Raw genomic sequence first — 95,062 nt, forward strand, 5'->3', positions numbered from 1 at the left:
GGACCTTGTCGACGTCCTCGGGCTTGTCGACCAGCTGGACGCGCTCGGGCGCCTCACCGGAGGTGCCCTCGACCTCCTCGTGGCCCTCGTGGCCGATCAGCAGGATGTCGTAGTCCTCGCGGGCGAACCGGTGGACCTCCTTGTGCACCTTGGTCACCAGCGGGCAGGTCGCGTCGATGGTGCGCAGGTTGCGCTTGGCCGCCTCCTCGTGCACCGCCGGGGACACGCCGTGCGCGGAGAACACCACGATCGCGCCCTCGGGCACCTCGTCGGTCTCGTCCACGAAGATCACGCCGCGCTCGGACAGCGTGTCCACGACGTGGCGGTTGTGCACGATCTCCTTGCGCACGTAGATCGGTGCGCCGTAGGTCTCGAGGGCTTTCTCGACGGTGACCACCGCGCGGTCGACACCTGCGCAGTACCCACGCGGCTTGGCGAGCAGGACTCGCTTGGTCCGCCCGGCGTCCTGGTCAACGAGGTCCGTGGCCTCGGGCGAGGTCGTCATGCCACCCAGGGTACGGACCGCCTCCGCGGCGTTCAGCCTCGCGCCCGCCGCAGCCGACGCAGATCACGGTGGGCCGCTCGGCGCGGGGCTGATCACAGTAGTGCGGTGAGGTGATGGCTTCGCGGGGTGAAGTGCGGCAGGCTGGGCTCATGTCATCGTTCCCGCTGCCGGTCCGAGTCGCCGCCGGGTTGGCGGCCACCGCTGTCGAACAGGCCCGCCGACTGCCGACGACGCTGCTCGGCCTGCCGGTCACCGTGGCCAGCCAGGCCCTGCAGGCGTCGATGCGGGTCCAGCAGCAGATCACCGAGCTGGCGATCAAGGGCGACGAGGCGCTCGCCGTGCTGCGCACCCCGGAGGAGCAGCCCGCCTGGGCGACCTTCGACGAGGACTTGCCGGACTCCGACGACGACCCCGTGGAGCCGGTGGCCGAGCCGGCGGCGCCGAGCTCGGTGGTCGCCGAGTACCAGACGCTCACCCTGCCCCAGCTGCGCGGCCGGCTCCGCTCGTTCACCGAGGAGGACCTGGTCGAGCTGCTCGCCCACGAGCAGGAGCACGAGCGGCGCCCGGAGTTCCTGCGCATGCTGCAGAACCGCCTCGACCGCCTCCGCGGCCAGTGACCACCAGCACCGGGGCGCACGCCCGCCCGACGACGTCCGAGGAGTGCCGCTGACTTCCCCGACGAGCCCCGAGGAGCCGTGGCCGGTACGCACCGTCGCGCGCAAGATCGCCGAGTGGATCAACCGGCTCGGCTCGGTCTGGGTGGAGGGCCAGATCACCCAGATCTCGCTGCGCCCGGGCGCCGCGACCGCGTTCCTGCAGCTGCGCGACCCGTCCGCCGACGTGTCGCTGACGCTGACCGCCTCGGCCGCCGCGGTCCGCGCGATGGACCCGCCGCTGACCGACGGCAGCCGGGTCGTGGTGCACGGCCGACCGACGTTCTACGTGGGCCGCGGCACGCTGAGCCTGCGGGTGGACGAGATCCGCGCGGTCGGCATCGGTGAGCTGCTGGCGCGCATCGAACGGCTCCGCAAGCTGCTCGCCGCCGAGGGCCTGTTCGACCCGGCCCGCAAGCGGCCGCTGCCGTTCCTGCCGAACCGGGTCGGGCTGATCACCGGCCGCGCGTCCGCCGCCGAGCACGACGTGCTGACCAACGCGCGGCAGCGCTGGCCGGCCGTGCAGTTCGAGGTCCGCAACGTCGCCGTGCAGGGCTCGACCGCGGTGCCGCAGGTCCTGGAGGCGCTGGCGGAGCTGGACCGGATGCCCGAGGTCGACGTGATCGTACTGGCCCGCGGCGGCGGCAGCGTCGAGGACCTGCTGCCGTTCTCCGACGAAGCGCTGTGCCGGGCGGTGGCGGCCTGCCGCACGCCGGTGGTCAGCGCCATCGGGCACGAACCGGACTCGCCGCTGGTCGACCACGTCGCGGACGTGCGCTGCTCCACGCCGACCGGCGCGGGCAAGCGGGTGGTGCCGGACGTGGCCGAGGAGACCCAGCGCATCCACCAGCTGCGCGACCGCGCCCGCCGCGCCCTGCACGGGTGGGTGGACCGGGAGCGGCGGCTGCTCGACGCGCTGCGCAGCCGCCCGGTGCTGGCCGACCCGCTCGGACCGCTGGAGCAGCGGGCCGAGCAGGTGGCGGTGCTGCGCGACCGCGCCCGCCGGGCGATGACGACGGTGCTGACCACCGAGCAGCACGCGCTGACCGCGACCCGATCTCGCTTGACGACCCTCGGGCCGGCGGCCACGCTGGCTCGTGGATACGCGATCGTGCAGCGCATCGAGGACGGCGCGGACGGAGTGGTCCGGTCCGTCGACGACGCCCCGCCCGGGACTCGACTTCGGGTGCGGGTCGCCGACGGTGCGATCCACGCGGTCGTGCCGGACCGAGCGAGCTGAACAGGACGGAGACCGTGCACCCCCAGCAGGACCCCTCGTTCCTCCCCCTGACCGTCGGCGTCGCCAGGTCAGCGGCGACGAGTTCGCGGCAGGCCGGCGAGGTGCAGCGCCGCGCCGAGGCGGCCGACGCCACCGCGGCCGGGTGCTGGGCCGCGCTGCTCGGCGGCTGCCAGTCCGCCGAGCGCCGGGAGCTGCCGTCCCAGCTGCACGCGCTGGTGGAGGCCACCTCGGGGTACGTGGGGGCCGGGTGGTGGGCGGCGTCGTCGCACCGACGTAGGGTCGCGGAGGCGCAGTTGCGCATCAACGACGCGGTGCGCGAGGGCGACGGCGCCGAGTTCGCCGAGGCCTTCGTCGGCTACGACCAGGCGATCGCCACCGCGGTGGTGTCCGTGCAGAACGACGTGGAGAGTCCAACCCCGTGACCGGCAACGAACAGCAGGACGAGCACTTCGACCCGGTGGCCGAGCACCCGGAGGTCGCCGAGCTCGGCTACGAGGAGGCCCGCGACCAGCTGGCCGAGGTGGTCAAGCAGCTGGAGGCCGGTGGGTTGTCGCTGGAGGACTCCCTGGCGCTGTGGGAGCGGGGCGAGGCGCTGGCGGCGGTGTGCGAGCGCCACCTGGCCGGGGCCCGCGAGCGCGTCGAACGCGCCCTCGCCTCCGTCGAGGAGGAGTGACGGGGATCGCGGCCTCACCGCGACGTCACCGCGTCCTCGGCGTGCGTGTCCTCACCGCGCCTCGGCGCGGCGTCACGGGCGCGTCGGGGCCTGGAGGACGGCTTCGGCGAGGGTGCGGAGCTCGGGTTCGTCGGCGTTGCCCGCGATGAGCACGCGGACGCCGTCGCGCTCGGTCGCCCAGGCCTGCTCGCCCGCCACGCCCTCGTAGCGCACCCACTGCCGCCCGCCGGCCTCGACCGTGCCCAGCGCCCGCGGCGCCTGGCGGGTGTCCGCGGTGACCAGCTCCTCCTCGGCCGCCGTGGACTGCGAGAAGCGCAGGTAGCGGCCGTCGCCGGTGAGGTAGCCGATGCGCACGACCTCCGCGTGCGAGCGCAGCGTCAGCACGGCGACCGAGTTGGCCCGCCAGCCCGGCGGCAGCTGCGGGTCGGCGATCGGGAAGTCCACCCGGTCGGCGGCACGGTCCAGCTCGGCGGGCACGTCCACCGTCGGCACCTGCGCCGTCGGACCACCGGGGTTGAACGAGCACTGCCCCAGCAGACCCGCCATCCCGAAGGCGATCAGGACCAGCGGGAGGATCGCGAACACCATCGCCGACAGGGTCCGGGGCGGACGGGACGGCGCGGGTTGCTGGTTGCTGGGTTCGGCCACGAGCCCCATGCTCTCACCAGCGGCGGCCGTGCTCGGCACGCAGGCGCGACCGGAGTGGGCTGGCCCACGCGAGACCTCCGGCCAGGCCCCCGATCTGCGAAGATCGGAGCCAACGAGCCTGAGCGCGGGTCGCACCCGCCGGACTCGGGCAGTGGACCCACCTGTCGCTCACCACCGGGAGGCGCGATGAGCACCAGCAACGGACGACACCGCGAAGCACCGGACCGCAACCTCGCCATGGAACTGGTCCGGGTGACCGAGGCGGCCGCGATGGCGGCCGGGCGCTGGGTCGGCCGCGGCGACAAGAACGCCGGCGACGGCGCGGCGGTGGACGCGATGCGCAAGCTCATCGGCACCGTGTCGATGCGGGGCGTCGTGGTCATCGGCGAGGGCGAGAAGGACGAAGCCCCGATGCTCTACAACGGCGAGGAGGTCGGCAACGGCGAGGGCCCCGAGTGCGACGTGGCCGTCGACCCGATCGACGGGACCACGCTGCTGAGCAAGGGCATGCCGAACGCGCTGGCGGTGCTCGCGGTCTCCGAGCGGGGCACCATGTTCGACCCGTCCGCGGTGTTCTACATGGAGAAGATGGCCGTCGGCCCGGAGGCCGCCGGCGTGATCGACATCAGTGCCCCGATCGCGGAGAACGTGCGCCGGGTGGCCAAGGCCAAGCAGATCGACGTCTCGGACGTGACGGTGTGCATCCTGGACCGGCCGCGCCACGAGCAGATCGTCAAGGAGGTCCGCGAGGCGGGCGCCCGCATCCAGTTCATCTCCGACGGCGACGTGGCCGGCGCGATCGCGGCGGCGCGCCCGGGCAGCGGGGTGGACATGCTGCTGGGCATCGGCGGCACCCCGGAGGGCATCATCGCCGCGTGCGCGCTGAAGTGCCTCGACGGGGAGATCCAGGCCCGGTTGTGGCCGCGCGACGACGCCGAGCGCGCGAAGCTGCGCGAGCAGGGCCACGACGTGAACCAGGTGCTGACCACGTCGGACCTGGTGCGCGGCGACAACATGTTCTTCTGCGCCACCGGCATCACCGACGGCGCGCTGCTCAAGGGCGTGCACTACCGCGCGAACCGGTGCACCACGCAGTCCATCGTGATGCGCTCGAAGTCCGGCACGGTGCGGATCATCGAGGGCCAGCACCGGTTGACGAAGCTCCGCGAGTACGCGGACGTCGACTACGGCGAGGACTCCGCGCGCCACGGCCTGCTGCCCTGAGCGAGGCCGATCCCCGACGCAGTGTTCGTCCATCCGGGAAACTGGGAAATACTCACTGCGACGGGGGCGGTTCTGCTTTTCCAGCGGTGACCTGCTGTTTCGCAGCGGGTCACCGCTTTTCCCGTTCTTGATCTCCTCCCTTCGTTGGTACGTCGAGAGAGCGACTCCTCTTACCGTCAGTGCCCATCCGGCCAGCGGAGCCGGGAACCTGGGAGGATCCACTTCACATGCGCAAGCGTTCGGTTCTCGTCTCAGCCATCGCTGCCGCCGGCGCGCTCGGCGCACTGGGCGTGCCCGCAGTCGCCCAGCCCGACGACGTCACCCCGTTCATCGTCGGCGGTCACGACGCCACCGAGGAGTACTCGTTCATGGTGTCCCTGCAGCAGCAGGGCCAGCACACCTGCGGTGGCTCGTTGATCAAGCCCGACTGGGTGGTGACCGCGGCGCACTGCGTGCAGGGCGGCGGCGACTTCACCGTGCGGGTCGGCAGCAACGACCACACCAGCGGCGGCGAGGAGGCCAGCGTCACCGACGTGCAGACGCACCCCTCCGGTGACATCGCGGTGCTGCAGCTGGACCACGCGCTGCAGGCGACCCCGATCGAGATCGCGTCCGAGTCGGGCGACCCGGGCACCGCGACGCGGATCATCGGCTGGGGCCAGACCTGCGCCGAGCCGGGGTGCGGCCCGGCGCCGCAGGTGCTGCAGGAGCTGGACACCCAGATCGTCGACGACTCCAGCTGCACGAGCATCGACGGCGCGACCGAGATCTGCACCGACAACCCGGGCGGCGACTCCGGCGCCTGCTACGGCGACTCGGGCGGCCCGCAGATCAAGGGCACCTCGGGGAGCTGGGAGCTGATCGGCGCGACCAGCCGTGCCGGCAACGACGACTCGACCTGCGCCACCGGCCCGTCCATCTACACCGACGTGGTCGCCTACGCGGACTGGGTCAACCAGACCACCGGCGGCTGAGCCCGACCACCCCACGAGCACGCGCCACCGGGACCCCGACCCCGGTGGCGCGTCGCCGTTCAGGACAGGTTGGAGGAGTGGCCCGGGAAGAGGTGGGCCGCCGGGTCGAGCTCGACCGCGATGTTGTTCACCGCCGTCGCCGCCTCGCCGAAGCCCGTCGCGATCAGCTTCACCTTCCCCGGGTAGGCCGCGACGTCCCCCGCCGCGTAGACCCGCGGCCGGCTGGTCCGCATCGTCGTGTCCACCACGATCGACCGCTTCTCCAGCTCCAGGCCCCAGCCCTCGATGGGGCCGAGGTCGGCGGTGAAGCCCAGGGCGGCGACCACGGTCTGCGCGGGCAGCACGCGGCGCTGCCCCGCGACGTCGACCTCCACCTCGTGCACCCCGGCGTCGTCGCCGCGGACCTCCACCACCTCGGCCGGCGTGATGAGCGGGACGCCCAGGTCCTCGACCTTGCTGACCAGGCCCGGGTGCGCGCGGAACCGGGTCCGGCGGTGCACCAGCGAGACGCTGCGCGCCAGCGGGTGCAGCGCCAGCGCCCAGTCGAACGCGGAGTCCCCGCCGCCGACCACCACCACGTCGCGTCCACTGTGCTCGGACAGCTCCGGGATGAAGTGCACGACGCCGCGGCCGAGCCAGTCGCCGCCGGCGGGCAGCGGTCGCGGGCTGAACTCGCCGATCCCGGCGGTGATGAGCACCGCCCGAGCGCGCAGCGCGTCACCGTCGCCGAACCCGACCAGCAGGCCGCCGTCCACATCGGACAGCTCGACGGCGTGCCTGCCGAGCAGGTAGCGCGGGGAGTACTGGTCGGCCTGTTCCACCAGCGCCGCCACCAGGTCCCGGCCGCGCACCTCGGGGAAGCCCGCCACGTCGAAGATCATCTTCTCCGGGTACATCGCGGTGACCTGCCCGCCGGGCTCGGGCAGCGCGTCCACCAGGGCCACCGACAGCCCGCGGAACCCCGCGTAGTAGGCGGCGAACAACCCCGTCGGGCCGGCACCGACGATCAGGAGGTCGACCTCGTGCGACACCGCGGTCACGCCCACCACCTCGCCATCGATCGCGCGTGGACGGCCCCAGGCTAGCCCGATCCGCCCGCCGTGTCCGCCATCGGCGCGCTGCTGCGCCACTCCGCCGACGCTGCTGCGGCACTCGGCGGTACCGGCACTGGCGCCGCGACCCTACGTTCCCGGAGAAGGGGATCTCGCCGGGGAGGAGTTCTGAGGTGAGGAAGAGGTCCACGCTGCTCGCGGGCATCGCCGCGGTCGCGCTGGGGACGGGAGTGGCACCGGCCGCGGCGGCGAGCGACGACCCGGGCGTGCTCATCGTCGGCGGCCACGACGCCACCGAGCAGTACGACTGGATGGCCTCGTTGCAGCGCGACGGCAACCACAGCTGCGGGGCGTCACTCATCGACGAGCGGTGGGTGCTCACCGCGGCCCACTGCGTGCAGGACGCCGCACCCGCCGACCTCGGCCTGCGCATCGGCAGCCCGGACCACACCACCGGCGGCACCGAGGTGGGCGTGTCGGACATCGTGGTGCACCCGGACTACGCGACCAACAGCCCCAACGGCGACATCGCGCTGCTGGAGCTGGACCGGGCGGTGTCGGAGCAGCCGGTCGAGATCGCCGACGCCTCCGGGCCGGAGGGCACCCCGTCGCGCATCATCGGCTGGGGCGTGACCTGCCCGGTCCGCGGCTGCGGCGAACCGCCCGCGCAGCTGCAGGAGCTGGACACCGAGGTGGTGGCCGACAGCCAGTGCTCGCTGAGCCTCATCGACGGCGCGACCGAGATCTGCACCGGCAGCTCCGAGCCGAACGCCAACGCCTGCTTCGGCGACTCCGGCGGCCCGCAGCTGGAGGGGCAGCCGGGTGACTGGAAGCTGACCGGTGTCACCAGCCGCCTGGGCAGCCTGGTGCCGGTCTGCGGCACCGCTCCGTCCGTCTACACGGACGCGACGGCCTACAAGGACTGGATCGCCGAGACCACCGGCTGATCGTCGACGACGCGGAGGGCACGTCCCCGGGGCGGGAGGTGCCCTCCTCGCTTTCCCCCGACCGTGCGAGATGCGGCACCTCCATCGATCCAGTCGGCCCGTTCCCGCTGGTCCTGCGCTCGGCCGGGACGGTGAGTGGGGCGACACACGCTGTCGGGGTGGTCGTTCCAGCGGGACACTCCAGTCATGGCTGAACAGGACTACCGGATCGAACGCGACACCATGGGCGAGGTGCGGGTGCCCGCCGACGCCCTCTACCGGGCGCAGACCCAGCGGGCCGTGGAGAACTTCCCGATCTCCGGGCGAGGCCTGGAGCGCGCCCAGATCCGCGCGCTCGGTCTGCTCAAGGGCGCCGCCGCCCGGGTCAACGGTCGGCTCGGGGTGCTCGACGCCGAGGTCGCCGAGGCCATCGCCGCCGCGGCCGACGAGGTCGCCGAGGGCGCGCACGACGACCACTTCCCCATCGACGTGTTCCAGACCGGCTCCGGCACGTCGTCGAACATGAACGCCAACGAGGTCATCGCCACGCTGGCCTCCCGGCGGCTGGGCCGCGACGTGCACCCGAACGACCACGTCAACGCCTCCCAGTCGTCCAACGACACCTTCCCGACGACCATCCGCGTCGCGACCACCGAAGCGGTGCTCACCGACGTCATCCCGGCGCTGGAGCACCTGGCCGAGGTCATCGAGGGCCGCGCCGCCGAGTGGACCGAGGTCGTCAAGTCCGGCCGCACCCACCTGATGGACGCGGTGCCGATCACCCTGGCCCAGGAGGCCGGGGCGTGGGCGTCGCAGGTGCGCTACGGCGTGGAGCGCCTGCGCAGCGGCCTGCCGCGGCTGGGCGAGCTGCCGATCGGTGGCACCGCCGTCGGGTCCGGCCTGAACGCCCCGGACGGCTTCGGCGAGGCGGTGGCCGCGGAGCTGGCGGAGGTCACCGGCCTGCCGCTGACCGAGGCGCGCGACCACTTCGAGGCCCAGGCCGCGCAGGACGGGGTGGTGGAGACCTCCGGGCACCTGCGCACCGTCGCGGTGAGCCTGAACAAGATCGCCAACGACCTGCGCTGGCTGGGCTCGGGTCCGCGCGCCGGGCTGGGCGAGCTGGCGCTGCCGGACCTGCAGCCCGGGTCGTCGATCATGCCCGGCAAGGTCAACCCGGTCATCCCGGAGGCGACCCTGCAGGTGGTCGCGCAGGTGATCGGCAACGACGCGGCGGTGGCGTTCGCCGGGTCGCAGGGCAACTTCCAGCTCAACGTGATGCTGCCGGTCCTCGCCCGCAACGTGCTGGAGTCGGCGCGGCTGCTGGCCGCGGTGTCGCGGCTGCTGGCCGACAAGGTCTTCGCGGGTGTCCAGGTCAACGTCGAGCAGGCCCGGGCCTACGCCGAGGGCTCGCCGTCGATCGTCACGCCGCTCAACCGCTACATCGGCTACGAGGAGGCGGCGGCGGTCGCCAAGCAGGCCCTCGCGGAGCGCAAGAGCATCCGCGACGTGGTGCTGGAGCGCGGCCACGTCGACGCAGGCAAGCTCACCCTGGAGCAGCTGGACGAGGCGCTGGACGTGCTGCGCATGGCCACCGGCAAGTGACGCGCGGGTCCTCCCCGCGGCCGAGCCGCGGGGAGGAGCCGACGCCGCGCGCGACCACGGTGGTCCCGGGCGGCACGCCGGGCGCGGCGCCGCCTCCGGACCGCCTCCCTGCGCGACGTCGGTGGTCGCCCGCACCATGGGCGCATGGTGCTGCTCGCTGAGGTGGTCGCGACGTCGCGCGAGGTCGCGGCGACGCGCTCGCGCAAGGCCAAGACCACCGCGATCGCCGACCTGCTGGGGCGGCTGGACCCCGAGGAGGTGCGCCCGACGACCGCGCTGCTGGCCGGAGAACTGCCCGGCGGCCGCGCCGGGGTGGGCTGGTCCACCCTGTCCTCGCTGTCCGCGGACCCCGCTCCGGAGCCGACGCTGACCATCGCCGAGGTGGGCACCGCGATCGACGCGGTCCGCGCGATCAGCGGTTCGGGCTCGACGCAGCGGCGGGCGGCGGAGCTGACCGCGCTGCTCGGCCGGGCGACCGCCGACGAGCAGCAGTTCCTGGTGCGGCTGTTCGGCGGCGAACTCCGCCAAGGCGCCCTGGAGGGCGTGGTGGTCGAGGCCATCGCCACCGCCGCCGGGGTCCCCGCCGACGCCGTCCGGCGGGCGTTCATGCTCTCCGGTCGCCTGCCCGCCACGGCCGAAGCCGCGCTGCGCGGCGGCGAACCCGCGCTGGCCGAGTTCGGCCTGGAGGTCGGCCGGCCGGTCCGCCCGATGCTCGCCTCCCCCGCCGACGACCTGGGGTCGGCGCTGGCCGGCGCGGTCACCGTGGAGTACAAGTTGGACGGAGCGCGGATCCAGGTGCACCGCGACGAGGACGAGGTGCACGTCTACACCCGCACGCTGCGCGAGATCACCCGCAGCGTGCCGGAGCTCGTCGAGCTGGTGCGCGGCCTGGACTGCCGGTCGGTGGTGCTCGACGGCGAGACCCTCGCGCTCGACGACGGCGGCCGCCCGCGGCCGTTCCAGGAGACGATGAGCCGGTTCGGGTCGCAGGACCCGCGCGACCTCCTGCTGCACCCGTACTTCTTCGACTGCCTGCACCTGGACGGCACCGACCTGGTGGACCGGCCGCTGCGCGACCGGCTCGACGCGCTCGCGAAGGTCGCCCCGCAGCACCGGGTCCCCGCGGTGCTCACCCCGTCCGCCGAGCAGGCCGCCGCGCTGTTCGACGAGGCGCTGGCCGCCGGGCACGAGGGCGTCGTGGTCAAGGACCTCGACTCCGGCTACGCCGCCGGCCGGCGGGGCCGGGCGTGGCGCAAGGTCAAGCCCGCGCACACCCTCGACCTCGTGGTGCTCGCCGCGGAGTGGGGCCACGGCCGGCGCAGCGGCTACCTGTCCAACCTGCACCTCGGCGCGCGCGACCCGGACGGCGGTCCGCCGATCATGGTCGGCAAGACCTTCAAGGGCCTCACCGACGAGCTGCTGGCCTGGCAGACCGAGGAGTTCCAGCGCCGGGAGACCCACCGCGACGACTGGACCGTGCACCTCGCCCCCGACCTGGTGGTGGAGATCGAGCTCGACGGCGTGCAGACCAGCCCCCGCTACCCCGGCGGCGTCGCGCTGCGCTTCGCCCGCGTGCTGCGCTACCGACCGGACAAGGACGCGGCGTCGGCGGACACCATCGAGGCGGTGCGCGCCCTGCTCCCCGGCGGGTGAGATCCTGGGGGCATGAGCGGCAACGACTTCGACGCGATCGGCTCGATCCCCGTCGGCCCCATCGACCCGCGCGAGCTCCAGCAGGACGAGCGCGCCGTCGAGCTCGACCACTACGTCGCGGTCCTCCTGCTGGAGGCCACGTCGGACGCCGCCGACCACGAACCGCTGTACGAGGAGTCGTTCATCCTGCTCAAGGCCGAGTCCGAGGAGGAGGCGGCGGAGAAGGCCGCGGAGTTCGGCAAGCAGCAGGAGACCAGCTACGAGGACGAGCACCACCGGACGGTCACCTGGAAGCTCACGGAGGTCGTCGAGGTCAAGCCGCTGGAGGACGCGACCTTCGACGACGGCTCGGAGCTCTACAGCCGCTTCTTCCGCAACCACCAGGCCTACCGCTCCCTCGGGACCCTCACCGGGGACGAGGCGTAGCCCGGCGGCGTCCGCTCGAGAGAGGCGACTGACGGCCGCGGAGGCCGTATGGTGGGCAGACGTGCAGTTCTTGAACGGGCAGCAGCCCACCACCGACCTGACCTACGACGACGTCTTCCTGGCGCCGAGGCGCTCCGGGGTCGAGTCCCGCTTCGACGTGGACCTGGCCACCAGTGACGGGACCGGGACCACCCTGCCGATCGTCGTCGCCAACATGACCGCCGTGGCCGGTCGCCGCATGGCCGAGACCGTCGCCCGGCGCGGCGGGCTCGTCGTGCTCCCGCAGGACGTGGCGCCCGCGGCCGTCGCCGAGATCGTCTCCTGGGTCAAGGCCCGGCACCCGGTGTGGGACACCCCGCTGGTGCTGCACGCCGACGACGCCGTGGCCGACGCGCTCAACCTCCTGCCCAAGCGGGCGCACGGCGCGCTGGTCGTCGTGGACGACGACGACCGCCCCGTCGGCGTGGTCGACGAGGCCGCGTGCACCGGTGTCGACCGGTTCGCGCGGGTCGGGGAGGTCGCCGACCGGCACCCCGTCGTGCTGCCGCTGGAGACCAAGCCGCGCGAGGTGTTCGACCAGCTCGACAAGCAGGCGCGCAGCGTCGCCGTCGCGGTCGACGCCGAGGGCCGGTTGGCGGGCATCATGACCCACCGCGGGGCGCTGCGCGCCGAGATCTACACCCCGGCGCTGGACGCCGAGGGCCGGTTGCGGGTCGCCGCGGCGGTCGGGGTCAACGGTGACGTCGCGGCCAAGGCCTCCGCGCTGCTGGACAGCGGGGTGGACACGCTGGTCGTGGACACCGCGCACGGCCACCAGGAGAAGATGATCGCCGCGCTGCGGGCGGTGCGCTCGGTGTCACCGCAGGTGCCGGTGGTGGCCGGGAACGTGGTGACCGCCGAGGGCGTGCGCGACCTGGTCGAAGCCGGTGCCGACGTGGTCAAGGTCGGCGTCGGGCCGGGCGCGATGTGCACGACGCGGATGATGACCGGCGTCGGCCGGCCGCAGTTCTCCGCCGTCGCCGAGTGCGCGGCCGCGGCCCGCGAGCTCGGCGGGCACGTCTGGGCCGACGGCGGCGTCCGGCACCCGCGCGACGTCGCGCTGGCGCTGGCCGCGGGCGCGGCCGCGGTGATGGTCGGCTCCTGGTTCGCGGGCACCTACGAGTCCCCCGGCGACCTGCAGCGCGACGAGCACGGCCGGGCCTACAAGGAGTCGTTCGGCATGGCGTCCAAGCGCGCGGTGTCCGCCCGCACCCGCACCGACAGCGCCTACGACCAGGCCCGCAAGGCGCTGTTCGAGGAGGGCATCTCCAGCTCGCGGATGCGGCTGGACCCGCAGCGGCCCGGCGTGGAGGACCTGCTGGACCAGATCAGCTCCGGGCTGCGCTCGGCCTGCACCTACACCGGCGCCCGGAACCTGGAGGAGTTCCACGAGCGCGCGGTGGTCGGCATCCAGTCCGCGGCCGGGTTCGCCGAGGGCCGTCCCCTCCCCACCGGCTGGTGAGGCCGGAGGGCGCCGCCCCGGCGGGACGGCGCCCTCCGCCAGGACGTCACGGGGTGAACTCGCCCTCCAGCAGCTCGGTGACCAGGGCCGCGATCGGCGAGCGCTCCGAGCGGGCCAGGGTGACGTGGGCGAACAGCGGGTGCCCCTTGAGCTTCTCGATCACCGCCGCCACGCCGTCGTGCCGCCCCACCCGCAGGTTGTCCCGCTGGGCCACGTCGTGGGTGAGCACCACCCGGGAGTTGGCACCGAGCCGGGACAGCACCGTCAGCAGCACGTTGCGCTCCAGCGACTGCGCCTCGTCGACGATGACGAACGAGTCGTGCAGCGAGCGGCCGCGGATGTGGGTCAGCGGCAGCACCTCCAGCATGCCCCGGTCCATCACCTCGTCCAGGACGTTCTCGCTGGCCACCGCACCGAGGGTGTCGAACACCGCCTGCGCCCACGGCGCCATCTTCTCGTTCTCGGTGCCCGGCAGGTAGCCGAGGTCCTGACCGCCGACGGCGTACACCGGGCGGAACACCACGACCTTGCGGTGCTGCTGCCGCTCCAGCACGGACTCCAGCCCGGCGCACAGCGCGAGCGCGGACTTGCCGGTGCCGGCGCGGCCGCCCAGCGACACGATGCCGACCTCCGGGTCGAGCAGCAGGTCCAGCGCGATCCGCTGCTCCGCGGACCGGCCGTGCAGGCCGAACGCCTCCCGGTCGCCGCGCACCAGCCGGACCTGCTTGTCCGCGGTCACCCGGCCGAGCGCGCTCTGCGACCCGGCCAGCAGCCGCACGCCCGTGTTCGGCGGCAGGTCCCGGGCCTCGTCGAGGTCGGCGATGCCGTCCTTGAACAGCGCGTCCACCGAGTCGCCCGGCACCTCGACGTCGGCCATCCCGGTCCACCCGGAGGACACCACGTCCTGCGCGCGGTACTCCTCGGCGTCCAGGGCCACCGCGGCGGCCTTGACCCGCAGCGGCATGTCCTTGGTGACCAGCGTGACCCGGTGCCCCTCGGCCGCCAGGTTCAGCGAGCAGGCCAGGATGCGGGCGTCGTTGGAGTCGGTGCGGAAGCCGGGCGGCAGCACCTGCGGGTCGGAGTGGTTGAGCTCGACGTGCAGGTGACCGCCCGAGACCCCGACCGGGACCGGCTGGTCCAGCCGTCCGTGCTGGATCCGGAGGTCGTCGAGCGTGCGGAGGGCCTCCCGGGCGAACCAGCCGAGTTCCGGGTGGTGGCGCTTGGCTTCGAGCTCGCTGATCACCACCAACGGGAGCACCACGTCGTGCTCGGCGAAGCGGGACATCGCCCACGGATCGGACAACAGCACCGAGGTGTCCAGGACGTACGTGCGGACGTCGGTGCCACCGGCTTGCACAGTGCTCGCGGAGTTCTCACCCAGGGTTCGGGTGTCCGCTTCTGGCTGGGAACGTCGTGCGGTCACGGCTACTCCCTCGCGGGCGTGGCGTGCACACCCGCTCGTCGGCGGGCCGGGCCTGCCCCCGTCGCGCACCGGCCGGACCGACTCGTCCGCCACCGCCGCCGCGGGGCCGGGCACCGGCCCATCGCGACCACGGTGGACGGTACGACCGTCCGCTCCAGCCAACAGCCACGATCAGGGCCTCCCGGACGGGCCGCGTACGGACTTGCAGGAGAGAACGGCCCGTCACAGCGCACGCTACCTGCGTGATCGCGTGTTGGGCAGGCGACCACACAGGTGATTCGGCGGACCGTCGCCCGCCCTGCCCCTGCCGAGGAGGACTGCGCAGGTCACGGCCCGTCCCTGCGGCGGCGGGCGGACGAGCGCAGCAGGTCAGGCCGCTGTCCCGCCCCCGCGGCGGGCTGCCACGGCCCGTGAGCGGCGGTGCTCCGTCCGAGTGAAAACCGGGCTCAGACCCCGGCGCCGAGCTCGGCGCGCACGGAATCGGGGACGAGCGGTTCGTCAAGCAAGCGCCGGTAACGATCCGCGCTCGATGTGCCCGCGGGGCGCTCGTCGAGCCACCGCCGCAGCAGCCGGTAGCCCTCGACGTAGGTCGTGGTGTAGGCCCGCCAGAGCGGGTCGGTCATGAACCGCACCAGGTGCCGGGCGCGCTGCTCCGGCATCAGCAGCCAGCGCTGCAGGTGGGCGACGGCGTCGGCCTCGTCCGCGCCGCCGTGCAGCATGAGCAGCGCGTCCTGGCGCACCGGCAGCAGCCCGAGCAGCACCGCGTCGATCCGCTCCGCCAGCGCGCCGTCGACCCGGATGCCCAGGTCGGCGAAGACCTCGGCGGCCCACGGGCCCCACCCGGGCCCGACCGCGGCGTGCAGCCCCAGGTCGGCGAGGCCTTCGGCGAGCACGCACTGCGGCGTGTTCACCAGGAAGACCGTGTGTTCCACCAGGCCGTCGCGCCGCACCAGACCGGCCTCCTTGCGGCAGTGCTCGGTGTGGTGGCCGGGGTAGGCCTCGTGCGCGAGCAGCTGCGGCAGGTTCGACGCGCGGTGCCCGACGTCGGCGTTCACCGCGACCTTCGAGCGGAAACCGCCGGCGTAGTGGCTGAAGGCGGCCCACGGCCTGTCGGTGACCACCCGGTACTCGACGGTCTCGCCGACGGGCAGCTCGAACCGGGCGCGCACCCGGTCCCGCAGGGCGCTGAGGACGGCCTCGAGCGCCACCGCGAGCCGGTCGGCGGGCACCACGTCGCGGCTGCGGACCGCGCGCAGCCGCTCGGCCACCGGCCCTCGCCCGGGCAGCAGCGCCCCGAGCTCGCGGTGCACCCGCTGGTACTCGTCGGGGTCGCCCGGCGTCGGCGTCACCTGGAAGCACGCCTCGACCTCCGCGACGAACGGCACCGGCTCCCCGGCCATCCTGCGGCCGGAGCACTCCAGCGCGGTCAGCTGCGCGGTGAGGAACCGGCGGCGCGGCTCGGCCAGGTCGGAGGCGGCGACCTCGGCGCGCAGCCGCTGCGCGTCGGCGGCGAGGCGGGCAGGCTCCGGCGGTGGCTCGGCCGCGACCTGGTGCCGCAGCGCCGGGTCCCCGGTGTAGGAGTCCACGAACCCCCGGACGAGCCGGTCGAAGCGGAGCCCGAGGAGCACGTACTCGACCGTGAGCGATTCGGAGTCCACGTCCGGACGATACGCCGGGCAGAACGGGTCCGGACCACTGACCCGGGACGCCATTCCATTTGTCGTCGCAACATTCCACCGAACTTGCCTGAGCAACGATCCTGCGGGCTCGAAAAAATAGATCACACGATGGTGTTACCGAGGTGGGTTTCTGCGCTTTCGCTGTATATGTTTCACGCCGAGTGTTCTCCCTTCGGCTGAGTATGGGGTGCGCAGCCGAGGGGCCGAGGAGCGCTCGCGTCATCCCATCCAACGAGGAGCAACGAAGTGCTGAAGAAAGCTGCGATCGTCGCCGGCACCGCCGCCGGTCTGCTGGCCCTGGCCCCCGTCGCCTACGCCGACAGCGCGGACAACGACGGCATCAACATCCTGAACGACAACAACATCAGCGTCCTGCCGGTGCAGGCCTGCGGCAACAACGTCGGCGTCCTCGGCGCCGTGGTGTCGCTGCTGTCCACGCAGCACAGCTCGTGCGTCAACGCTCCGGTCGTCGACCACCCCAAGGCCTGAGAGCGGAGCGTTCCACCGGGGAACCGGTGACGAAAAGGGCGCCGAGCCCCGCTCGGCACTCCTTTCTGCGTGCCCCGCACGGGGGCACGTGGAACGCCACCGGAATTCCCGTGAACCACCGCCTCACACCATCGGGTTGAAAATCTCGGTGATCGGCATGCCGCGACGCGTTCTCGGCTGGTCGGCACCACACTCGGTGGCCGCCTCGCGGGTTCTCCCGAGAACCCACCAGTGCGTCCCCGAACCCGCGGTATTCGAAGGAGAGTGAACCCATGCTGAAGAAGGCAGCTGTCGTCACCGGTGCTGCCGCTGGCCTGCTGGCCCTGGCTCCCGTCGCCTACGCCGACAGCGCGGACAACGACGGCATCAACGTGCTGAACGACAACAACATCAGCGTCCTGCCGGTGCAGGCCTGCGGCAACGACATCGCCGTCCTCGGCGCGGTCGTGCCGCTCCTGGCCCCGCAGGGGGACACCTGCGTGAACGCCCCGGTCGTCGACCACCCGGAAGTCGGCTGAGCGGACGTCCCACGGGAAGGGGCCAGGTCCTCGCGACCTGGCCCCTTCCGCTGTCCGGGGTCAGCTGCCGAAGCGGCGGTGGCGCACCGCGTAGTCGCGGAGCGCGCGCAGGAAGTCGACGCGGCGGAAGGCGGGCCAGTAGGCCTCGGTGAACCAGAACTCGGAGTGCGCGGACTGCCACAGCATGAAGCCGGAGAGCCGCTGCTCCCCCGAGGTGCGGATCAGCAGGTCGGGGTCGGGCTGGCCGGAGGTGTAGAGGTGCTCGGCGATGTGGTCGACGGTGAGCACCTCGGCGAGCTCCTCGATGGTGGTGCCCGCCTCGGCGTGCTGCTGCAGCAGCTTGCGCACCGCGTCGGCGATCTCCCGGCGGCCGCCGTAGCCGACCGCCACGTTGACCTGCATGCCGGTGCGCCCCTCGGTGCGCAGCGCGGCGGCCGACAGGCGCGCCGCGGTCTCCGTGGGCAGCACGTCCAGGGCGCCGACGATCCGCACCCGCCACGGCGTTCCGGGTTCGGTGAGCTCGTCGACCACCCCGCAGATGATCTCCAGCAGGGCGTTGAGCTCCTCGGAGGAGCGGTTCAGGTTGTCGGTGGACAGCAGCCACAGCGTGACCACCTCCACCTCGGCCTCCTGGCACCAGCTGAGCAGCTCGGCGATCTTGCGAGCCCCGGCGCGGTGGCCGTGCGCAGCGTCCAGCCCGGCTTCCCTCGCCCACCTGCGGTTGCCGTCCAAGATCACACCGACGTGCCTCGGGTGCTGCACACCGTCCAGCTTCCGGCGCAGCCGGCGCTCGTAGACGCTGTACATGAGTTCTTTCAACCGAACCTTGAACGCCACGCCAGGTGAGCCTACGCGGATCCGGTGCGGGCCGATGCTCGGGTGGCGCCGTGCGCACGGACGGATGCAGCGCGTCTCACGCTGTCCGCAAACTTACGGTCCCGTAACCTTGTTGGTGTGACTAGCGCCCTCTCCGCTCGCCGTCCGACCGCCTTCGTCAAGCCGAGGATGCGCGGCTGGATCCACTTCTGGTCGCTGGTGGTGTCGATCGTCGCCGGTGCCACGCTGATCACGCTCGCCGCCGCGACCGTGTCGACCGCCGCCGCGGTGGGCACCTCGATCTACGTGGCGACCGTGCTCGGGTTGTTCGGCGTCAGCGCCCTCTACCACCGCAAGACGTGGAAGACCGTGGGCGCGCGCACCTGGATGCGGCGGCTCGACCACTCGATGATCTTCCTGTTCATCGCCGGCACCTACACGCCGCTGGCGATGGTCGCGATGCAGCCGACGACGGGCACGGTGGTGCTGGCGGTCGTCTGGGGCGGCGCGCTCGGCGGCGTGGTGCTCAAGCTCGCCTGGCCCAACGCACCGCGCTGGGTCGGGGTCCCGGTGTACATCGCACTGGGTTGGGTGGCGGTGTTCGTGCTGCCCGACCTGCTCGACAACGCCGGGGTCGCCGCGCTGGTGCTGCTGCTGGTCGGCGGTCTGCTCTACACCGCGGGCGCGATCTTCTACGCGACCCGCTGGCCCGACCCGTGGCCGAAGACCTTCGGGTACCACGAGTTCTTCCACTCGGCGGTCTCCCTGGCCGCGCTCTGCCACCACATCGCCATCTGGCTCGCCCTCTACGCCTGAGCCCGCCGGACAGCGCGGCGCATGCAGAGGCGTTCGGCCGGGTCGAGGCCGAGGTCCGCTTCGCGCGCGACGAGCGCGGCCAGCTCGGGCGTGACCTCCGCGACCTCCTCGAAGCCGAGCCGCGCGTAGTACGGGCCGTTCCAGGGCACCGCTCGGAACGTGGTCAGGGTCAGCGCGGGCAGGCCCCGCTCCCGGGCCCACGACTCGACGTGGTCGAGCAGGGCGCTGCCGATCCCCCGGCGCGCGTGGTCCGCGTGCACGCTGACCTGCGCGACGTGCGCGTTGCCGTCGACCACCTCGACCAGCACGTAGCCGGCCACCACGCCCCCGACCTCGGCCACCCAGGCGCGTCCGTCGCGCTGGTGCTCGGCCAGGACGTCGAGCGGGGGCGGTGGGTCGTCGGCGACCTCGGGCATGCCGATCGCGCGGAACGCCTCCCCCGCGGACACCTCGATCTCCTGCAACCGCCCCAGATCGTCCTCACGAGCCCTCCGGATGCACACCCCCGCAGTGCACCACCCACACCACCTCGGTGACCACCACGTTCTCCACCCCAGACCGCGGGCCCCGAGCCGCGGCGCCCACACAGCACCCTGCTGGCCTGGGCGTTCCGGTGTCGGCACGCGGTTCCGGTGCACACCGCGCACGTCCGGTCCCCACCGGAGGCGCGTCCAGTCGGCCGTGGACCGCACGGTGGAGGGGACCGGTGCCGCGCGGTGAGGGGCGAAGGGCACCTCCACCTCGTCCGCACGGCTGCTGGTGGGGTCAGAGGGGGAGGTCCTGGGGGTCGGTGACGGGGCGGTCGCAGACGTAGCCGCGGCAGACGTAGGCCGCGGGGGCGCCGTCGACCAGCGGGCGGTCGGCCAGCAGCGGCACGCCGGGCGCCCCCGGCTCCCCGGCGACCACCGCGGCACCGCCGGGGGCGCGCCGCCGCACGTCCGCGAGCAGCGCGACGCGGGCGGCGTCGTCGGCCGGGCCGACGACCGCGACCTGCACCGGACCGTGGGCCCGCGCCTCCGCGACGCTGAGCCAGTGCCCCGCGAAGCGGGGGACGCGCTGCGCGAGCAGCCCGGCGCGCGACAGCGCCTGCTCCGCGGCGCCGCGGTAGCGCGCCGCGCTGTCCGGGCCGACGAGCGCGGACGCGGTGAGCAGGGCGGACGCCATCGCCGAGGCACCGGCCGGGCTGGCGTTGTCGGTCGGGTCGGAGGGCCGCCGGACCAGCGCCTCCGCGTCCGCCGCGGTGTCGTGGAAGGTGCCCGGGTGCTCGGCGTCGGCGAACTGCTCCAGCGCCGTGTCGAGCAGCGTGCGGGCCGCCTCCAGCCAGCGCGGTTCGGCGGTGGCCTGGTGCAGCGACAGCAGGCCGTCGGCGAAGCAGGCGTAGTCCTCGAGCACGCCCGCGGCGGTGCCGACCTCGCCGTGGCGCGAGGTCCGGCGCAGCCGGCCGTCGACCAGGTGCCGGGTGAGCAGCAGGTCGGCCGCGTCCTCGGCCGCCTCCAGCCAGCGCGGTTCGCCGAGCGCCGCGGACGCCTCCACCAGGGCCGTGACGGCCATGCCGTTCCAGGCGGTGACGACCTTGTCGTCCTTGCCCGGCTGCGGGCGGCGGTCGCGGGCCTCGCGGAGGCGGTCGCGGACCCGCTGCCAGCGGGCCGGGTCGTCCGGGTCGCGCTGGAGCTGCAGGGTCGAGGTGCCGCGCTCGAAGGTGCCCGCCTCGGTCACCGACAGCAGCTCCGCCGCCCAGTCGCCGTCCTCCGGCCCGAGCACCTCGCGCAGCTGGGCCGGCGTCCACACGTAGGTCAGCCCTTCCACGCCCTCGGTGTCGGCGTCCAGGGACGCCGCGAACCCGCCCTCCGGCGTGCGCATCTCGTCGAGCAGGAACGCCGCCGTCTCCCGGGTCACCCGCTCGCCGAGCGCGTCGCCGAGCCGCGCCAGGTGCGCGTACACGCGGAGCAGCAGCGCGTTGTCGTAGAGCATCTTCTCGAAGTGCGGGACCACCCACGCCGCGTCGACGCTGTAGCGCGCGAACCCGCCCGCGAGCTGGTCGTAGATGCCGCCACGGGCCATCGCCGCGCAGGTGTCCCGGGCCAGGTCCAGCGCGGTGCGCCCGCTGTCGGCGTCGCCGAGCCGTTCGTGGTGGCGCAGCAGGAACTCCAGCACCATCGACGGCGGGAACTTCGGCGCACCGCCGAAGCCGCCGTGCTCGGCGTCGAACTCGGTGCGCAGCCGGGACACCGCCCCGGCCAGCACCTCGTCGTCCAAGATGGACTCCGGCAGCGGCGCGCGCTGCGCGGACAGCTGCTCGACCACCCGGGCCGCGGCCCCGCGGACCTCCTTGCCGCGCGCGTGCCACGCCTCCACGACGGCGTCGAGCAGCTGCCGGAACGACGGCATCCCGGACATCGGGGCCGGCGGGTAGTAGGTGCCGCAGTGGAACGGTTCGGCGTCCGGGGTGAGGAAGCACGTCATCGGCCAGCCGCCCTGGCCGGTCATGGCCTGCGTGGCCTCCATGTAGACGGCGTCGATGTCCGGCCGCTCCTCGCGGTCCACCTTGACGTTGACGAAGTGCTCGTTCATCATCCGCGCCGTCTCCGGGTCCTCGAAGGACTCGTGCGCCATGACGTGGCACCAGTGGCAGGCGGCGTAGCCGATGGACAGCAGGACCGGCACGTCGCGGCGGCGGGCTTCCGCGAAGGCCTCCGGCGACCAGGGCCACCAGTCGACCGGGTTGTCGGCGTGCTGCAGCAGGTAGGGGCTGGTCGCGCCCGCGAGCCGGTTAGCCATGCGCCCAGCGTCCCACTCGACGTCGGGCCGGGACCAGGCGGGCGGCGGCCCGGTCGCACTCCCGATGCGACCGGACCGCCCTCGCCGCCGCGCGCCAGGACCGCTCTCGGCGCCGGCGGGCCTCCCGGGCTCGCACCCGGGCACCCCGGAAGACGTCCGGCTCCCGGGACGGTTGCCCATGATCACCAGATCGGGTGACGAGAGTCGCGAGCGGGGACCCGAGGGTCGTGTCCGACCCGTGCTTGAGTACGTTCCGGACTTATCAGAAAATGTGTTAACACGAGATCCGACCTCACAGGAGCGGTTGTGACGGCGAAGACCATGCGCGCCTCCGTGCTGCGCGACGTGCGGGACATCGGGCTGGAGGAGCGCCCGGTCCCCCGGCCCGGACCGCGCGAGGTGCTCGTGCAGGTCACCTCGGTGGGCACCTGCGGTTCGGACACCCACTACTACGAGCACGGCCGCATCGGTCCGTTCGTCGTCGAGCAGCCGCTGGTGCTCGGGCACGAGGCGGGCGGCGTCGTGGTCGAGTGCGGCCCGGAGGCCACCCGGCACGCGCCGGGCCAGCGGGTCGCCATCGAGCCGGGCGTGCCGTGCTCGGTGTGCGCGCAGTGCCGCGCCGGCCGGTACAACCTGTGCCCGGACATGCGGTTCTACGCCACCCCGCCGGTCGACGGCGCGTTCTGCGAGTACGTCGTGGTGCACGAGGAGTTCGCCTACGCGGTGCCGGAGGCGATCTCCGACGACGCGGCCGGTCTGCTGGAGCCGCTGTCGGTGGGCATCTGGGCCAGCCGCAAGGGCCGGGTCGCGCCGGGCTCCCGGGTGCTGGTCACCGGAGCCGGGCCGATCGGCCTGGTCGCCACGCAGGCCGCCCGCGCCTTCGGCGCCACCGAGGTCGTGGTCACCGACGTCAACCCGCACCGCCTGGCGCTGGCCGAGGAGCTCGGGGCGACGGGCACCATCGACGTCCGGTCGGGCTCGCCTGCGGAGTCCGGCTACGAGCCCGAGGTGCTCCTGGAGTGCTCCGGGGTGCCGCGGGCCGCGGCCGACGGCGTCCGTGCGCTGGGCCGGGCCGGGCGCGCGGTGCTGGTCGGGATGGGCGGCGACGAGCTGCCGCTGCCGGTGTCCCACCTGCAGAACTTCGAGATCGAGCTGACCGGCACCTTCCGCTACGCCAACACCTGGCCGACCGCCATCGCGCTCGCCTCCTCCGGCGCGGTCGACCTGGACCGGCTGGTCACCCACCGGTTCGGGCTCGCCGAGGTGGAGCAGGCGCTCACCGTCTCGGCCCGCGACGAGACGGCGGTCAAGGCCGTCGTGCGACCGCAGGAGTAGCCGTGGTGGGCAGGGCGAGACCCCCGGACGCCGTGGTGGAGCAGCGGCGGCAGGACGTGCTCCGGCAGGTCATCGAGCACGGGGAGGTCCGGATCACCGACCTCGCGGAGCACTTCGACGTCAGCCTCATGACGATGCACCGCGACCTCGACTCGCTCGTCGACCGGCGGCTCGTGCGCAAGCTGCGCGGCCGGGTGACGGCCTACCCGTCGCTGACGCTGGAGACCGAGACGCGCTTCCGGGTCGGCCTGCAGGTCGCCGAGAAGGAGGCGCTGGCCGCCGCGGCCGCCGGCGAGGTCCAGCCGGGCATGACGCTGCTGGTGGACGACTCCAGCACGGTGTTCCCGCTGGCCCGCCGGGTCGCCGAGGTCGAGGGGCTGCGGGTGTTCACCAACTCGCTCACCGTCGCGCGCATCCTCGCCGGCGCCGGCCACGAGGTGGGGCTGCTCGGCGGCCGCTACCGCGCCGAGTTCGACTCGTGCACCGGGCCGGAGGTGCTCAAGGCGCTGGACGGCCTGCGCGCCGACCTCTCGTTCGTGTCGGCCACGGCGGTCACCGAGGGCCACCTGTACCACCCGGTGCGGGACTACGCCGAGATCAAGCAGCGCATCGTCGGGCGCGCCGCCCGCAACGTGCTGCTGGTCGACCACTCGAAGTTCGGCAAGAGCGCCCCGTTCGCGCACGGCGACGTGGGCGCCTACGACCTGGTCTTCACCGACGACGCCGCACCGGCGGCGGAGATCGACGCGATCCGCGGCCTCGGCACCGAGGCGCGCGTCGTGCCCGTACCCGAACCAGACAGGGGAACCGATGCCACCAGTTGACAGCCCGAGCACGACGCGCCTGGTCGCCGGGGTCGACTCCTCCACCCAGTCCACCAAGGTCGTGGTGTGCGACGCCGAGACCGGCCAGGTGGTCCGGGAGGGGCGCGCCCCGTACCCGGACGGCACGACCGCCGACCCGGCGGACTGGTGGCAGGCGTTCACCACCGCCGCCGACGGGCTGCTCGACGGCGTGGCGGCCATCGGCGTCGCCGCCCAGCAGCACGGCCTGGTCGCGCTGGACGAGGACGGCGAGGTGGTCCGGCCCGCGCTGCTGTGGAACGACAACCGCTCCGCCCAGGCCGCGCTGGACCTCACCGCGGAGCTCGGCGGCGCGCAGTCCTTCGCCGACGCGGTCGGGTCCGTGCCGGTCGCCAGCTTCACGGTCAGCAAGCTGCGGTGGATGGCCGAGCACGAGCCGGAGCTGGCCGACCGGGTCACCGACGTGCTGCTCCCGCACGACTGGCTGACCTGGCGGCTGACCGGCGAGAAGGTCACCGACCGCGGCGACGCCTCCGGCACCGGCTACTGGTCGCCCCGCGAGGGCCGGTACCGCGAGGACGTGCTGGCCACGGCGTTCGGCGGCCGCACCCCGCGCACGCCCCGCGTGCTCGACCCGGCGGAACCGGCCGGGCGCACCCCGGACGGCGCGCTCGTGTCGGCGGGCACCGGCGACAACATGGGCGCCGCGCTGGGCCTGGCGATCGGCCCCGGCGACGTCGTGGTCTCGCTGGGCACCAGCGGCACGGTGTTCGCCTCCGCGGAGCACCCGAGCGCCGACCCCACCGGCACCATCGCCGGGTTCGCCGACGCCACCGGGCGGTTCCTGCCGCTGGTGTGCACGCTCAACGCGGCGCGGGTGCTCACCTCCACGGCCGCGCTGCTGGGCGTGGAGATGGCCGAGTTCGACCGGCTGGCCTGCGCGGCCGAGCCGGGCGCGGGCGGCCTGGTCCTGCTGCCCTACCTGGACGGCGAGCGCACCCCGGCCCTGCCGGACGCCAGCGGCACCCTCGTGGGCCTGCGGCGCGACACCATGACCCCGCAGAACCTGGCCCGCGCGGCGGTCGAGGGGATGCTCTGCGGGCTCGCGGCCGGGATCGACGCGCTGCGCGGCCAGGGCGTCGAGGTGCGCCGGGTGCTGCTGATCGGCGGCGCGGCGCAGTCGAAGGCGGTGCAGGTCGCGGCGCCGCAGGTGTTCGGCGTCCCGGTGACGGTGCCCGCGCCCGCGGAGTACGTCGCGCGCGGCGCGGCCCGCCAGGCCGCGTGGGCCCTGACCGGCACGCAGCCGGACTGGGCGCTGACCGGGGCGACCGAGCTGGAGGTCACCGACGAGTCGGCGGGTGAGCGGATCCGCCACCACCACCGCGAGGCGTTCGCCCAGGTCCACGGCAGCTGACCGGTCGCGCGTGCGCGGGGACTCCTGCGCAACGCGCGACCGCTCCGGCGGATGATCGACTACGGTTCCCGCGGAAGTCGATCGACACAGGGGGATCTCCGTTGCACCCAGGGCGCCCGCCGTTCCCGCCGCACCAGCACCCCGCCGGACCACCGCCCGGCATGCCGCCCGGACCTCCTCCCGGACCGCCGCCGATGCCGCCGCGCCCCGCCGCACCGCCACCTCCCCCGCCGGCCCCGGAACCGACGCAGGTCATCCGCACCGAGAAGGGGCCGGAGGGACCCGCGGAGCCGAAGCCCGAGGGACCCGTCGACATCTTCGAGCTGGCCGGTGTCGGCGACCCGCTCACGGCCGACCCGAGCGCGCTCTGGCAGCGCCGCGAGGACCGCTACCGGGTCCCGCTCGGCGTGGGCGAGGACGGGCAGCCGGTGCTGCTCGACCTGCTCCGCTCCGGGGCCGCGCTCGGCGTCTTCGGCTCCAGCAGCCCCGACCGGCCCCCGTTCCTGCACAGCCTGCTGTTCGGGATGGCCGCGACGCACTCCCCGGAGGAGATCGCCTTCGTCTGCGCCGGTGGTCCCTCCTCCGCGCCGACCTGGAACTCGATCACCCGGCTCCCGCACACCGCTGCGGTCCAGACGCTCACCGGCGGCTCCCGCGACCAGCACCGCATCACCACCGCGCTGGAAGGGGAGCTGGAGCGACGGGCCAGGCTCCTCGCCACGCTGTCCACCCAGCACCACACCGACTACCAGGCCGTCCAGCCCCAGACCCAGCTCGATCCGATGCCGCTGCTGGTGGTCGCGATCGACAGGCTCCCCCAGTTCCTCGCCGACGCGAGGCCCTTCCAGCACACCCTGCAGCGGTTGGCGTCCTCGGAGCACCTGGGGATCAAGCTGCTCTTCAGCGCTGATGCTCCGCACCAGGTGTCGGCGGACTTGGTGCGCGGGTGCGGCTCGGTGGTGCTGCACACCTGCGACGAGTCCGACGCCCGTGTGTTCCTGGACGTCCACGACGCGAACGAGCTCCAGCCCGACGAGGCGTGCTTGCGGACGTCCAGGCGGGGAGAACGGGTGCGGTTCCGCACCGCGCACGCCGACCTGCCGCACGCGTCCAGCCCTCCGGACAGCCCCGTGCCGTCCTACCGGTACTTCGCGGACCGGGTGGCGCACCAGGCCCGGCCGGCCCGCACGCTCCTGCCGACGCCGCCGGACGCGGAACCACCCGCCGGGGTCGACGCCCCGTCACCGGCCTCCGGCGAGGACCGCACCGGGACGGCGTCGCCGCTGACCGTCACCGTCGGGATCGTCGACAACCCGCGCGAGCACCGGCAGGACCCGCTGCGCCTGGACTTCGCCGCCGCCGACACCACGCTCGCGATCGTCGGTCGCCCGCGCAGCGGCAAGACCAGCGCGGTGCTGACCACCTTGCTGGCCCTGGCCCTGTCCACGAGCCCCACCGACGTCCGGTTCCACTGCCTGGCCTTCGGGGGCAACCGCCTGCTGCCGCTGCGGGACCTCCCGCACAGCAGCGCCGTCGTGGCCAGCTGCGACCGGGAGGAGGTCGAGCACGTCCTGGCGCAGCTGGAGTCCACGTTGGACCGGAGGCTCCGGCGCTTCGCCGCGGAGGGGATCGAGTCCGCCGCCGACTTCCGCCGCAGGCGCGCGGAGTCCGACCTCGGCGAGGAGGCCACCGACCACGTCCTGGTCGTCGACGGGTGGCCGGAAGTGCACCAGCACCCCGGGCTGGCGGACCGCGTGCTGCGCCTGGCCCGGCGCGGACCGGAGCACGGCATCCACCTGGTCGTCACCGCCAACCGCTGGGACGACCTGCCGCGCGAGCTGCGCGAGCTCACCGGGGGCCGGATCGAGCTGCGGCTCACCGACCCCCGCGAGTCGGTGTTCTCCGCCGAAGCGGCGGAGCGGATCCCGGACGAGCCCGGGCACTGCCTGCACCGCGGCCTGTGGGGCCTGGTCCACCTGCCCGTGCCGAACGACGCCCTGCCCAGCTACGTCGAGCACGTCGAACACGGGCTCCCGGACGACCTGTCCGCCGCGACCCGGGCCCTCATCGCCCGCATCGGCGAGTCCTGGCAGGTCCGCCCCGGTGACGAGCCGGCACCGGCCGAGGACGGCGCCTGACGCGGAGCGGGGCCGCCCGGCACTCCCGGACGGCCCCGCCGCTGCGCTCTGCTACGAGCTCTCGCTCTTGTCCGGTTTCGACTCCGCGGCGTCGGCCTCCGCCTCCGCGGACTCGGACTCCCGCGCCGCCTCGGCGCGCTTCACCCGGGCCGGGGCCGCCGCGGCGGCCTTCTCCTCGTCGAAGACGACCGGCAGCTTGCGCAGGTGCTTGGTCATCGAGCGGATCAAGAACACCACGGCCACGCCGAACAGGATCAGCAGCACCAGGCCGACCGGGGAGGACTTGCCGAAGTCCTCGCCCTGCCCACCCGGGTCGCCCGGCGGTGGCGGGGCCTGCGCGAGCAGGTGGACCGCGGTCTCCAGGGCACTCATGCGCACACCTTCTCCTGCACGCCGGAGAACAGGTCGTCCTCCGGCAACGTGGTGTCGACCAGCGAGCGGACCAGCTCGTAGTCCTCAGTCGGCCACAGCTCGCGCTGGATGTCCAGCGGCACCGCGAACCACCGGCTGTTGGGGTCGATCTGGGTCGCGTGGGCGCGCAGCGCGTCGTCGCGCTGCTCGAAGTACGCCGCGCACTCGACCCGCGTGGTGACCCGCTCGTCGGGGTCCGGCCGCGAGGAGTCCCACTTGGCCAGCCACTCGCCGTAGGGCGACTCCATGCCGCGGTCCAGCAGCGCCTCGTGGAACAGGTGCATGCGCTTGCGGGAGAAGCCGTGCGAGTAGTACAGCTTCAGCGGCTGCCAGGGCTCCCCGGCCTCCGGGTAGAGGTCCGGGTCGCCGGCCGCGTCGAAGGCCGCCACCGAGACCTCGTGGCACCGGATGTGGTCCGGGTGCGGGTAGCCGCCGTTCTCGTCGTAGGTGATCAGCACGTGCGGGCGGAACTCGCGGACCACCTTGACCAGCTCGCGGGTGGACTCCTCCAGCGGGGTGGTGGCGAACACGCCCTCCGGCAGCGGCGGCGGCGGGTCGCCCTCCGGCAGGCCGGAGTCGACGAAGCCCAGCCAGCGGTGCTGCACCCCGAGGATCTCGGCCGCCTTGGCCATCTCCTGGCGGCGGATCTCGGGGAGGTTCTCGGCCACCTCGGGTCGGTCCATGGCCGGGTTGAGGATGCTGCCGGCCTCACCGCCGGTGCAGGTGACCACCATCACCTCGTGCCCCTCGGCCACGTAGCGCGCGGTGGTCGCGGCACCCTTGCTGGACTCGTCGTCCGGGTGCGCGTGCACCGTCATCAGCCGCAGCTTGTCCGCCATCGCCCGGTGGCTCCCTCCGCTCGTGCAAGCACTCTGGTGAACACGGCCCCGATGACAGGCCGCAGGACACCCCAGGGATACTTAACGTGGATGTCGGACCCCATTGTTCCCGGTGGGTCCGACGGACCGAGCGCCAGCCCCCGCTTGGCGGAGGCCGGCGAGACCGCAGGCGAAAGGCTTCCCGAGCCGGTGACGCACCCGCAGATCCCGGAGGACCGGTACGGGTCGCGCGCGAAGCGAGCGCGACCGCGACCGGTCGGCCGCTGGCTGCTCTTCGCGGTGGTGCTCATCGCCTTGGTGGGCGTGTCGATCATCGGCTACCGCAACCTCGGCAGCCCGCCCATCGAGGGCAAGCAGGTCGCCTTCGAGATCCTCGACGACAGCTCCGTCCGCATCGTGGTCGAGGTCGAGCGCGACGACCCGCGGCGCCCCGCCGAGTGCGTGGTGCGCTCCCGCGCCAAGTCCGGCGTGGAGGTCGGCCGCAAGGAGGTCCTCATCCCGCCGTCGGACGGTGTGACCAGGCAGGAGACCGTGTTGCGCACGTCTCCCGGACCAGCCACGGGGGAGGTGTACGGCTGCACTTACAACATTCCTGAATACCTGTCCACCCTCACGCGGCCAATTGGGTGAGAACGAGCGTTCCACGCCGGGCGCTGGGAAAATGCGGTCCCCCGGTGTGCGAGTTCGTGCTATCGTCGAGTGCAGCACGGCCCCGCGCGGGCCGTGTTTTTCCGTTACTTGGCCATCGTGCCGAGAAATCAGTGCGGAAAGGCAATGGGGCCCGCGTGGAGTCGCGGGACGCAGTCGACGAGGAGTGGTGACCGTGAGCGAGACCCAGGTGACCTGGCTGACCCAGGAGGCTTACGACCGGCTCAAGGGTGAGCTGGACGAGCTCGTGGCCAACCGCCCGGTGATCGCCGCGAAGATCAACGAGGCCCGCGAGGAAGGTGACCTGCGGGAGAACGGCGGTTACCACGCCGCCCGCGAGGAGCAGGGGCAGATCGAGGCCCGCATCCGCCAGCTCCAGGAGCTCCTGCGCACGGCGAAGGTCGGCGACGTGCCCACCGAGTCCGGCGTGGCCCGCCCCGGTTCGGTGCTGACCGTCCGCTACGACGACGAGGACGAGACGGAGACGTTCCTGCTGGCCACCCGTGAGGAGGGTGCGCACGGCGACCTGGAGGTCTACTCCCCGAGCTCGCCGCTGGGCCAGGCCCTGCTGGACGCCAAGGAGGGCGAGACCCGCGAGTACGAGCTGCCCAACGGCGGCACCATGAAGGTCACGTTGGTCAAGGCCGAGCCCTACACCGGCTGATCGAGTTCCGCGCCGTGGGACGCCGGTGCCCCGTGGCACGGCGTTGCGGCCAGGCGAACACTGGAGATCCATTCCTCTGCACTGGGTCTTTTCCGCGCTGCGAATTGGGATCGTGACTGCGCACGCGCTGCCGCACCGGCAGTCGTGGAAAGCGTTGTGCCGTCATCGACTGTGCGCCCACGGTGCCCGTCGTTCGAATTCGCGGGCGGTGTCGTTCGCCTGTGCTCAGGAATCGAGCGCGCGCACGAGACTCGTCCTGCGCCGCGGGCGCCCCGGTCCCGGGGTGCCCGCGGCGTTCGTTCACCCCTGCGCCGCGATGCGTTCCAGGAGGGGGCGCACCCGGGGCGCCACCGGGGTGGACAGCGCGATCGACGTCGAGGTGCGGCGGACCCCGGTGACGCCGACGATCTCGTCGATGACCCGTTGCAGGTCCGCGTTCGAGCGCGCCACCATCCGGACGAACAGGTCGCCCTGCCCCGTGGTGGCGTGCACCTCGCAGACCTCGTCGATCGCGGCCAGCTGCTCGGCCACCACCGCCCGGTGCCCCTGCGCGATCTCCAGCACCGCGAAGGCCGTCAGGCCGTAGCCCATCGCCGCCAGGTCCAGCTCGGGCGGGAAGCCGAGCAGGATCCCGCGCTGGACCAACCGGTCCATCCGCGCCTGCACGGTGCCGCGCGCCACGCCCAGCCGGCGGGAGCACTCCAGCACGCCCAGGCGGGGCTCGTCGGACAACAGCAGCAGCAGGCGCGCGTCCAGCGCGTCCAGTCCCTCGGCGGTGCCAGCCACATCATCTCCTCAGCTCGGGCCCTCGGTCCGATCGCATCCTGAGCAGGTCGTCCCGCGGGGTCAACCGCAGCGGCCCAGCCCGGTTCAGCCCCCGGCGAGCAGCGTGTACCCGGCCGAGCGCAGCTCGCGGACCACGTCCTCGCGGTGCTCGGGCCCCCGGGTCTCCAGGGAGATCTCCACCTCGACCTCGCCGAGGGCCAGCGAGCCGGAGATCCGGGAGTGCTCGATGTCCAGGACGTTGGCGGTCAGCTCGCCGAGCGTGGCCAGCAGGCCGGCCAGGGACCCGGGCCGGTCCGGCAGGCGGATGCGCAGCGACAGGTAGCGGCCCGCGGCCGTCATGCCGTGCTGGATGACCTGGAGCAGCAGCAGCGGGTCGATGTTGCCGCCGGAGAGCACCGCCACCGTCGGCGGGGCCATCTGCTCGGGGTGCTGCAGCAGGGCCGCGACCGCGGCCGCCCCGGCCGGCTCGACCACGAGCTTCGCCCGCTCCAGGCACAGCAGCAGCGCCCGCGACAGCGCCTCCTCGCTCACCGTGAGCACCGCGTCGACCAGCTCCGAGACGTGCGCGAACGTCACCGGGCCCGGTTCGGCGACCGCGATGCCGTCGGCCATCGTCTGCGCCCCGGCCAGCCGCACCGGCTTGCCCGCCGCCAGCGAGACCGGCCACGCCGCGGCCTGTTCCGCCTGCACCGCCAGCACCCTCACCTGCGGGTGCTCGGCCTTCACCGCCGCGGCGATCCCGGAGACCAGGCCACCGCCGCCGGTCGGCACGACGATGCTGCGGACCTCCGGCAGCTGCTCCAGCACCTCCAGGCCGACGGTGCCCTGACCAGCGACGACGTCGGGGTGGTCGAAGGGGTGGATGAGCGCGGCACCGGTGCGGTCGGCGTGCTCCCGGGCGGCGGCGAGGGTCTCCTCCAGCGTCGCGCCGTGCAGCCGGACGTCGGCGCCGTAGGCCTTGGTCGCGGCCAGCTTCGGCAGCGGGACCAGCTCCGGCATGTACACCGTCGCGCTGATGCCGAGCAGCGAGGCCGCCAGCGCGACGCCCTGCGCGTGGTTGCCCGCGCTGGCCGCGACCACGCCGACCGCGCGCTGCGCCTCGTCCAGCGCCCGCAGCCGCACGTACGCGCCCCGGAGCTTGAACGACCCCGTGCGCTGGAGGTTCTCGCACTTGAGGTGGACGTCGCCGCCGCAGTGCTCCCCCAGCACCCGCGAGTGCTCCAGCGGGGTCCGCCGCGCGATCCCGGCGAGGTCGGCGCCCGCGGCCCGGATCCGGTCCACGTCGACCAGCCGCATGGGCTCATGGTGCCACCGCGGATCGGCGGTCACTCGAGCTGCACCTCGGTTACCCTCGAAGGAGCGGCCGGCCGGGTGCACCGTCGCGGAGGGGGCCACGCGCGACCGTCGAACGCCAGTCGGCCGACGGGCACCGGGGGAGCCCAGGACTGGAGGGGAGCGAGCATGTCGCAGCTGACTCCGACGAACCGCGCTCTCCCGCTGGTCACCGGGTTCGCCACCGCCGCGGCGCTGTCCGGCGCGGCGGTCCTCGCGGTGCTGCAGTCCGGGTGCGACGACCCCGGCACCTACCTCGTGCGCGACGACGTCGTGGAGCTGATCGGCGGGTGCCTCGAGCCCGACGACCTCCCGGTCACCCAGCGTCCGCCCGTCGCGGGCCTCGGCGACGACCACGCCGTGGCGCGCTGAGCCGCCCGCGAGCACGTGCCCGCGGGCGTGCCGTCAGTCCAGCGCCTGCAGGATGTCCTCGACCAGGTCGTCGGCGTCCTCGATGCCCACCGAGAGGCGGACCAGCTCGGCCGGGACCTGCAGCATCGAGCCCGCGGTGCTCGCGTGCGTCATGCGGCCGGGGTGCTCGATCAGCGACTCCACCCCGCCCAGCGACTCGGCCAGGGTGAACAGCCGGGTGCGCGCGCAGGCCTTGAGCGCCGCGTCCTCGCCGTCGGCGTGCAGGAACGAGACCATCCCGCCGAAGTGCCGCATCTGCCGGGCCGCGACCTCGTGGCCGGGGTGGTCCGGCAGCCCCGGGTAGAGGACCTTCGCGACCTTCGGGTGGTCGGCCAGCGCCTGGGCGATCCGCTCGGCGTTGGCGGAGTGCCGCTCCATGCGGACCGCGAGGGTCTTGGCGCCGCGCAGCGTGAGGAACGCGTCGAACGGCCCCGGCACCGCGCCCGCGCTGTTCTGCAGGAACGCGACCTGCTCGGCCAGTTCGTCGTCGGAGGTGACGACGGCGCCGCCGACCACGTCGGAGTGCCCGCCCAGGTACTTGGTCGTCGAGTGCACCACGACGTCCGCGCCGAGCTCCAGCGGCTGCTGCAGGAACGGCGAGGCGAAGGTGTTGTCCACGACCAGCTTCGCGCGCGCGTCGCGGGAGACCTGCGCCAGCGCGGCGATGTCGGCGATGGTGAGCAGCGGGTTGGTGGGCGTCTCGACCCACACCACCTTGGTGTTCGGCTGGATCGCCGCCCGCACCGCGTCCACGTCGGAGACCCGCGCCGGGGTGTACTCCACGCCCCAGCCGGTGAGCACCTTGTCGATCAGCCGGAACGTGCCGCCGTAGGCGTCGTCCGGGATGACCAGGTGGTCGCCGGGGCGCAGGGTCGCGCGCAGCACCGCGTCGGTGGCGGCCATGCCGGAGGCGAAGGCACGCCCGTGGCGGCCGCCCTCCAGCTCCGCCAGGCACCGCTCGAGCGCGGTGCGGGTCGGGTTGCCGGTGCGCGAGTACTCGTACCCGCCGCGCGTGCCGCCCACCCCGTCCTGGGCGTAGGTCGACGTGGCGTGGATCGGCACGATCACCGACCCGGTCGTCGGATCCGCCTCTTGACCCGCGTGGATCGCGCGGGTGGCAAAGCCATCACTCATGTGGAGCAGCGTACGACCCACAGCCGGTCCCGCCGACTCGACCCGCCGAACGCGAAGCGGCCCCCGACCGCGCTGGTCGGGGGCCGCTGTCGTCAGCTAGCGCGTCACCACTGCGGCGGCTGCGGGCCACCGGGGTAGCCGCCGGGCTGACCCGGCTGCTGGCCCGGCTGCTGGCCCGGCTGGCCGAACTGCTGCTGGCCCGGCTGGCCGAAGGCCTGCGGCTGGCCGTAACCACCCGCGGCGGCCGGCGCCGGGGCACCGCCCGCGGCGGCGAGGTACTGCTTGGTGCCCGGCAGGAACGCCAGCACGCCGATCGCGATGGCGATCAGCATCCCGAGGATGCCGAAGAAGATGGTGGCACCGCTCTGGTAGCCGCTGAACAGCATGATCAGCTGGCCGATCACGTACAGGCCGGACGCACCGGCGACCAGGACGGAGCCGATGCTCTTCTTCGTGATGATCATGATGCCGCCGACCAGCAGGGCGATGCTGGAGATCAGCAGCACGATGTAGACCGTCAGGATCAGGCCGTACGGCGGCAGCTCCGGCATCTCGGGCATCTCGATGCCGAGGTCACTGCCGAGGTTGCTGTACTGCTCCTGCGCCTTCTTGGCCTCTTCGTACAGGGCGTAGGCCGACCCGAGGCCGAACAGGCCGATCAGGTTGATGATCGAGCTGATGCCACCGATGACCGTCGCGACCCAACCCACGGTGAGCGCCATGGCCTTGTTGCCCGGGCCCTGCTGGCCGGGCTGGCCGTACGGCACCTGGCCCGGCTGCGGCGGCTGGGCACCGAAGCCCTGCTGGGCCTGCGGCGCCGGGAAGCCACCGCTGGGCGTCCCGGGCTGCTGCGGGAAGCCGCCCGGCTGGCTCTGGGTGCCGGGCTGCTGGTACATCGGCTGCGGGGGCTGCGCCGAGGGCGGCACCATGGCAGTCGCTTCGCCGCCCTGCCCGGCCAGCCCGGGCTGCTGGTACATCGGCTGCGGCGGCTGCATCGCCGGCGGCACGACCTGCGTCGAGTCGGACTGCTGCTGCTGTTGCTGCTGTCCCTGCGACTGCACGGGCCGCACGACCTGAGTCGCGTCGCTGCCAGCCTGGTTGGGGTCCTGCGGGTCCATCCGGTTCGAGATGGGGTCCGAACCCTGCTGACCGCCGTCCGGCGGCTGCGGAGAGCTCATCGGGTTGTCCTACTCCTCGGGGCGTAATGCTCAAACCTGGGCATGCGTCGACACACGCTATCTGATCGAGCAGCAGCGTAGTGCCGTTCCGTGACAAGTCGTCATCGACCGGCGATGAATCCCAGCACATCCTGCCGGGTGACCACGCCGGCGGGCTTGCCGTCGATCAACACCATCGCGCCGTCGGCCCCGGCCAGCGCGGTCATCGCGGCGCTGACCTCCTCGCCCGCGCCGATGGTCGGCAGCGGCGGGGACATGTGCGCCTCGACCCGGTCGGCGAGGTTCGCGCGACCGGCGAACAGCGCGTCCAGCAGGTCGCGCTCGTTGACCGCGCCCGCCACCTCGGCGGCCATGATCGGCGGCTCCGCGCGCACCACCGGCATCTGCGAGACGCCGAACTCGCGCATGATCGCCACCGCCTCGGCGACGGTCTCGTTCGGGTGGACGTGCACGAGGTCCGGGATGGTGCCGTCCTTGCGGCGCAGCACGTCGCCGACCGACCCGCCGGCGTGGTCCGGCGACAGGAAGCCGTACGAGGCCATCCAGGAGTCGTTGAAGACCTTGCCGAGGTAACCGCGGCCGCCGTCGGGCAGCAGCACCACGATCACGTCGTCCGGGTCCGCGGTCTCCGCGACCCGCAGCGCCGCCGCGACCGCCATCCCGCAGGAGCCGCCGACCAGCAGCGCCTCCTCGCGGGCCAGCCGCCGGGTCATCTCGAACGAGTCGGCGTCGGAGACCGCGATGATCTCGTCGCAGACGTCCCGGTCGTAGGTGGTCGGCCAGAAGTCCTCGCCGACGCCCTCCACCAGGTACGGCCGGCCGTTGCCGCCGGAGTAGACCGAGCCCTCCGGGTCGGCGCCGATGACCTTCACCTTGCCGTCGGAGACCTGCTTCAGGTACTGCCCGGTGCCGGAGATGGTGCCGCCGGTGCCGATGCCGGCGACGAAGTGCGTCACCTTGCCCTCGGTCTGCTTCCAGATCTCCGGGCCGGTGGAGTGCAGGTGGGACTCGGGGTTGGCCGGGTTGGAGTACTGGTCCGGCTTCCAGGCGCCCTCGATCTCCTCCACCAGCCGGTCGGAGACGCTGTAGTAGGAGTCGGGGTGCTCCGGCGGGACCGCGGTCGGGCAGACCACGACCTCCGCGCCGTAGGCCTTGAGGACGTTGCGCTTGTCCTCGCTGACCTTGTCCGGGCAGACGAAGACGCAGCGGTAGCCCTTGCGCTGGGCGACCATGGCCAGGCCGACGCCGGTGTTGCCGGAGGTCGGCTCCACGATGGTCCCGCCGGGACGCAGCGCGCCGGACTCCTCGGCGGCCTCGATCATGCGCAGCGCGATGCGGTCCTTCACGCTGCCACCGGGGTTCAGGTACTCGACCTTGGCCAGCACCGGGGTCTTGCCGGTCGCCACCGCGTTCAACCGCACCAAGGGGGTGCTGCCCACCAGGTCGGTGACGTGCTCGACGTAGTCCACGTCAGGTCCTCGATCCTTCCCAGACTGCTGTGTGCCATCGAGCCTAATGTGCTGGTCATCGCCGAACCCAGCGAGGCTCGCCGCGTCACCGCAGCACCGGGGACCCGTACCGCGCGAGTACCCGGTCGGGTGAAACTCCTCCGGCCCCCGGCGCGACACACCCGGTGGAACGACCTCGTGCACCACGACGTCGAACCCGAGGACGCAGCGCTCCACCTCGTGGACGGGGCGGAGCGGGGCGACCATGACCCACTCCGCAGGACGCGGCCGACCGGTGATCCCGGCGGCTCGGACCGGATCGAGGAGGGCCCATGATCGCGGCGAAGGCGCTCCGACTCGCACTGCTGGCCGCCGGCACGGCGGGCGGGCTTTCCGGAGCGGCGTACGGGCTGCTCAGCGGGCAGTCCAAGTACGCGCGGCGGGTGATCGGTCCACCGGCCAACGACCCGCTGCGCGCCGACGGCATCCACCTGCCGGACGGGACCGGCCCGGTGCCCCGGCAGGAACTGCCCGACGGGGTCGAGCCGCTGGAGTTCGCCGTGCTCGGCGACTCCGCCGCGGCCGGGCTGGGGGTGGACTTCCCCTCCGAGCTGCCCGGCGTGCGGCTGGCGCGCGGGCTCGCCGAGGAGCTGGACCGACCGGTCGCGCTCACCACCCGCGCCATCGTCGGCACCACCTCGCAGGAGCTGGGGGCGCAGGTCGACGCCGTGCTGGTGCGGCCGCCGAGGCTGGTGCTGATCATCGTCGGGGCCAACGACGTCACCTCGAAGCTGCCGGTCTCGACGTGCGCCCAGCTGCTGGGCGACGCGGTGCGACGGCTGGTCGAGGCCGACGTGGCGGTGGTCGTCGGCACCTGCCCGGACCTGGGCGCGATCCGGCCCATCCCGCAGCCGCTGCGGTCGATCGCGCGGCACTGGAGCCTGGCGCTCGGACGCGCGCAGCGGCGGGCGGTGGAGGCGGCCGGTGGGCACGCCGTCCCGCTGGCCGACCTGCTGTCGCCGGAGTTCCTGGCCCGGCCGACCGAGTTCTTCAGCCCGGACCGGTACCACCCGTCGGCGGCCGGGTACGAGGCGGCGACGAAGGTCCTGCTGCCCGTGATGTGCGCGGCGATCGGCGCGTGGGAGGGCGGCCCGCTGCCGACCGCGCCGACCCGGTCCGAGGCGGCCGAGGCACGCCGCCCGACGAGCCGCATCGTGGCGCGCCTCAACCGCCACCTGCACCGCCGCTCCCGCTGACCCGCGCCCGCGCACACCCGCGGGCACCTCCGGCCCCGAGGCGACGGGCACCCCCGCGGAACGCGGCGACCATCGCACGTACCAACCGGTCGGTCTTGCTTGTCCGGTGACTGCCGTCACCGCCAAGATGGCAGCACCGGACCTAGAGTGACCGACCAGTAGGTCAACGTCGCGCGGGCCGAGCGGATCGCCGCGGCGGCACGCCCACGACCGCGAACGAAGGAGTTCCCATGCCCGAAGCAGTCATCGTCGCCACGGCGCGATCCCCCATCGGCCGCGCCGGCAAGGGGTCGCTCAAGGACCTCCGGCCGGACGACCTCACCGCCCAGATCGTCCGCGCCGCGCTCGACAAGGTGCCCGAGCTCGACCCCACCGAGATCGACGACCTGATGCTGGGCTGCGGCCTGCCCGGCGGCGAGCAGGGCTACAACATGGCGCGCGTGGTCGCGGTGCTGCTCGGCTACGACCACCTGCCCGGCACCACCGTCACCCGCTACTGCTCGTCGAGCCTGCAGACCACCCGGATGGCGATGCACGCGATCAAGGCCGGCGAGGGCGACGTGTTCATCAGCGCCGGCGTGGAGATGGTCTCCCGGTTCGCCAAGGGCAACTCCGACTCGCTCGAGGACACCAAGAACCCGGTGTTCGCCGAGGCGCAGGCGCGCACCCAGAAGGTCGCCGAGGAGGGCGCGGACTCCTGGACCGACCCGCGCACCCTGGACGAGGTCCCGGACGTCTACATCCCGATGGGCCAGACCGCGGAGAACCTGGCGCGGCTCAAGGGCGTCACCCGCGACGAGATGGACGACTTCGGCGTCCGCTCGCAGAACCTGGCCGAGAAGGCCATCGCCGACGGCTTCTGGGCCCGCGAGATCACGCCGGTCACCACCCCCGACGGCACGGTCGTCGACGCCGACGACGGCCCGCGGCCGGGCGTGACCAAGGAGGGCGTGGCCGCGCTCAAGCCGGTGTTCCGCCCGGACGGCCGGATCACCGCGGGCAACTGCTGCCCGCTCAACGACGGCGCCGCCGCCTTGGTGATCATGAGCGACACCAAGGCGAAGCAGCTCGGCCTGACCCCGCTGGCGCGCATCGTGTCCACCGGCGTCTCCGGCCTGTCGCCGGAGATCATGGGCCTGGGCCCGGTGGAGGCGTCGAAGCAGGCGCTCGAGCGCGCCGGCATGACCATCGACGACATCGACCTGGTGGAGATCAACGAGGCGTTCGCCGCCCAGGTGATCCCCTCGTACAAGGACCTGGGCATCCCGCTGGAGAAGCTGAACGTCAACGGTGGCGCGATCGCGGTGGGCCACCCGTTCGGCATGACCGGCGCCCGCATCACCACGACGCTGATCAACTCCCTGCAGTGGCACGACAAGCAGTTCGGCCTGGAGACGATGTGCGTCGGCGGTGGCCAGGGCATGGCCATGGTCATCGAGCGCTTGAGCTGATCCCCGGGACACGACAACGGGGCCCTGCCGGTCGGCAGGGCCCCGTTCCACGTCGTGCTGGAGGTCAGTCCCGCTGGAAGTAGGACAGCAGGCGCAGGATCTCCAGGTAGAGCCAGACCAGGGTGGTCATCAGGCCGAAGGCGATGTACCAGGCGAACTTGGCGTCCACACCGCTGCGGATGGCCTGGTCGGCGGCGTCGAAGTCCAGCAGGAAGCTGAACGCCGCGATGCCGATGCACAGCAGGCTGAAGCCGATGCCCAGGGCACCGCCCTCCCGCAGGCCGAGCCCGCCGGCGGTGAAGAAGCTGGCGATCAGGTTCACCAGCATCAGCACGAAGACACCGGCGAGGGCGCCGATGATCCACTTGGTCAGCTTCGGCGTGACCCGGACCGCCCCGGTCTTGTAGACCACCAGCATGGCCGCGAACACACCGATCGTGCCCGCGATGGCCTGCATGATGATGCCGGAGTTCCCGACCCACGTGGCGAACACGTAGCTGATCCCGCCGAGGAACACGCCCTCGACCGCCGAGTAGGCGATGACCAGGGCCGGGCGGACCTTCTTGGTGAACATGATCACCAAGGAGATGACCAGCCCGACGATCGCGGCGGGCAGCGCCAGCGCGACCGCGGACGGCCCGACCAGGTAGGTCAGGGTGCCGGTGACCACCGCCAGGGCGAGGGTGATCGCGGTCTTGGTGACCACGTCGTCAATGGTCATCGGACGCGAGGTCTGCGGCGGCGCGGTGGACGCCCCGCCGAAGGGCGATGCGGCCTGCCCCTGGCCGTAGTTGAAGTTCGCGTAACCGCCGGTCGTCGGCAGGTTGCGGAACGCGGGGTTGCTCGTTGTGCGCAACTCATCCTCCTGGGCGTGCTTGCGCCGTCACTCGGAACAACGCTCGGCAGCGCTGACCGGTTCCCGGTTCGGTAAAGGGTGACTTTACTCGCCGGAGGCGCCCCTCCCCAGCTCCCCCGATGACCAGTCGACAACGATCCAGCGGCGGACAACGATCACGTTGCGCCGCCAACCGATCGGAGTGGCTGCGGCGAGTGCGCGACGGTCCCGTGACCGGCGCCACCCCGCTCCGCCGGACGGGTGAATACCGCAGGCCACACCGGCACCGGTCATCAACGCGTCGTGATTGGGCAGGTCGACCGGATGACCTCTTGTGGGCACGCTCCGTGATCGGAAGTATCGCTTCGGGCGTCCGCGCGGTTCCTGGTCGGGGTTCAGCAGAACGAACACGCGGCGCCGCATCACCTCCACCACCGGAACTGGAGCTCGCATGCGCACGTTCAGACGATGGGTCACGGCGGTGCTCGGCACCGCCGTGCTCGCTGGGGGCAGCCTGCTGGCCGTCCCCGGCGCCGCCGGCGCCGACCCGCAGGAAGGGGTCGGCCACGAGACCCGGCCAGCCCAGCCGTACCGGGGCAACCCGGAACCGGACCGCGACTGGCTCGGCTCCTACCTGGTCAACGGCCAGCAGGTGTGGTGCGTGCAGTTCGCGCTGACCGCACCGGACAGCGGCGAGGAGTACCAGCCCGGCGACGAGCTGCGGACCAAGTGGGGCACCCCGATCCCCGACGACACCGCGGCCGACATCTCGTACCTGCTGCTGCGCTACGGCAACACCCAGTCGCCCGACGAGGCCGCCGCGCTGGCGCACCTGCTGCACTCGTGGACCGCCGCGCCGCGCAGCCAGGCCGACCTGGACCCGGGCAACGACTTCACCCGCATCGCCTACGACGTCGACGGCCACTACGCCAAGCTCCCCGCGGGCGCGCAGCAGGCCGTGGAGGCGCTCAGGGCCGAGGCCGCTCAGAACCGCGGGCCGTGGCAGGCCGAGCTGACCGCCCCGGAGGGCGAGCAGACCATCGGGCAGGCCGCGGAGTGGACGCTGAGCGTGCACCGGCCCGACGGCGGGGGCATCGGCGGTGTGCCCGTGACGCTGTCCGTCACCGACGCCGAGGTCGAGGGCCTCGCCGAGGACGGCACCGTCACCACGCCCGAGGACGGCAGCCCGCTGGTGCTCGCGGTGACCCCGACCGGGCCGAACCCGGCGATCACCGGCACCCTGTCCGCCCCGGCCGACCGGCCGTACGTGCGGCAGGCCGTCAACCAGCCCGACACCACCCAGCGCGTGGTGTCCACCGGCGGTGAGCAGGAGCTCTCCGTGGAGGCCGCGACCACCGCGGTGACCGCGCCGGGCGTGGTGCGGATCGGCAAGACCGACGCGGAGAGCCAGGCCGGCATCGCCGACGTCTCGCTGCGCGTCACCGCCGCCGACGGCTCGCCCGCCCTCCGCCAGGACGGCACGCCGCTGGTCGGCGAGGACGGCCGGCCGCTGGTGGTCGTCACCGGCGAGGACGGCACCGTCGAGGTCCCCGACCTGCGCACCCCGCAGGAGGTCACGGTCACCGAGGTCGCGCCCGCCCCGGGCTACGAGGAGGCGTTCGACGAGGCCGACCCGCCCTCGGTCACCGGCACCGTGGAGCCCGGGCAGACGCTGGAGCTGAGCCTGGTCAACACGCCGAACACGCCGACCGTGCCGATCCACATCCCGGCCGGTGACCCGACCGAGGACGGCGTGCCCGCCGGGCTGCTCGGCCTGGCCGGGCTGGCCGCCGTGACCGTCATCGGCGGGGCCGGGTTCGCGGTGCGCCGGCGGATCGGAGCGCGGCAGCGGTGACCGCACGGCGCCGTTCCCTGTTCGTCGTGGTGGCGGTCGCGGTGATCGCCCTGGTCGCGGTGGCCGTCGTGGTCGCCGCGGGCACGCTCACCGCACCTGCCACCAGCACCGCCGGGCACCAGCCCGCTCCTCCGTCCCCGCCCCCGCGGGCGGCGGCCGGGCCGCTGCCCGCGCAGCCGGTGCACGTGCCCGCCGGGCAGCCACCGGGCACCGTGCGGCTGCCGGAGGGCGGCACGGCCGAGCTGGTGCGCGAGGAGGTCGACCGCTCCGGCACGCTGCCGGTGCCCGACGGCGTCGACGAGGCGTCCTGGTGGGGCGCCGGGCTCGACGCCCCGAAGGGGGCGACGGTGCTGGCCGGGCACGTCAACTGGAAGGGCGAGGTCGGGCCGTTCGAGGAGCTGTGGCGGTCCGAACCCGGCCAGCAGGTGACCGTGGTCGACGAGCACGGCACGGAGTGGCGGTACCGGGTGTCGGAGGTCGTCACCGTGCACAAGGACGACCTGCCGTCCCGGGCCCGCGAGCTGTTCGGCCAGGGCGGTCCGCACCGCCTGGTCCTGGTCACCTGCGGCGGTCGCTACGTCGGCGGTGACCTGGGCTACGACGAGAACCGCATCGTCGTCGCGACCCCGGTCTGACCCGACAGCAGCGAGAGGGGCCAGTGGATCGGGTCCACCGGCCCCTCTGGCACGTCTCGGGGTCCCCGCGCGGGGGTCACCGTCGTTTCTTGCCCTTCTTGGCCGAGGACGCCTGCTTGCCCGGCCGGTTCTTCTTGCTGCCCTGCCGACCGCCCGGCCGCTGGCCGTTGGTGCTCTTCGGCTTGCCGGAGGTCGCGGTCGCGGTGGCCTTCGAGCCCTCGGCGGCGCCGTTGTCCTTGCCGTTCTGGCGCACCGGCTTCTGGCCCGGCTTCGGCCGCGGGGCGGCCTTCTTGGCCTCGATCTCCTTGGCCCTCTCCCGCTCCTGCTCGCGGTCGATCTTCTTGGTCAGGAAGTGCTGCTGGCCCAGGGTCCAGACGTTGTTGGCCAGCCAGTACAGCAGGACCGCGATCGGCAGGAACCACCCGGAGATGATCGCGCCGATCGGCGCGACGTACATCATGAACTTGGCCATCACCGCCGACTGCGGGTTGGCCATCGCCGCGTCGGTCTGCTTCTTCACCGACAGCCGCATGGTGAAGAAGGTGGCCACCGAGGCGATGATCATCAGCGGGATGCCGACGACCATCATCGAGGTGCGGTTGGTGCCGAACAGCGCCAGCTCGGCCTCGGGCTGGGTGATCCAGTTCGACAGCTTCGCGCCGAAGATGGACGCGTTGATGAACGACTCGACGCCCTGGGCGTCGAAGATGAAGTTGCTCTGCGCGCCCGGGTGGAAGTTCCGGAGGACGTGGAACAGGCTCAGGAAGACCGGGATCTGCAGGAGCGCGGGGAGGCAGCCGCCGAGCGGGTTGACCCCGTGCTCGGACTGCAGCTTCTGCATCTCCTGCGCCATGCGCTGGCGGTCGTTCTTGTACTTCTCCCGCAGCTTCTGGATCTGCGGGGCGAACTTCGCCATCTTGCGCCCGGCCCGCATCTGGCTGATGGCGGGCTTGAGCAGCACCACGCGGAGCGTGAAGACCAGGAAGAACACCGCGAGCGCCCAAGCGAAGCCGTTGTCCTCGCCGAGCACGGCGCCGAAGACCTTGTGCCAGAACCACAAGATCGCCGACACCGGGTAGAGGATGAAGGAGAAGAAGCTTTCCACTCAGTCACTCCTGGTCTGGGGCCAGTCCTGGACACGGCCCGCCCGTCCGGCGCTCCCGGGGCGTGCGCGGTCGGCCGAACCGCGCGGGATCGGCCATTCCCAGGGTGCCATGCCGTGGTGCGGCAGCCCCCGGGAGGGGGACGTAGCGCACACGGAGTGACGAGGCGGGCGCCCCGTCCCAGGGGCCGCCCGCGCTCCTGCTGCTTCTCGGGTCGACGGCCCTGACCTGCGCCGATGAGCTCAGCGCTTGAGGGCGCGCGACACGATCCGGCCGCCGTAGAGGTAGATCAGGGCGGCGAGGCCGTAGTTGAGCACCACGCCGATCGTCGCGTCCCCGGGCTGGAACACGTCGCCGAGGCCGAACACGAAGAACTTCGCGGTCCCGTAGGTGAACGACACGAAGCCGTTCTCCTGGTTGGCCCCGGTGACCACGAAGATCACGTGCAGCACGAAGATCAGCGCGATCAGCCCGGTGACCACGCCGATCACGCGGCCGATGGTGTCCGCGCTGGGCCCGCTGAACCGGGGACCGCGGTCCTCGTGGTCGTAGCGGTCCTCCCGCGGCGGCCGCCGGCGGCGTTCCCGGGGCGGTTCGTCGCGGTAGTCGTCGTAGTCGTCGTAGGCGTCCCGGTAGCGGTCGCCGCGCCGGTCGTGGTGCTCGTAGTAGGCGTCGCGGTAGCCGTCCTCGTAGGCGTCGCGGTACCGCGCCTCGTCCCGGCGGTCGTCGGCGTAGGGGTCCGGGTCCGGGTCGCGGAGCGTGCCCGACTCGCGGTAGGGCCCCGGCTCGTCGAGGCCGTCCAGGCGCTGCTGGACCCGCGTCGCCGGGTACTGGTTCGGCGGTCCCTGCGGGGCGCCGGGCGGAGGTGCCGGCGGCCCACCCTGCGGCGGGCCCGGCGGACCGGGCGGTGGGCCCGGACGGCCGGCACCGGGCGGCACCGGTCCCGCACCGGGTGGCGGCCCCGGGGGTCCGGGCGGCACCGGGCCGGGCGGGGGTCCCTGCGGACCGGCGGGCGGCGGGGGTCCCTGCTGCGGGGGCGGCGGGGGTCCCTGCGGGGCCGCACCGGGCGGCGGACCCTGCGGGGGTGCCGGACGCGGCCCGCCGGGTGGCGGGGTCGGCGGTCCGGCCTGCCCGAGCTGCCGGGTCTCCTGTGCCTGCGGCGGTTGCCCGTCCGGCGGCCCCTGCCGGGGAGGTGCCTGCGGCGGGCGCCCCGGAGGGACCGGTCCCTGCGGCGGCGCACCCTGCGGGCGCCCAGGCGGGGGCCCGGACGGTCCGGGGCCCGGCCGGCCGGCTGGAGGCTCTGCACGCTCATTGGCCATGGCCGCGCATTGTCCTGGTTGATCGCCCCGGTGGGAAACCCCCATCCCGCGCCGCCACCCGTGGCACCTGCCACAGTCCGCCCGAACAGCCCTGCTGACCTGCGCGGACGGTCGTCAGGTCCCGGACCGTCAGGAAGCCGTGCGCGGTGAGGTCGCGGGTGCCGCAGTCGGTCAGCACGACGCCCCTCGCCCGCAGGCCGCCCGCGGTGTCCACCTGGCCCGCGGCGATCTCCACCCCGGTTCCCGGGCAGCCCGAGGCCTCACTGCTGTGGGTCGGGGCCGCTCACGAGCCGGCCCCTCCACCGCGAGGTCACGCCGTGCGCTCCCGCCCCCGGGGAGCACCGCCGCCCAGCCCGTGGTCACGCCTCCGCCGCGGCGTCCGGCACGACGACGAGGCTCACCACGTGCCGGACCCGGTCGGGGGTCGGCTCGTTGCCGGTCCGCGCGACGACGACCGCGGTGAGCTCCTCGATCAGCTCGGCGTACTCCTCCGGGGTCAGCCACACCGCGCCCTGCCGGTAGGCGACGCCGTCCTCGGCGGGCTTCGCGCCGTCGCTGGAGAGGTAGCGCTCGAAGTCGGCCATGAGCGAGGCCGAGAAGGCGGTGAAGGCGCGGCGGTGGTCCTCCAGCGACATGGCCTCGCGGGCCTCCGGGTCGACGACCGCCTGGTCCTGGCGCACCCGGTAGCTGCGCTCCACGGTGCCGCGCACCCGCTTCTCCTCCACCACCTCCAGCACGCCGGCTTCGGCGAGCACCGCGACGTGCCGGTACATCGTCGCGGGCGGGATGTCCGGGAGGCGCTCGCGCAGCTGCGCGGTGGTCAGCGGGTCCGAGCCGAACAGCGTCTTCAGGATGCGCGCCCGGACCGGGTGCAGGAGGAGGTCCGCGGAAGCCATGGACCTACGATCTCACACCTGATAACGTTCTCAAAGTTGAGAACGATGAGAAGGGTGAGACGTGCGGGATGTCGAGATCACGGCCACGGCGGACGACGGGCTCCCGCTGGCCGGCACGCTGACGCTGCCCACCGGCCCGAGCCCGCACCCGGCGGTCCTGCTGCTGCACGGCTCCGGGCAGGTGGACCGCGACTCCAACGCCCGCGGTCTCCGCGTCGGGCTCGGCCCGCCGCTGGCCGCCGCGCTCGCCGCGAAGGGGATCGCCGCGCTGCGCTACGACCGGCGCGGTGTCGGCGCGACCCCGGGCGGCTGGCGCACGACCGGGTTCACCGACACCACCCGCGACGCCGCCGCGGCACTGCGCGCCCTGGCCGGACGGCCCGAGGTCCGCGAGGACGCCGTGGGCGTCGTCGGCCACAGCGAAGGCGCGGTGCACGCCATGTCGCTCGGCTCGGACCCGCTGGTCCGGGCGGTCGTGCTGCTGGCCGGGTACGCCCGCCGCGGCGAGGACGCCCTGCGCTGGCAGGCCCGGACGCTGGTCGGCGAGCTGCCCGCTCCCGTGCGGTCGCTGGTGCGGCGGCTGGGCAACCGGCACCTGGCCCGGATCAAGGCGACCACCACGGACGCCGGGCGCGTCCACGGCGTGCCGGTGAACGCCCGGTGGTTCCGGGAGATGCTCGCGCACGACCCGCGGGCGGCCCTGGCGGAGATCGACGCCCCCGTGCTGGCGATCACCGGCGACAAGGACGTCCAGGTCGACCCGGCCGACCTCGCCGAGATCCGGCGGCTCGTGCCCGGGGACGTCGAAGTGCACCGGATCCCCGACCTCACCCACCTGCTGCGCCGCGCCCCCGGGCGGCCGTCGGTGCGCTCCTACCCCGAGCTGCTGCGCCGCCCGGTCGACGCCGGCCTGCTGGCCCAGGTGACCGACTGGCTCGCCCACCGGCTCCACTCCACGAAGGGAACCCCGCAGTGACCACCGAAGACCCCGCTCGCAAGGAGAGCGGTCCCCTCCTCTTCCTCGCCGTCACGTTCGCCACCGCGTGGGCGGCGTGGGGCGTCGCGATCGCGCTCGGGCAGCCCGCGATGAGCTTCCCGACCGTCATCCCCTACCTGGTCGGCGCTTTCGGCCCGATGTTCGGCGCGATCGCGGTCCGCCTGCGCCGCGCCGCACGCCGTCGGTCGGCACCCGCGCACGCGGTGCGATTCCCGCTGACCGGGCTGCTCTGGACGCCCGTCCTGCTGGTGGTGGCCGCGGGGACCGTCGTGGGCGGCGCGCTGCTCGCGCAGCAGCTGGGTGGCCCGCCGGTGAGCCTGCCCGCGGCGCTGACCCTCCTCGAGACGTCCGGCGGCCCGATCGCGTTCGCGGCCGTGATGCTCGTCGTCGGCCCGCTGAGCGAGGAGTTCGGCTGGCGGGGCACGATGCACCCCCGGTTGCGGGCGAGGATGGGCCTGCTGCCGGCCGGGCTGCTGCTGGGCGTCGTCTGGTCGGTGTGGCACCTGCCGCTGTTCTTCGTCGCCGGGACCGTCCAGAACGCCTTCGGCCTGCTCACCCCCAGCGGCCTGGTCTACCTGGTCAGCGTGGTCCCGATGGCGGTGCTCGCCGCCTGCGGGTACGAGCGCGCCGGGGTCCTCGGCGCGGTCGTCGTCCACTTCGGCGCGAACGCCACGATGTCCCTGGTGGGGGTCAGCGAGCTCCTGCCGCAAGCGCTGGTCGTGGGCGCGCAGGCCGTCGCCGCGCTGGTCCTGCTGGCGGTGCACCGCGACCGCCGGGAGAAGGCCTCCGCGGCGCACGGACCGGTCCGCGAGCAGCCCGCCCCGGCGCTCCGCTGAGGCGCGTGGAGACCGTGCCGCCGGGCCGTGTGTGCGGCGAGCCCGGCGGCACGGAGCCTTCAGCGGGTCTCGGTGACCTTGCGCAGGCCCGCCGGCCGGTCCGGGTCGTACCCGCGGGAGGTGGCCAGCTCCCAGGCCAGCCGTTGCAGCGGCAGCACCTCCAGCACCGGGGACAGCTCCTCCGGCACCGCAGGCACGGGCAGCTGCGCGCCGTCGTCCGACCCGATGCGCAGGACCTCCGCGCGCTGCGCGCCGAGCCGGGCCAGCGGCTCGGCCATCGCCGCGCCGCCCGGACCGGTGCCGGTCACCGCCAGCACGGCCGTCTCCGGCCCGACCGCGGCGATCGGGCCGTGCAGCAGGTCCGCGCCGCTGTACGCGCGGGTGACCAGGTAGCTGGTCTCGGCGAGCTTCAGCGCCGCCTCGTGCGCGGTGGCCAGCGAGTAGCCGCGCGCCGTGGTGATGACCCGGTCCGCGAACCGGAGCCGGTGCGCGGCCTCGACGACCCGCTCGGCGCCGGTGTCCAGGCAGGACTGCGCGAGCTCCCCGACGCGGTCCGCGGAGAGCGCCGGCCCGCCGCGGGCCCCGGTGACCAGCAGGTGCAGGGCCAGCAGGGTCGCGGAGTAGGTCTTGGTCGCGGCGACCGCGCGCTCCGCACCGGCCCCGAGGGCCGCGGTGTGCTGGGCGACGGCCCCGAGGGGCGAGTCCGGCGTGTTCGTCACCGCCACCGTGAACGCCCCGCGCCGCGCCGCCTGCTCGGTCACCTCGACGAGGTCGGGCGACCCGCCGCTCTGGCTCACCGTGACCAGCGCGACGTCGCTGAGGTCCGGCTCGGCCCCGTACAGCGTGGTGGTCGACGGCGACACCAGCCCGGCGGGGAGCCCGAGCAGCACCTCCACCAGGTACTTGCCGTACAGCGCCGCGTTGTCGCTGGAGCCGCGCGCCGCGAACAGCACGAACCGCGGCCGGGCGCGGACGAGCTGCTCGGCGATCGCCCGGAACTCCCCGGCCCGGCGCACCAGGTCGGCCAGCACCCGCGGCTGCTCGGCGATCTCGGCGGCCATCGTCGCACCGAGCGTTCCCGTCGTGGTCACGTCGTCCTCCCGAAGTCCTCGATCCCCAGCAGGCGCGCGGCGTTGCCGCCGAAGATCGCGCGCACGTGGTCGTCCGGCATGCCCATCTCGTGGCACACCCGCCACTGGTCGGCGAGGTAGCGGTAGCAGTAGCCGCGCGGGAACCAGGAGGAGTCGCTGCCGAAGACGATGCGCTCCGGGCCGATGGTCTCGTAGCAGCGCCGGATGAGGTCCTCGAGCGTGAGCTTGTAGGGCATCCAGCGCACCCACTGGTTCGACCCGGAGGTGTCGACCAGGACGTTGGGGCAGGCCCAGCACAGGAACAGCACCTGCTGCACGTGCTGCACGCCGAAGTGCGGGACCACGAACGGGATGCTCGGGAAGCGCTTGGCGACCGGTTCCAGCCACGCGGGTTCGACGTGCGCGTTGTGCGCCACGCCGCCGCTGGACCCGCAGTGCCCGAAGTGGATGAGCACCGGGATGCCGCGGTCGGCGGCCACCCGCCACACCGGGTCGGCGGCCGGGTCGTCGATGCGGTGCGGCAGCAGTGGCGCGAACAGCTTCAGGCCGCGCAGCCCGAGCTCGTCGACCGCCCGCGCCAGGCGCTCGGCGGCGTCCGGGGCGGTGAGGTCGCGCAGGTTCGCCATGCCGGAGAACCGCTGCGGCGCGCGCTGCACCAGCTCGGCGACCCGCTCGTCACCGCAGCCGGTCACGAAGACCGCGTGCGCGATGCCGTACCGGTCGAGCTCGGCCAGCCACAGGTCGGCCTCCTCCTGCCAGGTCCGCTCGGCACCGGGCTGCGGGTCGGGGAAGTCCCAGGCCCGCCGCCAGCGCCGCGACTGCTCGGCGACCTGCTCGGCGCGGCGCCGCTGCGCCTGCTCGTCGTGGTCGGCGCAGCTGAACTGCCCGCCGGAGAGGTCCCGGGTGGCCGGGTCCTGGTCGATGCGGAAGTGCAGGTGGAAGTCGAGGACGTCCACCTGGGAAGCGATCTCGCTCATGTCATCACGTCCCCGGGGGTGAAGGCGCGGTCGTGCGAGGGCCGCACGATCACGGTCGCGGCGACGCGCACCGCGTAGTCGGCGGCGTCCGCGAGGTCCGCGCCGTCGGCGAGCCGGTGCAGCAGCCCCGCGTTGAAGGCGTCCCCGGCCCCGGTCGAGTCGCGCACCTGGACCTCCGGCGCCGGGTGCGTGCTGATCGCCCGGCCCGGCTGCGCGACGAGGGCGCCGAGCGCGCCGCGCTTGACCACCACGGTCGCGCCGGTCCGGTCGGCGACGCCGCGGGCCGCGTCCTCGTCGGTGCACCGGTCGTCGCCGTGCAGGGCGCGGAGCTCGTCGGCGTTGGGCAGGAACACGTCCACCCCGCCGAGCAGCCGCAGCACCTCGGCGCGGGTGGTCGCCGACCAGCCCGCCGGGTCCCAGCCGGTGTCCAGCGCGGTGCGCGCCCCGGCCCGGCGGGCGCGGGCCAGCAGGTCCCGCGCGGCCTCGCCCTGCAGTCCCGGCAGCAGGAAGTAGCCGGACAGCAGCAGGAAGCGCGCGGACAGCGACTCGGCCGGCACCGCCTCCGCCCGCAGACCGGCCATCGCGCCGAGCGCCGACAGGAACGACCGGTCCCGGCCCGGGGCCTCGGCCGCGACGGTGACGCCGGTGGGCTCGTCGGGCACCCGGACCAGCTCCAGGTGCAGGCCGGGGAGGTCCAGCTGCTCGGTGAGCAGCTGCGCCGTGCCGTCGTCGCCGACCTGCCCGGACAGCACCGTCGGCCGCCCCAGCCGGGCGAGCACGATCGCGGTGTTGGCGGCGGACCCGCCGGGGCGCAGCACGATGGAGGGCACGATGCGCTCGGTGCCGGGCGGCGGCAGCTCCGCCGCACCGGCGACGAGCACGTCGAGGTTGACGTTGCCGACGACCGTGATCCGGTCGCCGGGGATCGGCTGGTTCACCCGCGGCCCCCGGCCAGCACGCCGTCGACCGCCTCGTCCAGGGCGGCCGCGGCCCGGTCGAGCGCGGCGCGGCGCTCGTCGAACGCGGCGGCCAGCGCGCGCACCCGCCCCAGCGCCAGCTCCGCGGTGCGGCGCACGGCCGCGGCACCGGGGCCGCCCTCCTGGGCGCGCTCGAGCACCCGCTGCGGCTGGAGACCGGCGGCGAGCGCGGCCTCGACCACCGAGTCGTCCACCTCGCCCAGCCCGGCCTCCGCGATGGCGGCCGCGACCACCGAGCTGGTCCACTCCGCGGGCGGCGCCTGCCGGACGAGCGCGCCGACCACCGAGTGCGCGCCGCGCCACGGGATCCCCGCGCCGGCCAGCGCCTCCGCGATCGCGGTCGTGGTCGCGCCGGTGGCCACCACCTGCTCCGGGGTCGGCGGGTCCTGCGGGCGCACCTCCTCGAGCAGCCCGCGCATCATGGTCAGGAACCGCACCGCGCGGTCGCCCGCCCGCCACAGGTGCTCCTGGACGTCGGTGGTCGCGTTGTTGGAGTCCTCGTACCAGGCGGCGCCGACGTTGTTCAGGGTCGCGGCCAGGTCGGCCGCGGCCGCGCCCGCCATGGAGCACATGTGCTCCAGCACCACCGGGTTCTTCTTCTGCGGCATGATGCTGGAGCCCTGGCAGAAGGCGCCCGGCGTGGCGATCCAGCCGAAGGTCATCCAGTCCAGCATGGTGCGCGCCATCCGCGCCCCGGTCGCCAGGACCCGCGCCTGCACGGCCGCGGTGCGCATCAGGTGCTCCGCTCCGGCCACCGCCTCGTAGCTGGAGGTGAAGGTCGTGCGGAAGCCGAGCAGCTCGCCCAGCCGCTGCGGCGCGATCGGCAGGTCGGTGCCGGCGAACGCGCAGGAGCCCAGCGGGTTGACGTCCAGCTCGTCGTAGACCGACAGCAGCTCGTCGGCCTGGCTGAGCAGCGCCTCGGCGTACCCGGCGAGCACGTGCCCGAGCGTGGTCGGCTGCGCGGGCCTGCGGTGGGTGAACCCGGTGATGAGCACCTCGGCCCAGCGGTCCGCCTGGGAGGCCGCGGCCTCGGCGGCGCCGACGGCCTGCCGCGCCAGGGCGAGCACGTCCTCCCGCAGCACCATCCGGAACACCCCGGCGTCGAGGTCGTTGCGGGAGCGGGCGAGCTGGACGTCCAGTTCGGACCGCTGGATGCCCGCCGCCGCGGCGAGCCGCTGCTCGACGAGGTAGTAGACGTCCTCGACCGAGCCGTCGAAGACGAACTCGTCGTCCTCGGCGGCCAGCAGCGCGCGCAGCCCGCCCAGCAGCTGCCGGGCGCGTTCGGCCGGCAGCAGCTCCTGTTCGGCGAGCATCACCACGTGGGCGAGGCTGGCCCGCAGCATTGGCCGGTAGAGCTGCGGCGCGGACTTGTCGAACGCGACCCGCAGGTGGTTCTGCCAGTAGGTGGACAGGGTCTCGGGGGGCTGGCTCATGAGAGCGACTTCTTCCTCCACTGTGGATTGCGATGGGTCACGTGGCGGGCACGGCCGCCGGGCCGGGCCGCTCCTGGCGCGGGCCCTGGCCCAGCCGGTTGGACACCGCGAGGACGACCAGGATCAGCACGATCTGCATCGCGCCGTAGGCGGCCGCGGTGCCGAACTCCGACGAGTAGATGCGGTTGTAGATCTCCACCGACATCGGCGGCAGGCCCGGCGGGTAGATGACCACCGAGGCGACGTACTCGCCCACGCCGTCGACGAACGCCAGCAGCGCCCCCGCGAGGACGCCGCGCAGCACCAGCGGCAGCGTGACGGTGCGCAGCACCCGCAGCGGACCGGCCCCGAGGTTGCGGGCGGCCTCCTCCAGCGACGGGTCGAGCTGCTCCAGCGAGGCGCTGGTCGAGCGGAACACCAGCGGCACGAACCGGACGAAGTAGGCGACCGGCAGGATCCACAGCGTGCCGACGAGCGTGAGCCCCAGGTTCGCCGGGCCGGGCTCGTTGAACGCGGTGACGAGGTTGACGCCGATGACCGTGCCGGGCAGCGCCCACGGCAGCATGATGACCACGTCCAGCACGCCGCGGCCGGTCCCGCGCCACCGGGCCACGACCCACGCGGCGGCGGCGCCGACGAGGATCGCGCACGCGGTGGCCAGCAGGCTGGTCTGCACGCTGACCGAGACCGGCAGCAGGCTGTACGGGTCGGCGAAGATCCGCAAGTAGTTGTCCACTGTGTACTCGGTCGGCAGCACCTGCGTGGTCCACGCCCCGTCGACCGAGAACGACACCAGCACGATCACCAGCACCGGGGCCAGCAGCACCACGGTCAGCACCAGGCTGCCCAGCGCGGCGGCGGCCTTCGCCAGCGCCGAGGACGGTGCCCGGCGCGGGCTCGGCGTGCCCTTGGAGAGGCTGCGGTGCACGCGACGGCCCTGGTACCAGCGCATGCCCAGCAGGAACGCGATGGACACCACCGACAGCGCGGTCGACTGGGTGGCGGCGAGCGCGGCGTTGCCGGAGGTGCGCGCCGAGACGATCTCCATCGTCAGCGTCTGCACGTTGTACAGCTGCGGCGCGGTGAACGACGCCATCGACATCATGAACGTCAGCAGCGCACCGGACACCAGTGCCGGGGTGAGCATCGGCAGCAGCACCGTCCGCCACACCCGGACCCGCCCGGCGCCGAGGTTGGTCGCGGCCTCCTCCAGCGACCCGTCCATCCCGGCCAGCGCGGCCGAGACCGAGAGGTAGAAGTACGGGTACATGGTGAAGGCGTGCACCAGCACCACGCCCGCCAGGCCGCTGACCGAGGTGGTCGACGGGTCGATGCCGAGCAGCGCGCTGAGGCTGCGCGGCACGATCCCGGTCTCGCTGTAGAGCAGCACGAAGGACACCGCGCCGATCAGCGGCGGCAGCGCCATCGGCAGCACCGCGAACACGGTGAGCGCGCGGCGGCCGGGGAAGTCGAAGCGGTGCAGCAGCACCGCCAGCAGGGTGCCGATGACGCCGCAGAACAGCACCGAGAGCAGCGAGCTCACCAGCGACAGCAGCAGCGCCTCGCCGGACCGCCCGCCGAACAGGCTGCCGTAGTTCTCGGCGAACCCGTTGCCACCCGCGGAGGTCACGGCCGTGGTCGCCATCGGGATGACGACGAGGAACAGCAGCACCAGCACGACGGGCACGGCGAGCACGTAGACGAACCGGTCGCCGTCGGGCGCGGGCAGCCGGCGCCGCGCCTTCGGGGTCACCGCCGGGGCGCTCACGGTCGCACCAGCCAGGCGTGCTCGGCGTCCGGGCGCAGGCCCACGCCGTCCCCGGGCCGCGGCAGGCCGGGCCGGTCCGGCACCGCCACGGACAGCTCCAGGTCCTCGGCCTGCAGCTCGAACTGGCAGGTGGCGCCGGTGAACTCCACGCCGCGCACCACGGCGTCGAAGGCGCCCTCGCCGGGCTCGGTGAGCTCGAAGTGCTCGGGCCGCACGGACACCGCGACCCGCTCACCGGGCTTGGCGCGGTCGGCGCCGCCGGCGGGCAGCTTCGCGCCGGAGCCGGCCAGCTCCACCACGGCCCGGTCGCCGGAGACCTCCACGACCTCGGCGTCGAGCACGTTGCTGCCGCCGATGAACGTCGCGACGAAGGCGGTCGCGGGCCGGTGGTAGACCTCGCGCGGGGTGCCGACCTGGTGCAGCTTCCCGGCTTCCAGCACGGCGATCCGGTCGCTCACGGCCATCGCCTCGGCCTGGTCGTGCGTGACGTAGACGCTGGTGATGCCCGCGTCCCGCTGCGCGCGCCGGATCTGCACCCGGGTCTCCTCGCGCAGCTTGGCGTCCAAGTTGGACAGCGGCTCGTCCAGCAGCAGCACCGAGGGCGAGATGACCAGCGCGCGGGCCAGCGCCACGCGCTGCTGCTGGCCGCCGGAGAGCTGGTCGATGCGCCGGTCCGCGTAGCCCTCCAGCCCCACGGCGGCCAGCGCGGCGGCGACCCGCTCGGCGCGCTCGGCCTTGGGAACCTTGCGGGTCACCAGCCCGTAGGCGACGTTCTGCGCGACGTCGTAGTGCGGGAACAGCGCGTAGTTCTGGAACACCATGCCGGTGCCGCGCTTGTTCGGCGGGGTGTCGGTGATGTCGCGGTCGCCGAACAGGATCCGGCCGGTGGTGGGGGTGACGAACCCGGCGATCATGCGCAGCGTCGTGGACTTGCCGCAGCCGGACGGGCCCAGGAGCGTGAAGAACTCACCGGACTCGATCGTCACGTCGATGTCGTGCACGACCGGTGCGGCCGAGCCGTAGCTCTTGCCGACGCGATCGAGGCGAACGGGGGTCATGCTGGTCGCTCCGTGCTCTGCCCGCGCTCCGGCGGGACGGGTGGGACGGGGGCAGCGGGGGTGCGGGGCGCCGGCTCGGACGCCCCGCACCGCGGCGCTAGCCCTGGTTCTTGATGTGCTCGCTCCAGTAGGAGATCCACTCGTCTTCCTCGGCCGCGACGACGTTCCAGTCGACGGGCATCTCGTGCAGGCCCAGCGGGGCCAGCCAGCTCGGCTGGTCGGCCTGCTCGACGGTCGGGATCTGGAAGTACTCCTCGGCGAGCTGCGTCTGCTTCTCCGCGCTGAGCAGGAAGTCGAGGAACTTGTCGGCGGCCTCGGAGTTCGGGCCGCCCTGGACCTTGGCCACGCCGTCGACCAGCTGCGGCACGCCGGAGGCCGTGGCCACCGGCTTGAACGGGGCGCCGGTCTTCTCCTGCTGCAGCAGGACGTCCTGCAGGTTCCACACGCTGATCGGCGCTTCCTGGCGCTGCATCCGCAGGTAGAGGTCGGTGGGGTTGGCCGCGTAGATCTTGGTGTTGGCGTCCAGCGCGCGCAGCCAGTCGTAGCCGGGCTGGGGGTTCTCCGGGGTGCCCTTGCGACTGATCATCGCCGAGTAGATGCTGCGCATCGTGCCGGAGGCGGCGACGTCGCGGACCACGACCTTGTCCCGGTACTCCGGCTTGACCAGGTCGTCCCAGTCCTTCGGCGCCTGCTCCGGGGTGAGCATCTGCTCGTTGTAGAAGACGACCTCGGCGAGGACCATCTCGCCGACCCACCGGCCCTCGGGGTCGCGGAAGCGCGCGGGGACCCGGTCGCGCACCTGGTCGGGCACGGGGGCGAGCAGGCCCTCGTCGGCGGCCTGGGTGAGCTGCTGCTGGGAGCCGCCCCACCAGACGTCGGCCTGCGGGCGGCCCCGCTCGGCCGCGATCCGCTCGGCGGCCTCCTGCGCCCCGAGGGTGAGCAGCCGGACCTTGCCGCGGTACTCGGGGAACGCGGCCTCGAAGTCCTTGACGACCGCTTCGGCGAGCGCCTTGTCGCGGGCGGTGTAGATGGTCAGGCCGGACTCGCCACCGGCGGGGGTGAGCCCGCACCCGGTGGTCAGGCCGGCGAGCACCAGCACGCCGGCGAGGAGGGAGAGGATTCTTCGCATGGCTACCCTTCGCGCATGGGCTGCACGGTGTCCGCAGCCGGGGTGATCAGGGATGGGGAAACCGCGCCGATGTGCAGCGCGCGCGACCCGAGCTCGGCGAACACGACCTCGGGCGCTGACGGAGCCGCCGAGCCGACGAGCGCGGCCAGTTCGGCCAACCCGTCCGGCCCGAGTTCGGTGGCGGCTCCGGCGAAGACCACGCGTGCCGGGTTGACCACGCACGCGCAGACGATGGCGGCGTAGGCCCACGCCTCGATGACCTGCCTGCGCAGCGCGGCGACGGCAGGGTCGCCGGCCCGAGCGGCCAGCTCGGCGACCGGGGCACCACCGACCGCACCGTCCAGTTCGGACAGCGCCTGCCGGATCCCCGGGACGCTCCACCGCTTCTCGAACTCGCCGCGCCCGCCGGTGTGTGGTGCGGGCGGCAGTCCGGTGGGCAGGAAGCCGATCTCACCGGCGAAACCGGCGGCCCCGCGGCAGAGCGCGCCCCCGCTGATGACGGCGGCGCCGATGCCGTAGCCGACGTAGATGAGCACGAGGTCGTCCACGTCAGCGGCGGCGCCGCGCTCGCGCTCCCCCAGCGCGATGAGGTTGACGTCGTTGGAGACCTGCACGGGCAACCCGACCCGCGCGGTCAGCTCCTCGGTGAGCGAGCGGCTGCCCAGCGACTCCAGCACCGGTGACAGCGCGACCGCCCCTCCCGCGGTGGCCACGCCGGGCAGCGAGAACACGACGCGGCCGGGCCGGGGTTCCGGGTGGGCGTCGACCGCGTTCCGGATGACGTCGGTCAGCCCGTCCAGCGGGGCGTGCGGGTCCACCGCGCGGCTGTACCCACCGAGCAGCTCCCCGGCGAGGTCGAGCACCGAGACGCGCGCCTGCTCGCCCTCCAGGGACACGGCGATGAGCGATTCGGCGGCGGGGTTGAACGCCAGCAGCCGCGGGCGACGGCCTCCGGAGGAGTCCCCGGCCCCGACTTCGAGGACGTGCCCGCTGCCCATCAGCTCGCGCACGATCTCGGTCAGCGACGACGGCCGGTACCCGGTCAGCCCGGCGAGTTCGGTGCGCGACACCGGCCCGTGCTCCCGCAGCGCGGCGAGCACGGCTTCCGTGCGGATGCGCCGCAGAGCCTCGTTCCCGGTGGGCGCGGAACGCTCGGTGACCTCGGACATGCGGTACTTCTTACGGCATCCGAAGTAAGTTTTCAATACCTGCGCCGCACCGAACTTCCCGCCGTGCCAAGCTCTTCTCGACCGATCCAGAACCTCTTTCGCGCCGCGACCGACCCCGAGCGGCGGACCACGGAGAGGCCGAGCGACGACACACCCCGACCGAGGCCCCGGTAGGCCCGTCGACCCCGGTGGCACGCGATGTCGCTGGAGATCAAGCCGGCGATCTCCACGAGATCGCGGACGCCGGCGCGCAGCACGCCGCCGGAGCGGTCAGTCCTCCCTCGGGGCGATGAGGGCGGCGGCGACGCGGGGGAAGATCTCCGTGAAGAGGGTGCCCATGTTCGGGTCGGTGTCGCTGAAGACCGCGCGCTCCAGCTCCGCGTCGTAGATCGCCAGCAGTGCGCGCACCGCGTCGCGGGTGTCCACCACCGCGCGCATGCCCAGCTCGTCGAGCGCGTGGTGCATGAGCTCGGCGACCTCGTCGGTGATCTGGTCCAGGTACTCCCCCGCGCGCAGGCGCATCTCCGGGTCGCGCAGGGCGTGCGCGCGGAACTCCGCCAGCAGCAGGTACCACGTCTTGTCCGCGGACAGCGCCTCCGCGCACGCCGCGCCGATCTCCAGGATCGCCTCGTGCACCGAGCGCTCGTGCCGGGTCGGCGCGATCGCCTTCTCGATGATCTCGCGCGTCTGGTCGATGCGCGCCGCGACCTCCTCCTCGTAGACCGCGAGGAAGAGGTCCTCCTTCGTCGCGAAGTTGGAGTAGAAGGCGCCGCGGCTGAACCCCGCCGTCTCGCAGATCAGCTCCACCGGCGTGTCGCTGATGCTGTGCTCCAGGAACACCTCGCGAGCAGCGGCGATCAGCCGTCGGCGAGTCTCCGCGCGTCGCCGTGTCTCGCGCCGTGGCGGCTGATCGGTCATGTCCTCGAGTCTCCTGCTCAGTGTTTCGCCTCACAGTTCCGCGACGAGGTGGCCGCGGGGGATCGCGGGAAATATACAGTGTGCATCGAATACATCGTGTATCGCATGCATCGCGTATCGCATGCGCCGTGTATCGAGTCCTTCACTGCGGGAGTGTTCCGGTTGTCGTCTTTGCTGTACCGACTCGGGCGGGCCGTGGTCCGCACCAGAGCGTGGGTGCTGGTCGCGTGGCTCGCGCTCCTCGCCGTGCTGGGTGGGGGCGCGCTGGTCTTCCAGCAGGGGATGCAGACCTCGCTCGAGATCCCCGGCGCTGAATCGCAGGAGGCGTTGGACCACCTCAACAACGTCTTCCCGCAGATGACCGGTTCGCGCGCGCAGATGGTGTTCACCGTCCCCGAGGGCGAGCACGTCGACGACCCGCAGGTGCGCGAGGCCTTCGAGGGCCTCATCGACCGGGTCTCGGAGTGGGACGGCGTCGGCACGGTGATGAGCCCGCTGGACGAGCTGGTGGCCAACCAGGTCTCCGAGGACCGGCGGACCGGCATCATCAACATGCAGTTCGACTTCCCGCCGCTGGACGTCCCCGACCAGGTCAAGAACGACCTGCTCGCGGAGGCCCAGGCGCTGGAGGCGGAGCTCGGTCCGGGCGCTTCCGTGCACGTCGGTGGCGACATCTACGCCAACGCCATGCCGGAGCTGGGCGCCACCGAGGCGGTCGGCGTGGTCGTCGCGCTGATGGTGCTGCTGCTGTTGCTGCGCTCGCTCATCGCGGCGGTGATGCCGCTGGTCACCGCGTTCGTCGGCGTCGGCGTGTCGATGACCATCGTGCTGCTGACCACCGCGTTCACCGAGGTCTCCTCGGCCGCGCCGATGCTCGGCATGATGCTGGGCCTGGCCGTGGGCATCGACTACTCGCTGTTCATCGTGTCCCGGCACCGCGAGCAGCTCGCCGCCGGCGTCGGCGTCACGGAGTCCATCGCGCGCTCGGTGGCCACCGCCGGGTCGGCGGTGATCTTCGCCGGGATGACGGTGATCATCGCGCTGCTGGCGCTGGCGGTCCCCGGGATCACGTTCCTGACCACGATGGGCGTGCTCGCCGGTGTCTCGATCGCGATCGGCGTCGCGGTGGCGCTGACCATCATCCCGGCGCTGCTGAGCTTCGCCGGGGAACGGCTGCGGCCCACGAAGGTGCGGCGGCGCCGGCGGCAGCGGCGGGCGCGCCGCTCGTTCGCGCTCGCCTGGGTCCGGGGCGTCACCAAGGCGCCGCTGGTGACGATCGTCGTGGTCATCGCCGGGCTCGGCCTGTGCACGCTGCCGATGGCGGACCTGAAGCTCTCGGTGCCCGACGCCGGCTCGCAGCCGGTGGGGACCCCGGCGCGCGACACCTACGACCACATCGCCGCGGAGTTCGGCCCCGGCTTCAACAGCCCGCTGATGGTGACCACCGACATCATCGGCAGCACGGACCCGCTGGGCCAGGTCAACGGCATCGCCGACGAGATCCGCGCGATGCCGGGCGTCGCCGCGGTGCCGATGGCCACCCCGAACCCGACCATCGACACCGGCATCATCCAGGTCGTGCCGACCACCGGCGGCGAGGCCGACGAGACCGCCGACCTGGTGCACCGGCTGCGCGCGATGAGCCCGCACTTCGAGGAGGAGTACGGCGCGGGCATCGCGGTGACCGGTGTGACCGCGATCGGCATCGACCTGTCCGAGAAGCTCTTCGACGCGCTGCTGCCGTTCGCGGTCATCGTGGTCGGCCTGACGCTGGTGCTGCTGGCGATGGTGTTCCGGTCGGTGTGGGTGCCGGTCAAGGCCGCGCTGGGCTACCTGCTGTCGGTCGGCGCGACCTTCGGCGCGGTCGCGTTCGTGTTCAACCAGGGGCACCTGACCGGCCCGCTCAACGTCTCCCACGTCGGCGGCGTCATCAGCTTCATGCCGATCCTGCTCATGGCGATCCTGTTCGGGCTGGCCATGGACTACGAGGTGTTCCTGGTCTCCCGGATGCGGGAGGAGTACTCGCACCACGGTGACGCCAAGCGGGCCATCGAGTCCGGGTTCACCAACGTCGCGCCGGTCGTGGTGGCCGCCGCGGTCATCATGATCTCGGTGTTCGCCGCGTTCGTCCCGCACGGCGACTCCAACATCAAGCCCATCGCGTTCGGGCTCGCGGTCGGCGTGTTCGTCGACGCCTTCGTGGTCCGCATGACGCTGGTGCCCGCGGTGATGGCGCTGCTGGGCGACAAGGCCTGGTGGCTGCCGCGCTGGCTGGCCCGCCGGCTGCCCTCGCTGGACGTGGAGGGCGAGGCGCTCCAGCACGAGCTGCGGCTGGCCGACTGGCCGGGCAACGACGAGGTGGTCAGCGCCCGCGGCCTGAGCGTCCACGACGACCGCGGCGAGCAGGTCGTCGGCGGGGTGGACATCCACCTGCACCCCGGCGGCGTGCTCGCGGTGGAGAGCGAGTCCGACGCCGGCTCCGCGCTGCTGCACGCGCTCGGCGGCCGGGTCCGCACCGTGCGGGGTGACGTGCGGGTGGCCGGCATGCTGCTGCCGCAGCGGGCCCGGGCGGTCCGTTCGCGCACCGCACTGGTCCAGTGCCGCACCAGCGAGGCACCGGCCGTCGAGGTCCGGCGGGCCATCGCCGACGGCGTGCGGCTGGTGCTGCTCGACGAGGTCGACTCGATCGCCGACTCCCAGCAGCGCCACGAGCTCGCCTACCTGCTCACCAGTTCGTCCACACCGGACGGTGCTCCGGTGAGCTTCGTCCTGACCTACACGAACCCGGGCCTGGTCGCCGACCTGCTGCCGGACCACCGGGTCGACGTTCTGCGGCTTTCCGCGCGGCCCGCCCTGTTCGCGGGCCGTCTCCAGGAGGTGTGAGGGTCATGAGGAACCCGTTCACGCAGGCCGCCCGGCGCTCGGGCGGCTCCGTCGGGCGCGGCACCTGGATCGGCCTCGCGCTGGTCCCCGTGCTCCTCGTCGGCGTGCTGGCCTGGGCGTTCTGGGCCCCGATGAGCCAGCACGGCGCCGCCGAGGTCGCGGTGGTCAACGAGGACGAGCCGGCCACCATCAACGGCCAGATGGCCCCGCTGGGCCGGGAGATGGCCGCGAAGCTGGTCAACAGCACCGACACCGGCTACACCTGGCAGGTCACCGCCGCCGAGGACGCCCGGGAGGGGCTGGCCGACGGCCGCTACGCGGCGGTGGTGACCATCCCGAAGGCGTTCTCCCGCACCACCGCGTCGGTGCTGACCGGCGAGCCGATGGACGCCACCCAGGCCGGGATCCGGGTGGAGACCTCGCCGGTGGCGGCCCCGGCCGACGCGGCCGCGGTGGAGGCCGCGGCCCGGCAGAGCGTGTCGGTGTTCAACAAGCAGATCGTGGAGATGCTGCTCGACGGCTTCTACGGCGGCTTCGCGGAGATGCACGGCCAGCTGGGCACCGCGGTCGACGGTGCGCGCCAGCTCGCCGACGGCAGCGGGCAGCTCGCGGGCGGCATCGGGCAGCTCTCCAGCGGTGTGGACGAGCTGGCCAGCGGCGTGCCGCAGCTGGCCGACGGCGGCAACCAGCTCGCCGACGGGATGCAGCAGCTGTCGGGCGGCCTGAACGAGCTGCACCGGCAGGTCAAGCAGATGCCCGAGCAGACCCGGCAGCTGGCCGACGGCGCGGAGCAGGTCGCGGCGGGCAACCGCGCGATGGCCGACCAGTTCGTCCCGCTCACCGACCAGATCCTGGCCGCCACCGAGCTGATCCCCGACTCCCCCAAGCTCGACGGCCTGGCCAAGCTGGCCGAGCGGTGCCCGACCGAGGGCCTGACCTCGGACTTCTGCACCCAGCTGCGGGAGCACGTCGAGCAGGCCAACCAGCGCCAGGGCGTGCTGGACACCATCAAGGCGAAGATCCAGGGGCCGGTCAAGCAGGCCCGGGACGGGTTCGAGGGCCTGGCCTTCGGGTCCGAGCAGATCGCCATGGGCACCCGCATGCTCGCCGACAACTCCGGTCAGCTCGTCGACGGCATCGGCCAGCTGGCCGCGGGCGGCACGCAGCTCAGCGACGGCGCGCAGCAGCTCGCCGGGGGCCTGGACCAGCTCAACGGCGGTGTCCAGCAGCTGCACGGCGGGGTGGGCCAGCTGGCCGACGGGGCCCAGCAGGTCGCCGACGGCAACCGGATGTTCGCCGACCAGATGGCCCCGGCGGCGGACCAGCTGCCCAACTACACCGACGAGGAGCGCGCGCACCTCAAGACGGTGGCGTCCAGCCCGGCCGCGCTGGAGTCCGAGCTGCCCACCTTCGGCAAGTCGCTGATCGGCCTGCTGATCGCCGTCGCGTTCTGGATCGCCGGGCTGGCCGTCTACGCGGTGGTCCGGGCGGTGCCGGAGGACGCCGCGACCTCGCGCCGCTCCAGCTGGCGCCTGGTCCTCACCTCGCTGCTGCCCGGTGCGCTGGTCGCCGCGGTCGGCGCGGTGGTGGTCAGCGCGGCCCTGGCGCCGTTCCTGGACCTGTCCTTCGGCTCCTGGGCGGCCTTCGCCGGGGTGACGCTGCTGGCCGCGCTGGCCTTCGTGGCGGTCAACCAGGCGCTGACCGCGCTGTTCGGCACCGGGGGCCGGGTGGTCTCGCTCGTGGTCCTGGCGCTGGCCGCGGCGACCGGGGTGGTGTCCACGGTGCCCGGCCTGCTGCACAGCACCAGCAGCTTCCTGCCGACCCACGGCGCGGTCCAGGCACTCGCCTCGATCGTCACCGGGGCCGACGGCGCGCTGAGCGGCGTGCTGCAGCTGCTGGTCTGGCTCGTGGCGGGTGTGCTGTTCGCGCTGCTCGCGGTGGACCGGGCCCGGGTGGTCCCGGCCAAGCGGTTCCGCCGCCAGACCGCGGCCAGCCGCCCGGCCTGGTGATCGACCAGCTCTGGACACGGGAGGTCCGCTCGGCGCACCCGCGCCGGGCGGACCTCCTCCGTCGTGGGGCTTCGCCCGAGGCCTAGGCCCACTTCCGCTTCGACGTGGGGCACCAGCGCTTCCCGGCCGACTGCTCGTCCAGCCGCAGCGCCGTGCCCAGCGCGAAGAAGCTCGGGGCCCACTCACCGATGAAGATGCCCCACCGGTCGGCCCGCTCGGTGTTCTCCGCGTTCACGGACGCGGACCACGCGACGAACGTCAGTCCGATCGAGACGAAGCCGGCGAGGAACATGTGGTCGGACGTGATGCCGAATCTGCGAATGGCCGCCAGCATGGCACTCCCCCTCTACAGCGCTCGTCTGCCGGTTACCCGACCGCTCCCCGCCCAAACGCCGCGCTGGGACGTCCTCATCGGACAGTCGTCCGTCAGCGGCTGGTCCAGTTCAGCGGGGTGGTGGTGAGGAAGGCCTCGAAGTCCGCCGGGGGCAGCGGGGCGGAGAACAGGTAGCCCTGGTAGGCGTCCATGCCGATGGACCGCAGCAGGTGGTACTGGTTCGGCGTCTCGACGCCCTCGGCGATGCAGAACCGCTCCATGGTCCGGGCCAGTTCCGCCACCGCGCGGGTGATGCCGAGGTCGGTGGGGTCGATGCAGATGCCGCCGACGAACTCGCGGTCCAGCTTGATGACCTGCGCCGGCAGCTCGCTCAGCCGGGACAGCGAGGAGTAGCCGGTGCCGAAGTCGTCGATGGCGAAGCGGACCCCGCTGTCGACGAGGTCGCCCATGGCTGCGCGGGCCTGCGGGGAGAGCTCGGCGATGACGGTCTCGAGCATCTCGATGACGAGGCGGTCGGGGTCGGTGCCGGTGTCGCGCAGCGCCGTGGTGATCTCGTCGACGAAGGACACCTGGTTGGGGTGCAGGCCGGCCACGTTGACCGTGACGCCGACCGGGCGGCCGCCCGGCCCCTTCCACCGGGACGACTCGCGCAGGGCCCGGTGCAGCACGGACCGGTCCAGGTCGGCCAGCAGCCCACCGCGTTCGGCGATGCGCAGCACGATGTCGGGCGGGATCCGTCCGTACTCGGGGTGGGTCCAGCGCAGCAGCGCCTCGGCCAGCACCACGTGCCCGGTGCTGTCCACGATGGGCTGGTAGTGCAGCCCCAGGCGGTCCTCGTCGATGGCCTCGCGCAGGTCCTGCTCCAGCTGGATCTGCTCGGAGTCGGCCTGGACGGGCAAGAGCGCACCGCTGGCACGTCCCTGGCCGCGCGCGCGGTCCTCGATCATCGCCGCCTCCCCGGCGCGCAGGACCTCGCTCAGGGACGTCTCGCGGTCGAGCACCGCGGCGCCGACCGAGGCGGAGACGTGCACCCGCCACTCCCGCAACGGCACGACCATCCGGAACAGGTCGGTGACCTGCGCGGTGAGGGCCTCCAGGCCCCCGCTGGCCTCCACGTCGGGGCAGGCGACGACGAACTGGTCGGCGTACAGCCGCGCTGCGGTGCACTTCGGCGGCAGCGATTCGTTGAGGCGCGCGGCGACCGCGGTGAGCAGCTCGTCCCCGGCCTCGTGCCCCAGCGCGTCGTTGATGCGCTTGAAGTTGTCGAGGTCGCAGAACAGCACCGCCGCCTGGCCGCCCCCGGCGGCCTCGGCCATCGACGCGGTCACCTCCTCGAAGCCCCGGCGGTTGAGCAGGCCGGTGGTCTCGTCGTGCATGGCCTGGTAACGCAGGGTCTCCAGGTGCTGGACCTGCTCGGTGACGTCGTTGAAGATCGCCAGCCACACCGGGCCGCCCTCTTCGCTCACCGACGGCTTGCTGTGCACCTCGCACAGCACGGGTTGGCCGTCGGCGCGGGCCAGCACCCGGTGCGGGATCGGCTCGCCGAGGCCGCCCGGCGTGGTCAGCGGTGACGTGCTCGGCAGCAGGCCGCTCCCGTCGGGGTCGCTGCCGTGCACGATGTCGCGGTCGGTCTTGGTGCGCAGCTCGGAGAGGCGGTAGCGGAGCAGGTCGGACAGCGCCTGGTTGGCGTCGAGGAACCGGCCGTCGTTGTCGAACAGGGCGATGCCGGTGGAGGCGAGCTCGAACAGGTCGCTGAACTGACGCCGCGACCGCTGGTGGCGCGCGTGCACGCCGCCCTCGTCCCGGGTCATCTTGATGAACCCGTACAGGCTGCCGTCGGGCGCGCGCGTGGCGGTGACGACCACGTGCGCCCAGAAGCGGCTGCCGTCCTTGCGCACCCGCCAGCCCCGGTCGATGAAGAAGCCGTCCCGCGCCGCCTGCTCCAGCTCCCAGTCCGGGTACCCGGCCTCGACCTGGTCAGGCGGGTAGAAGATCGAGAAGTGCCTGCCGATGATCTCTTCGCTGGTGTAGCCCTTGATGCGCTGCGCGCCCGTGTTCCAGCTGACCACGTTCCCCTGGGCGTCCAGCGAGAAGATCGCGTAGTCGCGCATGTCCTCCGAGGTGAGGGCCTTGGCCGCGCTCGCCTGCACCGCTCGGTCGTCGGGAAGTTCTGACTGCGTCGAACCCATTCGAACTCCCCTCCGAACGTCGTGCCTGGATCCAGGCTGCCCGGCCTGTTCCGGGAAAACCACCCGAACTAGCCCCTCGGTCGTCGAATTCCTCGCAGCTGCACCCGACGGCGAACCAGCTGTCGCCTCGCGTCCCGCGCGCACCACGGGCACCAGGGGCGCACGCAAGAACCACGCGACGCGGGTCGGCCGTTCCGTCACAGTGGACACCCAGTCCCGGCCCGTCTCGCGGGTGCCAGGCCACGGACTCCGGACGCCCGCGCCCACCCACCGCAGCGTCGTCGCCCCCTCGCTCTCTGCCACGCTGCGCTACGGCGGCCACAGGTGCCGTGTCATGCACCCACCCTAGTGACCAGCGGAGAGTTCGCCTCGGGTCAACGACAACCCGATTCGCCCGGATCGATCCAGCCGGGCGTCCGCTCCCCGGGCTCACACCGCCGCACTGCGGAACGCTCGGCGGAACCGTTCTCACGAGGCGACCCGGCGGCGTCCCACGCCGACGCGGGTCCCGCTGCGGGCGCAGGGTCGATCCTCGACGGCTCTGGAGGTCCGAGACAGGAAAGCCGAACCCGGGAGATGGGGTCTCACCGCACAGCGGGTCCGGCCTTCCCGCATCCCAAGGAGCAGCCGGCCAGCGCGTCAACCAGCTACGACCAGGAACCTAGGGTGACGCGAAAGTCGACGCAACCACGATCACTCTACTTGGCGACCGCAAATGTGAATTCCTTCCCCGCACGCGGCCCGATGCTTTGTGGGGGATTTTCGTTCGCCGCACGCCGACGACGATTTTCGCACACCAGGAACAGGCCGGAACAACGCTCGCGGCGGATTCACGAAATGCGCGAGGGTCAGCTCCACCATGCCCGGACGTCGGCCGCGCAGCGGGCTGCCCACCCGGATCGTCCCGTGTGGACGGAGTCGTGACCTGCCCCCGAGCGCTGCCGCGGTGGAGACGCGGCGATGCCACCCAGGGGGACATGCCCGCTCTCGACCATCCACATGAGACTCCAGGCCGCATGCGGTTGTCCGGGATCAACCGAAGAGGCGATCAAGGCCAGTCACGACAAGCGGATCTCGGTCTTCGCCATTACAACTGCTCCTGGCAATCCGTCCGCGCTGGCCGGATGCTGAAGCGATTCGACGATGAAAGAGGCTCACATGAAGAAGTTCGCCCGTATCGCCGCCGCGGCAAGCGTCGCACTCGGTACGACTGCCCTGGCAGCGCCCGCAGCGCTCGCCGACGCCACCATCATCGATGCGGATGCCCCGGTGAACGAGACGGTCTACGTGGTGCCCGGTCCTCACGTCACCCTGCCGGCGCCGGCCCCTGCTCCCGCTCCCGCTCCCGCCCCGCAGGACGCCCAGATCGTCCAGGCGAACGCCAGCGTGCAGACCACCACGGTGCAGAGCACCACCACGCAGAGCACCACCACGGGAAGCACCACCACCGTGCAGAGCGGCTACAGCGAGGGAAGCGCCACCACGGCGCAGAGCACCATCAGTGTGCAGGGCAAGAACTGGTGAGCACGAACCCCGGTGACGGCCGGAGCCGTTGAGGGCTCCGGTCCGGGAATCCGCATCGCCTCGCACACGGGCTAGGACAGCACATCGGTCCTGCCCACGCGGAAGTAGGAGCAGGAAGCAGACACCCGGCTCCTACTTCCGCACACCTCGTCCTCGATCTCACGTCTTCGTCGTCGCTCTGCCCAGCAGCGAACGAGCGGCGCCGCGAGTCCGGTCCCCACGGTCACCACACCGCTCGCGGTCAACCAGTTCCCAGGTTCCACCCCGGCTGGCGCTCGCCCGCCCACACCTCACCACCAGCGGACGGCATCGTCGTGCCGCGCTCGTGCCGGTGCAGCACCACCACCGTCGGCCGTGCCCGTGAACGGCGAGGCGGTCACCTCCACCCCCCACGTCATGCGGCTGATGCGGGCTTCGGCGCACCCCCCAGTCGAATCCCGGACAAGGAAAGGTCCGGCGGTTGGGGGACCCGCCGGACCACGACCTGCTGCTGAACGACTGCGTCAGCCGTGCTTCTTGTGCTTCCCGCCCTTGTTCTGCTCGGCGTTCTGCTTGCCGTCCAGGTCGGCGAGCTGCCCCTGGTCGGCTTCCTGCGCCGCGGAGTTGTAGGCGTCGGCGTTGTTGCCCTGGTAGAGCGTGTTCTCCAGGGTCGCGTTGTCACCGACCACGAACTGGTGCGGCGACACCGCGCCCTTGTTGCTCTGGTCCTGGCCGATCAGCTGAGCGATCGCCTGCTCCAGCTCCTGCTCCGCTTCCTGGTCCTGGTCCTGCTTGATGGACTTGCAGCACGGCTTGTGGCCCTTGTGGTGACCACCACCGTCACCGGCCAGGGCCACAGCCGGGCTCCCGAGGACGAGCGGAAGACCCACCGCAGCAACAGCGAGAACGCGCTTGAAGTTACGCATCGTAGAAACACACCACTTTCGCCAGTTTTCATTCGGGATCACGCGGGGAATGCGTCGAGGACGATGCCGTCGAAAATCGCCACCACATTCCCCGCGGAGCAGTCCACAATGTCCGGGACCACGTCAAAGGTGCCGCTTCGCCCACGCTTCCGCAAACCGAAACCCGGCTGATCACCTCTTCCAGCGATCACGCCTGAATTCCCGAAACCGCCGACGACCACTGTTTTCTCCAGACCTCGTCGTCCTGGGTCGCCTTCTCCGGTCACCCGCGCGGAGCGGGACCGCTGGGAACGGGTCGTCGAGGCGCCGACAAGGCTCGGGTCCGGCGGTGGGGGAGCCGCCGGACCCGAGAGCCGTTCTGCGTTCGACTGGTCAGTGGTGCTTCTTGTGGTTCTTGTTCTGCTTGGCGTCCTGGGAGGCGTCCAGGTCGGCGTCCTGCCACTGGGCCGCCGCCTGCTCCGCGGAGTTGCTGGCGTTGGCGTTGTTGCCCTGCTCGAGCGTGTTCGTCAGGGTCGCGTGGTCACCGACCACGAACTGGTGCGGCGACACCTCACCCTTGTTGCTCTGGGTCTGACCGATCCACTGCCCGATCTCCTGGGCCAGCTCCTGCTCCGCTTCCTGGTCCTGGCCCTGCTTGATCGACTTGCAGCACGACTTGTGGCCCTTGTGGTGACCACCACCGTCGCCGGCCAGGGCCACAGCCGGGCTCCCGAGGACGAGCGGAAGACCCACCGCAGCAACAGCGAGAACGCGCTTGAAGTTACGCATCGTAGAAATACACCACTTTCGTGAGGAGTTCTTCGAGCATCTTAGGAGGGATGGCCAGGGACGAGGCCAGCGAAAGACGCCGCCACATTCCCCGAAAAATCAGTCCACAACGTCCGGGACCACGTCAAAAATGCCCCCTCCCCCACCGCCCCGCAAACCGAACCCCCGTGCACCACCTCATCTAGCGATCACCAAAACGGCGCCTTGGTACGCGCACGGAAACACCGAGTTCTCACCGGATTTCCGAGGAAAGACCTTCACCCGGAGCACGGGAACCGGCGATCTCCGGCCACCGCAGAGGCAACGGGACGAGGCGCCCCGACCGACGTGCACTGGGCTGCGCCAGAGCCGTTGCCGCCCCAGTCGGTCGGCCGTCGCCGTGGAGCGACGGACAGTCGATCAGTACACACGAGACCACCGTCCACATCGCTGTGATCAACAAAAGGCTTCGATCGACGTTGACGCAGTCCGCGGCGAAGAACTGCCGTCAGTCGATGAGCGGTGTCGAGACGTACCGGACCGCCCCGACCGGAGGCCCGACACAGTCCTTTGTAGACAGGAACTTCTGACTGCGCGTGTCCCACGACAAGGACGACATGAAGATCGTATTCAGCCACAACCCACGCCCGGGTGATCATGTCTAAACAAAAGGGTGATCGGAAGTGCGAGCGTCGAGCGCCGCTGAATATGGTTGCCCCGTCGTCGGCGACGGTGTCAGATTGCCGATCAGACGCATACGGACACGATCTCGAGAAGGGTAATCTCACATGGGCAAGACTGCTCGTCTTCTGGGAGTCACCACCATTGCGGTGAGCCTGATGGGCTTTTCCGGTACCGCCTTCGCCGGCGGCGGCGACGCTGGCGACGGTGGTGGCAACAACCACCTGAAGGGCCTCGTGAACGTGGGCGTCTCCTGCGTCGCGGTTCCGGTTTCGGCTTCCGTTCCGATCCTGTCGATCATCAAGGGCGAGAGCGAGAACGAGGCCGAGTCGGCCGCCGACGTCTGCGGTGGCGGCGACTACAACAACTACTACTGATCGTCGCTGATCGGCACACGTTCATCCCGGGGTGTGGCAACGGTTCCCGCTGTTGCCACACCCCGTTCTCCTTCCTCGTCCGCGACAGCGCTCACGCCGAACCTGCTGCGTCACCACCCCTCGCGGCGCAACACGAGACGAACTCCCCTCCACCGAGGTCCACCTGCGGGAACGCCGCCCTCACCACCCCGCCACCGACCACTGCCGACCCGTCACGGTCCGGCGCACGAGCCCGTCCTCCGCATCCTCGGCGCCTTCGTCCCCGCGACGATCCGTCGACGGCGCTGATCGAGAAGCGTCACCGGTCCGCGAGAGCAGAACTTCAGCGTGTCTGGTCACCAGTGAACGGGACCCGAATTCACGGGATCGTCGTTCACCCCTGAAAAGGTGTCGCCGACACGCAGAGAACGGGCCCGGCACTGCGGCGCTTCGCCGCTCGCTCGCACGCAGGATTCTTGGGCACGAGATCCAGTCGGTCAAGCCGACCGCGGCCACTTCACCCGATGTGGAGTATTCCACGACCGAGCAGATGGTCTCGATCGGATGAAATCATCACTCGTTTGTGCATAGCACATCGTGCCGCGGGAGTGGAAGGATATGCCGCGAGCAAGATCAGTGTGATCTTGCCCTTCGGTTGAGGGCGTGGCCTGGACGGACCATGTCCAGTATCTCGGAAAGCGTAAGGAGCTTCTCTTTCATGCGTAAGTTGAATCGCGCCGCCGCAACCGTGGCCGCCCTGTCCACTCCGCTGTTGTTCGGCATCTCCGGAACTGCCGGTGCCGACGGCACCTACTTCGACCAGAGCGGAAGCACGGCCACCCCGAAGGGCGCGTCCTCCTTCGGCACCGAGTCGGGCTCCACCCCGTACGGCGGCGCCCACTTCTCGCAGGTCGGGAACGTGGCCACCCTCGACGGCGCGACCGCCTTCGGCACCGAGTCCGGCTTCAGCCCGGACGGTGAGGCCTACTTCGGCCAGGGCGGCAGCATGGCCACCCCGAAGGGCGCGACCGCCTTCAACACCGAATCGGGCACCAGCCGGGACGGTGAGGCCTACTTCGGCCAGGGCGGCAGCATGGCCACCCCGAAGGGCGCGACCGCCTTCAACACCGAGTCCGGCGCCAGCCCGGACGGTGAGGCCTACTTCGGCCAGGGCGGCAGCATGGCCACCCCGAAGGGCGCGACCGCCTTCAACACCGAGTCCGGCGCCAGCCCGGACGGTGAGGCCTACTTCGGCCAAGCCGGCAGCGTGGCCTCCGCTGACGGCGCCACCTCCTTCAACACCGAGTCCGGTTCGATGCCCGCCACGAAGGGGAGCAGCGAGGACGGCGGCTGGGGGAAGAAGCACGGGCGCGGCGGATCTGGGGACCAGAACCTGAGCCTGGACCAGGCACAGCACAGCCTCACCGCGCAGAGCCACGAGGCCTACCAGCGCGTCGTCCAGGTCCAGCACAACCTCATCAACCTCGGCGGGCAGGCGACGGGACTCCTCCAGGGCAGCGACAGCACCACCAACCAGAGCGAGGACCAGGACGCCGGGCAGCAGGAGAACAACTACTAAGCCGGTCACGTGCTCCCAGACCGGGCACGATGATGGGGTGGCGCTGCTTGGTCCGGTGCCTCGAGTCGCCGGACCAAGCAGCTGCCGCGGGGAGTTGACCCCGTGGCTGCCCAGCACGGCGAACCTGGACCCGTGGAGCTCGCTCCCGGTGTCCAGCACAGCTCGTGGTGTGCAGCCGGCTCACCGCTCGGAGCTCCCTGTTGTCCCACCGGGGAAACCGGGTACGAGTGGATCGATCTCCAGGGTCCGGGACCGGTCCACCTGCGCGCACGAACCGCCAGTCCCGGGCCCACAACGCCGGCCCCCGACGGGCATGGGCGCATCCGAAGTCGCCGGGAGAGCGACAGCCCTCCAGACGTTCTGCAGACCCTGGAGCGGACACGAACTGGCGGTACCGCCGGAGGTTTCCAGCACGTGGTGCATGATCAGTTGATCGGTGGGAACGAGCACGTTGATCCCCTCCCGGGTTGATCCGACCGCCCCGAAGCGCACTCCCCTCCGCTCGCCGACGAAGTGCGCCCGCGATCGACCGGGGTGCTGACATGACTTGGTCCAGCGGTTGCACCGCTGGACCAAGGCCTGCTCTGCGTTCACGCTGCGGTCAGTCGTTCCACGACCCGTGCTTCTTGTGCTTCTTGCCCTTGTTCTGCTCGGCGTTCTGCTTGCCGTCCAGGTCGGCGTACTGGTCCTGAGCCAGGCTCTGCGTGGCGGAGTTGTAGGCGTCGGCGTTGTTGCCCTGGTAGAGCGTGTTCTCCAGGGTCGCGTTGTCACCGACCACGAACTGGTGCGGCGACACCGCGCCCTTGTTGCTCTGGGTCTGGCTGGTCGCCTGCCCGATTCCCTGGCTCGCCTCCTGCTCCGCTTCCTGGTCCTGGTCCTGCTTGATGGACTTGCAGCACGGCTTGTGGCCCTTGTGGTGACCACCACCGTCACCGGCCAGGGCCACAGCCGGGCTCCCGAGGACGAGCGGAAGACCCACCGCAGCAACAGCGAGAACGCGCTTGAAGTTACGCATCGTAGGAATGCACCACTTTCGCGAATGACTTTTCCGAGCTTCTTGGGGGGAAGAGCGAGAACCATGCCGGCGAAACCGTCGCCATGCTCCCGCGATGTGCAGTCCGCGATGTCCGGGACCACGTCAAAGGTGCCTCCACTTCGGCAGGCCCGCAAACCGAACCCCCTTGGTCAACCTCTTCCGGTGATCCCACCGGCTCCTCCGCTGATCATCCCGGTGTTCTCCTCATCCGGCCCGTTTCTTCCGCACACGAAGGCAGATCACGGCGACTGAAGACCACAGTGGACAGTCGCGGGGAACGCGCCGACACGGCGGGGGGCGACCGGATCTCGATCCCCTCAGCAGCCCCGTCAAGCACTCCACCGCCGTCGATCACGACGCGCCGCACACCGCACCTCATTGCGTCCACGATGGACTGGTCCTCCGACCTCGTCCACCACAGGAGTCGACCGACACCGCTGGGCCACCGTTCCCGGGCTGTGCGCGGGGCTCTCGACGCCATCGCACGTGCTCGGACGAGCTCGGTGTGGCGAGACCAACGGCACCGGAGGTGCACGATCTTCCTGGTGCTGACAGGGAAGGTTCTCGTGCCGCCGTCGTCGACGCGCTGCGGGCGCACCGCCCGTCCCGGCGAGCCTCCCCGCTGGGCGGCGTCGCGAGCTCGGGCACCCCGCGAGCTCCGCTGTGCGCGGTTGGGGGCCGGACCCGCTCCCCGTGCAGGAGGGATCCGGCCCCCTGGTCTCATCTGTGCGCACCGCGCCGGCCACGAACCTGGTGCGGTGCAGAGACAACGTCACCACGCCGGCGTGAACAGCTGCTCGAAAGGATCCTCCGGAGGACGGGCTCCAGGAAGGTCAGGTCATCGGGATCGCTGACCGGCAGGCACGAGGCCCGGTGGGATCACGTCAGGGGCACGACCTGGTCCAACGCCTCCGCTTCGTAGAGCATCTTGGTGGCTTGGCGCTGGATCTTGCCGCTGGAGGTCTTGGGGATGCTGCCTGAGCGGATCAGGACGAGCTCGCTCAGTCGCACGCCGTGCTCGGCCAGCAATGCCGTGCGCACCCGCTCCGACTCCGCCTCCAGGTCCTCGGCCGTGGCCTCCTTCCCCCGCACGATCTCGTAGACGAGGACGAGGTCCTCGTCCCCGTCCGGTCCCACCGAGAACGCTGCCCCGCTGCCCACCCGCAGCAGGTGCCCCACCCGCTCGGCGGTGTTCTCCAGGTCCTGGGGGTGGTGGCTGACGCCCTGGAGGACGACCACGTCCTTGGCTCGACCGACGAAGTAGAGCTCGCCGTCCAGCGTGACGCCCAGGTCTCCGGTGCGCAGCCACCGGCGCCCCTGCCCATCGGTCGGGAACACGTCAGCGGACAAGACCGGGCGTTCCCAGTACCCCTGAGCGACACCGGGCCCGTGCACGCAGATCTCTCCGACGCGCCCGTCCGGGCACGGCCGGCCGGTGTCCGGGTCGCGGATCTCGACGACGGTGCCCAGACACGCCTGGCCCGTCGAAACGCGCTCGACGGACTCCTCGGTGTCAGCGGGGTCGCTCGCGATGCCGTCGATCAACGCCGTGCGGTCGAACCGCCTGATCAGCGGTTCGCGTCGCCGGATGGCGCCAGCGACGAGGAGGGTCGCTTCGGCCAGTCCGTAGCACGGGTAGAGGGAGGCGCTGGTGAACCCCGCCGGCGCGAACGCCTCAGCGAACCGCCGGAGCGTTTCCGGCCGCACCGTGTCGGCACCGACGAAGGCGAGCCGCCACTCCGACAGGTCCAGCCCCGCTCGCTCATGGGCGGTGCTCTTGCGGACGCAGAGGTCGAACGCGAAGTTCGGGCCGCCGCTCACGGTGGCGCGGTAGCGGCTGATCGCTTCGAGCCAGCGCATCGGCCGTTCGATCGCGTGCAACGGAGACAGCAGCACCACCGGGAACCCGGCGAACACCGGCTGCAGCAGACCACCGATGAGTCCCATGTCGTGGTACGGCGGGAGCCAGCTGACCGCGACCGTGTCCTCGCTGAGGTGGAACGCGTGCCGGATGGCCTGGGAATTGTGCAGCAGGTTCCCATGACTGAGCACAACGCCCTTGGGAGCGCCGGTGGATCCTGAGGTGTACTGCAGGAACGCCACGTCGTCGGCGTGGGGACTGCGTTCGACCCAGCAGTCTTCAGCGCCGGTGGGGAGCTCGTCGGTGACGATCCACGGCAGCGCGGACAGTTCGGGCGCGTGCTCCTCCAAGAAGCCGCGGAGGCCGATTGCCGCACTGGACGTGAGCACGGCGACGGGCTTCGCGTCGCTCGCCATCTCCTGCAGGCGCGGGATGGTGCGGGTGGGCCTGCTCGGGTCGGGCGGGTACGCCGGAACAGAGATCACGCCCGCGTACATGCACGCGAAGAAGGCCACGACGAAGTCCACTCCAGGCGGGTACATCAGCAGCACGCGGTCACCAGCTGAGCACCGCTGCTGGATGACGGCCGCAGCCGCCCTGGCGAGGTGGTCCAGTTCGGCGTAGTCCAACGACTGCTCGCGGAGCTCACCGTCGAGGAGGAAGCGGAGGGCGACACGCTCAGGGGAACTCAGTGCGCGGTTGCGAAGGACATCAGTCATCGACTTCGGGTGAGCGAGAAGCATCCCATCTCCATTCCTTCAACGCCGTGCGGAACCGATCGGTGCCCTGAGCCGCCAGGGCATGTGCACGCACCCGCGGTCCAGCCCGCCGAGACCGTGGGCGTGGTTGGCGACGCGGGCTCCTCCGCGGGTCGTCCTGCTCGCGCTCACGTGGGAGCGCTCTCGCCGTGTCCCGTGTTCGCCGGCTTCGCCGGGGCGCTGGCAGCAGGAAGACCACCGGAGCGGAGTGCGGTCGTTCGGCTCGACCGGAAGACCAGACTCGCCCCCACAACGGCGAGAACCGCGAGGAACACGGCGAACGGGACCACTCCTGGCGTGGGCGCCCGGGTGCTTCCGAGCACCGCGACGAAACCGCCACCGAGGCCGACCAGCGCCGCCTGCCCCAGCATGTCGGAGATCTGCAGCGCAGCCGAGTTGAAGCCGCGCTCAGCGGCCGGGGACAGGGCGAGCACTCGTGTCGACGTGCTCGCCACCCCCATGCCCATCCCCACACCTCCGACGCCCCACAGCAGGAACACCAGCCAGTGCGGCCCCCACGAGGGCGCGACGAGCACGAGCCCGGCGACCGCGGTGGCCACCAGCAGGAGTCCCGCCAGGATCAGCTTCTCCCGACTGAGCTCCCGCTTCCGGGCCTGCCACACCGCTCCGGCGGTCCACCCCAACGAGCCCACGGTCAGGGGAAGGCCGGCCGTGGCCGGTGAGTAGTGGTGCACCGCAGACAGGAGGAGCGGCACCAACGACTGGGCCCCGAAGAAGGTGCCGGCGAGCAGCCCACGCGCCAGCACCACCACCGGCAAGCCCGGACGCCCCCGGAGCGTCCCCACCGGGAGCAGCACGCGCAGGCTCGCTGCGGCCACGACGATCGCTGCCGCCCCGAGTCCCACCGAGAGCGGTGAGGGGTTCTGGACGGCCCAGCTCACCGCCACCACACCGCAGGCCGCGCCCACGGCGGCCGGCGTCAAGCCACGGCCTCCTGGAGCACTGCCCGCACGCGCGGCACAACGCCACACAGTGGGCGCCACCAGCACCGCGCCCAGGGCCACGAGCGGAGCCAGGCCCAGGAACAGCCAACGCCACGTCACGTACTGCGTGACCAGTCCAGCGACGGTGGGGCCGATCAGGGCTGGGACCACCCACGCCGAGGAGATCGCACCGAACGCCGCGGGCTGGACTTCCTTCGGGTAGACCACTGCGATCAGCACGAGCAGTCCGACGCTCTGGCTGCCGCTGGCGAGTCCTTGCAGCGCGCGCGCCACCAGCAGCGTCGGCATGTCGCCGGCGAGGCCGGCGACGAGCAGCCCCAGCACGAAGACCGCCAGTCCTGCCATCACCGGCGCTGCGGGGCCCCGCCGGTCGGCCACGCGGCCCGCCAGCACGGTCGCGATCACGCTGGCCGCCAGGAACACCGTGAAGGGCCACGAGTACCACACTTCGCCGTGCAGCTCGTGCACCATCGTCGGCAGAGCTGTCGCCAGCCCCATCGCTTCGAACGCGACCAGCGTGACGAGCAGGACCATCCCGATGGTGAAGTTGCGATGGTCCTGTGCCCACAAACCGTTGCGGCTCCTGTCGGCGGCAATCACCACGCCAGCTTGCAACCACCGCAGAACCCTGCAAGCTGGATCACGCGGACGACCGGTGATATTCGTCCGATGGGGGCGTGCGGCCAGTCGGGGCAGCGGTCGGCGGTCGGGTCATCTTCTCGTGGGCGCGAATCGCCGCCGATCGCGGGGAAATCGGGATGTCGTCGTCGGCCGGTGCACCGCCTTCGCTGGAGATCGGTGATCGACCTGCGTCCGTTCCACAGCCGCCCTCAGCGCGATGGCGCTGTCGGCCGCTGGACGTTCACGGGAAGAGACGTGAAGGACGAGAATCCCGACCGTTCCGCGCTCCTGGAGCGGGAACGGTGAGACGAATCCTTCAGCAGCCAGCCGATGGGTGCCGTCGGCCCGCAGCCGCCCGACACCTCACGACCCTTCGACTCCTCTCCGGACGCGGTGTCGTCCTGGTCCCGGGGTGCCCAGCCCGTTCCGGCGGAACGACTCGGAAGGGCTCGGGTGAGCAGGGGCAGCGGGACCGGCGCGGAGCCGGCGATCAGCAGGTTGATCAGGACGAGCGCGCCCAGGTGGAGCCCGAACACGGTCTCCTCGGCGGGCTGGGACGGGCGGGTCAGGTGCGGTCCGCGAGGACGCGCCAGCAGTCCACGCAGGTCCTCTCCCGCACCCAGTCCACCTCGGACCGGTCGCGCAGCTCAGCAGCGTCAGCCGTCGCCCCGCAGTAGGCGGTGACCGGCTCACCGACCGGAACTCGGCCTGCCACAACGGGAAACGCATGACGCCCACCAGTCACCGGACGCCAGGTGCCCAGCGCCGAGCTGCCGACCGTGACGGCCCAGGTGATCCCGTTCAGCACCGGAGCGGTCCCAGCGCTCGGAGCGCCGTTCATCCTGCTGTCCTACGCGGAAGACCCGGACGTGGCCCACGCCGGCTGCTCGACGGGGTGCCGCTGCTCGGAGGGTCCGGCCGGAGTCGAGACGCACAGCCTGACCTCCAGCGCCTTGCGCGCCAAGGCCCTGGGCCAGAGGGAATCGATCACCTTCCTCGACCGGCTCGCCCGCGAGTCGTGGGCACGTCGGGGGAGCACGTCATGCCCACCCCCGACCTCACCCACGCGCACCGGCGCAAGAGCAGCCGCAGCAACGGCGGTGGAGACGCGTGCGTCCGGGTGGCGGGCGTTCCGGGAGCGACCGGGGTGAAGGAAGCGAGTTCGGCGCGGCCAGCCCTGTCCTCCCGTTCACGCCCGAGGCGTGGTCGGCCCACCTCCGCGACGTGAAGAGCGGGAAGCACGACCTGCGCTGACCGGTTCGATGCGCGTCCGTCGGGCCAGTGCGGGAGATCTGGTCAACAGCCGCTGACCTGCGGTGGTGGTGCCCCCGGTCGGGTTCGAACCGACACTTGAACGATTTTAAGTCGTTTGCCTCTGCCAGTTGGGCTACGGGGGCTGGTGATCGGCACAGGCCGACCGCACCTCTAGGACGCAGGAGAGCCCGGGTCGGTTCCCGGCTCCGCCGATCTGCACCTGGTCGGTTGGTTCACCAAGGGCCCCACCCGCCGGACGCCGTGGCCGACAGCTCCTGGAACCGGGTGCGCACCCAGTCGTGCACCGCCGTGGAGACCTCCGCGGACCCCGCGCGGTGCTCGAACCAGCGCCAGTCGCAGTTGACGTTGACCTCGAGGAACACCCAGTCGTCGCCGACCCCGAGCAGGTCGAAGCCCGCCACGGCCAGGCCCCACGTGCGGCACAGCTCCAGCAGGCGCTCGGCCAGCGACTCGGGGACCTCCGCCGGCTCGACCACCACCGACTCCGGGTCGACCCACAGCTGCGCCGGGTCCAGCTTCTGCACGCGGAAACCGATCGTCCGGTCGCCGACCACGAACACCCGCAGCTCGCGGCCGGCGTCGACGAACTGCTGCACCAGCACCGGCGCCGGTTCGCGGGCTTCGCCGCTGCGGCGGACGTCCAGCGGCTGCGGGAACAGACCGCGCAGCGCGCCGGGCTCGGGTTCGAGCAGGTGGTGACCGGCCGTCTTGACGATGCACCGCCCGCCACCGGGCCGGCTGCGGCCGGGCATCGTGGTCACCGTGCTGCGGGGCACCCGCAGACCGACCGCGGCCGCGTCCTGCAGCTGGGTCAACCGGTCGAGGTGCTCGCTCACGCGCACCGAGTTGACCCGCTCCCAGTCCTTCCGGCTGGACAGCCAGTTCGCCACCGCGCGCCACTGCTCACGGACGTAGGCGCCGTGCACGGTGGTCGGGTCCACGGGGATGGCGTCGATGTCGAAGTGCCGCCGCCAGACCAGCACCGGCCGCAGCAGCCAGCGGTGCAGTTCCAGCAGCGGGGTGTCGGTGTGGACGGTGAGCGGGAGGTCCAGGCAGCGGTCGGCGTCGATGCGGGCCACGCGGATGTCGTCCTCGGCCAGCGCGAGCGACAGCTCGTTCATCTCCATGTCCGCGGCGCGGGCCAGCACCAGCACGCACGGGACGGGATCGCCCGGTTCGTCGTCCACCAGGTCCGCGCCGAACATCCGCTCCTGGAAGTCCAGCGGGGTGGCGGAGGCGCGGAAGAAGTAGTCCTGCCCTTGCAACAGCATCGGTGTGGGGTGCAGCGACGGCTCGGGGACACCCCCGGTGCCATCGGGCTGTCCCTCGACCGATGCCATCGTCAGTCGTCCTTCTTCCGGAAGATCTCGGCCGCTTCCCGGTAGTCGGCCGCGAAGTCGGCGAGCGGCCCTTCCTCGACGGCACCGCTGCGGAACAACGCCGCCAACTCCTTCAGCGTCAAGGGATTCACCCCTCCCCCCACGTAACACACCCGATCAGGTGAACACCTCGACGTGAGACTGCGATCCCTCACTACAGGCTGTCAAGGATAGCTGATCACCAGATAGCCCGCACGGAGCAGGAATCCTTGACGCACGAAAGCCGCGTGCCCCAGTGACACGCGGCTTCGTCGCTCCTGCCCCCGCTCAGCTCTCCGCAGCTCGCTCGAAGGCCGCACGCGGGTTCTGGATCTGGCCCATGGACACCACTTCGCGCTTGAAGAGGAAGGCCAGCGTCCAGTCGATGATGATGCGCAGCTTCCGGTTGAACGTGGGCATCCGGCTCACGTGGTAGGAGCGGTGCATGAACCACGCCAGGAAGCCCTTGGCCTTGAAGCCGTAGACGTCGGCGACGCCCTTGTACAGCCCCATGCCCGCGACCGAACCCGCGTACGCGTGGCGGTACTCCTTGGTCGGCTTGCCGCGCAGCGAGGCGAGGACGTTCTTCGCCAGCTGGTTGGCCTGCCGCACCGCGTGCTGCGCGGACGGCGCGCAGGTGGCACCGGGGTTCTCGTCGGTCTTGGACAGGTCCGGCACCGCGGCGCAGTCACCCGCGGCCCAGACGTCCGGCAGGCCCTCGACCTGCAGGTGCGCGGTGGCCTTGACGCGGCCGCGCTCGTCCAGCGGCAGGTCGCTGTTCTTCAGCACCGGGTTGGCCTTGACGCCCGCGTTCCACACCAGGGTGTCGGTGTCGAACTCGGTGCCGTCGGAGAGGACCGCGTGACCGCCCTCGACCGACTTCAGGAAGGTGTTGAGGTACACCTTGATGCCGCGCTCCTCGAGCGCGTTGACCACGTAGACGCCCATCTTCTCGCTGACCTCGGGCATGACCCGGCCAGCGGCCTCGACGAGCACCCACTCCATGTCTTCGGGCTTGATGTTCTGGTAGTAGCGGGTCGCGAAGCGGGCCATGTCCTCCAGCTCGGCCAACGCCTCGACGCCCGCGAAACCGCCACCGACGAAGGTGAAGGTGAGCAGCCGCTTGCGCAGCTCCTCGTCGTCGGTGTTGGCCGCGGCGTCCATCTTGCCCAGCACGTGGTTGCGCAGGTAGGTGGCTTCGCCCACGGTCTTGAGCCCGATGCCCTCCTCGGCGAGGCCGGGGATCGGCAGCAGCCGGGAGACCGAGCCCAGCGCCACGACGAGCACGTCGTAGCCGATCTGCTCAGTGCCGGTCTGCGGGTTCTCGACCGTGACGACCTTCTGGTCGTGCTTGATCTCGGTGACGGCGGCGGTGACCACGTGGCACCGCTTCAACACTCGTCGCAGTGGCGCTACCACGTGGCGGGGCTCAACGTTGCCCGCGGCCGCTTCCGGGAGGAAGGGCTGGTAGGTCATGTGCGGCTGAGGGTCGACGACCGTCACGGAGGCCTCCCGGCGCCCCAGCTTCTTCTGCAGCTGAAGTGCCGTGTACATGCCGACGTAACCGCCGCCGAGGATGAGAATCCGCGTGGGATCGGATTTACCAGCCATGGTTCACATGGTCGCACCACGGACCGTGTCCGCGCTGCGCCGACCCCCCTTAATGTGACGCCAGTCGCGAGTGGCTTCGATCACGGTCAACGCGCCGTGTGCGGCCAAACGCGCTGTGTACGCACCCCAGCGGGGGTGGTGAGCGGTGGCGTCACGGTGACACCACCGAGGTGTCATGGGGGCTGGTTCCAGCCACCATACCGAATCTTGAACAGCGATGCCCGGCCCCGGTGCGGATCTTGGCGAAATCTCAGGAACGTTCACCCGCCGTTCACCCGGGGCCGCCGCCGCACCGTCGAGCCACGTCCTCCGCCACGCGTTGCAGCTCGGCCCGGTAGTCCGCCCACCACTGGCGATCGGCGTCCGGGAGGTTGTCGCCGGGGGCCTGCATCCCGACCTGTCCGTCGACCAGCTCGCGGACGATGTCGGCGTGCCCGGCGTGCCGGTCGGTCTCGGCGATGACGTGCACGAGGACCCGGTGCAGCGTCACCTCGTCCCGGCCCGCCGGCCACCACGGGACCCGACCGGGCGCGTCCAGCTCCAGGGCGTCGATGGTCGCGTCCGAGTGCGCCCGCACCCGGCGGTAGAGGTCGACGACCCACTCCCGCGACTCGTCGGCGGTCGCCCACATGTCCGCGTTGGCCTCGGCGTCGTCGGCCAACCAGGGCATGGGCTCCGGGAAGGGCCGGTCGAAGACGACGCCGAAGTACCCGGCCTCCATGGTCGCGACGTGCTTGACCAGGCCGAGCAGGTTCGTGCCCGTCGGCGTCAGCGGGCGGCGGACGTCGTACTCGGAGAGCCCGTCGAGCTTGCCCAGCAGCGCGTCCCGCGCGGCGCCCAAGTAGAGCTCCAGGTCCGACTTCGGTGATCCCATGGCGAGAGCCTTCCACGCCGCACCGACGATGTCGCGGCGCGACCCGGCTCAGGTGCGCGGAGGACGCCTGCGCAGCAGCAGGCAGACGAAGCCGAGCACGCCCCGGTAGCCGCGCAGCCAGCCGCCGCGGTGCTCACGGGCCGCCGCGAGGGCGGCCTCGGCGTCCGGGGCGTCGGGGTGGTCGAGCGCCCACCGCGTCAGCGAACCGGTCCAGGACCACTCGTAGTCGTCCCACTCCCCGGGCTCGCTGACGTGCCCGAAGACCGGCGTCCACCCGTTCTGCTGGACCAGCTCCACCGTGCCCGCCAGGTCCCGGAAGTCGTCCGGCGTCGCGTCGAGCGCGGTCAACGCGGCCCGGTCCGGTGGCCGCTCCCAGAACCCCTCCCCGACGAGCACGGCACCGTCGGGCGCGACGAGCGGGTCCACCGCCCGCAGCGTGCCCTCCAGCCCACCGAAGACGTGCGTCGCCCCGACGCACAGCACGAGGTCGCAGGCCCGCGGTGGCCGGTGCTCGCGCGCGTCTCCGCGCACGAAGGTCACCCGGTCGTCGAGCCGGCGTTCCCGGGCAGCGGCTCCGGCGCGCCGCAGCGCGGGCTCCGACAGGTCGACGGCGACGGCCTCCGCCGCGGGGAACTCCTGGAGCGCGCGCAGGGTCCACTCCCCTGCCCCGCAACCGAGGTCGAGCACGAGCGCGTCCGGCGGGCAGGCGGCCTGACGGACCAACGACTGCACGCTCGACGCGCTCACCGGCGCGGCGATGGGGTGGTCGGCGTGGGCCAGTGCGCTCACCCGTTGACGATCCATGCGGCCAGGGTGATCGCCGGGACCGCTGGCGTGCACCTGGATTTCCGCGATCGCATGGCGGACGTCGTCATCGACGACTCGCTGTTCGCCAACCCGCGGATGATCGCACCGTGAACCCCGAGCCGACCGTGCGGGACGTCGTCGCCGAACTCCGCGGAGCCCGCGGGCGCCGACGGCGAGCACGTCAAGCCCCCTCGGCCTGCCGGCGGGGTTCGGCCACCATCCGGATCTTGATGCCGTTCCCCCCGTGGCGGCCGACCTCCTGGAAGCCGAGGCGCCGGTACAGCTGGTGGGCACGCGGGTTGACGGTCAGCACGTCGAGGACCACAGGTCGGTGGCGGGCGGCGGCGTCGTCGAGGAGCTGCTGGATGAGCCGGCCGCCGATGCCTCGGCCTTGGTGGTCTGGATGCAGTTCGTTGCGTCCCAGGTAGGTCTCGGCCGGCCGGTGGTCCACGATCAGGACCCCGGCATCACGGCCGCCGACCGTGATGATGCGCGTGCGGGCGGGGTCGAAGGCGCGCTGGTGGTAGTCCCGTTGGTCGGCTTCGTCCCAGCCCCAGACCGCTTCGACGTCGTCACGCATGGCGGCGCGGTGCAGCTGGTAGCAGAGTTCCTCGTCAGCTGGTGTGGCCGGCCGCAGCCCGACGTCGTCCACGCATCGGCTCCCCGAGTTCCGTTCGACCAGCCGCCCGTCGCGTGCAGTGGTCCCAGCTGGGTCGCGTGTCGGCATCCGGGAGATCGTTCCGCGCCGGTCCGCGTCACGCGCACGCCGCCGTGGTCGTGAGTGCGGGAACCGGCTGGAGGCGGTCTTCGCACTCACGAGGCCAGCGTGGTGACCAGGGCGTCCAGGTCGTCGAAGCGCCGGTCGACGGTGCCGGACGGCCTCGGCGGGTCCCCGACCGAGCGGTGGACGTCGGCGGTCCGCAAGCCCCGCGGAGGTCCCAGGCGTCGGCGGCCACCACGAGCACGCGTTCCGGCGGGCACCCGGCGGTGTCGACGGCCAGCCCGTCGACCTCCGGCGCCGGCTCGTAGGCCTGGACGACCTCGGCGGACAGGCCTGGTGCCACCGCAGCCCGGCGTGAGCGTCGAGCCGCAGCAGAGCGGTGCGACTGGCGTTGGACAGCCCCAGCACGGGGAACCGCTCCGACAACCGCTGGGGCCGCCGACGGAGTCGTCCCACGCGGGCAGGCGCTGCCCCGCCGTAGCCAGCCGCGCGACGGTCGACGGGTCGGTCAGCCCGACGCGCTCGGCCACCCGCGTCGCCGCTCCCCGGTCGAGGACCTCCGAGTTCGCGTAGTGCTGAGGACGTCTGCCGAGTGCGTCGTGCCGCCCCCGGGGAAGTCCTGGCCGACGCCGCTCGGCGTCACGCAGCACCGGTTGGCCGTGGCGACCCTCGCGTGGTCCTCGACCTCACCCCACCCCCGCCAGCTGCTTGGCGTGCTCCAGGACCTGCCGCAGCATCGCCGGCGTGAGCTTGCCGGTGAAGGTGTTCTGCTGGCTGACGTGGTAGCAGCCGAGGAGGTGCAGCGGGGCGCCGCCGTCGGTGGCCGGCAGCTCCGCGCGGACGTCGTGGCCGAACTTCGGGCGCGGGCGCGGCACCTGCCACACCGCGTCCGCCAGCACCGGCAGCAGGGCCTGCCACCCGAAGGCGCCGAGGACGACCACCACGCGCAGGGTCGGGCGGAGCAGGTCCAGCTCCTGCACCAGCCACGGGCGGCAGGTGTCGCGCTCGGCCGGGGTCGGCTTGTTGGCCGGCGGGGCGCAGTGCACCGGCGCGGTGATCCTGGTGCGGTACAGCTCCAGGCCGTCCCCCAGGTGCCGGGCCTCGGCCTGCGAGGCGAGCCCGACGTCGTGCAACGCCTGGAACAGCACGTCACCGCTGCGGTCGCCGGTGAAGATCCGGCCCGTCCGGTTGCCGCCGTGCGCCGCCGGGGCCAGGCCGACGATGCCGATCGCCGCGTCCGGCGGGCCGAAGCCGGGCACCGGGCGGCCCCAGTACTCCTCGTCGCGGAACGCCGCGCGCTTGACCTCGGCCACCTCCTCCCGCCAGGCCACCAGGCGCGGGCAGGCCGTGCAGCGGGCGATCAGCCCGTCGAGCTCGGTGAGTCCCGCGGCGGTCGGGGCGGCGGTGGCGGGGTCGCCGACCGGATCGGTGATCAGCTTGGACGTGGTGGGCACCTCCCCAAAGTCGCAGAAAAGGCTCTCGGCGGCACGTAATGTGGTCGGCATGGCAGCCAGCGCGGACAAGACCGACGAGAGCAAGGAAACGACCACCCCGGCAGAGCCGGTCGATGACCTGGTCAGCACCCACCACACGATCGACGTGGACGGCGGGCAGCTGTCCTACACCGCCACCACCGGGCGGGTCGTGCTGCGCGAAGAGGTGCACACCGACGGCAAGTTCGACGGGTTCAAGGCCAAGGCGGAGGTGTTCCTGACCTCCTACGTGGTCGACTCCGAACCCGGCACCGACCGGCCGGTGACCTTCGCGTTCAACGGCGGCCCGGGGTCTGCGAGCGTGTGGCTGCACCTCGGCCTGCTCGGCCCCCGGCGGGTCCTCTCCGGTGACGCGGGTGACCTCGCGCCACCGCCCTACGGGCTGACCGACAACGCGGAAACCCTGCTGGCGCACAGCGACCTGGTGTTCATCGACCCGGTGTCCACCGGGTACTCGCGGGCCGTCGAGGGCGGCAACCCGGGCGACTTCCACGGCTACCAGCGCGACATCGAGTCGATCGCCGAGGTGATCCGGCTGTGGACCACCCGCAACGGCCGGTGGATGTCGCCGAAGTACCTGGCCGGCGAGTCCTACGGCACGCTCCGCGCGGCGGCGCTGGCCGAACACCTGCAGTCCCGGTACGGGCTGTTCCCGAACGGCCTGCTGCTCATCTCCTCGGTGCTGGACATGGGCACGATCCGGTTCACCGAGGGCAACGACCTGCCGTACTCGCTGTACCTGCCGACCTACGCGGCGATCGCGCACTACCACGGCAAGCACGGCGACCGGCCGCTGCGCGAGGTGCTCGACGAGGCCGAGAAGTTCGCCTCCGAGGACTACCCGTGGGCGCTCGCGCGCGGCGCGCGGCTGAGCGCCGAGGAGCGGGCGGACGTCGTGCGCCGGGTGGCGGAGCTGTCCGGGCTCTCCGAGGACTACGTGGACCGCGCGAACATGCGCATCGAGCACATCCGGTTCTTCACCGAGCTGCTGCGCGACCAGCGGAAGACGGTGGGCCGGATGGACGGCCGCTTCACCGGCTGGGAGCCGGACGCGGCGGGCGAGCGGTTCACCGACGACCCGAGCATCTCGGGCATCCTCGGCGCGTACGCGGCGGGGATCAACCACTACGTGCGCGAAGAGCTCGACTACACCAACGACCTGCCGTACGAGATGCTCTCCAGCCGGGTGCAGCCCTGGTCGTACAAGGAGTTCGAGGGCGCGAGCGTGTCGGTGGTGGACAAGCTCAGCGCGGCCATGCAGGCCAACCCGCACCTGCGGATCCACGTCGGCTGCGGCTACACCGACGGTGCGACGCCGTACTTCGCGGCCGAGCACGTGCTGGCGCGGCTGCCGATCCCGGCGGAGCTGCGGGAGAACATCGACGTCCGCTACTACCCGGCGGGCCACATGATGTACGTGCACGAGCCCTCGCGGTTGGAGCAGTCCGCGCACCTCGCGGAGTTCGTCCGCGTCCGTCCTTAGTGGACTTCGTCGAGGCCCCGCTCCCAACCGGGGGCGGGGCCTCGGTCGTCGCTCCGCCGCGCGGAAGGGCCGGTCAGCGCGCGAGCCACTCCCGGTAGGTCGTCCCGGCGATGACGGCGTCGTCCTCGGCGATCAGGGCGTCGCCGGAAACGGCGGCGAACATGCCAGCGCTGTTGTCCGTGACGACGGCGCGGTGGTCGCCCCGGGCCGCGAGGGTGATCCGGCCCAGCTCGTCGAGCGCGAAGACCTCGGGCCCGGCCACGTTGCGCGTGCCCTGCAGCGGCTCACCCGCGGCGACATCGGCCACTGCTCGGGCGACGTCGGCCGCGGCCATCGGCTGGACGCGCGTGGCGGGCAAGCGGACTTCGTTCTCGTCGGCGGTCCAGGACAGCACCGCGTCCACGAACTCGAAGAACTGAGTGGCCCGCACGATCGAGTAGGGCACCGGACCGGCCTTGAGGACGTCCTCCTGCAGCACCTTGGCGCGGTAGTAGGCCAGGTCCGGCGCCCGGTCGGCGCCCACGATCGACAGGACGACCGCGTGACCGGTACCGGCCGCCCCGGCGGCCGCCACCAGGTTGTCCGTGGTCTTCCGGAAGAACTCGAGCGAGGACTCGTCGAAGGTCGGCGAGTTCGTCAGGTTGGCGACGACGTCGGCCCCGTCCAGCGCTTCGCGCAAGCCCTGCCCGCTGAGCAGGTCCAGTCCGGTGGACGGCGAGTGCGGCACCGCCTCGTGCCCGCTCGCGTTCAGGATCTCGACCACCTGCGATCCGATGCGCCCGGTCCCACCGATGACAGCGATCTTCATGTGGTCGCCCCCCTCGTTCTCGGAGCTCTGAGGTCGCGGTCGGCCGGTTTCAGGATGCCCTCGGCGGCGGGCTTCAACCGGGGGCTTTGGTCCTCCGCAACCGGAGCGGCTCGTGCTGGCGGGTCAGCTGCGGCGGGCTTCGACCAGCCAGGCCGCGGAGTCGTAGTACACGCCGCGCTCGGTCTGGTGCTCGGCCAGGTTCGCGCGGAGGTCGGCGATCGCGCGAGCCTTCTCGTCCGCGGTGAGGTCGTCGAGCAGCGAGGCGTGCTGGTCGGTGACGAAGTCGCAGGCGTCGTCGACGTCTCGGCCGAAGTACATCGGCTCGGCGAGGCCCGTCAGCTGGACGTCGGTGAACCCGGCGGCGGTCAGCAGTTCGCGGACCACGTCGGGGTCGCTCAGCGACCAGGGGTTCGGGCCGCTCGACGGCGGTTTCGGCACTTCACCGGTCAGCAGGGTGCGGAACGCGACGATCCACTCGATGCGCTCCACCGGCTGCCAGGTCAGCAGGGCCAGGCGTCCGCCGGGGCGCACCGCCCGCGCGATGTTGCGGAACGCCGCGAGCGGGTCCCCGAAGAACATCACCCCGTGGCGGCTGACCGCGACGTCGAAGTGCGCCTCCGGGAAGTCGTGCACCTGCGCGTCGACCTGCTCGAACGCGACGTTGGACAGCTCCTCCCGCGCGGCCAGCTCGCGGGCCAGCTCGATCATGCGGGAGGACAGGTCCACGCCCAGCACCGAACCGTCCGCCGCCCGCCGGGCCGCGTCCCGCGCCGTCTGCCCGCTGCCGCAGCCGATGTCGAGCACCTTCGACGCGCGGTCGATCTCCGCGGCGTCGAGGAGCTTGCGCTGGTAACCGGCGACTCCCTCGTCGAACCGCTCAGCTCGGGCGGTCCAGAGGTCCCCCTGGTTCCCGTCCCACGCGCGCAGCTGCTCCACATTGGACGGATCGACTGGTGCGGCCACGGAATCCCCCTCGTCTGAATGCGCAGCGGGGAACTTTACTCCACACTCCGATGAGATCAACCGGTTTTCCGCCACCGGGTGATCAGCCGCGCGGCGCCGTGCACCGCCGCCAGCGCCACCGGGATCATCAGCCCCCCCGCACGCCCGGGAACCGTCGCGCCGGACCCCGGCCCGGCCGAGTTCGCGCCAGGCCCACAGCGAGTACGGGATGACCACGGTGGGCGCGGTCGCGACGCCGGGCGTGTACCCGCGGTGCAGCGCGGTGAGCGCGAGGTGCCCGAAGCCGTGCGCGCCGAAGCCGAACAGGGCGCTCTGGAAGAACGGGGACCTGCCGCCGGTCTGCGCTCCCCTCGCGGAGGCGGCGAGCACGATCAGCCCCATCAGGGGACGGCCGCCGCGGAGCTCCTGGCCGAGCACGGCTACGCCGAGCTGACCCGGCTCGCCGCCGCGCCGCTCGGGCGCGTCGTGCTCGGCGTGCACGCGGAGGGCGGGCGCAACGCCAAGCTGGGCGCGCTGCTGCACGAGCACTACCTGCAGAACAGGGACATCGCGATCACCGAGCTGGTGGAGCGCGGGCGGCAGCAGGGCGGTTTGCGCGACGACCTCACCGCGGGGACCATCCGGGACCTCGTCTTCGGCCCGCTGATCTACCACTGGCTGATGGTCGGCGAGCTGGACCGGGCGACCGCCGAAACGCTGGTCAGCGCCGCCCGGCGGGCGATCGCAGCGGAGCCGTGACCGGCGCTCACGCCCCCTTCGGGTGCGTCAGCAGGAAGACCTTCGGCGCGACGCGCTCCATGCTGCCGTCCCGCGCCACGACCATCCCCGCCGCGAAGTCGACCAGCTGTCTGGCCTCGGTGTTGGACAGGGCCGACAGGTCCATCAGCACGGAGTTGCCCTGCCGGAAGTAGTCGCCGACGTGGTAGACGTCGGCGTAGTTCTGCGGGTGCAGCGTCTTGACCACGCCCCTCAGTCTTGCCCGCTGCGGCGGGAAGTCAACTGCAAGCACGTCTCCCCAGCTCAACCTCGCCGGACGAGCCACCAGGTCCTTGCCGGAGCAATCGCCCGCTGCTCACCGCGGCGGCGTCAGCGGGGCCAGCGCGGTGGGGCGCACCGCGCCTGCGGCGGCCGAGCCGAGCAGCAAGTCGGCCAGGTCGTGGGGCGGCGACTTCTCGTCGGTCGGCGTCGCCGTCGCGATCCGGTCCAGCCGGAAGCCCCGGCCAGCTCGCCGCTCGCGGCACCAGGCGATGAGGTACCAGCTGCCGCCAGCGGTGAGCAGCCCGGCGGGTTCCACCGCGCGATCGCTCCTCCGCCCCGATTCGTCTACGTAGGACAGCAGCAGCACCGTGCCGGTGGTGAGGGCGTGTTCCACTGCGGACCGGACCGATCCGGCGGTCCGGTCCGGCAGCGCGACGATCCGCGCGGCGAGCCCCTGCGCCGCATCGGCCGCGGGGCCGGTCATCGAGGCTGCGATCTTCTGAGCTGCTGTGCGAGCCGCGTCGGCGTAGGGAGCGTCGGCGACCGCGAGCGCCGCGACCAGCGCCGAGGCCTCGTCGGCGGTGAAGCGGATCGACGGAAGCGTCATCGCCGGATCGATCGACCAGCCCCCCGCCACGCCCGGACGTGGTGCGCACCGGGAGGCCCGTCTCCAGCAACGCCTGGAGATCGCGCTGCACAGTGCGGGTGCTGACCTCGAACCGCGCCGCGAGGGAAGCCACGGTCAGCGGTCGCGGGGCCGCCGCGCGCAACTCCTCCACCAGCGCGTAGAGCCGATCAGTCCGGTTCACGGGCTCGACGCTACGCGCCCGCCAGGAAGTCCCGCTCGCGCTGCTTCTCCCGCTCGGTGATGGTCAACGGGAACAGGGTGAAACCGTGCATCGCGCCTGCGACGACGCCGAGCTGCACGGGCGCCGGCCACCGCGCCGCGAGGAAGAGCGAGTCGTCCAGCAGCGGGTCTTCGGTGCCGACCACGATCCGGGCGGGCGGCAGCCCGGTCAGGTCGGCGAACAGCGGCGAGATCTCCGGGTCGCGGCGGGCTTCCGGCCCCATCCCCGGTGTGAAGAGCTCGTAGCTGCGCCGCAGCGAGTCGGTGTTGCTCAGCAGCGGCCGGGAACCGAACGAGCGCTGACTCGGTGTCATCGACAGGTCGTACGGGCCGAAGGTCAGCTGGGCCGCCTGGTACGCGCCGGTGATGCCGTGCCGGTCGCGGAGGCGCAGCAGCGTCAGGACGCTCAGGTGGGCCCCGGCCGATTCACCGCCGATCAGCAGTCTTCGGGTACCGAACTCGGTGGCGGCGTGGTCCACCAGCCACCGGGCGACGGCTTCGCAGTCGTCGGGCCCGGCCGGGAAGGGATTCTCCGGCGCCAAGCGGTATTCCACGCTCACCACGGCCAACCGCGCCTCGACGGCCAGCTGCCACAACTTCTCGTCCTGCCCGTCCGCCGTGCCGAACACCCAGCCGCCGCCGTGGATGTGCAGGTACACGCCGTCGACGCGGTCCGGCACGAACGCCCGGACCGGCACACCCGCGACGACGCGGTCCTGCCCCTGCGGCAGGCGCACCGGCGGCGCGTCACCGCCGACCCGGTTGCGCCGCAGGAGTTCCAGCGACTTCGGCACCTCGCCGCGAGACGCCTCGAACCGGTCGTTGAACGCCGAGGTCTCGGCGAGGCAGTCCGCATCAGTGATCGTCATGCGCCGACGGTCGCACTCGCGCGCGACACCCCCGTGTCACCCTTCGCAGGTGAACTGGATCACGGGAGGGTGTTGCGGGCGGTGCGGTGAGTGGTGGGGAGTGCGCACCGCCCGCAACGCTCGTGGTCAGGGCAGGTCGCGGCGTGCCGCTCGCGCTGCGCTGACCAGGTTCTCCAGGGCCGGTTCGACCTCCGCGTAGCCCCGGGTCTTCAGACCGCAGTCCGGGTTGACCCACAGGCGGTCCGCGGGCACCGAGCGCAGGGCCGCGCGGAGCAGGTCGGTCATCTCCGCCGCGTCCGGCACGCGCGGCGAGTGGATGTCGTACACCCCCGGCCCCACGCCCCGGGCGAAGCCGACCGCGTTGAGGTCGTCGAGCACCTCCATCCGGGAGCGGGCGGCTTCGATGCTGGTGACGTCGGCGTCCAGCGCGACGATCGCGTCGATCACGTCGCCGAACTCCGAGTAGCACAGGTGGGTGTGGATCTGGGTGGAGTCGGCGACCCCGGAGGTGGCCAGGCGGAACGCCGACACCGCCCACCGCAGGTACGGCCCGTGCTCGGCCGCGCGCAGCGGCAGGAGTTCGCGCAGCGCGGGCTCGTCGACCTGGATCACCCGGATACCGGCCGCTTCGAGGTCCTGCACCTCGTCGCGGATGGCCATCGCGACCTGCGCGGCGGTGTCCGCCAGCGGCTGGTCGTCGCGGACGAACGACCAGGCCAGGATGGTGACCGGCCCGGTGAGCATGCCCTTGACCGGCTTCGCGGTGAGCTTCTGCGCGCAGGTCGCCCACTCCACCGTCATCGGTGCGGGCCGGAACACGTCGCCGTAGAGGATCGGCGGCCGCACGCACCGGGACCCGTAGGACTGCACCCAGCCGTTCGCGGTGCTGATGAACCCGTCCAGGTGCTCGGCGAAGTACTGCACCATGTCGTTGCGCTCCGGTTCGCCGTGCACCAGCACGTCGAGCCCGATCGCTTCCTGCAGCTCGACCACGCGCCGGATCTCGTCGCGCATCCGCTGGTGGTAGCTGGCCCGGTCGATGCGCCCGGCCCGGAACGCCGCGCGCGCCTTGCGGACGTCGCTGGTCTGCGGGAACGAACCGATCGTCGTGGTGGGCAGCGGCGGCAGCTTCAGGGACTTCTGCTGCGCCTCCCGCCGCTTCCGGTAGTCGCCGCGCTGCGAGTGCTCGGGTCGCAGCGAATCGAGCCGGGCGCGGACGCGGTTGTTGCGCACGCGCGCCGCCCCGGCCCGGTCGGCGATGGCGGCGCGGGCAGCGTCGAGCTCGTCGGCCACCGAGTCCCGGCCGTCCTTCAGCGCGCGCCCGAGCACGACGACCTCGCGGACCTTCTGCGCGGCGAAGGCCAGCCAGGACTTGATCTGCGGGTCGATGTCCTCGGTCTCGACGTCGTAGGGCACGTGCAGCAGCGAGCACGAGGTGCTCACGGCGACCTCTCCGGCCAGCCCCAGCAGCGTGGCCGCCGTGGTGAGCGCGCGGTCCAGGTCGGTGCGCCAGACGTTGCGCCCGTCCACGAGCCCGGCCACCAGCGTCTTGTCCCGCAGCCCCGGCACCCCGGACAGCGAATCCACAGCGGACGGCTCGGTCACCAGGTCCGCGCCGATCGCCTCCACCGGGGTGGCCGCCAGCACCCGCAGCGCCTCGCCGAAGTCGCCGAAGTACCCCGCCACCAGCAGTTCCGGCCGCGCGGACAACCCGCCCAGCTGCCGGTAGGCGTCGCCGAGCGCCTGCAGCTGCTCAGGCGTGCGGTCCGCGGCGAAGGCGGGCTCGTCGAGCTGCACCCACTCGGCCCCGGCGCGGTGCAGCTCGCGCAGCAGCTCGGCGTAGGCGTCGAGCAGTTCGGGCAGCTTGTCCAACGGGCGGAAGGGTTCCGGCGCGCCCGGCGCCGGTTTGGCCAGCAGCAGGAAGGTCAGCGGACCGACCAGCACCGGGCGCGTGGTCACCCCGGCCTCCAGCGCCTCGCGGTACTGCTCGACGGGCGTGCGGTCGGCCAGCGAGAACCGCGTGTCCGGGCCGATCTCCGGCACCAGGTAGTGGTAGTTGGTGTCGAACCACTTCGTCATCTCCAGCGGCGGCACCGCGGAAGCGCCGCGCGCCATCGCGAAGTAGGTGTCCAGCGGCCCGAGCCCCAGTTCGGCGTAGCGCGGCGGCACCGCGCCGAAGGTGACCGCGGTGTCGAGCACCTGGTCGTAGTAGGAGAACGTGTTGCCGGGCACCGAGTCCAGCCCGGCGTCGCGCAGCTGCCGCCAGGTGTCGATGCGCAACTCCCGGGCGGTTTCGCGCAGTTCCGCTTCGGTGGAGCGGTCGGCCCAGTAGCTCTCCAGCGCGCGCTTCAGCTCCCGCTTCGGCCCGATCCGGGGATATCCGAGCGCGGTCGATCCGATCTTGCCGGTCAAGTCCCTCACCTCGCGAGCTCGACATCAGGTGTGCCGAGGTCGTGCGGGCGCGGGCCAGCGGGCAGGCAGCAGCCGCTCGTCGGCCAGGTCCTCCCGCGAGACCTCGGACCGCGCCCACCGGTCGGCGGGCGCACCGGTGGCAGGTCTTCGGACTCGCGGGCGTTCTCCTGCTCGGAGGCTCCTACTGGCCGTCGCTTCCCAGGCCCTCCGGCCCAGTGCTCGATGACGGCGGTCGTTCCCGCTCACCGCTGCGGGGCAGTCCCGGATTCGCACCGGGTTCCCTCTTGCCTCGCCCACCCCCCGCAGGGGGCGGACGAACCACCAGCACGGCCAAGGCTATCGACCAGGACCCCGTTGGCAAGGCCCGTCCGACGTCCGGCCCCCGGCCACGGCCGGTGAAGTCGATCTACGCCGCGCTGAGATCCGCCCCACACCCGAACGGCCGAGATCACGTACAGCGGGGAAATCGAGAGGCCAATTGCGTTCTTCGACGGTGCCGCTGAGTTCGTCCGCCCGTTCTCACCCAGCGCCTCCAGCGCCACATCGCGCAATTCGTACCCAGCGTGGGGTGGTGGGCCGGGCGCGGGGAGGGGCGACGCCCGGCCCACCGGGGAGGTCCGGTGCCCGCGAGGTCGGGGGCAATCGGGCACCGGACCAGTTCAGGGGTCCGACCGGAGGCGGTGACGGCCGGTGGAGGCGGCTTCGCGTTGTCGCTCGGTCTCGACCTCCTCGATCAGCTGCCAGACGTTCAGCGCCCCATCACCAGCACCGCCGTGCTGCGCCCGCAGCGGGGGGATCAGCAGCATGCTCGCGATCAGCACGTTGACAAGCACCAGCGTGCTCACCTGAAGCCAGAACATCCCTGGTCACCCCTTGTTCGCTGAAGGTCGTGCTTGTGCAGGTCAGGTGTCGTGAGTGCGTAAACCGGCTCCAGCCGGTCTTTGCACTCACGACCACCGGGCGCTGATCCGCCGCCAGCAGTCCATGCAGGTGTCCTCGCGGATCCACTCCGACTCCGGCGCAAGCCGCTGCACCTGCCACGCCCCCCCGCAAAGTCGAAGATCAGAAAGATCGAGCTCGGGGACGTGCCGACCAAACGGGCCGAGCTCGACGCCTTGCTGCGGTTCTACGAGGCGTCGCAGGAGGACATCGACGAGATCAAAACCCTTGCGAAGGGCGCAAATCAGCGTGGCTGGTGGCAGGCCTGCCGCGGTGCAGTGCCGCGATGGTTCCGGCGTTACGTCGGTCTGGAATCAGCCGCAGTGGAGATCCGAACCTTCGAAACGGAGCTCATCCCAGGTCTGCTCCAAACGGAGTCCTACACAACCGCGATCATCGAGGCGCTGAACCCTGAACTCTCCGGCGAAGAACGCGACCGCCAAGTGAAGGTCCGAGCGGAGCGGCAAACGAGGCTCCTGCACGGTGGTCAAACTCGCCTGCTGGCAGTCGTGAGCGAGGGCGCGATCCGGCGCATGGTCGGCGGGCCGGAGGTCATGCGCGAGCAGCTCCGCTTCCTGCTCGAAGTCAGGGGGCCAGCGAAGCTCGAAGTCCAGGTCATTCCGAACGATGCTGGAGCACACCCGGCAACCGGGTTTCCGTTCGTCCTGCTCAGGTTTCCTAACGACGTGGCGCCGACACTCGCCCACACGGAAAGCCTCACGTCTGCCGCCTATCACGATCGCCAAGCCGACGTCGACACCTATACCCTCACGTTTGACCGCCTGCGGGCCGCAGCCCTGAGTCCCTCAGCCAGTGCAGCCCTGCTGGAGCAGGTGGTCAGCGAGTTGGAGAGTGTCTGACGAAAGGCGCGCGGCATGCACGGGTTAGACCGCGCCATCTGGCGTAAGAGCAGCCGGAGCGGAGGCAACGGCGGCAACTGCGTCGAGGTCGGGTTCGGCTTTGACGCAGTTGGGATTCGGGACACCAAGGATCGCGATGGTGGGCACTTAGCCGTCGCTCCCGGCCAGTGGCAGGCTTTCCTACGCCACGTCAAGGACGGCGTACTCGACCGGTAACGGCTGAAGGGCACCCCCGACCAGCGGTCGGAGGTGCCCTTCAACGTGAGAACTCCCCGTCAGGACACGACGTGGGGGCGCTCCTCGGCGAAGTGGCACGCCGAGGGGTGGTCGCCCAGGCGGACCTCCAGCTGCGGGACCTCCTCCGCACAGCGGTCCTGGGCCTTCCAGCAGCGGGTGCGGAAGCGGCAGCCCGAGGGCGGGTTCGCCGGGCTCGGCACGTCGCCGGTCAGGCGGATGACCTCGCGCTTGCCGCGCAG

The 95,062-nt window shown here is 72.3% G+C and carries 87 protein-coding genes, 1 tRNA gene, 2 pseudogenes and 1 riboswitch (1 of these 91 running past the window's edge); of the genes and pseudogenes, 38 read left to right on the forward strand and 52 right to left on the reverse strand.

Features of this window, described 5'->3' with window-relative positions; all coding sequences use genetic code 11:
• Positions 1-505, reverse strand: partial view of a 4-hydroxy-3-methylbut-2-enyl diphosphate reductase gene (locus HNR68_RS26000; protein ID WP_179724338.1) — the beginning only. It extends 515 nt beyond the left edge of the window; 505 of the gene's 1,020 nt are visible here — the first part of the coding sequence; it begins with the start codon at positions 503-505; the stop codon falls past the left edge of the window.
• A gap of 149 nt (positions 506-654) precedes the next feature.
• Between HNR68_RS26000 and HNR68_RS26005 the strand changes: the two genes are divergently transcribed.
• Genes HNR68_RS26005 through HNR68_RS26020 form a run of 4 tightly spaced genes read left to right on the forward strand, consistent with a single transcriptional unit; the run spans position 655 to position 3,071 of the window.
• Positions 655-1,122: a lipid droplet-associated protein gene (locus HNR68_RS26005; protein ID WP_179724339.1), complete on the forward strand. Its 468-nt coding sequence runs from the start codon at positions 655-657 to the stop codon at positions 1,120-1,122.
• A gap of 49 nt (positions 1,123-1,171) precedes the next feature.
• On the forward strand, positions 1,172-2,398 hold the full coding sequence (gene xseA / locus HNR68_RS26010; protein ID WP_179725505.1) for an exodeoxyribonuclease VII large subunit: 1,227 nt from the start codon (positions 1,172-1,174) through the stop codon (positions 2,396-2,398).
• Positions 2,399-2,412: 14 nt separating this feature from the next.
• Positions 2,413-2,820 carry a hypothetical protein gene (locus HNR68_RS26015; protein WP_179724340.1) on the forward strand — a complete coding sequence of 136 codons (408 nt, stop codon included), beginning with the start codon at positions 2,413-2,415 and terminating at the stop codon, positions 2,818-2,820.
• Entirely contained in the window at positions 2,817-3,071 is a 255-nt protein-coding gene (locus HNR68_RS26020; RefSeq protein WP_179724341.1) for an exodeoxyribonuclease VII small subunit, read from the forward strand. The genes HNR68_RS26015 and HNR68_RS26020 overlap by 4 nt, the downstream gene beginning before the upstream one ends.
• 72 nt (positions 3,072-3,143) lie before the next feature.
• Here the strand turns inward: HNR68_RS26020 and HNR68_RS26025 are convergent, their stop codons facing one another.
• Complete coding sequence (locus HNR68_RS26025) at positions 3,144-3,728, reverse strand: DUF4245 domain-containing protein (RefSeq protein WP_179724342.1); 585 nt, start codon at positions 3,726-3,728, stop codon at positions 3,144-3,146.
• A 177-nt stretch (positions 3,729-3,905) separates the two neighbouring features.
• Between HNR68_RS26025 and glpX the strand changes: the two genes are divergently transcribed.
• Both glpX and HNR68_RS26035 read left to right on the forward strand, forming a co-directional pair.
• Positions 3,906-4,943 (forward strand): class II fructose-bisphosphatase, encoded by a 1,038-nt coding sequence (glpX, locus tag HNR68_RS26030; protein WP_179724343.1) that lies wholly within the window; start codon positions 3,906-3,908, stop codon positions 4,941-4,943.
• 227 nt (positions 4,944-5,170) lie between these two features.
• Positions 5,171-5,917: a S1 family peptidase gene (locus HNR68_RS26035; protein WP_179724344.1), complete on the forward strand. Its 747-nt coding sequence runs from the start codon at positions 5,171-5,173 to the stop codon at positions 5,915-5,917.
• A gap of 59 nt (positions 5,918-5,976) precedes the next feature.
• On the opposite strand, the gene HNR68_RS26040 is transcribed toward HNR68_RS26035, so the two are convergent.
• Complete coding sequence (locus HNR68_RS26040) at positions 5,977-6,957, reverse strand: FAD-dependent oxidoreductase (protein ID WP_179724345.1); 981 nt, start codon at positions 6,955-6,957, stop codon at positions 5,977-5,979.
• Positions 6,958-7,142: 185 nt separating this feature from the next.
• On the opposite strand from HNR68_RS26040, the gene HNR68_RS26045 reads away from it, so the two are divergent.
• The 5 genes from HNR68_RS26045 to HNR68_RS26065 all read left to right on the forward strand — a co-directional run bounded on the left by HNR68_RS26045 (position 7,143) and on the right by HNR68_RS26065 (position 13,077).
• Positions 7,143-7,916, forward strand: coding sequence for a trypsin-like serine protease (locus HNR68_RS26045; RefSeq protein ID WP_179724346.1), 774 nt, complete (start codon positions 7,143-7,145; stop codon positions 7,914-7,916).
• Between the two features lie 186 nt (positions 7,917-8,102).
• Positions 8,103-9,497, forward strand: coding sequence for a class II fumarate hydratase (locus HNR68_RS26050; protein ID WP_179724347.1), 1,395 nt, complete (start codon positions 8,103-8,105; stop codon positions 9,495-9,497).
• 144 nt (positions 9,498-9,641) lie between these two features.
• Positions 9,642-11,150: an ATP-dependent DNA ligase gene (locus tag HNR68_RS26055; RefSeq protein WP_179724348.1), complete on the forward strand. Its 1,509-nt coding sequence runs from the start codon at positions 9,642-9,644 to the stop codon at positions 11,148-11,150.
• 12 nt (positions 11,151-11,162) lie between these two features.
• Positions 11,163-11,576, forward strand: a complete 414-nt coding sequence (locus HNR68_RS26060; RefSeq protein ID WP_179724349.1) for a DUF4288 domain-containing protein — start codon at positions 11,163-11,165, stop codon at positions 11,574-11,576.
• A gap of 61 nt (positions 11,577-11,637) precedes the next feature.
• The gene (locus HNR68_RS26065) at positions 11,638-13,077 is read left to right on the forward strand and encodes a GuaB1 family IMP dehydrogenase-related protein (protein ID WP_179724350.1); all 1,440 of its coding nucleotides are present in this window, start codon (positions 11,638-11,640) and stop codon (positions 13,075-13,077) included.
• 46 nt (positions 13,078-13,123) lie between these two features.
• Here the strand turns inward: HNR68_RS26065 and phoH2 are convergent, their stop codons facing one another.
• Complete coding sequence (gene phoH2 / locus HNR68_RS26070; RefSeq protein ID WP_218889804.1) at positions 13,124-14,458, reverse strand: RNA 5'-3' helicase PhoH2; 1,335 nt, start codon at positions 14,456-14,458, stop codon at positions 13,124-13,126.
• Positions 14,459-14,946: 488 nt separating this feature from the next.
• A complete protein-coding gene (locus HNR68_RS26075; RefSeq protein ID WP_179724352.1) occupies positions 14,947-16,158 on the reverse strand; it encodes a DUF885 domain-containing protein in 1,212 nt (403 codons plus the stop codon).
• A 267-nt stretch (positions 16,159-16,425) separates the two neighbouring features.
• On the opposite strand from HNR68_RS26075, the gene HNR68_RS26080 reads away from it, so the two are divergent.
• On the forward strand, positions 16,426-16,668 hold the full coding sequence (locus HNR68_RS26080; protein ID WP_179724353.1) for a hypothetical protein: 243 nt from the start codon (positions 16,426-16,428) through the stop codon (positions 16,666-16,668).
• A 272-nt stretch (positions 16,669-16,940) separates the two neighbouring features.
• Entirely contained in the window at positions 16,941-17,186 is a 246-nt protein-coding gene (locus HNR68_RS26085; protein WP_179724354.1) for a hypothetical protein, read from the forward strand.
• Between the two features lie 60 nt (positions 17,187-17,246).
• On the opposite strand, the gene HNR68_RS26090 is transcribed toward HNR68_RS26085, so the two are convergent.
• The gene (locus tag HNR68_RS26090; protein ID WP_179724355.1) at positions 17,247-18,023 is read right to left on the reverse strand and encodes an isoprenyl transferase; all 777 of its coding nucleotides are present in this window, start codon (positions 18,021-18,023) and stop codon (positions 17,247-17,249) included.
• A 117-nt stretch (positions 18,024-18,140) separates the two neighbouring features.
• Here HNR68_RS26090 and trhA point away from each other — a divergent pair, with 117 nt between their 5' ends.
• Positions 18,141-18,818 carry a PAQR family membrane homeostasis protein TrhA gene (gene trhA / locus HNR68_RS26095; protein ID WP_343050415.1) on the forward strand — a complete coding sequence of 226 codons (678 nt, stop codon included), beginning with the start codon at positions 18,141-18,143 and terminating at the stop codon, positions 18,816-18,818.
• Here trhA and HNR68_RS26100 read toward each other — a convergent pair.
• Both HNR68_RS26100 and HNR68_RS26105 read right to left on the reverse strand, forming a co-directional pair.
• The gene (locus HNR68_RS26100) at positions 18,809-19,267 is read right to left on the reverse strand and encodes a GNAT family N-acetyltransferase (protein WP_343050416.1); all 459 of its coding nucleotides are present in this window, start codon (positions 19,265-19,267) and stop codon (positions 18,809-18,811) included. The two genes, trhA and HNR68_RS26100, sit on opposite strands and share 10 nt — an antisense overlap.
• Positions 19,268-19,583: 316 nt before the next feature.
• Entirely contained in the window at positions 19,584-21,596 is a 2,013-nt protein-coding gene (locus tag HNR68_RS26105) for a thioredoxin domain-containing protein (RefSeq protein ID WP_179724356.1), read from the reverse strand.
• A gap of 321 nt (positions 21,597-21,917) precedes the next feature.
• On the opposite strand from HNR68_RS26105, the gene HNR68_RS26110 reads away from it, so the two are divergent.
• The 4 genes from HNR68_RS26110 (at position 21,918) to HNR68_RS26125 (ending at position 27,286) form a co-directional block, all read left to right on the forward strand.
• Positions 21,918-22,931, forward strand: a complete 1,014-nt coding sequence (locus tag HNR68_RS26110) for an NAD(P)-dependent alcohol dehydrogenase (protein WP_179725511.1) — start codon at positions 21,918-21,920, stop codon at positions 22,929-22,931.
• A gap of 5 nt (positions 22,932-22,936) precedes the next feature.
• Positions 22,937-23,755 (forward strand): DeoR/GlpR family DNA-binding transcription regulator, encoded by an 819-nt coding sequence (locus HNR68_RS26115; protein WP_343050417.1) that lies wholly within the window; start codon positions 22,937-22,939, stop codon positions 23,753-23,755.
• Positions 23,742-25,148: a xylulokinase gene (xylB, locus tag HNR68_RS26120; protein ID WP_179724357.1), complete on the forward strand. Its 1,407-nt coding sequence runs from the start codon at positions 23,742-23,744 to the stop codon at positions 25,146-25,148. The genes HNR68_RS26115 and xylB overlap by 14 nt, the downstream gene beginning before the upstream one ends.
• Before the next feature lie 194 nt (positions 25,149-25,342).
• Positions 25,343-27,286, forward strand: a complete 1,944-nt coding sequence (locus tag HNR68_RS26125; protein WP_179724358.1) for an FtsK/SpoIIIE domain-containing protein — start codon at positions 25,343-25,345, stop codon at positions 27,284-27,286.
• Positions 27,287-27,337: 51 nt separating this feature from the next.
• On the opposite strand, the gene HNR68_RS26130 is transcribed toward HNR68_RS26125, so the two are convergent.
• Entirely contained in the window at positions 27,338-27,658 is a 321-nt protein-coding gene (locus HNR68_RS26130; protein ID WP_179724359.1) for a hypothetical protein, read from the reverse strand.
• The gene (gene mca / locus HNR68_RS26135) at positions 27,655-28,536 is read right to left on the reverse strand and encodes a mycothiol conjugate amidase Mca (protein ID WP_179724360.1); all 882 of its coding nucleotides are present in this window, start codon (positions 28,534-28,536) and stop codon (positions 27,655-27,657) included. Before mca ends, HNR68_RS26130 begins: the two co-directional genes overlap by 4 nt.
• A 189-nt stretch (positions 28,537-28,725) precedes the next feature.
• Between mca and HNR68_RS27320 the strand changes: the two genes are divergently transcribed.
• Positions 28,726-29,166: a DUF4307 domain-containing protein gene (locus HNR68_RS27320; protein ID WP_343050418.1), complete on the forward strand. Its 441-nt coding sequence runs from the start codon at positions 28,726-28,728 to the stop codon at positions 29,164-29,166.
• Positions 29,167-29,359: 193 nt separating this feature from the next.
• On the forward strand, positions 29,360-29,848 hold the full coding sequence (gene greA, locus HNR68_RS26145; protein WP_179724362.1) for a transcription elongation factor GreA: 489 nt from the start codon (positions 29,360-29,362) through the stop codon (positions 29,846-29,848).
• A gap of 300 nt (positions 29,849-30,148) precedes the next feature.
• Here the strand turns inward: greA and HNR68_RS26150 are convergent, their stop codons facing one another.
• A complete protein-coding gene (locus HNR68_RS26150) occupies positions 30,149-30,634 on the reverse strand; it encodes an Lrp/AsnC ligand binding domain-containing protein (protein WP_179724363.1) in 486 nt (161 codons plus the stop codon).
• An 84-nt stretch (positions 30,635-30,718) separates the two neighbouring features.
• Positions 30,719-31,930 (reverse strand): threonine ammonia-lyase, encoded by a 1,212-nt coding sequence (gene ilvA, locus HNR68_RS26155; protein ID WP_179724364.1) that lies wholly within the window; start codon positions 31,928-31,930, stop codon positions 30,719-30,721.
• Positions 31,931-32,095: 165 nt separating this feature from the next.
• On the opposite strand from ilvA, the gene HNR68_RS26160 reads away from it, so the two are divergent.
• Positions 32,096-32,338 (forward strand): hypothetical protein, encoded by a 243-nt coding sequence (locus HNR68_RS26160; protein WP_179724365.1) that lies wholly within the window; start codon positions 32,096-32,098, stop codon positions 32,336-32,338.
• A 33-nt stretch (positions 32,339-32,371) separates the two neighbouring features.
• Here the strand turns inward: HNR68_RS26160 and HNR68_RS26165 are convergent, their stop codons facing one another.
• The 3 genes from HNR68_RS26165 to HNR68_RS26175 form a co-directional block, all read right to left on the reverse strand.
• The gene (locus tag HNR68_RS26165) at positions 32,372-33,511 is read right to left on the reverse strand and encodes a cystathionine gamma-synthase (protein WP_179724366.1); all 1,140 of its coding nucleotides are present in this window, start codon (positions 33,509-33,511) and stop codon (positions 32,372-32,374) included.
• A 104-nt stretch (positions 33,512-33,615) separates the two neighbouring features.
• A complete protein-coding gene (locus HNR68_RS26170; protein ID WP_179724367.1) occupies positions 33,616-34,689 on the reverse strand; it encodes a hypothetical protein in 1,074 nt (357 codons plus the stop codon).
• Positions 34,690-34,790: 101 nt separating this feature from the next.
• Entirely contained in the window at positions 34,791-36,158 is a 1,368-nt protein-coding gene (locus HNR68_RS26175) for a cystathionine beta-synthase (protein ID WP_179724368.1), read from the reverse strand.
• A 311-nt stretch (positions 36,159-36,469) separates the two neighbouring features.
• Between HNR68_RS26175 and HNR68_RS26180 the strand changes: the two genes are divergently transcribed.
• Together HNR68_RS26180 and HNR68_RS26185 are read left to right on the forward strand one after the other, a co-directional pair.
• Entirely contained in the window at positions 36,470-37,393 is a 924-nt protein-coding gene (locus HNR68_RS26180) for an SGNH/GDSL hydrolase family protein (protein WP_179724369.1), read from the forward strand.
• 230 nt (positions 37,394-37,623) lie between these two features.
• Positions 37,624-38,844: an acetyl-CoA C-acetyltransferase gene (locus HNR68_RS26185; RefSeq protein WP_179724370.1), complete on the forward strand. Its 1,221-nt coding sequence runs from the start codon at positions 37,624-37,626 to the stop codon at positions 38,842-38,844.
• Positions 38,845-38,908: 64 nt separating this feature from the next.
• Here the strand turns inward: HNR68_RS26185 and HNR68_RS26190 are convergent, their stop codons facing one another.
• Entirely contained in the window at positions 38,909-39,700 is a 792-nt protein-coding gene (locus HNR68_RS26190) for a Bax inhibitor-1/YccA family protein (protein ID WP_179724371.1), read from the reverse strand.
• A gap of 430 nt (positions 39,701-40,130) precedes the next feature.
• Here HNR68_RS26190 and HNR68_RS26195 point away from each other — a divergent pair, with 430 nt between their 5' ends.
• Together HNR68_RS26195 and HNR68_RS26200 are read left to right on the forward strand one after the other, a co-directional pair.
• Positions 40,131-41,534 (forward strand): MSCRAMM family protein, encoded by a 1,404-nt coding sequence (locus HNR68_RS26195; RefSeq protein ID WP_179724372.1) that lies wholly within the window; start codon positions 40,131-40,133, stop codon positions 41,532-41,534.
• Entirely contained in the window at positions 41,531-42,169 is a 639-nt protein-coding gene (locus tag HNR68_RS26200; protein ID WP_179724373.1) for a sortase domain-containing protein, read from the forward strand. The genes HNR68_RS26195 and HNR68_RS26200 overlap by 4 nt, the downstream gene beginning before the upstream one ends.
• 76 nt (positions 42,170-42,245) lie before the next feature.
• Here the strand turns inward: HNR68_RS26200 and yidC are convergent, their stop codons facing one another.
• The 3 genes from yidC to HNR68_RS26215 form a co-directional block, all read right to left on the reverse strand.
• Positions 42,246-43,274, reverse strand: a complete 1,029-nt coding sequence (yidC, locus tag HNR68_RS26205; RefSeq protein ID WP_179724374.1) for a membrane protein insertase YidC — start codon at positions 43,272-43,274, stop codon at positions 42,246-42,248.
• Between the two features lie 240 nt (positions 43,275-43,514).
• Entirely contained in the window at positions 43,515-44,210 is a 696-nt protein-coding gene (locus HNR68_RS27050; RefSeq protein ID WP_343050419.1) for a hypothetical protein, read from the reverse strand.
• 740 nt (positions 44,211-44,950) lie between these two features.
• Positions 44,951-45,487 (reverse strand): helix-turn-helix domain-containing protein, encoded by a 537-nt coding sequence (locus HNR68_RS26215; protein ID WP_179724375.1) that lies wholly within the window; start codon positions 45,485-45,487, stop codon positions 44,951-44,953.
• A 61-nt stretch (positions 45,488-45,548) separates the two neighbouring features.
• Here HNR68_RS26215 and HNR68_RS26220 point away from each other — a divergent pair, with 61 nt between their 5' ends.
• Both HNR68_RS26220 and HNR68_RS27055 read left to right on the forward strand, forming a co-directional pair.
• Positions 45,549-46,463: an alpha/beta fold hydrolase gene (locus HNR68_RS26220; protein WP_179724376.1), complete on the forward strand. Its 915-nt coding sequence runs from the start codon at positions 45,549-45,551 to the stop codon at positions 46,461-46,463.
• Entirely contained in the window at positions 46,460-47,320 is an 861-nt protein-coding gene (locus HNR68_RS27055) for a CPBP family intramembrane glutamic endopeptidase (RefSeq protein WP_343050420.1), read from the forward strand. The genes HNR68_RS26220 and HNR68_RS27055 overlap by 4 nt, the downstream gene beginning before the upstream one ends.
• A 59-nt stretch (positions 47,321-47,379) precedes the next feature.
• On the opposite strand, the gene HNR68_RS26230 is transcribed toward HNR68_RS27055, so the two are convergent.
• The 9 genes from HNR68_RS26230 to HNR68_RS26270 form a co-directional block, all read right to left on the reverse strand.
• Complete coding sequence (locus HNR68_RS26230; RefSeq protein WP_380575640.1) at positions 47,380-48,411, reverse strand: SIS domain-containing protein; 1,032 nt, start codon at positions 48,409-48,411, stop codon at positions 47,380-47,382.
• Positions 48,408-49,388, reverse strand: coding sequence for an amidohydrolase family protein (locus HNR68_RS26235; RefSeq protein WP_179724377.1), 981 nt, complete (start codon positions 49,386-49,388; stop codon positions 48,408-48,410). Before HNR68_RS26235 ends, HNR68_RS26230 begins: the two co-directional genes overlap by 4 nt.
• A complete protein-coding gene (locus tag HNR68_RS26240) occupies positions 49,385-50,326 on the reverse strand; it encodes a PfkB family carbohydrate kinase (protein ID WP_179724378.1) in 942 nt (313 codons plus the stop codon). Before HNR68_RS26240 ends, HNR68_RS26235 begins: the two co-directional genes overlap by 4 nt.
• Positions 50,323-51,798: a lyase family protein gene (locus HNR68_RS26245; RefSeq protein ID WP_179724379.1), complete on the reverse strand. Its 1,476-nt coding sequence runs from the start codon at positions 51,796-51,798 to the stop codon at positions 50,323-50,325. Before HNR68_RS26245 ends, HNR68_RS26240 begins: the two co-directional genes overlap by 4 nt.
• A gap of 37 nt (positions 51,799-51,835) precedes the next feature.
• Positions 51,836-53,566, reverse strand: a complete 1,731-nt coding sequence (locus tag HNR68_RS26250; protein WP_343050421.1) for an ABC transporter permease — start codon at positions 53,564-53,566, stop codon at positions 51,836-51,838.
• On the reverse strand, positions 53,563-54,624 hold the full coding sequence (locus HNR68_RS26255; RefSeq protein ID WP_179724380.1) for an ABC transporter ATP-binding protein: 1,062 nt from the start codon (positions 54,622-54,624) through the stop codon (positions 53,563-53,565). Before HNR68_RS26255 ends, HNR68_RS26250 begins: the two co-directional genes overlap by 4 nt.
• Before the next feature lie 97 nt (positions 54,625-54,721).
• Positions 54,722-55,753 (reverse strand): extracellular solute-binding protein, encoded by a 1,032-nt coding sequence (locus tag HNR68_RS26260; protein ID WP_179724381.1) that lies wholly within the window; start codon positions 55,751-55,753, stop codon positions 54,722-54,724.
• Between the two features lie 2 nt (positions 55,754-55,755).
• Positions 55,756-56,922 carry an ROK family transcriptional regulator gene (locus tag HNR68_RS26265; RefSeq protein WP_179724382.1) on the reverse strand — a complete coding sequence of 389 codons (1,167 nt, stop codon included), beginning with the start codon at positions 56,920-56,922 and terminating at the stop codon, positions 55,756-55,758.
• A 270-nt stretch (positions 56,923-57,192) separates the two neighbouring features.
• Positions 57,193-57,840 carry a TetR/AcrR family transcriptional regulator gene (locus HNR68_RS26270; protein ID WP_179724383.1) on the reverse strand — a complete coding sequence of 216 codons (648 nt, stop codon included), beginning with the start codon at positions 57,838-57,840 and terminating at the stop codon, positions 57,193-57,195.
• A gap of 162 nt (positions 57,841-58,002) precedes the next feature.
• On the opposite strand from HNR68_RS26270, the gene HNR68_RS26275 reads away from it, so the two are divergent.
• Positions 58,003-60,723, forward strand: coding sequence for an MMPL family transporter (locus tag HNR68_RS26275; protein WP_179724384.1), 2,721 nt, complete (start codon positions 58,003-58,005; stop codon positions 60,721-60,723).
• A gap of 5 nt (positions 60,724-60,728) precedes the next feature.
• Positions 60,729-62,732 (forward strand): YhgE/Pip family protein, encoded by a 2,004-nt coding sequence (locus HNR68_RS26280; protein WP_179724385.1) that lies wholly within the window; start codon positions 60,729-60,731, stop codon positions 62,730-62,732.
• A gap of 82 nt (positions 62,733-62,814) precedes the next feature.
• Here HNR68_RS26280 and HNR68_RS26285 read toward each other — a convergent pair whose 3' ends face one another.
• The gene (locus HNR68_RS26285) at positions 62,815-63,066 is read right to left on the reverse strand and encodes a hypothetical protein (protein WP_179724386.1); all 252 of its coding nucleotides are present in this window, start codon (positions 63,064-63,066) and stop codon (positions 62,815-62,817) included.
• Between the two features lie 92 nt (positions 63,067-63,158).
• Positions 63,159-65,255, reverse strand: coding sequence for a putative bifunctional diguanylate cyclase/phosphodiesterase (locus HNR68_RS26290; RefSeq protein WP_179724387.1), 2,097 nt, complete (start codon positions 65,253-65,255; stop codon positions 63,159-63,161).
• Between the two features lie 1,158 nt (positions 65,256-66,413).
• Between HNR68_RS26290 and HNR68_RS26295 the strand changes: the two genes are divergently transcribed.
• Positions 66,414-66,779: a hypothetical protein gene (locus tag HNR68_RS26295; RefSeq protein ID WP_179724388.1), complete on the forward strand. Its 366-nt coding sequence runs from the start codon at positions 66,414-66,416 to the stop codon at positions 66,777-66,779.
• A 503-nt stretch (positions 66,780-67,282) separates the two neighbouring features.
• Here HNR68_RS26295 and HNR68_RS26300 read toward each other — a convergent pair.
• Together HNR68_RS26300 and HNR68_RS26305 are read right to left on the reverse strand one after the other, a co-directional pair.
• Complete coding sequence (locus tag HNR68_RS26300) at positions 67,283-67,615, reverse strand: hypothetical protein (protein WP_179724390.1); 333 nt, start codon at positions 67,613-67,615, stop codon at positions 67,283-67,285.
• Positions 67,616-68,056: 441 nt separating this feature from the next.
• Positions 68,057-68,383 carry a hypothetical protein gene (locus HNR68_RS26305; protein ID WP_179724392.1) on the reverse strand — a complete coding sequence of 109 codons (327 nt, stop codon included), beginning with the start codon at positions 68,381-68,383 and terminating at the stop codon, positions 68,057-68,059.
• An 836-nt stretch (positions 68,384-69,219) separates the two neighbouring features.
• Between HNR68_RS26305 and HNR68_RS26310 the strand changes: the two genes are divergently transcribed.
• A complete protein-coding gene (locus HNR68_RS26310; RefSeq protein WP_179724394.1) occupies positions 69,220-69,489 on the forward strand; it encodes a hypothetical protein in 270 nt (89 codons plus the stop codon).
• A 697-nt stretch (positions 69,490-70,186) separates the two neighbouring features.
• Positions 70,187-71,047: a hypothetical protein gene (locus HNR68_RS26315; protein WP_179724396.1), complete on the forward strand. Its 861-nt coding sequence runs from the start codon at positions 70,187-70,189 to the stop codon at positions 71,045-71,047.
• Positions 71,048-71,648: 601 nt separating this feature from the next.
• Here HNR68_RS26315 and HNR68_RS26320 read toward each other — a convergent pair.
• From HNR68_RS26320 to HNR68_RS26330, 3 genes are all read right to left on the reverse strand, one after another.
• Positions 71,649-71,993 carry a hypothetical protein gene (locus HNR68_RS26320; protein WP_179724398.1) on the reverse strand — a complete coding sequence of 115 codons (345 nt, stop codon included), beginning with the start codon at positions 71,991-71,993 and terminating at the stop codon, positions 71,649-71,651.
• A 969-nt stretch (positions 71,994-72,962) separates the two neighbouring features.
• Positions 72,963-74,663 carry a fatty acyl-AMP ligase gene (locus tag HNR68_RS26325; RefSeq protein WP_179724399.1) on the reverse strand — a complete coding sequence of 567 codons (1,701 nt, stop codon included), beginning with the start codon at positions 74,661-74,663 and terminating at the stop codon, positions 72,963-72,965.
• 167 nt (positions 74,664-74,830) lie between these two features.
• Positions 74,831-76,270: an MFS transporter gene (locus HNR68_RS26330; protein WP_343050422.1), complete on the reverse strand. Its 1,440-nt coding sequence runs from the start codon at positions 76,268-76,270 to the stop codon at positions 74,831-74,833.
• 773 nt (positions 76,271-77,043) lie between these two features.
• On the opposite strand from HNR68_RS26330, the gene HNR68_RS27750 reads away from it, so the two are divergent.
• Positions 77,044-77,439 carry a Scr1 family TA system antitoxin-like transcriptional regulator gene (locus HNR68_RS27750; protein WP_380574311.1) on the forward strand — a complete coding sequence of 132 codons (396 nt, stop codon included), beginning with the start codon at positions 77,044-77,046 and terminating at the stop codon, positions 77,437-77,439.
• A 169-nt stretch (positions 77,440-77,608) separates the two neighbouring features.
• On the opposite strand, the gene HNR68_RS26340 is transcribed toward HNR68_RS27750, so the two are convergent.
• From HNR68_RS26340 to HNR68_RS26360, 5 genes are all read right to left on the reverse strand, one after another.
• Positions 77,609-77,685: transfer RNA gene (locus tag HNR68_RS26340), tRNA-Leu, on the reverse strand.
• Between the two features lie 90 nt (positions 77,686-77,775).
• Positions 77,776-78,903 (reverse strand): ATP-grasp domain-containing protein, encoded by a 1,128-nt coding sequence (locus tag HNR68_RS26345; protein WP_246330541.1) that lies wholly within the window; start codon positions 78,901-78,903, stop codon positions 77,776-77,778.
• A 306-nt stretch (positions 78,904-79,209) separates the two neighbouring features.
• On the reverse strand, positions 79,210-80,532 hold the full coding sequence (locus tag HNR68_RS26350) for an NAD(P)/FAD-dependent oxidoreductase (RefSeq protein ID WP_179724403.1): 1,323 nt from the start codon (positions 80,530-80,532) through the stop codon (positions 79,210-79,212).
• Between the two features lie 271 nt (positions 80,533-80,803).
• Positions 80,804-81,406, reverse strand: a complete 603-nt coding sequence (locus HNR68_RS26355; protein ID WP_179724404.1) for a DinB family protein — start codon at positions 81,404-81,406, stop codon at positions 80,804-80,806.
• Positions 81,407-81,454: 48 nt separating this feature from the next.
• Complete coding sequence (locus HNR68_RS26360; protein WP_343050424.1) at positions 81,455-82,195, reverse strand: SAM-dependent methyltransferase; 741 nt, start codon at positions 82,193-82,195, stop codon at positions 81,455-81,457.
• A gap of 3 nt (positions 82,196-82,198) precedes the next feature.
• Here HNR68_RS26360 and HNR68_RS27325 point away from each other — a divergent pair, with 3 nt between their 5' ends.
• Positions 82,199-82,324, forward strand: a complete 126-nt coding sequence (locus tag HNR68_RS27325) for a hypothetical protein (RefSeq protein WP_281377546.1) — start codon at positions 82,199-82,201, stop codon at positions 82,322-82,324.
• Between the two features lie 70 nt (positions 82,325-82,394).
• Here HNR68_RS27325 and HNR68_RS26365 read toward each other — a convergent pair whose 3' ends face one another.
• Entirely contained in the window at positions 82,395-82,865 is a 471-nt protein-coding gene (locus HNR68_RS26365) for a GNAT family N-acetyltransferase (protein ID WP_179724409.1), read from the reverse strand.
• 755 nt (positions 82,866-83,620) lie between these two features.
• Positions 83,621-84,298 (reverse strand): uracil-DNA glycosylase, encoded by a 678-nt coding sequence (locus HNR68_RS26375; RefSeq protein WP_246331432.1) that lies wholly within the window; start codon positions 84,296-84,298, stop codon positions 83,621-83,623.
• Positions 84,299-84,437: 139 nt separating this feature from the next.
• Between HNR68_RS26375 and HNR68_RS26380 the strand changes: the two genes are divergently transcribed.
• Positions 84,438-85,910, forward strand: coding sequence for a S10 family peptidase (locus tag HNR68_RS26380; protein ID WP_179724411.1), 1,473 nt, complete (start codon positions 84,438-84,440; stop codon positions 85,908-85,910).
• Positions 85,911-85,983: 73 nt separating this feature from the next.
• Here HNR68_RS26380 and HNR68_RS26385 read toward each other — a convergent pair whose 3' ends face one another.
• The 3 genes and pseudogenes from HNR68_RS26385 to HNR68_RS27065 form a co-directional block, all read right to left on the reverse strand.
• Positions 85,984-86,718, reverse strand: coding sequence for an SDR family oxidoreductase (locus HNR68_RS26385; RefSeq protein ID WP_179724413.1), 735 nt, complete (start codon positions 86,716-86,718; stop codon positions 85,984-85,986).
• A gap of 123 nt (positions 86,719-86,841) precedes the next feature.
• Positions 86,842-87,681 (reverse strand): class I SAM-dependent methyltransferase, encoded by an 840-nt coding sequence (locus tag HNR68_RS26390; protein ID WP_343050487.1) that lies wholly within the window; start codon positions 87,679-87,681, stop codon positions 86,842-86,844.
• Between the two features lie 249 nt (positions 87,682-87,930).
• Positions 87,931-88,062, reverse strand: a pseudogene (locus HNR68_RS27065) (HXXEE domain-containing protein); the annotation flags it as partial.
• A 48-nt stretch (positions 88,063-88,110) separates the two neighbouring features.
• Between HNR68_RS27065 and HNR68_RS26395 the strand changes: the two are divergent.
• Positions 88,111-88,419 carry a TetR-like C-terminal domain-containing protein gene (locus HNR68_RS26395; protein WP_246331434.1) on the forward strand — a complete coding sequence of 103 codons (309 nt, stop codon included), beginning with the start codon at positions 88,111-88,113 and terminating at the stop codon, positions 88,417-88,419.
• A gap of 7 nt (positions 88,420-88,426) precedes the next feature.
• Here the strand turns inward: HNR68_RS26395 and HNR68_RS26400 are convergent, their stop codons facing one another.
• From HNR68_RS26400 to HNR68_RS26420, 6 genes and pseudogenes are all read right to left on the reverse strand, one after another.
• A complete protein-coding gene (locus HNR68_RS26400) occupies positions 88,427-88,645 on the reverse strand; it encodes a cell division protein SepF (protein ID WP_179724420.1) in 219 nt (72 codons plus the stop codon).
• 108 nt (positions 88,646-88,753) lie between these two features.
• Positions 88,754-89,266 carry a helix-turn-helix transcriptional regulator gene (locus tag HNR68_RS26405; protein WP_218888435.1) on the reverse strand — a complete coding sequence of 171 codons (513 nt, stop codon included), beginning with the start codon at positions 89,264-89,266 and terminating at the stop codon, positions 88,754-88,756.
• 37 nt (positions 89,267-89,303) lie between these two features.
• Positions 89,304-89,468: pseudogene (locus HNR68_RS27755) on the reverse strand (HTH domain-containing protein); the annotation flags it as partial.
• A gap of 10 nt (positions 89,469-89,478) precedes the next feature.
• Positions 89,479-90,375 (reverse strand): alpha/beta hydrolase, encoded by an 897-nt coding sequence (locus HNR68_RS26410; protein WP_179724422.1) that lies wholly within the window; start codon positions 90,373-90,375, stop codon positions 89,479-89,481.
• A 126-nt stretch (positions 90,376-90,501) separates the two neighbouring features.
• Entirely contained in the window at positions 90,502-92,787 is a 2,286-nt protein-coding gene (metE, locus tag HNR68_RS26415; RefSeq protein WP_179724423.1) for a 5-methyltetrahydropteroyltriglutamate--homocysteine S-methyltransferase, read from the reverse strand.
• A gap of 121 nt (positions 92,788-92,908) precedes the next feature.
• A riboswitch (cobalamin riboswitch) is annotated at positions 92,909-93,125 on the reverse strand.
• 321 nt (positions 93,126-93,446) lie between these two features.
• On the reverse strand, positions 93,447-93,632 hold the full coding sequence (locus tag HNR68_RS26420) for a hypothetical protein (protein ID WP_343050425.1): 186 nt from the start codon (positions 93,630-93,632) through the stop codon (positions 93,447-93,449).
• 240 nt (positions 93,633-93,872) lie between these two features.
• Between HNR68_RS26420 and HNR68_RS26425 the strand changes: the two genes are divergently transcribed.
• Positions 93,873-94,586, forward strand: coding sequence for a DUF5753 domain-containing protein (locus HNR68_RS26425; RefSeq protein WP_179724428.1), 714 nt, complete (start codon positions 93,873-93,875; stop codon positions 94,584-94,586).
• Between the two features lie 15 nt (positions 94,587-94,601).
• Positions 94,602-94,802, forward strand: coding sequence for a DUF397 domain-containing protein (locus tag HNR68_RS26430; RefSeq protein ID WP_179724435.1), 201 nt, complete (start codon positions 94,602-94,604; stop codon positions 94,800-94,802).
• A 59-nt stretch (positions 94,803-94,861) separates the two neighbouring features.
• Here HNR68_RS26430 and HNR68_RS26435 read toward each other — a convergent pair.
• On the reverse strand, positions 94,862-95,062 hold a 201-nt coding region (locus tag HNR68_RS26435), incomplete at its 5' end, for an oligopeptide/dipeptide ABC transporter ATP-binding protein (protein WP_343050426.1).

Origin of the sequence: Saccharopolyspora hordei, from assembly GCF_013410345.1 — a bacterium.
Classification (GTDB): Bacteria; Actinomycetota; Actinomycetes; order Mycobacteriales; family Pseudonocardiaceae; genus Saccharopolyspora; species Saccharopolyspora hordei.

Coding starts and splice junctions, on each gene's coding strand:
- HNR68_RS26005 (WP_179724339.1), top strand. CDS start 655: ATGTCATCGTTCCCGCTGCCGGTCCGAGTCGCCGCCGGGTTGGCGGCC.
- HNR68_RS26025 (WP_179724342.1), bottom strand. CDS start 3,728: ATGGGGCTCGTGGCCGAACCCAGCAACCAGCAACCCGCGCCGTCCCGT.
- glpX (WP_179724343.1), top strand. CDS start 3,906: ATGAGCACCAGCAACGGACGACACCGCGAAGCACCGGACCGCAACCTC.
- HNR68_RS26035 (WP_179724344.1), top strand. CDS start 5,171: ATGCGCAAGCGTTCGGTTCTCGTCTCAGCCATCGCTGCCGCCGGCGCG.
- HNR68_RS26050 (WP_179724347.1), top strand. CDS start 8,103: ATGGCTGAACAGGACTACCGGATCGAACGCGACACCATGGGCGAGGTG.
- HNR68_RS26055 (WP_179724348.1), top strand. CDS start 9,642: ATGGTGCTGCTCGCTGAGGTGGTCGCGACGTCGCGCGAGGTCGCGGCG.
- HNR68_RS26060 (WP_179724349.1), top strand. CDS start 11,163: ATGAGCGGCAACGACTTCGACGCGATCGGCTCGATCCCCGTCGGCCCC.
- HNR68_RS26085 (WP_179724354.1), top strand. CDS start 16,941: ATGCTGAAGAAGGCAGCTGTCGTCACCGGTGCTGCCGCTGGCCTGCTG.
- HNR68_RS26105 (WP_179724356.1), bottom strand. CDS start 21,596: ATGGCTAACCGGCTCGCGGGCGCGACCAGCCCCTACCTGCTGCAGCAC.
- HNR68_RS26110 (WP_179725511.1), top strand. CDS start 21,918: ATGCGCGCCTCCGTGCTGCGCGACGTGCGGGACATCGGGCTGGAGGAG.
- xylB (WP_179724357.1), top strand. CDS start 23,742: ATGCCACCAGTTGACAGCCCGAGCACGACGCGCCTGGTCGCCGGGGTC.
- HNR68_RS26125 (WP_179724358.1), top strand. CDS start 25,343: ATGCCGCCGCGCCCCGCCGCACCGCCACCTCCCCCGCCGGCCCCGGAA.
- HNR68_RS26130 (WP_179724359.1), bottom strand. CDS start 27,658: ATGAGTGCCCTGGAGACCGCGGTCCACCTGCTCGCGCAGGCCCCGCCA.
- mca (WP_179724360.1), bottom strand. CDS start 28,536: ATGGCGGACAAGCTGCGGCTGATGACGGTGCACGCGCACCCGGACGAC.
- ilvA (WP_179724364.1), bottom strand. CDS start 31,930: ATGCGGCTGGTCGACGTGGACCGGATCCGGGCCGCGGGCGCCGACCTC.
- HNR68_RS26160 (WP_179724365.1), top strand. CDS start 32,096: ATGTCGCAGCTGACTCCGACGAACCGCGCTCTCCCGCTGGTCACCGGG.
- HNR68_RS26165 (WP_179724366.1), bottom strand. CDS start 33,511: ATGAGTGATGGCTTTGCCACCCGCGCGATCCACGCGGGTCAAGAGGCG.
- HNR68_RS26170 (WP_179724367.1), bottom strand. CDS start 34,689: ATGAGCTCTCCGCAGCCGCCGGACGGCGGTCAGCAGGGTTCGGACCCC.
- HNR68_RS26180 (WP_179724369.1), top strand. CDS start 36,470: ATGATCGCGGCGAAGGCGCTCCGACTCGCACTGCTGGCCGCCGGCACG.
- HNR68_RS26185 (WP_179724370.1), top strand. CDS start 37,624: ATGCCCGAAGCAGTCATCGTCGCCACGGCGCGATCCCCCATCGGCCGC.
- HNR68_RS26195 (WP_179724372.1), top strand. CDS start 40,131: ATGCGCACGTTCAGACGATGGGTCACGGCGGTGCTCGGCACCGCCGTG.
- HNR68_RS26215 (WP_179724375.1), bottom strand. CDS start 45,487: ATGGCTTCCGCGGACCTCCTCCTGCACCCGGTCCGGGCGCGCATCCTG.
- HNR68_RS26235 (WP_179724377.1), bottom strand. CDS start 49,388: ATGAGCGAGATCGCTTCCCAGGTGGACGTCCTCGACTTCCACCTGCAC.
- HNR68_RS26245 (WP_179724379.1), bottom strand. CDS start 51,798: ATGAGCCAGCCCCCCGAGACCCTGTCCACCTACTGGCAGAACCACCTG.
- HNR68_RS26255 (WP_179724380.1), bottom strand. CDS start 54,624: ATGACCCCCGTTCGCCTCGATCGCGTCGGCAAGAGCTACGGCTCGGCC.
- HNR68_RS26260 (WP_179724381.1), bottom strand. CDS start 55,753: ATGCGAAGAATCCTCTCCCTCCTCGCCGGCGTGCTGGTGCTCGCCGGC.
- HNR68_RS26265 (WP_179724382.1), bottom strand. CDS start 56,922: ATGTCCGAGGTCACCGAGCGTTCCGCGCCCACCGGGAACGAGGCTCTG.
- HNR68_RS26270 (WP_179724383.1), bottom strand. CDS start 57,840: ATGACCGATCAGCCGCCACGGCGCGAGACACGGCGACGCGCGGAGACT.
- HNR68_RS26280 (WP_179724385.1), top strand. CDS start 60,729: ATGAGGAACCCGTTCACGCAGGCCGCCCGGCGCTCGGGCGGCTCCGTC.
- HNR68_RS26285 (WP_179724386.1), bottom strand. CDS start 63,066: ATGCTGGCGGCCATTCGCAGATTCGGCATCACGTCCGACCACATGTTC.
- HNR68_RS26290 (WP_179724387.1), bottom strand. CDS start 65,255: ATGGGTTCGACGCAGTCAGAACTTCCCGACGACCGAGCGGTGCAGGCG.
- HNR68_RS26295 (WP_179724388.1), top strand. CDS start 66,414: ATGAAGAAGTTCGCCCGTATCGCCGCCGCGGCAAGCGTCGCACTCGGT.
- HNR68_RS26310 (WP_179724394.1), top strand. CDS start 69,220: ATGGGCAAGACTGCTCGTCTTCTGGGAGTCACCACCATTGCGGTGAGC.
- HNR68_RS26315 (WP_179724396.1), top strand. CDS start 70,187: ATGCGTAAGTTGAATCGCGCCGCCGCAACCGTGGCCGCCCTGTCCACT.
- HNR68_RS26325 (WP_179724399.1), bottom strand. CDS start 74,663: ATGACTGATGTCCTTCGCAACCGCGCACTGAGTTCCCCTGAGCGTGTC.
- HNR68_RS26345 (WP_246330541.1), bottom strand. CDS start 78,903: ATGGCATCGGTCGAGGGACAGCCCGATGGCACCGGGGGTGTCCCCGAG.
- HNR68_RS26350 (WP_179724403.1), bottom strand. CDS start 80,532: ATGGCTGGTAAATCCGATCCCACGCGGATTCTCATCCTCGGCGGCGGT.
- HNR68_RS26355 (WP_179724404.1), bottom strand. CDS start 81,406: ATGGGATCACCGAAGTCGGACCTGGAGCTCTACTTGGGCGCCGCGCGG.
- HNR68_RS26380 (WP_179724411.1), top strand. CDS start 84,438: ATGGCAGCCAGCGCGGACAAGACCGACGAGAGCAAGGAAACGACCACC.
- HNR68_RS26385 (WP_179724413.1), bottom strand. CDS start 86,718: ATGAAGATCGCTGTCATCGGTGGGACCGGGCGCATCGGATCGCAGGTG.
- HNR68_RS26405 (WP_218888435.1), bottom strand. CDS start 89,266: ATGACGCTTCCGTCGATCCGCTTCACCGCCGACGAGGCCTCGGCGCTG.
- HNR68_RS26410 (WP_179724422.1), bottom strand. CDS start 90,375: ATGACGATCACTGATGCGGACTGCCTCGCCGAGACCTCGGCGTTCAAC.
- HNR68_RS26430 (WP_179724435.1), top strand. CDS start 94,602: ATGCACGGGTTAGACCGCGCCATCTGGCGTAAGAGCAGCCGGAGCGGA.